Annotated in this window: 109 protein-coding genes, 3 tRNA genes and 1 pseudogene (2 of these 113 only partly in view); 66 read left to right on the top strand and 47 right to left on the bottom strand. The window is 58.3% G+C overall.

Translation table 11 applies throughout. The features are described 5' to 3' along the window. Both ACR0AG_RS10690 and ACR0AG_RS10685 read left to right on the top strand, forming a co-directional pair. On the top strand, positions 1–306 hold the 3' end of the coding sequence (locus ACR0AG_RS10690) for a Gfo/Idh/MocA family protein (RefSeq protein WP_480838608.1). Its footprint begins 798 nt before the window's first position; 306 of the gene's 1104 nt are visible here — the last part of the coding sequence; its start codon lies beyond the left edge, outside the window; it ends in the stop codon at positions 304–306. Positions 307–347: 41 nt separating this feature from the next. Continuing rightward, the gene (locus ACR0AG_RS10685) at positions 348–1481 is read left to right on the top strand and encodes a Gfo/Idh/MocA family protein (protein WP_480838606.1); all 1134 of its coding nucleotides are present in this window, start codon (positions 348–350) and stop codon (positions 1479–1481) included. Here the strand turns inward: ACR0AG_RS10685 and ACR0AG_RS10680 are convergent, their stop codons facing one another. Next, positions 1482–2480 (bottom strand): LacI family DNA-binding transcriptional regulator, encoded by a 999-nt coding sequence (locus ACR0AG_RS10680; RefSeq protein ID WP_480838604.1) that lies wholly within the window; start codon positions 2478–2480, stop codon positions 1482–1484. It lies immediately after the preceding gene. A 233-nt stretch (positions 2481–2713) separates the two neighbouring features. Between ACR0AG_RS10680 and ACR0AG_RS10675 the strand changes: the two genes are divergently transcribed. Together ACR0AG_RS10675 and ACR0AG_RS10670 are read left to right on the top strand one after the other, a co-directional pair. Next, positions 2714–3082: a group I truncated hemoglobin gene (locus tag ACR0AG_RS10675; RefSeq protein WP_480838602.1), complete on the top strand. Its 369-nt coding sequence runs from the start codon at positions 2714–2716 to the stop codon at positions 3080–3082. After that, the gene (locus ACR0AG_RS10670) at positions 3079–4137 is read left to right on the top strand and encodes an adenylate/guanylate cyclase domain-containing protein (RefSeq protein WP_480838599.1); all 1059 of its coding nucleotides are present in this window, start codon (positions 3079–3081) and stop codon (positions 4135–4137) included. Before ACR0AG_RS10675 ends, ACR0AG_RS10670 begins: the two co-directional genes overlap by 4 nt. Before the next feature lie 6 nt (positions 4138–4143). Here ACR0AG_RS10670 and ACR0AG_RS10665 read toward each other — a convergent pair whose 3' ends face one another. The 9 genes from ACR0AG_RS10665 to guaA form a co-directional block, all read right to left on the bottom strand. Then, positions 4144–4758, bottom strand: a complete 615-nt coding sequence (locus ACR0AG_RS10665) for a TetR/AcrR family transcriptional regulator (RefSeq protein ID WP_480838597.1) — start codon at positions 4756–4758, stop codon at positions 4144–4146. A gap of 102 nt (positions 4759–4860) precedes the next feature. Next, complete coding sequence (gene ppk2, locus ACR0AG_RS10660; protein WP_480838595.1) at positions 4861–5730, bottom strand: polyphosphate kinase 2; 870 nt, start codon at positions 5728–5730, stop codon at positions 4861–4863. Between the two features lie 49 nt (positions 5731–5779). Then, entirely contained in the window at positions 5780–6727 is a 948-nt protein-coding gene (locus ACR0AG_RS10655) for an alpha/beta fold hydrolase (RefSeq protein WP_480838593.1), read from the bottom strand. A gap of 4 nt (positions 6728–6731) precedes the next feature. Next, positions 6732–7670 carry a homoserine O-acetyltransferase MetA gene (gene metA, locus ACR0AG_RS10650; RefSeq protein WP_480838591.1) on the bottom strand — a complete coding sequence of 313 codons (939 nt, stop codon included), beginning with the start codon at positions 7668–7670 and terminating at the stop codon, positions 6732–6734. A 37-nt stretch (positions 7671–7707) separates the two neighbouring features. Next, on the bottom strand, positions 7708–8580 hold the full coding sequence (locus tag ACR0AG_RS10645) for an ATPase (protein ID WP_480838589.1): 873 nt from the start codon (positions 8578–8580) through the stop codon (positions 7708–7710). Between the two features lie 49 nt (positions 8581–8629). Beyond that, positions 8630–9526: a DMT family transporter gene (locus ACR0AG_RS10640; RefSeq protein WP_480838587.1), complete on the bottom strand. Its 897-nt coding sequence runs from the start codon at positions 9524–9526 to the stop codon at positions 8630–8632. Positions 9527–9622: 96 nt separating this feature from the next. Continuing rightward, a complete protein-coding gene (locus tag ACR0AG_RS10635) occupies positions 9623–10843 on the bottom strand; it encodes an OmpP1/FadL family transporter (RefSeq protein ID WP_480838585.1) in 1221 nt (406 codons plus the stop codon). 113 nt (positions 10844–10956) lie between these two features. After that, complete coding sequence (locus ACR0AG_RS10630) at positions 10957–11862, bottom strand: DMT family transporter (RefSeq protein WP_480838583.1); 906 nt, start codon at positions 11860–11862, stop codon at positions 10957–10959. Positions 11863–11952: 90 nt separating this feature from the next. Then, positions 11953–13527, bottom strand: coding sequence for a glutamine-hydrolyzing GMP synthase (gene guaA, locus ACR0AG_RS10625; RefSeq protein ID WP_480838581.1), 1575 nt, complete (start codon positions 13525–13527; stop codon positions 11953–11955). Positions 13528–13619: 92 nt separating this feature from the next. On the opposite strand from guaA, the gene ACR0AG_RS10620 reads away from it, so the two are divergent. Further along, positions 13620–14060 (top strand): GNAT family N-acetyltransferase, encoded by a 441-nt coding sequence (locus tag ACR0AG_RS10620; protein ID WP_480838579.1) that lies wholly within the window; start codon positions 13620–13622, stop codon positions 14058–14060. A gap of 110 nt (positions 14061–14170) precedes the next feature. Beyond that, a complete protein-coding gene (locus ACR0AG_RS10615) occupies positions 14171–15715 on the top strand; it encodes a trimethylamine methyltransferase family protein (protein ID WP_480838577.1) in 1545 nt (514 codons plus the stop codon). Here the strand turns inward: ACR0AG_RS10615 and ACR0AG_RS10610 are convergent, their stop codons facing one another. Further along, complete coding sequence (locus ACR0AG_RS10610; protein WP_480838659.1) at positions 15716–16003, bottom strand: DUF6477 family protein; 288 nt, start codon at positions 16001–16003, stop codon at positions 15716–15718. Positions 16004–16254: 251 nt separating this feature from the next. Here ACR0AG_RS10610 and ACR0AG_RS10605 point away from each other — a divergent pair, with 251 nt between their 5' ends. Next, positions 16255–17337, top strand: a complete 1083-nt coding sequence (locus ACR0AG_RS10605; protein WP_480838575.1) for a DUF6456 domain-containing protein — start codon at positions 16255–16257, stop codon at positions 17335–17337. A 53-nt stretch (positions 17338–17390) separates the two neighbouring features. After that, complete coding sequence (locus ACR0AG_RS10600) at positions 17391–18344, top strand: hydrogen peroxide-inducible genes activator (RefSeq protein ID WP_480838573.1); 954 nt, start codon at positions 17391–17393, stop codon at positions 18342–18344. Positions 18345–18361: 17 nt separating this feature from the next. Here ACR0AG_RS10600 and ACR0AG_RS10595 read toward each other — a convergent pair whose 3' ends face one another. Beyond that, on the bottom strand, positions 18362–18910 hold the full coding sequence (locus tag ACR0AG_RS10595) for a redoxin family protein (protein ID WP_480838571.1): 549 nt from the start codon (positions 18908–18910) through the stop codon (positions 18362–18364). A 249-nt stretch (positions 18911–19159) separates the two neighbouring features. On the opposite strand from ACR0AG_RS10595, the gene lipA reads away from it, so the two are divergent. Together lipA and ACR0AG_RS10585 are read left to right on the top strand one after the other, a co-directional pair. Beyond that, on the top strand, positions 19160–20110 hold the full coding sequence (gene lipA, locus ACR0AG_RS10590; RefSeq protein ID WP_480838570.1) for a lipoyl synthase: 951 nt from the start codon (positions 19160–19162) through the stop codon (positions 20108–20110). Further along, a complete protein-coding gene (locus ACR0AG_RS10585; RefSeq protein WP_480838567.1) occupies positions 20107–21261 on the top strand; it encodes an amidohydrolase in 1155 nt (384 codons plus the stop codon). Before lipA ends, ACR0AG_RS10585 begins: the two co-directional genes overlap by 4 nt. A 158-nt stretch (positions 21262–21419) precedes the next feature. Here the strand turns inward: ACR0AG_RS10585 and hpt are convergent, their stop codons facing one another. Then, on the bottom strand, positions 21420–21962 hold the full coding sequence (gene hpt, locus ACR0AG_RS10580; RefSeq protein WP_480838565.1) for a hypoxanthine phosphoribosyltransferase: 543 nt from the start codon (positions 21960–21962) through the stop codon (positions 21420–21422). 74 nt (positions 21963–22036) lie between these two features. Between hpt and ACR0AG_RS10575 the strand changes: the two genes are divergently transcribed. Then, positions 22037–22480: a type II toxin-antitoxin system RatA family toxin gene (locus tag ACR0AG_RS10575; protein ID WP_480838562.1), complete on the top strand. Its 444-nt coding sequence runs from the start codon at positions 22037–22039 to the stop codon at positions 22478–22480. Positions 22481–22518: 38 nt separating this feature from the next. Continuing rightward, positions 22519–23814 carry an MmgE/PrpD family protein gene (locus tag ACR0AG_RS10570; protein ID WP_480838560.1) on the top strand — a complete coding sequence of 432 codons (1296 nt, stop codon included), beginning with the start codon at positions 22519–22521 and terminating at the stop codon, positions 23812–23814. On the opposite strand, the gene pyrC is transcribed toward ACR0AG_RS10570, so the two are convergent. After that, positions 23811–24848, bottom strand: coding sequence for a dihydroorotase (gene pyrC, locus ACR0AG_RS10565; protein ID WP_480838558.1), 1038 nt, complete (start codon positions 24846–24848; stop codon positions 23811–23813). The two genes, ACR0AG_RS10570 and pyrC, sit on opposite strands and share 4 nt — an antisense overlap. Before the next feature lie 132 nt (positions 24849–24980). On the opposite strand from pyrC, the gene ACR0AG_RS10560 reads away from it, so the two are divergent. The 3 genes from ACR0AG_RS10560 to ACR0AG_RS10550 are packed head-to-tail and all read left to right on the top strand — an operon-like array spanning position 24981 to position 27697. After that, positions 24981–25889, top strand: a complete 909-nt coding sequence (locus ACR0AG_RS10560) for an AAA family ATPase (RefSeq protein WP_480838556.1) — start codon at positions 24981–24983, stop codon at positions 25887–25889. A 4-nt stretch (positions 25890–25893) separates the two neighbouring features. Beyond that, positions 25894–26439: a P-loop nucleotide/nucleoside kinase family protein gene (locus ACR0AG_RS10555; protein WP_480838554.1), complete on the top strand. Its 546-nt coding sequence runs from the start codon at positions 25894–25896 to the stop codon at positions 26437–26439. Next, positions 26432–27697 carry a vWA domain-containing protein gene (locus tag ACR0AG_RS10550; protein WP_480838552.1) on the top strand — a complete coding sequence of 422 codons (1266 nt, stop codon included), beginning with the start codon at positions 26432–26434 and terminating at the stop codon, positions 27695–27697. Before ACR0AG_RS10555 ends, ACR0AG_RS10550 begins: the two co-directional genes overlap by 8 nt. Here the strand turns inward: ACR0AG_RS10550 and ACR0AG_RS10545 are convergent. Beyond that, entirely contained in the window at positions 27692–28192 is a 501-nt protein-coding gene (locus ACR0AG_RS10545; RefSeq protein ID WP_480838550.1) for a hypothetical protein, read from the bottom strand. The genes ACR0AG_RS10550 and ACR0AG_RS10545 overlap by 6 nt on opposite strands. A 209-nt stretch (positions 28193–28401) precedes the next feature. On the opposite strand from ACR0AG_RS10545, the gene ACR0AG_RS10540 reads away from it, so the two are divergent. The 5 genes from ACR0AG_RS10540 (at position 28402) to ACR0AG_RS10520 (ending at position 34308) form a co-directional block, all read left to right on the top strand. After that, complete coding sequence (locus ACR0AG_RS10540) at positions 28402–29370, top strand: XdhC family protein (RefSeq protein ID WP_480838548.1); 969 nt, start codon at positions 28402–28404, stop codon at positions 29368–29370. Further along, positions 29367–30368 carry a molybdopterin-binding protein gene (locus ACR0AG_RS10535; RefSeq protein WP_480838546.1) on the top strand — a complete coding sequence of 334 codons (1002 nt, stop codon included), beginning with the start codon at positions 29367–29369 and terminating at the stop codon, positions 30366–30368. Before ACR0AG_RS10540 ends, ACR0AG_RS10535 begins: the two co-directional genes overlap by 4 nt. A gap of 154 nt (positions 30369–30522) precedes the next feature. Further along, complete coding sequence (locus ACR0AG_RS10530) at positions 30523–31008, top strand: (2Fe-2S)-binding protein (protein ID WP_480838544.1); 486 nt, start codon at positions 30523–30525, stop codon at positions 31006–31008. A gap of 52 nt (positions 31009–31060) precedes the next feature. Continuing rightward, complete coding sequence (locus ACR0AG_RS10525; RefSeq protein WP_480838542.1) at positions 31061–33421, top strand: xanthine dehydrogenase family protein molybdopterin-binding subunit; 2361 nt, start codon at positions 31061–31063, stop codon at positions 33419–33421. Positions 33422–33516: 95 nt separating this feature from the next. Continuing rightward, the gene (locus tag ACR0AG_RS10520) at positions 33517–34308 is read left to right on the top strand and encodes an FAD binding domain-containing protein (RefSeq protein WP_480838540.1); all 792 of its coding nucleotides are present in this window, start codon (positions 33517–33519) and stop codon (positions 34306–34308) included. 28 nt (positions 34309–34336) lie between these two features. Here the strand turns inward: ACR0AG_RS10520 and ACR0AG_RS10515 are convergent, their stop codons facing one another. After that, positions 34337–35248 (bottom strand): MurR/RpiR family transcriptional regulator, encoded by a 912-nt coding sequence (locus ACR0AG_RS10515; protein ID WP_480838538.1) that lies wholly within the window; start codon positions 35246–35248, stop codon positions 34337–34339. Positions 35249–35335: 87 nt separating this feature from the next. Between ACR0AG_RS10515 and ACR0AG_RS10510 the strand changes: the two genes are divergently transcribed. Continuing rightward, the gene (locus ACR0AG_RS10510) at positions 35336–36106 is read left to right on the top strand and encodes a beta-keto acid cleavage family enzyme (protein WP_480838535.1); all 771 of its coding nucleotides are present in this window, start codon (positions 35336–35338) and stop codon (positions 36104–36106) included. Then, positions 36103–37419, top strand: a complete 1317-nt coding sequence (locus ACR0AG_RS10505) for an aspartate aminotransferase family protein (protein WP_480838533.1) — start codon at positions 36103–36105, stop codon at positions 37417–37419. Before ACR0AG_RS10510 ends, ACR0AG_RS10505 begins: the two co-directional genes overlap by 4 nt. 78 nt (positions 37420–37497) lie before the next feature. On the opposite strand, the gene infC is transcribed toward ACR0AG_RS10505, so the two are convergent. From infC to cobA, 7 genes and pseudogenes are all read right to left on the bottom strand, one after another. Continuing rightward, positions 37498–37959 carry a translation initiation factor IF-3 gene (infC, locus tag ACR0AG_RS10500; protein ID WP_238528775.1) on the bottom strand — a complete coding sequence of 154 codons (462 nt, stop codon included), beginning with the start codon at positions 37957–37959 and terminating at the stop codon, positions 37498–37500. A gap of 245 nt (positions 37960–38204) precedes the next feature. Beyond that, the gene (locus ACR0AG_RS10495; RefSeq protein WP_480838531.1) at positions 38205–39038 is read right to left on the bottom strand and encodes a ferredoxin--NADP reductase; all 834 of its coding nucleotides are present in this window, start codon (positions 39036–39038) and stop codon (positions 38205–38207) included. Positions 39039–39146: 108 nt separating this feature from the next. Next, positions 39147–39554 (bottom strand): DUF934 domain-containing protein, encoded by a 408-nt coding sequence (locus tag ACR0AG_RS10490; RefSeq protein ID WP_480838529.1) that lies wholly within the window; start codon positions 39552–39554, stop codon positions 39147–39149. Then, the gene (locus tag ACR0AG_RS10485) at positions 39551–40312 is read right to left on the bottom strand and encodes a phosphoadenylyl-sulfate reductase (RefSeq protein ID WP_480838527.1); all 762 of its coding nucleotides are present in this window, start codon (positions 40310–40312) and stop codon (positions 39551–39553) included. Before ACR0AG_RS10485 ends, ACR0AG_RS10490 begins: the two co-directional genes overlap by 4 nt. Next, positions 40302–41966, bottom strand: coding sequence for a nitrite/sulfite reductase (locus ACR0AG_RS10480; RefSeq protein ID WP_480838525.1), 1665 nt, complete (start codon positions 41964–41966; stop codon positions 40302–40304). The genes ACR0AG_RS10485 and ACR0AG_RS10480 overlap by 11 nt, the downstream gene beginning before the upstream one ends. Positions 41967–42027: 61 nt before the next feature. Continuing rightward, positions 42028–42342 (bottom strand): DUF2849 domain-containing protein, encoded by a 315-nt coding sequence (locus tag ACR0AG_RS10475; protein ID WP_480838522.1) that lies wholly within the window; start codon positions 42340–42342, stop codon positions 42028–42030. Continuing rightward, a pseudogene (gene cobA / locus ACR0AG_RS10470) lies at positions 42342–43088 on the bottom strand (uroporphyrinogen-III C-methyltransferase); the annotation flags it as partial. The pseudogene cobA and the gene ACR0AG_RS10475, both read right to left, overlap by 1 nt. 174 nt (positions 43089–43262) lie before the next feature. Here cobA and ACR0AG_RS10465 point away from each other — a divergent pair. Further along, entirely contained in the window at positions 43263–43742 is a 480-nt protein-coding gene (locus ACR0AG_RS10465) for an Lrp/AsnC family transcriptional regulator (RefSeq protein ID WP_480838520.1), read from the top strand. A 12-nt stretch (positions 43743–43754) separates the two neighbouring features. Here the strand turns inward: ACR0AG_RS10465 and ACR0AG_RS10460 are convergent, their stop codons facing one another. Next, on the bottom strand, positions 43755–44939 hold the full coding sequence (locus ACR0AG_RS10460) for a cytochrome P450 (RefSeq protein ID WP_480838518.1): 1185 nt from the start codon (positions 44937–44939) through the stop codon (positions 43755–43757). Positions 44940–44986: 47 nt separating this feature from the next. Between ACR0AG_RS10460 and ACR0AG_RS10455 the strand changes: the two genes are divergently transcribed. The 6 genes from ACR0AG_RS10455 to ACR0AG_RS10430 all read left to right on the top strand — a co-directional run bounded on the left by ACR0AG_RS10455 (position 44987) and on the right by ACR0AG_RS10430 (position 51888). Further along, the gene (locus ACR0AG_RS10455) at positions 44987–46720 is read left to right on the top strand and encodes a sensor histidine kinase (RefSeq protein WP_480838516.1); all 1734 of its coding nucleotides are present in this window, start codon (positions 44987–44989) and stop codon (positions 46718–46720) included. Next, positions 46717–47946 carry a sigma-54-dependent transcriptional regulator gene (locus ACR0AG_RS10450; protein ID WP_480838514.1) on the top strand — a complete coding sequence of 410 codons (1230 nt, stop codon included), beginning with the start codon at positions 46717–46719 and terminating at the stop codon, positions 47944–47946. Before ACR0AG_RS10455 ends, ACR0AG_RS10450 begins: the two co-directional genes overlap by 4 nt. A gap of 303 nt (positions 47947–48249) precedes the next feature. Beyond that, the gene (locus ACR0AG_RS10445) at positions 48250–49251 is read left to right on the top strand and encodes a DctP family TRAP transporter solute-binding subunit (RefSeq protein ID WP_480838512.1); all 1002 of its coding nucleotides are present in this window, start codon (positions 48250–48252) and stop codon (positions 49249–49251) included. A gap of 112 nt (positions 49252–49363) precedes the next feature. Beyond that, positions 49364–50041, top strand: a complete 678-nt coding sequence (locus ACR0AG_RS10440; RefSeq protein ID WP_480838510.1) for a TRAP transporter small permease — start codon at positions 49364–49366, stop codon at positions 50039–50041. After that, positions 50041–51417, top strand: a complete 1377-nt coding sequence (locus ACR0AG_RS10435) for a TRAP transporter large permease (protein ID WP_480838508.1) — start codon at positions 50041–50043, stop codon at positions 51415–51417. Before ACR0AG_RS10440 ends, ACR0AG_RS10435 begins: the two co-directional genes overlap by 1 nt. Positions 51418–51576: 159 nt before the next feature. Further along, positions 51577–51888 (top strand): DMT family transporter, encoded by a 312-nt coding sequence (locus ACR0AG_RS10430; RefSeq protein ID WP_480838506.1) that lies wholly within the window; start codon positions 51577–51579, stop codon positions 51886–51888. A 3-nt stretch (positions 51889–51891) separates the two neighbouring features. On the opposite strand, the gene tpiA is transcribed toward ACR0AG_RS10430, so the two are convergent. Further along, positions 51892–52641 carry a triose-phosphate isomerase gene (tpiA, locus tag ACR0AG_RS10425; protein ID WP_480838503.1) on the bottom strand — a complete coding sequence of 250 codons (750 nt, stop codon included), beginning with the start codon at positions 52639–52641 and terminating at the stop codon, positions 51892–51894. Between the two features lie 157 nt (positions 52642–52798). After that, entirely contained in the window at positions 52799–53164 is a 366-nt protein-coding gene (locus ACR0AG_RS10420) for a HesB/IscA family protein (RefSeq protein WP_480838501.1), read from the bottom strand. A 197-nt stretch (positions 53165–53361) separates the two neighbouring features. On the opposite strand from ACR0AG_RS10420, the gene ACR0AG_RS10415 reads away from it, so the two are divergent. After that, positions 53362–53682 (top strand): hypothetical protein, encoded by a 321-nt coding sequence (locus ACR0AG_RS10415; protein WP_480838499.1) that lies wholly within the window; start codon positions 53362–53364, stop codon positions 53680–53682. Between the two features lie 191 nt (positions 53683–53873). Here ACR0AG_RS10415 and ACR0AG_RS10410 read toward each other — a convergent pair whose 3' ends face one another. The 3 genes from ACR0AG_RS10410 to ACR0AG_RS10400 form a co-directional block, all read right to left on the bottom strand. Further along, on the bottom strand, positions 53874–54236 hold the full coding sequence (locus tag ACR0AG_RS10410) for an SUF system Fe-S cluster assembly protein (RefSeq protein ID WP_480838497.1): 363 nt from the start codon (positions 54234–54236) through the stop codon (positions 53874–53876). A 94-nt stretch (positions 54237–54330) separates the two neighbouring features. Further along, positions 54331–54609 carry an NfeD family protein gene (locus tag ACR0AG_RS10405; RefSeq protein ID WP_480838495.1) on the bottom strand — a complete coding sequence of 93 codons (279 nt, stop codon included), beginning with the start codon at positions 54607–54609 and terminating at the stop codon, positions 54331–54333. Continuing rightward, entirely contained in the window at positions 54609–55499 is an 891-nt protein-coding gene (locus ACR0AG_RS10400) for an SPFH domain-containing protein (protein WP_480838493.1), read from the bottom strand. The genes ACR0AG_RS10405 and ACR0AG_RS10400 overlap by 1 nt, the downstream gene beginning before the upstream one ends. Before the next feature lie 178 nt (positions 55500–55677). On the opposite strand from ACR0AG_RS10400, the gene ACR0AG_RS10395 reads away from it, so the two are divergent. The 4 genes from ACR0AG_RS10395 (at position 55678) to ACR0AG_RS10380 (ending at position 61672) form a co-directional block, all read left to right on the top strand. Beyond that, on the top strand, positions 55678–56589 hold the full coding sequence (locus ACR0AG_RS10395; protein WP_480838491.1) for a nucleoside hydrolase: 912 nt from the start codon (positions 55678–55680) through the stop codon (positions 56587–56589). A gap of 63 nt (positions 56590–56652) precedes the next feature. Continuing rightward, on the top strand, positions 56653–57783 hold the full coding sequence (tgt, locus tag ACR0AG_RS10390) for a tRNA guanosine(34) transglycosylase Tgt (protein WP_480838489.1): 1131 nt from the start codon (positions 56653–56655) through the stop codon (positions 57781–57783). 203 nt (positions 57784–57986) lie between these two features. Continuing rightward, positions 57987–60395 carry an endopeptidase La gene (gene lon / locus ACR0AG_RS10385; RefSeq protein WP_480838487.1) on the top strand — a complete coding sequence of 803 codons (2409 nt, stop codon included), beginning with the start codon at positions 57987–57989 and terminating at the stop codon, positions 60393–60395. 167 nt (positions 60396–60562) lie between these two features. Next, positions 60563–61672 (top strand): hypothetical protein, encoded by a 1110-nt coding sequence (locus tag ACR0AG_RS10380; RefSeq protein WP_480838485.1) that lies wholly within the window; start codon positions 60563–60565, stop codon positions 61670–61672. Positions 61673–61715: 43 nt separating this feature from the next. Here ACR0AG_RS10380 and ACR0AG_RS10375 read toward each other — a convergent pair. After that, positions 61716–61790: transfer RNA gene (locus tag ACR0AG_RS10375), tRNA-Val, on the bottom strand. A 203-nt stretch (positions 61791–61993) separates the two neighbouring features. Between ACR0AG_RS10375 and ACR0AG_RS10370 the strand changes: the two genes are divergently transcribed. The 3 genes from ACR0AG_RS10370 (at position 61994) to uvrA (ending at position 65228) form a co-directional block, all read left to right on the top strand. Next, positions 61994–62070: transfer RNA gene (locus tag ACR0AG_RS10370), tRNA-Asp, on the top strand. Between the two features lie 45 nt (positions 62071–62115). Continuing rightward, a tRNA-Asp gene (locus ACR0AG_RS10365) sits at positions 62116–62192 on the top strand. 177 nt (positions 62193–62369) lie between these two features. After that, the gene (gene uvrA / locus ACR0AG_RS10360; protein ID WP_480838483.1) at positions 62370–65228 is read left to right on the top strand and encodes an excinuclease ABC subunit UvrA; all 2859 of its coding nucleotides are present in this window, start codon (positions 62370–62372) and stop codon (positions 65226–65228) included. Between the two features lie 24 nt (positions 65229–65252). On the opposite strand, the gene mmsB is transcribed toward uvrA, so the two are convergent. The 3 genes from mmsB to ACR0AG_RS10345 are packed head-to-tail and all read right to left on the bottom strand — an operon-like array spanning position 65253 to position 68319. Then, positions 65253–66125, bottom strand: a complete 873-nt coding sequence (mmsB, locus tag ACR0AG_RS10355; protein ID WP_480838481.1) for a 3-hydroxyisobutyrate dehydrogenase — start codon at positions 66123–66125, stop codon at positions 65253–65255. Positions 66126–66128: 3 nt separating this feature from the next. After that, positions 66129–67169: an enoyl-CoA hydratase/isomerase family protein gene (locus tag ACR0AG_RS10350; protein WP_480838479.1), complete on the bottom strand. Its 1041-nt coding sequence runs from the start codon at positions 67167–67169 to the stop codon at positions 66129–66131. A 7-nt stretch (positions 67170–67176) separates the two neighbouring features. Beyond that, complete coding sequence (locus ACR0AG_RS10345; protein WP_480838477.1) at positions 67177–68319, bottom strand: acyl-CoA dehydrogenase family protein; 1143 nt, start codon at positions 68317–68319, stop codon at positions 67177–67179. Positions 68320–68614: 295 nt separating this feature from the next. On the opposite strand from ACR0AG_RS10345, the gene ACR0AG_RS10340 reads away from it, so the two are divergent. Further along, entirely contained in the window at positions 68615–69337 is a 723-nt protein-coding gene (locus ACR0AG_RS10340) for a hypothetical protein (RefSeq protein ID WP_480838475.1), read from the top strand. Here ACR0AG_RS10340 and ACR0AG_RS10335 read toward each other — a convergent pair. Next, positions 69334–70449 carry a carboxylate-amine ligase gene (locus ACR0AG_RS10335; RefSeq protein WP_480838473.1) on the bottom strand — a complete coding sequence of 372 codons (1116 nt, stop codon included), beginning with the start codon at positions 70447–70449 and terminating at the stop codon, positions 69334–69336. The genes ACR0AG_RS10340 and ACR0AG_RS10335 overlap by 4 nt on opposite strands. Positions 70450–70549: 100 nt before the next feature. On the opposite strand from ACR0AG_RS10335, the gene ACR0AG_RS10330 reads away from it, so the two are divergent. Both ACR0AG_RS10330 and ACR0AG_RS10325 read left to right on the top strand, forming a co-directional pair. After that, positions 70550–71434, top strand: coding sequence for a class I SAM-dependent methyltransferase (locus ACR0AG_RS10330; RefSeq protein ID WP_480838471.1), 885 nt, complete (start codon positions 70550–70552; stop codon positions 71432–71434). 71 nt (positions 71435–71505) lie between these two features. Further along, positions 71506–71982, top strand: coding sequence for a fasciclin domain-containing protein (locus ACR0AG_RS10325; RefSeq protein WP_480838469.1), 477 nt, complete (start codon positions 71506–71508; stop codon positions 71980–71982). Between the two features lie 56 nt (positions 71983–72038). Here ACR0AG_RS10325 and ACR0AG_RS10320 read toward each other — a convergent pair whose 3' ends face one another. Together ACR0AG_RS10320 and ACR0AG_RS10315 are read right to left on the bottom strand one after the other, a co-directional pair. Then, positions 72039–72638 carry a L,D-transpeptidase gene (locus tag ACR0AG_RS10320; protein WP_480838467.1) on the bottom strand — a complete coding sequence of 200 codons (600 nt, stop codon included), beginning with the start codon at positions 72636–72638 and terminating at the stop codon, positions 72039–72041. Positions 72639–72867: 229 nt separating this feature from the next. After that, complete coding sequence (locus tag ACR0AG_RS10315; RefSeq protein WP_480838465.1) at positions 72868–74367, bottom strand: CoA-acylating methylmalonate-semialdehyde dehydrogenase; 1500 nt, start codon at positions 74365–74367, stop codon at positions 72868–72870. A 102-nt stretch (positions 74368–74469) separates the two neighbouring features. Here ACR0AG_RS10315 and ACR0AG_RS10310 point away from each other — a divergent pair, with 102 nt between their 5' ends. From ACR0AG_RS10310 to coaD, 3 genes are all read left to right on the top strand, one after another. After that, the gene (locus ACR0AG_RS10310; RefSeq protein WP_480838463.1) at positions 74470–75372 is read left to right on the top strand and encodes a LysR family transcriptional regulator; all 903 of its coding nucleotides are present in this window, start codon (positions 74470–74472) and stop codon (positions 75370–75372) included. Between the two features lie 61 nt (positions 75373–75433). Beyond that, positions 75434–75871 carry a CBS domain-containing protein gene (locus ACR0AG_RS10305; protein ID WP_480838461.1) on the top strand — a complete coding sequence of 146 codons (438 nt, stop codon included), beginning with the start codon at positions 75434–75436 and terminating at the stop codon, positions 75869–75871. A gap of 67 nt (positions 75872–75938) precedes the next feature. Beyond that, positions 75939–76430, top strand: coding sequence for a pantetheine-phosphate adenylyltransferase (gene coaD, locus ACR0AG_RS10300; protein ID WP_480838459.1), 492 nt, complete (start codon positions 75939–75941; stop codon positions 76428–76430). A 2-nt stretch (positions 76431–76432) separates the two neighbouring features. On the opposite strand, the gene ACR0AG_RS10295 is transcribed toward coaD, so the two are convergent. Both ACR0AG_RS10295 and gap read right to left on the bottom strand, forming a co-directional pair. After that, positions 76433–76576 (bottom strand): hypothetical protein, encoded by a 144-nt coding sequence (locus ACR0AG_RS10295; RefSeq protein ID WP_480838457.1) that lies wholly within the window; start codon positions 76574–76576, stop codon positions 76433–76435. A gap of 72 nt (positions 76577–76648) precedes the next feature. Next, positions 76649–77650 (bottom strand): type I glyceraldehyde-3-phosphate dehydrogenase, encoded by a 1002-nt coding sequence (gene gap, locus ACR0AG_RS10290; RefSeq protein ID WP_480838455.1) that lies wholly within the window; start codon positions 77648–77650, stop codon positions 76649–76651. A gap of 182 nt (positions 77651–77832) precedes the next feature. Between gap and ACR0AG_RS10285 the strand changes: the two genes are divergently transcribed. Further along, positions 77833–78804, top strand: a complete 972-nt coding sequence (locus tag ACR0AG_RS10285) for a DUF808 domain-containing protein (RefSeq protein WP_480838453.1) — start codon at positions 77833–77835, stop codon at positions 78802–78804. Beyond that, entirely contained in the window at positions 78805–79215 is a 411-nt protein-coding gene (locus tag ACR0AG_RS10280) for a hypothetical protein (protein WP_480838451.1), read from the top strand. It begins immediately after the preceding gene. Between the two features lie 55 nt (positions 79216–79270). Here the strand turns inward: ACR0AG_RS10280 and tkt are convergent, their stop codons facing one another. After that, positions 79271–81295, bottom strand: a complete 2025-nt coding sequence (tkt, locus tag ACR0AG_RS10275) for a transketolase (RefSeq protein ID WP_480838449.1) — start codon at positions 81293–81295, stop codon at positions 79271–79273. 235 nt (positions 81296–81530) lie between these two features. Here tkt and ACR0AG_RS10270 point away from each other — a divergent pair, with 235 nt between their 5' ends. The 3 genes from ACR0AG_RS10270 to ACR0AG_RS10260 are packed head-to-tail and all read left to right on the top strand — an operon-like array spanning position 81531 to position 83130. Continuing rightward, a complete protein-coding gene (locus tag ACR0AG_RS10270) occupies positions 81531–82388 on the top strand; it encodes a hypothetical protein (protein WP_480838447.1) in 858 nt (285 codons plus the stop codon). Next, on the top strand, positions 82388–82783 hold the full coding sequence (locus ACR0AG_RS10265; RefSeq protein WP_480838445.1) for a cell division protein ZapA: 396 nt from the start codon (positions 82388–82390) through the stop codon (positions 82781–82783). The genes ACR0AG_RS10270 and ACR0AG_RS10265 overlap by 1 nt, the downstream gene beginning before the upstream one ends. Then, positions 82780–83130 (top strand): MliC family protein, encoded by a 351-nt coding sequence (locus ACR0AG_RS10260; protein WP_480838442.1) that lies wholly within the window; start codon positions 82780–82782, stop codon positions 83128–83130. Before ACR0AG_RS10265 ends, ACR0AG_RS10260 begins: the two co-directional genes overlap by 4 nt. Positions 83131–83132: 2 nt before the next feature. On the opposite strand, the gene grxD is transcribed toward ACR0AG_RS10260, so the two are convergent. From grxD to ACR0AG_RS10235, 5 genes are all read right to left on the bottom strand, one after another. Continuing rightward, positions 83133–83495 (bottom strand): Grx4 family monothiol glutaredoxin, encoded by a 363-nt coding sequence (gene grxD / locus ACR0AG_RS10255; protein WP_480838440.1) that lies wholly within the window; start codon positions 83493–83495, stop codon positions 83133–83135. A 225-nt stretch (positions 83496–83720) separates the two neighbouring features. After that, entirely contained in the window at positions 83721–83957 is a 237-nt protein-coding gene (locus ACR0AG_RS10250) for a BolA/IbaG family iron-sulfur metabolism protein (protein WP_480838438.1), read from the bottom strand. A 145-nt stretch (positions 83958–84102) separates the two neighbouring features. Continuing rightward, positions 84103–86262, bottom strand: a complete 2160-nt coding sequence (purL, locus tag ACR0AG_RS10245; RefSeq protein ID WP_480838436.1) for a phosphoribosylformylglycinamidine synthase subunit PurL — start codon at positions 86260–86262, stop codon at positions 84103–84105. Between the two features lie 154 nt (positions 86263–86416). Continuing rightward, positions 86417–88657 (bottom strand): mechanosensitive ion channel family protein, encoded by a 2241-nt coding sequence (locus ACR0AG_RS10240; RefSeq protein WP_480838434.1) that lies wholly within the window; start codon positions 88655–88657, stop codon positions 86417–86419. Between the two features lie 265 nt (positions 88658–88922). Then, complete coding sequence (locus tag ACR0AG_RS10235; protein ID WP_480838657.1) at positions 88923–89831, bottom strand: LysR family transcriptional regulator; 909 nt, start codon at positions 89829–89831, stop codon at positions 88923–88925. Between the two features lie 169 nt (positions 89832–90000). Here ACR0AG_RS10235 and ACR0AG_RS10230 point away from each other — a divergent pair, with 169 nt between their 5' ends. From ACR0AG_RS10230 to ACR0AG_RS10185, 10 genes are all read left to right on the top strand, one after another. Continuing rightward, on the top strand, positions 90001–93420 hold the full coding sequence (locus ACR0AG_RS10230; RefSeq protein WP_480838432.1) for an indolepyruvate ferredoxin oxidoreductase family protein: 3420 nt from the start codon (positions 90001–90003) through the stop codon (positions 93418–93420). Positions 93421–93498: 78 nt separating this feature from the next. Beyond that, positions 93499–94377: a lysophospholipid acyltransferase family protein gene (locus ACR0AG_RS10225; protein ID WP_480838430.1), complete on the top strand. Its 879-nt coding sequence runs from the start codon at positions 93499–93501 to the stop codon at positions 94375–94377. Positions 94378–94385: 8 nt separating this feature from the next. Then, on the top strand, positions 94386–95195 hold the full coding sequence (locus tag ACR0AG_RS10220) for a glutamate racemase (protein WP_480838428.1): 810 nt from the start codon (positions 94386–94388) through the stop codon (positions 95193–95195). 95 nt (positions 95196–95290) lie between these two features. Continuing rightward, positions 95291–96319 carry an N-acetyl-gamma-glutamyl-phosphate reductase gene (gene argC, locus ACR0AG_RS10215; RefSeq protein WP_480838426.1) on the top strand — a complete coding sequence of 343 codons (1029 nt, stop codon included), beginning with the start codon at positions 95291–95293 and terminating at the stop codon, positions 96317–96319. Positions 96320–96326: 7 nt separating this feature from the next. Then, positions 96327–96773, top strand: coding sequence for a cytochrome c maturation protein CcmE (gene ccmE, locus ACR0AG_RS10210; protein ID WP_480838424.1), 447 nt, complete (start codon positions 96327–96329; stop codon positions 96771–96773). Positions 96774–96877: 104 nt separating this feature from the next. After that, on the top strand, positions 96878–97489 hold the full coding sequence (locus ACR0AG_RS10205; RefSeq protein WP_480838422.1) for a holin-associated N-acetylmuramidase: 612 nt from the start codon (positions 96878–96880) through the stop codon (positions 97487–97489). After that, entirely contained in the window at positions 97480–98052 is a 573-nt protein-coding gene (locus tag ACR0AG_RS10200) for a holin family protein (protein ID WP_480838420.1), read from the top strand. The genes ACR0AG_RS10205 and ACR0AG_RS10200 overlap by 10 nt, the downstream gene beginning before the upstream one ends. A gap of 77 nt (positions 98053–98129) precedes the next feature. Next, on the top strand, positions 98130–100094 hold the full coding sequence (locus tag ACR0AG_RS10195) for a heme lyase CcmF/NrfE family subunit (RefSeq protein WP_480838419.1): 1965 nt from the start codon (positions 98130–98132) through the stop codon (positions 100092–100094). Next, positions 100091–100546 carry a cytochrome c-type biogenesis protein gene (locus tag ACR0AG_RS10190; protein ID WP_480838417.1) on the top strand — a complete coding sequence of 152 codons (456 nt, stop codon included), beginning with the start codon at positions 100091–100093 and terminating at the stop codon, positions 100544–100546. Before ACR0AG_RS10195 ends, ACR0AG_RS10190 begins: the two co-directional genes overlap by 4 nt. A 74-nt stretch (positions 100547–100620) precedes the next feature. Beyond that, positions 100621–101397: an enoyl-CoA hydratase-related protein gene (locus tag ACR0AG_RS10185; protein ID WP_480838415.1), complete on the top strand. Its 777-nt coding sequence runs from the start codon at positions 100621–100623 to the stop codon at positions 101395–101397. 8 nt (positions 101398–101405) lie between these two features. Here ACR0AG_RS10185 and bmt read toward each other — a convergent pair whose 3' ends face one another. Both bmt and ACR0AG_RS10175 read right to left on the bottom strand, forming a co-directional pair. Then, positions 101406–102422: a betaine--homocysteine S-methyltransferase gene (gene bmt, locus ACR0AG_RS10180; protein ID WP_480838413.1), complete on the bottom strand. Its 1017-nt coding sequence runs from the start codon at positions 102420–102422 to the stop codon at positions 101406–101408. A 120-nt stretch (positions 102423–102542) separates the two neighbouring features. Further along, positions 102543–102860 carry a DUF1476 domain-containing protein gene (locus ACR0AG_RS10175; RefSeq protein WP_480838410.1) on the bottom strand — a complete coding sequence of 106 codons (318 nt, stop codon included), beginning with the start codon at positions 102858–102860 and terminating at the stop codon, positions 102543–102545. Positions 102861–103049: 189 nt separating this feature from the next. Here ACR0AG_RS10175 and purC point away from each other — a divergent pair, with 189 nt between their 5' ends. From purC to ACR0AG_RS10140, 7 genes are all read left to right on the top strand, one after another. After that, entirely contained in the window at positions 103050–103805 is a 756-nt protein-coding gene (purC, locus tag ACR0AG_RS10170) for a phosphoribosylaminoimidazolesuccinocarboxamide synthase (protein WP_480838408.1), read from the top strand. Between the two features lie 126 nt (positions 103806–103931). Continuing rightward, positions 103932–104162 carry a phosphoribosylformylglycinamidine synthase subunit PurS gene (gene purS / locus ACR0AG_RS10165; protein WP_170374301.1) on the top strand — a complete coding sequence of 77 codons (231 nt, stop codon included), beginning with the start codon at positions 103932–103934 and terminating at the stop codon, positions 104160–104162. 3 nt (positions 104163–104165) lie between these two features. Then, a complete protein-coding gene (locus ACR0AG_RS10160; RefSeq protein ID WP_480838405.1) occupies positions 104166–105209 on the top strand; it encodes a zinc-dependent alcohol dehydrogenase family protein in 1044 nt (347 codons plus the stop codon). An 11-nt stretch (positions 105210–105220) separates the two neighbouring features. Then, a complete protein-coding gene (gene purQ, locus ACR0AG_RS10155) occupies positions 105221–105889 on the top strand; it encodes a phosphoribosylformylglycinamidine synthase subunit PurQ (protein WP_480838403.1) in 669 nt (222 codons plus the stop codon). Positions 105890–105925: 36 nt separating this feature from the next. Then, complete coding sequence (locus tag ACR0AG_RS10150) at positions 105926–107704, top strand: sensor histidine kinase (RefSeq protein ID WP_480838401.1); 1779 nt, start codon at positions 105926–105928, stop codon at positions 107702–107704. 12 nt (positions 107705–107716) lie between these two features. Then, positions 107717–109051 carry a sigma-54-dependent transcriptional regulator gene (locus ACR0AG_RS10145; RefSeq protein WP_170704050.1) on the top strand — a complete coding sequence of 445 codons (1335 nt, stop codon included), beginning with the start codon at positions 107717–107719 and terminating at the stop codon, positions 109049–109051. 504 nt (positions 109052–109555) lie between these two features. Further along, a complete protein-coding gene (locus tag ACR0AG_RS10140) occupies positions 109556–112267 on the top strand; it encodes an Rne/Rng family ribonuclease (protein WP_480838399.1) in 2712 nt (903 codons plus the stop codon). A gap of 46 nt (positions 112268–112313) precedes the next feature. On the opposite strand, the gene ACR0AG_RS10135 is transcribed toward ACR0AG_RS10140, so the two are convergent. Then, positions 112314–112547 carry a sulfurtransferase TusA family protein gene (locus tag ACR0AG_RS10135; RefSeq protein ID WP_480838397.1) on the bottom strand — a complete coding sequence of 78 codons (234 nt, stop codon included), beginning with the start codon at positions 112545–112547 and terminating at the stop codon, positions 112314–112316. A 105-nt stretch (positions 112548–112652) separates the two neighbouring features. On the opposite strand from ACR0AG_RS10135, the gene ACR0AG_RS10130 reads away from it, so the two are divergent. Then, positions 112653–112907, top strand: partial view of a cytochrome c biogenesis CcdA family protein gene (locus ACR0AG_RS10130; protein ID WP_480838395.1) — the start only. Its footprint extends 498 nt past the window's final position; 255 of the gene's 753 nt are visible here — the first part of the coding sequence; its start codon is at positions 112653–112655; the stop codon falls past the right edge of the window.

Below are 112907 nucleotides of genomic sequence, written 5' to 3'. Positions count from 1 at the left end.
TTTGATCAAGAGGATCAGAACGCAGTCTGGCTCTATCGGAGAGATGGGCCGGAGGCGACGCAGGGTTTTACCAAGATCCTGACCGGCCCGGCGCATCCGGATTATGAGCCTTTCTGTCAGGGTCCGGGCCATGGCACAGGTTATCAGGATCAGATCATTATCGAAGCCAAGGATTTCCTGCAGGCGATCCACACAGGGCAATCAATCTGGCCGACCTTCCGCGACGGTCATATCGTGAACAGGGTTCTGGCAGCGGCGCTGGCCTCGTCAGAACAGCGCTGCTGGACAAATGTCAGCGACTTTTGAGGGTCGCCGGAATTTGCGGATTTGAAAGAGAGACACAGACAATGGCAAAACTGAAATGGGGCATGATCGGGGGCGGTGAGGGCAGTCAGATCGGCCCGGCCCACCGGTTGGGGGCACAGGCGGATGGCATGTTCGACTTTGCTGCCGGCGCACTGGATCATCGCCCGGATGTGGGTCGTGAATTTGCCCAGAAGTTGGGAATTGCACCCGACCGCGCCTATGGCAATTGGCAGGAAATGCTGGAGGGTGAAAGGAACCGTCCCGACCGGGTCGATCTTGTCACCATCGCGACGCCGAACTCGACCCATTTCGAGATCGCCAAAGCGTTTCTTGAGGCCGGGTTCAACGTGCTGTGCGAAAAGCCCATGACCATGAACGTGGAAGAGGGCGAAGAGATTGTGCGCGTGGCCGAGGACTCGGGCCGGATTTGTGCGGTGAACTACTGTTACTCCGCTTATCCGATGGTGCGTCAGGCCCGCGCGATGGTGCGTGCGGGAGACATCGGCAAGGTACGCCTGGTGGTGACCAATTTCAGCCACGGCCACCACGGCGACGCGACAGATGCCGACAATCCGCGTGTGCGGTGGCGCTATGATCCGGAAATGGCAGGCGTATCCGGGCAGTTCGCCGATTGCGGCATTCATGCGCTACACATGGCCAGCTTCATTTGCGATGATGAGGTGCATAGCCTATCCGCTGATCTGGCTTCAACCATCCCCAGTCGTGAATTGGAAGACGACGCGATGGTGAACTTCAGACTTCAAGGCGGCACCGTCGGCAGACTGTGGACCTCATCCGTGGCCATTGGGCGCCAACACGGGTTCGACATTCAGGTTTTTGGCGAAACTGGAGGCCTGCGATGGGCATCGGAACAGCCGAACCAGCTGATCTATACCCCCGTTGGTGGCCGCACCCAGATCATCGAAAAGGGCGAGGGCGGGCTGCATGAAGAAGTCCAGCGCCTGTCGCGTGTTGCTGTTGCGCATCCCGAGGGGTTCCCCCTGGCGGTGGCCAATATCTACCTGGATCTTGCGGATGCCATCGCGGGTGAGGCGCGCGACGGCCTGCCGGGGCCTGCCGATGGTGTGCGGTCCATCGCTGCGGTTTATGCGGCTGTGGAATCGTCCAAGGACGCGGGCGCTTGGAAAGATGCGCGACCGCCGATGTTCCGTTGATCAGGGGCGGGGCCTTAGCGTGCCCCGCTCGACCACGCGGCAGGGGAAGATGCGCGCCTCGGGATAGCGATCCGGTTGCCTCAGCATTTCTTCCACCAGATCCACGGAGGAGGTGATGATTTGCTTGATGGGCTGGTGAATGGTCGTCAGGTCGATGCTTTCCCAACGCGACATTTCCATGTCGTTCAACCCGATGATGCCAACGTCCTGACCCGGTTGTAACCCGTGATCTTTCAGGGCCGACAATGCGCCAATCGAGAGAATATCGTCACCGCAGAAATACGCTTCGGCGGGGGCGCCCTGCAAAAGGCGCAGCATCTCTTCGCGCCCGGCCTCAAAGGAATAAGCCCCGGCAAAACAATGTGAAACGTCCAGATCGGAATGTTTGCCGGTTTCCTCGATAAATCCGCGATAGCGGTCCATGGCAGAGGTCGCATCCTTCGGTCCACCAAGGTAGCCGATCTTGCGGTAGCCGCGTTCAATCAACTCGCGCGCCGCCATCCGGCCGCATTCGATATTGTCGATCCCAACCACATGCACATCCGGTGAAGTTGCGGATCGTCCGAACGTGTGGACCACTGGCACTCCGGCCTCATGAAACGCCATTGCGAAACTTGGGGGCAGGGTGGACGAGGCGACGATGGTCGCATCCACCGAATATTGACGCAGCATTTGCACCGAATGCGCGGGTTCGGTTTCATCGGTTAGGTTCACAATCAGGGGCCTCAGCCCACGCTCCTGCAGGGCGCGGGTGAACTGATCGAAGACCTCAAGGAAAATGGGGTTGTGAAAGTTGTTCGAAATCAACCCGATCAGCTTGGTGCGCCCTGTGGTAAGCGACGACGCCAGCGCATTTGGCCGATAGCCAAGCTCGCGTGCGGCCTTTTCCACCTTGAGGCGCGTCTTGGCCGATACCGAAGCCCCTTCGGTAAAAGCACGCGATACGGCGGAACGGGAGACGCCCGCAAGCGCCGCGACTTCTTTTAATGTTACGCTCAACCTGGGGGCCTCTGCACTCGATCACTTGTATTTCGCGTGGTATTGAGGCGTAAGATTTGCACATGCACAAGATCTTTGCAAACGGTTGCAAAACGTGCCCGGCGGACTGTGACACGGGCGTGTAGGCACCCCAAATTGAGCAATCGCGCGGCGTTCGTTTCAATTTAGTTAACAAAACCCTCAACTTGCTATAAGTTGGTGGTGTTATTGCCCCTAATGTGGTGGGTTTTGTTGTGAGTCAGACAATCTACGAAAAATACGGCGGCTTTAAAACGATCAGTCGCGTCGTCATGACATTCTATGAAATGGCCTTGGATTCAGACGAAATCGGGTTCCATTTCGAAGAGATCGACCTGCCGCGTTTGATAGACCACCAGACCAAGTTTGTTTCCTCGCTTGTCGGTGGTCCAGCATCCTTCAGCGATGATCGGATTGAGGCGGTTCACCGAAACCTGAACATCTCGCATGCCCATTTTGATGAGATGGCGGTGCTGTTTCGCGAAGCACTGGTATCGCACGGCATGGAGGATCATGACATTTCGGTCGCTCTGGAAGCGATCGAGGAGAAACGATCGATCATCGTGTCGCGGACCGCTGCATGAGTATTCTTGACATCAACGAGCATTTGCTGCGTGCAATTGGTGTTGGTGTCGCTGTTGTCCGCGCATCGGATTTGTCCTTTGTGTTCCACAACGGGCCGTTTGGCGAATGGTTCGGAACCCCTGCCGAGGGGCAGACGCTGTTGGATTTGCTGCCCAGTCTGGATCCGAAAGAGTTGGAGGACGTGAAGCAATCGGGCCTGCGGTATTCGGTCGAGCTGCAAATCAAGCCCCGGCGCCGGACTTTGATCTTTGCAACGGCTGTGTCGCTGGCAAACGGGCTGGAAGAACAGGTGCTGGTGGTCGAATGCCAGAACATCACGCGCATTCGTGAGTTGGAAAGCATGATCGACAGCTACTCGACCATGGTGGAGCGCAATACCCGAGAGCTCGAGCGTGAAAAAGAGCGGGTAGAGCGGTTGCTTTTGAACCTCATGCCCCGCGCCGTATACGAAGAGTTTAAAACCTTCGGCGTCGTCACCCCGCAGCTTTATGACACGGTTTCGGTGGTCATGCTGGATTTCGTGGGCTTCACGGATTTTGCCGCCAAAACCGACCCGACCGTGACGCTGAGCGAGCTCAATGACATTTTCACGGCCTTTGATCGCATTGTCGAGCAGTTCGGCTGCGAAAGGATCAAGACCATCGGCGATGCGTATCTGGCGGTGTCCGGAATGCCGGATGAAACGCCAGATCACGCCACGGCCGTGGCCCATTGTGCCGTCCGGTTTCTGCGGTATCTGGAGCGGCGCAACCAAAGTCATCCGCATAAATGGCAGGCCCGGGTGGGCCTGGGGATGGGGCCGGCGGTGGGCTCGGTCGTTGGCATCCAGAAATACGTCTATGATGTCTTCGGGCCGGCAGTGAACATCGCCTCGCGCCTACAAGTCTTTGCAAATCCAATGAATATCGTGGCGCCGGAAGAGATGAAGTTTCACTTGATTGACGAATTCCAGATCACCGATATCGGCCCTGTGGACATCAAGGGCATGGGCAGCATGGATCTGATCAATGTGACCTCGCGCCTGACGACGCCAAAACCCAGCAAAGCCCTTTAGGCTTTCTTATTCGTCCTGATCAACCAGCCCCAGACCGCGCAGATAGATGCCGATGCCGGTTTCCAACAGGTCCTCAGGCGGAAAGGGCGACGTGGCGCCGGTATTGCGCGCATACAATTCCACCACACCGTGGCTCATCGCCCAGATATGAGCGCTGAACATAGAGGCTGGCGGGCGTTTGTCCGGCGGGATGTGCTGTGACAGGTCAGCAGCGGCCTTTTCAAGAACGTCTTTGGCACGCGCTGCGGCATGGGCCAATTCTGGCGTTCTGTTCAGCGAGATACCGCTTTCGAACATGGCGATATAGTGGCCGGGGTGTTTGCGCGCAAAGGCAAGATAGGCGCGCCCGGTCGCCTCAAACGCGGCCAGAGCGGACGGCTGGCCCTTGTCATAAGCAAACTGCATCAGATCGGCGAACATCTCGAATCCCTGACGCGCGGCTTCGGCGATCAGGTCCTCTCGCCCGTGAAAATGCCGGTAGACGGCGGCGGGAGTAACACCCGCGGTTTTCGCCGCCTCAGACAGGGTGAAACCGGTTGGACCCTTTTCTTCAATCAATGATAACGCAGCCTCGATCAAAGCCTGTTTCAGGTTCCCGTGGTGATAGCCGCGTTTTGTCATTCCTGCGTCAGCATTCTTCGATAGCCTCTGGTCTTTTATCCAAGAGATAGAGCAAACCTTGCGGCGCGTCCAACCGATGGCAGGCGCAGGGCACGGGTCTGATCAACGGTCCCAAACCTCGGGCCCGCCACAGATTTCAGGATCAGGGGTTCCCACCATTTCTGCGTCTTTTTCGTCGTAATCCAGCGCACTTAGGACCGTTCGAATAGCCGCCAGCCGCGCGCGTTTTTTGTCGTCGGATCGCACGATGGTCCAGGGGCAATGCTCAGAATGGGTGCGCGTCAGAGTCTCGGATATCGACTGCGTGTATTCGTCCCATTTATAAAGGCCCGCCACATCAATCGGGCTGAGTTTCCATTGCTTCAACGGATCAGTTTCCCGCGCCAGAAAGCGGTTCAATTGTTCAGCCCGGCCCACGTTCAGCCAAAGCTTGAAGAGGTGGATGCCGTCATTCACAAAGCCGGTCTCAAGCGGCAAGACCTGACGAAAGAAGCGTTCTCTTTGTTCGTTGGTGCAAAACTCAAAGACATTTTCGACCACCCCACGATTGTACCAACTGCGGTCAAAAAAGACGATTTCGCCCGCCGAGGGCAGGTGCGGGATGTATCGCTGAAAATACCATTGGCTGCGTTCAGCATCTGACGGTTTGCTGAGCGCCACGTTGCGCGCGCCCCTTGGGTTCAGGTTCTCGCGAAACCGTTTGATCGTGCCGCCTTTGCCCGCGGCGTCGCGACCTTCGAACAAGATGGCGATGCGCTGGCCGGTGGCCTTGATCCAGGCCTGCATTTTGACCAATTCAATCTGTAGCGCGTCCATCTCTTTTTCATAATCCTTCCCCTTCATCTTTTCCGAATAAGGGTAGGTTGGGTTGAGAATATCGCCCTTTTTTGCGTCGTCGATCTGCGCGCGAATATCCTTGGGAGCATCGTCGCGATAGTATTTCTCGATTGAACCTTTTTGCGATCCCGACATGTGTGGCCCCTCGATAAAACCCATAACTTACTATGGATTACGGATCGGATTAACGCAAACCTGCCCGTTGGGCGGCGCGGTCAACGGCGGCGGCAACCTCGGGGGCTGACACGACTTGCGGCATATGGCCCAGGCCTTCCAGTTCAACCAGTTCGGCGCCGGGGATTTGGTCAAGCAGTTCCGGTGCGTGCCAGTCCAAAAGAACCGTGGTGTCCGAGGTGCCATGCACAATCTCGGTGGGGACTGAAATGTCCTTGTACCGCGGCTGAATGTCCGTGACACCATCCAGAAGCCGCACCCGTTGCTTGGCGTTGGCATGCATTGACTCGCGCCGCATCACCAGCCCGGGCCCAAAATGCTCGGCATAGCCTTCGGGTGCGACCTGCGGTGCAAAGACCTTGTCCAGTGTGTTGGTCACATAGCTTTTGGGCACAAAGGCGGTGATCAAGGGCAGAACAACCGCCTTGCCAAAGCCGGTTGCCGCGATCTTGTTGAAGTTATCCAGTGGTGTCTCCCAGGGAATACCCGCAGGTGCAATCAGAACCAAACCTGACAGGTTGTCGGGCCGGGACACAGCCCAGGCCAATGCCACGGATCCGCCCATGCTTTGACCGGCCACAATCGGTTTTTCCGCGCCCAATTGTGTGGCGGCTTTTTGCAGGATTTCCGCTTGTTCAACAATGGTTTCGCCGTCGGGGTTAAAGCTGTCGGAATAGCCCAGACCGGGGCGGTCGAACACGATCACCCGGTAGTTTTCCGCCAGAATCGGAGCCAGCGCAAAGGTCATGTCCCGGGTATTTCCGCTGGAGCCGTGTATCAGGACCACATCCGGGCCAGCACCCATAACAACCGCATGAACGTTGATGCCGTCGACGTCCAGAATCTCGCCTTCGGGCGGGAAATCACGTTCGGCCTGCGCCTCAAGCCGGGCCGAGCGCCAAAGGGCAAACACCCAAACCGCCAAAACAAGGATCAGGAACAGGCCCAGAACGCGCATGTCTTCAGCCCCTCAGATCGGTGGTGTCCACACCGATACGATTGATGTCATAGGGCGTGGTCTCATATATCTCACTCACCCAGTTACCGTAGAGCAGATGGGCGTGGCTGCGCCAGCGGTTCTGCGGCGCCTGCGCAGGATCATCGTCGGGATAATAATTGATCGGGACGTTGATCTCGGTCTGGTTGGCGATATCGCGGTCGTATTCCTGTTTTAGCGTGTCGCTGTCATATTCAAAGTGGTTGAAGATATAGAGCGCGCGATGGGCGGGATCTTCGATCAGACAAGGGCCGACTTCATCACTGCCCAGAAGTGTCCTCAATCCGCTGACCGAGTTGATCTCGGACTGTTTCATTTCCGTCCAGCGGCTAACCGGGATCACGCAATCATCAGAAAATCCACGCAAAAACGGAGAGGCAGGCACAAGGTTTCTATGCCGAAAGCAGCCAAAGGCCTTGGCGTCCAGCATATGCTTTTTGATGTCGTGGAAGTGGTTGATCATTGCCATCCCACCCCAGCACACGCCAAAGGTTGAATGGACGTTTGTTTGCGTCCACTCAAACACTTCGGTCATTTCCTCCCAATAGGTTACATCCGTGAAATCCAGATGCTCAATCGGGGCGCCGGTGATGATCAGGCCGTCAAATTTCTGGTCCTTAACTTCCTGAAACGGCTGATAAAACTCGGCCATATGCGCGGCGGCTGTATTCTTGGTCTTGTGTTCGGTCATGCGGATCAACGACAGCTCGATCTGCAGCGGCGTGGCACCGATCAGGCGGGCAAACTGGTTTTCCGTCTGAATTTTCTTGGGCATCAGATTCAGCAATCCGATGCGCAGAGGGCGAATGTCCTGGCGCGCGGCCTGATCCTCGTCCATGACCATGACGCCTTCCTGGGTCAGGACGTCAAAGGCGGGCAGGTCGGAGGGAATCTTGATGGGCATGGCTTTACATTCATGAAGGTCGCGTGAATTCGGGAACTTAGGCCCGTGCGGCGGTGTTCTCAAGGGTGCGTTCGATCAACTCATCGAAATCACCGGAATCGCGCACCTGCCCGATATCTGCGGTGGTCACGGATATGCCCCAGTTCTTTGCCATGGCTGCATATCTCGGCTGTCGATGCGCCAGCGCGCGGGAATAGGTCCAGCGAATAAAGTCGTCGGGGTTGACCTGATCGGCAGATTGGCCGCTGCGCGCAAGGTAATCGTCCCAAACTTCGGTCAGGAATTCGGACTGGTACGACATCGGTTTGGGGGCCTTGTCAAAGCGTTTGATCAACTCTTCGGTATGCGCCTCGTCGCCTTCGATCCAGATCATCAGCGTTTGCTGGGACAGCTCGGACAGGACCTGATCGTTGGGGTCCTCGGGGTCGACCCATTCGCAAATTGATCCGCCCGTATCGCAGATAAAGTTCGGATATCCATAGAGCCGTTCAGCGCGGTCGATGAAATATTTGGTGTCCAGAAGGGCGTGAATTTCCGCAAGACGGAACTGCTCCTGACGACGCCGGTATTCGGTGATCTCCAACCCGCCCAGACCTGGATCGCCGGGTTTGCCCAGATAGGTGGACACCGGGTTGAGATTTTCGAATGAGATGTTCGAGCCGATATAGATCGAATCCGTCAACAGAAGATCACGCAGAAACGGGACCTTCATCGCCTCGGCCTTGGCATTGTCGGTGATATATTCCCCCATGTACCGGGTGCCGATCCGGTAATCGATTGAATAGTGGAACCAATCCCCGGCATCACGCAGGATGTTGGACACAAAGGTCTTTCCCAGCCCGGACATTCCGAAGAACAGAACCTTTTTCTGCGCTGCCGTGCGCCAATCCTGTGCTGAGCTGTAGATCATGTCCTGCCGTCCCTTGTTTTGTCCTTGCTAGAACGGGGCCGGTGCGGCGTCAATTGTGCCGGTCAGATCGGCTGAGGATTATGAGGCCCAGTGCCAATATCGCAAAACCGATGAACGCGTTGGGTGAAAGATCCTCATTCAGGACCACAGCGCCCAGGATGATCGCGACCGGGGGTATCACCAGCGTGACCAGCATCAGGTTGCCGCTGCCAGCTTGCGCGAGCACGCGGTAATACAAAAGATACGCGCCTGCGGTGGCGAGCACGGCGAAATAGGCGATGGATAGCCAGGTCTCGAAAGGCAGGATCAGCGAAGGAACCCCATCCACTGCAAGGACCATGGGGATCATCATCAAGGTCGAGGCGGTCAACATGCCTGCGGCTGCTATCTGCGGGGGAAGGGTGCTGAGGTGTTTTCGGGCCCAAACAGCAGCCCCCGCATAGCAGAGTGTTCCCGACAGAATAGCCAACTGACCCAGGCTAGAGAGATTCAGGGACAAAAGATTGCGAAGCCCAAGCGCCACCGCAACACCCACAAAGCCGATTGCGACGCCCAGAAGGCGGAATTTGTTCAACCTTTCATCGGGAAAGAACATGGCCGCAGCCAAAACGCCGAACACCGCCGTGGCTGCGTTCAGGATCGAGGTCAGGCCGGTTTCCACATAAAGTTGCCCCCACGCCATCAACGAAAATGGCAACACATTGTTCAGCAGTCCCATGACCAGAAAGGCCAGCCAAACTCGGGGCGCTGTGGGAACCGGAATGCGTTTGACCAGGATGTAAATCCACAAGGCCAGTGCGGCCCAAAACACCCGGTGAAGTACCAGCGTCAACACGGGAATCGCATCCAGAGCGATGCGAATCGCAAGAAAGGAAGCGCCCCAGATCAGGCCCAGCAACAACAGCTCGAACCAGGCTTGGGGGTTTAGGGATTTTTGTGCGTTCATGACCCCTTGTCACATCCAAAGTTCGATTATGCGACCCGGATCATGCGAAAAGGCCCCACCGTTGGGCGGGGCCTTCTGTCATTGTGGCACGCGCGCTTAGTCCAACGCATATGTGATCTGAATTCCAACGCTCCAGGCGCTGTTGCCGGTAAAGGTCGCGCGGTTGTCCGGGCCGGTGCCGTTTGCGGTTGCATCACCAATGTCGGTATAGCGAACTCCGCCGGAAATCTGAGCCTTTTCAAGCGAGTAAGTGCCGCCCAGGCCGATGCTCCAGAACCCGTCTGTCGGGCCCAGATTCGAGACCGAGTTGCCCTCGGACGTTTCATAACCCAGCGTGACCGCGCCCGAGAACTCGTCCGAGAACTGGTATCCCAGACCCAGAGAGTAGGTGAACGTCGCTTCTTCATAATCCACAAGGTTGATGCCGGTCAGGCCGACATATACCGGTGGGGCATAGACGGTTTGCGGCCAGTCCACCCAGCGGACCGATCCGAACAGCAGCGTCTTTGGCGCGACGCCGGTCTGAAAATCCAGGTTAACCGATTGCGGTGTCACAACTTCCGATGACGAATCCGCGCTGACACGGCCGGCCGAGGGGCCAAGCGGGGTCAGGCCAACGACGTCATTCGCCTCGGTCTGTGACAGGTCATGGGTGATTTTCGAGTTGTAGGTCAGCGCAATGCGCGCCGCGATTTCGGGTTTTTCCCAAGCGACACCGACAACATAGCCGAAATCAATTTCGGCGTCCGTTTCAACGCGGTATCCACCTTGTGGGAAGGGCGTCGAAGATGCACCAGCGATCGGTACCGAAACACTGGCTTTCAACCGCTGCGCCCGCAGACCGGCAATTGCGCTAAAGCCCCCTTCGAACTTATAGCGGAACAATGCCGTAACGGCGTCGGTGTCCGCCTCGGCCCGCAGGACATCAGTGGTCGCACCGGGAATTCCCGCAAGCGCCAGAACGTTCTGCGACAAGGGGTAATCCGCTGCGTAAGCGATGTCGGCGCCAAAGGGCTGATCATAGACAAGCGCAAAGTCCAGCTCATCCGTCAGGCCGGTTTTATAGGCCAGATGTGGGGTAAAAAAGTCATTCGTCACGTTGCCCGAGTCGACTTCTTGCCCGAAGGTTGGGCTGCCCGGTATCTGATCCACCATCGAGCCGCTGACGTCGGGCGAAGTATAGCCCAAACGGAACTGCGCCACCGATCCTTCTTCGAACAAGATATTCACGCCCTGACCGCTGCGATCAAGACCGCCTGCCTGCGCGGCTGTTGCCCCAACACACAACGCGCACGCTTTAACCAGCGTTTTTTTCATAGGTTCCTCCCCTGTCACTGTCCCGATAAACACGTCTTTTCTGCGTGCTCCCGGTTTTGCTACCGGTTGTTACTGTCTTAATCGTTAAATTTAGGTCAACGGGTGACCGAACGTTACTCGGAAGGCGACGTTACGGCCGGTGTTGCGGAATTGTTACGTTTCTCTGACCAGACATTCAGGAAGATGCCGCCAAAAATGACCGCGGCGCCCACCATGGTCCACAGGTCCAGCGGCTCGTGATAGAGCAGAAACGCAACAATCGCGATGGTGGGCAGGCGGGCAAAATCGAAGGGCACCACAACCGTTGCGGGCGCGATGGCCAGCGCGTTTGTGATACAGAAATGAGCCAGCAAACCCGCGAGCCCGATCAGCACCAGAAACGGGATGGTCTTTGACGTCGGCATCGTGATCTGACCATCGATGCCCGAGGCCACCAAACCCAGAACCGCCTGCATCAGAGTGAGCCAGAACATAATGCAGCCGATGCTGGCAATCCGGGTAAGAGATTTGGTGGTAATTGTTGTAAGTGCGAAGAAAATTGCACTCGCCGCCGCCGCCATCATGCCAATACTGATCGGCGCAGCGCCGGGTCGTGTGACCAGCAAAATGCCTGCAAATCCCACAAGCGCTGCGATGACGCGGACAAGGGTCAGGCGTTCTTTCAACAGCAAAGGCGACAGCAGGATGACCCATAGAGGTTGGGTGAATTCAAGCGCAAACACCTGTGCCAATGGGATGACGCCGACAGCGTAGAACCACAGGTTCTGTCCCGTGAAATGCACGACGTTCCGGACGCCATGCAAACCGATGCGGCGCGTTGTGACCTGTGACCAGTTTCGCGTGGCGGTCAGGACCATCGCGACGATGCAAATGCCGACGAGGCTGCGGAAGAACATGATCTCGAACGTGTCATGCGTGACGCTCAGCTCACGGCCAGCCACGGCCATCGATGTGAACGAGGCGATTGCGCCCGTCATCCACAGGGCCGCTTTGCCGATCTGGTTTTTTTCGCCGCTCATCGCTGTCTGTTCGATTGTTCCGTAGTGATTTGTAAATACTGACTTTTCAATTCTGCAAGCACAAAAAAACCGGGCAGGGCCCGGCTTTTGTCATTCCCATTCGATCGTGCCCGGGGGCTTTGAGGTTATGTCATAGGTACAGCGGTTGATACCCTTAACCTCGTTAATGATTCGTGTCGCGGTCTCGCCAAGGAATTCATGGCTGAACGGATAATAATCTGCGGTCATACCATCCACTGACGTCACCGCTCGCAGGGCGCAGGCATAGTCATATGTGCGTCCGTCGCCCATGACCCCAACGGTTCTGACGGGCAGGATCGCAACGAAAGCCTGCCAGATCTCGTCGTAAAGGCCGTGTTTGCGGATCTGGTCGATATAGACGGCGTCGGCCTCGCGCAGGATGTCCAGCTTTTCGCGCGTGATCTCACCGGGGCACCGGATGGCCAGGCCCGGGCCAGGGAAGGGGTGGCGACCGATGAAGCTTTGCGGCAGCCCCAGTTCACGACCCAATGCGCGCACCTCGTCTTTGAACAGCTCGCGCAGAGGTTCGACCAGTTTCAAGCCCATCTTTTCAGGCAGGCCACCCACATTGTGGTGCGATTTGATCGTGACCGACGGCCCGCCTGAGAACGAAACGGATTCGATCACGTCAGGGTAAAGCGTGCCCTGTGCCAGGAATTCGGCCCCATCAATGGTGTCGGCGTGTTTCTGGAACACGTCGATGAACAGCTTGCCGATGATCTTGCGTTTGGTTTCAGGATCACTCTGGCCCTCAAGCTCACCCAGGAACAGCGCGCTTTCGTCCGCGTGAATCAACTGGATGTTGTAATTGTCGCGGAACATGCCGACGACTTCTTCGGCCTCGTTCTTGCGCAATAGGCCGTGATCGACAAACACACAGGTCAGCTGGTCGCCGATGGCCTCATGGATCAGGATCGCTGCGACAGAGCTGTCGACACCGCCGGACAGGCCGCAAATGACCTTTTTGTCACCGACCTGCGCGCGGATCTTCTCGATCATCTGTTCGCGATAGGCACCCATGGTCCAGTCGCCCTTGAAGCCTGCCAGCTTGACGAAGTTCTCATACAGTTTCGCGCCCTTGGGCGTGTGGTGCACCTCGGGGTGGAATTGAACGGCATAGAAGTGGCGGTCGGTATCGGCGGTGATCGCGTAAGGCGCGTTGGGCGATGTTCCAAATACCTCAAACCCGGGCGCGAGCTGGCTCACGTGGTCGCCGTGGCTCATCCAGACCTGCTCATCGCCTTCGGTGAACCAACCACCCAACAGGCCCAGCGGCTCTCCGGGCGTCACAAAGGCGCGTCCGAATTCGGCGGTGCCGCCACCGCCTGAGATTTTGCCGCCTTCGACCTTGCCGCCAAGCTGTTGCATCATGACCTGCTGGCCATAGCAGATGCCAAGGATCGGTACGCCGTAGTCAAAGATCTCCTGCGGCGCGCGTGGCGACCCCTCTCGTGTCACACTGTCCGGTCCGCCCGAGAAAATCACGGCTTTGGGCGACATTTCACGCACAAAGTCCATCGTGACATTCTGGTAGGGGTGGATTTCGCAGTAGACGTTCAGCTCGCGCAGACGGCGGGCGATCAGCTGCGTCACCTGGCTGCCAAAGTCGATGATCAGAAGGCGGTCATGGGAGTCTTGGGTCATGCGTGGCTATTAGGTCGCAACCCTTGCCAGTGCAAGTGTAATGACGTCAATTGAGACGTATTGAACAAAGAACGGTCCGGGTGGGGTTGGATATGGCTGAAATCGTCCTGAGAAAAGCGACTCTTACGGATGAGGGCGCCATTCAGCAATGCATCGCGCTAGCCTATGCTTCGGTGCGACAAGTCATCGACGATCTTCCGGATGTCACCGGGGGTATTCGCGAAGACATCGAGGCGAACGATGTGATCCTGGCTGAAAAGGACGGGCAGCTTTTGGGGGTTGTGATCTTTGGTGCTGTGCAGGACGCGATCATGATTTTCAATCTTGCGGTCAGCCCACTGGCGCAAGGTCAGGGGATTGCGCGGCATCTACTGCAAGCTGTCGAGGTAACGGCGCGCCAAAGGCAGGTCACGCTATTGCGGTTGCGAACGCATGAAGCGATGCAAAAGACCCGTGCGATGTATCGTCACCTGGGGTGGGTCGAAACTGGTACCGCAGGCAGTACTGTTCTGTTTGAAAGAACCGTCGCATAATGACCGGGGCGGATGTCGCTTTTACCCCGATATAGCCGTTCTGAACCGTCGGGCGCAGTGCCGGTTGGGGTATCACTCGGATCAAAGTAACCAAAACACGAGATAGTCTCATGGCAGAGGTAAGCACCAGACGCAGAGCCAGAGGGGGCGGCGGCGCCGCTCGCCGGGCAGAGCGCACAGCGGTTGTCATCGAAACCGCAAAGTATATTCAGCGAAACATTCCGAACTTTGAGGTTCTGAACGAAGAGGCTCTTGAAATCATCGAATCCAATGCGGAGCTGGTGCTGGAAGAGGTCGGCGTCAATTTCGTCGACAACCCTGCCGCGCTGGAGCGCTGGCGCGAAGCGGGTGCGGATATTGACGGTGAGCGTGTGCGCATTCCGCGCGGGTTGGCCCGGCAATTGATCAAGACAGCCCCCAGCGAGTTCACGCAACACGCCCGCAACCCGGAGAAATCCGTGGTCATCGGTGGACGCAACCTGGTTCTTGCGCCTGTCTATGGCCCCCCGTTTGTGCGCGACGCACAAGGTGGACGGCGCTATGCGACAATGGACGATTTCAACAAATTCGTGAAGCTGGCCTATATGTCCAAGTGGCTGCACCACTCGGGCGGTACAGTGTGCGAGCCGACAGACATTCCCGTCAACAAACGCCATCTGGACATGTTGATGGCGCATATGACCCTGTCCGACAAACCGTTCATGGGGTCGGTGACAGAACCCAGCCGCGCGCAGGACTCGGTCGAGATGTGCGAGATTCTGTTTGGCAAGGAGTTTGTTCAGGAAAACACGGTGATGACATCGCTCATCAACATCAACTCGCCGATGACATTCGACGACGTGATGATGGGCGCGCTTGAGGTCTATGCAAAGAACAATCAGGCCTGCATCGTCTCGCCCTTTATCGTGGGTGGCGCGATGGCGCCGGTTTCCGTGGCCGGCACGCTGACGCAGGTTCTGGCCGAGGTTCTGGCCGGTGTCGCCTATAGCCAATTGATCCGCCCGGGCGCGCCGGTCATTTTCGGCGCGTTTGTCTCGTCGATCGACATGAATTCTGGCGCACCAACCTTTGGCACACCCGAAGCGTCCCTGGTGACCTATGGTGCGGGGCAGTTGGCCCGGCGGCTGGGGCTGCCGTTCCGGTCTGCGGGCTCGTTCTGCGGCTCGAAACTGCCCGATGCGCAGGCGGCCTATGAAACGGCAAACTCGCTCAACATGGGGTTGATGGCCGGGGTAAACTTCATGCTGCATTCCTGCGGTTGGCTCGAAGGCGGGCTGGTGGCCGATTTCGAGAAATTTGTCATGGATGCGGATCAGTTGGGCACATTGCATGGGCTGGCAAAAGGCGTTGCCCATGACGAAAATGCCTTGGCGCTGGACGCCATTCGCGAGGTTGGCCCCGGTGGGCATTATCTGGGATGTGCCCACACGCAGGCGAATTTCAAAGACGCGTTCTGGAAGTCCGAGCTGTTGGACTACAAACCCTTTGAAACCTGGGAAGAAGAGGGCGCGCGCGACACGCAAACCCTTGCAAGCAACCGGGTCGAACATTTACTGGCCAACTATCAGCAGCCCGCAATGGACCCGGACAAAAAGGCGGCGCTGGACGCTTACGTTGCCGAGAAAAAAGCGTCCATGCCGGATGCGTTTTCCTGATCAAGCGTAACGCGCGGTGCGGCTGGCCTGATACAGCTGCGCCTCGCCAATCAGTGCGATCATCAGATCGAGGTGACGCACCAGCGAATAGGCTGCGTCATCCTCTTGTCGCTGATCGTTTACCTCTTTTTCCAACTCCATAAGGCGGATCAAAGCGCTGCCGTTTCCGGGTGTGGACCCGTACCCAAGGATCCGCTGCAGGTGTCGATCCCGATCGTAATCCTGTGCTCCGATTTTAGCTGCGCGTGTCAAAAGACGAGGGCGGCGAAGGGTTGCGATCATTGTCATCAGGTCCTGCACGGGTGTTCCTTTCGTTGAAATGTTGCCGGCTGATTTGTTGCACAACCTAAGCGGGTGTTGCCTTGTCGTAAGTCGCCCCGAACGATGGTTTCACGAGTGTTTATCTATTTGAATCAAATCTGCTGCTTGTCGTCTGTGGTTAACGAACAAGTAACAAATGAACCTCTAGTTAGATTTGATTAACCAGGAATCCGACGACGAACACTGGCAGTTTGTTAGGTTGGCAAGGGCGCATAAACATGGAAAAACACTTGGCTTTTACCGTTCCTCATTGGGTCCCCGAAGGGGCGCAGCGATATCTGGATCATACCGAGAGCGGACGATCTATTCGCGATATCGCACGATCTGCGGGCTGCCATGCGTCGACAATTCTGCGCCAGATCCGGCGGATCGAGATGCGGCGCGATGACCCTTTGGTCGATGCTGCATTGCAATCGTTGGCCGCCAAACACTTTCTGCCGGTCGAGGGGGCGGACACAGGTGTGACATCCTCTGACGCGGGTGCCGAAACCGGCAATTCGTTCGATCAAGAGGTTTTGCGTGTCCTGCGTAGGCTTTGCGAAACCGGGGCCGTTCTGGCGGTTGCCGAGGACATGGACAAGGCTGTCGTGGTTCGCGATAACGGGTCCAGCGGAACAACGCGCACAGCCGTGGTAAGCTGCGATATTGCGCAGGCTTTGGCGCTAAAGGACTGGATATCGTGCGATAATCCCGGGCGGATCTCACGCTATCGGGTGTCCACAGCGGGACGTGCCGCGCTGAGCCATTTGATTGCGCAATCCGAAAACCAGGCCCGTGAGCGCAGCGATTTTGGTATGGCCGAGGCTCAGGTATCGTTTCAGCCCTGCGCCAAATCACAGCCCGAACGGGCAAGACGCTCGCGCTATGGGACTGCGGAAAGCCCGCTGGTTGCGTTGTCGCGGCGCAGGGATCGGGATGGGAAACCCTTTCTGGACGAAACTCTGGTCGCCGCGGGCGAACGCCTGCGCGAGGATTTCGAACTTGCGCAAATCGGCCCGCAAGTGACCCAGAACTGGGACAGTTTCCTGACCGGGGGCGGGCGCGGCAGCTTTGGGTCGGACACGTTCAAAGGGGCGGCATCGTCGGACGCCAAGGGGCGGGTTACTCAGGCTTTGTCTGACCTTGGGCCCGGCCTAAGCGATGTTGCTTTACGCTGCTGTTGCTATCTGGAAGGGCTTGAACTGGCGGAAAAACGAATGGGTTGGTCCGCCCGGTCCGGCAAGATCGTACTGCGTATCGCATTGCAGCGTCTCAAAAGGCATTACGAGGCGCAGCTGTCCCGCGATCGCCTGATCGGTTGAGCGGCGCAATAAGGTTGACTTGCGGTTGTTGGGTGAAGTGATAATGAGAGATTATGAATTTCACGCTTCGACAATTGCAGTATTTCCGGGCCGTGGCCGAGCAACGCAACTTTGGCCGCGCTGCGCAGGTCTGCCACGTGTCGCAGCCGGCCTTGTCTGTGCAGATCAAGGCGCTTGAGGATGCGATGGGTGGCGCTCTGTTCGAGCGTCAGGCCCGTGACATTCTGCTGACACCTCTGGGGCGCGACGTACTGGATCGCGCTCTCAGGGTGTTGGATGCTGCGGGTGATCTGGACCAATTCGCGCGCGACCATTCGGGCGGGCACAGATCACTGTCCATTGGTATCATTCCTACGGTTGCGCCCTATGTGTTGCCCGGTGTCCTGGCCGGATTGCGTTCGGCTGACGTGTCGCTGCGCATTCAGGTGCGTGAGGCAAGAACCGAAAACCTCTTGGCCCTGATGCGCGCGGGTGAGGTGGACGCGGCCGTTCTGGCGCTGCCGTGTGGGGCGAATGACATGATCGAAGAACCCCTGTTCGAAGACCGGTTTCTTCTTGCCGGAACCGGGGAACGCCTGAACCGGTTCGAAAAGAACCCCGATGCGCTGCGCCCGATAGACCTCAGCGCCGCGCAGCTGATGCTGTTGGAGGATGGCCACTGCCTGACGGATCAGGCGTTGGAAGTTTGCGGGCAGGACCGATCCAGCGGGCGGATCAACATGGGGGCGTCTTCGCTGGCGACTTTGTCCCGCCTCGTTGCCGAAGGGTTCGGTTTGACCCTGATGCCCGAGCTTGCCGCGAAGTCCGAGGCCGACGCGGTGCCCGGGTTGCGGATGTTGCGGTTTGGCACACCCGAACCTGCCCGCTCCATCGGTCTTGTCCGCAGGTCTTCGACGCGGGGTGAGGATTGGTTCGACAAATTGGCCGGTGTCATCAAGCAGGTTGGAAACGATGTTGTGGCCCGGACCCGGACACAAAAAAAGGCCCGCAGGATGCGAGCCTCTTAGGTCGGAAACCTACTGGATCACGCCAGCGCAGGTTCGCGGGCTTCGTCCAGATGTTTCATCAGCGTTTCAGGAGAGGACACGCCGTAGGGGTCTTCCGGGCAGTTGTCCATCAGGCCGGGCTCTTCAAACCAGGCTTCGACAACGCCGTCGGTCACGATGGCCGCATAGCGCCACGACCGCATGCCAAAGCCCAGATTGTCCTTGTCGACCAGCATTCCCATTTTGCGCGTGAACTCGCCCGAGCCATCCGGAATGACCTTGACGTTCTTCAGACCCTGATCTGCGGCCCATTTGTTCATGACAAAGCTGTCGTTGACAGACATGCAATAGATGTCGTCGATCCCTTTAGCTGCGAAGTCGCCAAAACCCTGTTCGAAACCGGGCAGTTGGTAGGTCGAGCATGTGGGGGTGAATGCGCCGGGCAGTGAAAACAGGATCACGCGTTTTCCTGCGAAATAGTCCGCAGTTGTCTTGTCCTGCCAGCGGAACGGGTTGGGGCCTTCGATTGCGTCGTCACGGACGCGGGTGTGAAAGGTCACGTCAGGCAGTTTGGCGCCAGTCTTCATGCTGATCCTCTTGTGATTCATTGTGGTTGAACGTCGACCTAACGGGATTCGAAGCCTGCTTCAACGGCATTTATGCTGCGCTGTAGCATGATTTATTTTGTTTAATTTCAATCTATAAACGGTGTGTTCTTTAACGATTGCTGCTTTTGCAGTATCCGCGTGCATAGCGGCCATGCGTCACTGGCCTAGAGAAGCCAGACGCAATATGTTAGGCAAACCGAAACAAGCCCCAAGTCAGGAAAGCCGCCCGTGCGTGATCTGAATATTCCCGAGCAACGTCATCCTGAAAAGGCTCATAAGCCTGACAATGCTCAGCCGAAGAAACCCAAATGGATCCGAGTGAAAGCTCCGGGTGGCAAGGGTTATGCCGAGACGCACAAGATCATGCGCGACAACGGGCTGGTGACGGTGTGCGAAGAGGCGGGTTGCCCAAATGTTGGCGAATGCTGGAGCCAGGGCCACGCGACCATGATGATCATGGGTGAGATATGTACGCGTGGCTGCACCTTCTGCAACATCGCGACAGGTCGCCCCGACGCGCTGGATGCGTTCGAGCCGGGTCGCGTTGCCCATGCGGTGCAGAAACTGGGACTGAACCACGTGGTGATCACCTCGGTTGACCGCGATGATCTGACAGATGGCGGGGCCGAGCATTTTGCTCAGACCATCCGCGCGGTCCGCCATCGCTCGCCCAAAACCACGATCGAGATTCTGACGCCTGATTTCCTGAAATGTGAGCCTTCGGTTCTGGAAACGGTGGTCGAGGCCAAGCCGGACGTGTTCAACCACAATCTGGAAACGGTTCCGGGGCTTTACCCCGAGGTCCGGCCGGGTGCGCGCTATTTCCACTCGCTGCGCCTGTTGCAGCGCGTCAAAGAGCTTGACCCGTCGATCTTCACCAAATCCGGCATCATGGTCGGGTTGGGTGAACAGGAACAGCAGGTGCGGCAAGTCATGGACGACATGCGCGCCGCTGATATCGATTTTCTGACCATTGGCCAGTATCTGCAGCCGACGCCCAAACACCACGGTGTGGATCGTTTCGTGACGCCCGATGAATTTGCGGCGTATGAAAAGGCGGCCTATGGCAAAGGCTTCCTGATGGTTTCGGCAACACCGCTGACGCGGTCGTCCTACCATGCCGGTGACGATTTTGCCCGCCTGCGAGCGGCGCGTCAGAAAAAGCTGGGTCAGGCGTGACGCCCAACCAACTGGCCAAACTGACGGCCCGCCGCAGAGAGCTGCACCAGATGCCCGAAGTGTCTGGGGACGAACGCAATACAGCCGCTAAAATTGTCGAATATCTGAACGACTACGTGCCTGATCAGATCGTCACGGAACTGGGCGGTCACGGTGTCGCCGCCGTTTTCGACGGTCAGGCGCCAGGGCCAACGGTGGCCATTCGGTGCGAGTTGGACGGGCTGCCGATACACGAAGTCTCGGACCTGCCATATGCATCGCGCATAGACGGAAAAGGGCATCTGTGCGGGCACGATGGTCATATGATCATGGTTCTAGGAGTGGCTCAGGCCCTGGCAGAGAACCGGCCAGATCACGGGCGCGTTGTTCTGATATATCAACCAGCTGAAGAGACGGGCAAAGGCGCGATGGCCTATCGCGCGGATTCCGGGTTTCAGGACCTGTCGCCGGATGTCGTGTTTTCCCTGCACAATTTACCGGGCCTTGAACGTGGTCGAGTCGAACTGTGTTCAGGGCCCGCAAACTGCGCCTCGCGTGGTCTTCGGATTGCCCTGACCGGCAAAACGTCACATGCCGCGGCTCCGCAGGATGGCGTATCGCCAGCCGGGGCCATGTCAGAGCTGCTGACCACGTTGGCGGAGCTGGGCAAGGGTGGGGCGCTGGATGATGCGTATGCGTTGACGACAGTCACCCATGCCAGCCTGGGTGCGGCGACATTTGGCGTTGCACCGGGCGAGGGCGAGGTTTGGGTAACGCTTCGAACCGTAACCGATGCTCGCATGGATCAGTTGATGGCCGAGGCCGAGGCACTGACCCATGATGTTGCGCATGCGCACGGATTAAAGGTGTCGATGTCTTATGATGACGTGTTCGAAGCTTGCACCAATGATGCGACGGCCGTTGATATTCTGACCAAGGCCTGCCAATCACTTTCTGTGCCGTTTCAAAGCGCCGACACTCCGCAAAGGTTTTCCGAGGATTTTGGGCAATTCGGAAAGAGCGCAAAGACGGCCATGTTCTGGCTGGGGGCCGGGGAAGATCATCCGCAGTTGCACAATCCCGACTATGACTTTCCGGATCAACTGATCCCGGTCGGCACTGGAATTTTCCTGAATGCTATCAGCCAGGTACTAGGGCCGAAACCGAGCTGAGCCGGCTTTCGCCCAATCCGGCCACCATCCCATGTATTCGATCCCTGCTATCAAAAGGCAGATGAGGATGACGCTGATGATCAAAATGAACCGCTTCCACGAAGGCCGTTTGCGTACCAGCATCGACATGCGCAACAGGTGTCGCAGGTCCAATGCGGTTAGCCTTCGACAAAGCGCACTTTACCGATGAACGGCAAATTGCGATTTCGCTGGGCATAGTCGATGCCATAGCCCACCACAAATTCGTCCGGGATTTCAAATCCGATCCAGTCGGAGCGGAAATCAACCTCGCGTCGGCTGGGTTTGTCCAGCAGGGCAATGGATTTCAACCGTGCGGGCTTGCGACTGTGTAGCAGCTTGGTGACGTGTTTGAGTGTGTGGCCCGTGTCGACGATATCCTCAACGACCAGCACATCGCGTCCTTCAATTGCGCCCCGTAAATCCTTGAGAATACGTACTTCCCGGCTGCTTTCCATCGCATCTCCATAGGAAGATGCTTCAAGAAAATCGACCTCGATGGGCAGATCGAGCTCGCGCACAAGGTCGGCGATAAACACGAAACTACCACGCAGCAACCCAACAACAACCAGCTTGTCGGTGCCACCAAATTCGGCGGTGATTTCGCGGCAAAGCTCTTCTATTCGGGCGGCGATGGCCTTGGCCGAGATCATCTCATCTATCACATATGCGCGGTCGCTCATCGCTGCCCCCTTGATCTTTGGCGCGCAACATACGACATGACGCGCCATTGTCACCAGTTAATGCCACGGAAGCCATGCCAACTCATTCGGAAACCCGGCCCCTGCCGTATACGGCTCAGCAGATGTATGATCTGGTCGCTGATGTGGCGAAATACCCCGAGTTTCTGCCCTGGTGCGCCGCCGCCCGCATCCGCAGCACGCGCGACACAGGCGAGGCCCGCGTGATGGAGGCTGATCTGGTGATATCGTTCAAGGTGTTCCGTGAACGGTTCGGCAGCCGGGTGACATTGTTTGATGCGCAAAAGCGGATCGATACCGAATATCTGGACGGCCCGTTCAAATTCATGCGCTCGGATTGGCAATTCGAAGACACCGAGCAGGGCTGCGACGTTTCATTCCATGTGGATTTCGAGTTCAAGAATGCGGTCCTGCAAGGCATTATCGGTGTTGTCTTCAACGAAGCCATGCAGCGCATCGTCCGCGCCTTTGAAAAGCGCGCGGCGGAACTTTACGGCTGAGGCTTTACGCTCACCGCATCGGCGCTAGACTGCGCCCTATGGCTGATCTGACCGCTTCTTTCGCCGAATTTGCAACCGGCCCTATATCGACAACCCTGCAGGCACGTATCGTGACGTCTCTTTCGGCGTTGGACTGGCTCGCGGTTGGACGCGCAGGCGTGGATGAGCCTGTTTCGCGCATCATCCGCGATATGGTCTTATCCGAAGGCGGTGCAGCGCAGGCACAACTGTTTGGCGGCGGCGCGGCTCCGCTGCGCGGCGCAGCGCTGGCCAATGGCACCATTTCGCACGCTCTGGATTACGACGACACGCATTTTGCCCATATCGGTCACCCCTCAGTGGCGGTGCTTCCTGCTGCGCTTGCTTTGGCGGCGTATGATGACCGCCCCATCGTCGATCTGCTAGAGGCCGCGTTGGTCGGGATGGAGCTTTCGATTCGCATCGGCCTGTGGCTTGGACGTGGGCACTATCAGGCCGGATTCCATCAAACCGCAACCGCGGGCACCTTTGGCGCGGCCGCAGCCGCGGGACGGGTGCTTGGGTTTGAGGCGGGGCAGATGGCGCAGGCCTTGGGGCTGGCCGCAACGCGCGCCTCTGGCCAGAAATCCCAGTTCGGGACCATGGGCAAACCCTATAATGCGGGGCTTGCAGCCTCAAACGGGGTTGAGGTCGCGCTGTTGGTCAATGCGGGGTTCGTTCCAAACCCAGAATCGCTGCAGGGCAAATATGGGTTTGGTGCGACGCATCTTGGGGCGGATGACGCGACTGTTGCGCTTGATGGGTTGGGGGATGAGTGGCTTTTCGAAAGCGTCAGCCACAAGTTCCACGCCTGTTGCCATGGCCTTCATGCCGCGCTTGAGGCCGCGCGCGCGTTGGATATTGCCGAGCCAGAAGTGGCCGAAATCAAGGTCAAAACTCATCCCAGATGGATGAGCGTGTGCAATCAGCCCGCACCCGACACAGGGCTGGGGGCCAAATTTTCCTATCGAACCGTGATCGCCATGCAGGCCTTGGGCCATGATACGGCATTGCCTGACAGCTTTTCCGAAAGAACCTGTGCAGACCCCCGGCTGAAATCTTTGCGGGATCGGATCACGGTTGAGGCTGATGACACTTTGACCGAGACGCAGGCGCAGGTTTCCTTGCTGAAACGGGATGGCGTGCGGCGCGAAGCGACGCATGACTTGCTGGCGCCGATGCCTTTGGCGGATCGTGAGGACCGGGTTCGGCAAAAGGCCTCAAAACTCATCGGCGGGGATGAGGCAGACGCGATCTGGTCGATGCTGCGCACCGGCGGGCGCGCAGCGGATCTGGCCGACAGGTTGGCGGGTTAAACCACGCGCCAATGCAGCGGAAAGCCCGGATCGAAGACCGTAACGGGGCCGTCACCGGATTCGATCTTTGCCGGGTATTCCACGGGATCGCCTTTGCTGAGCGTGATTGTGTCTTCGTTGACCGGCAGGCGATAGAAACCGGGACCGTTCAAAGAGACAAAGCCTTCAAGCTTGTCCAAAGCGCCTGCGCGGTCAAACATCTCGGCCACCAGCGACATGGTATTGGTCGCTGTGAAGCACCCCGCACATCCACATGCCATTTCCTTGTTGTCATCCGTATGCGGCGCGCTGTCGGTGCCCAGGAAAAATCTGGAATCGCCAGAGGTTGCAGCAGCCAGCAGCGCCAGGCGATGCTCCTCGCGCTTTGCGACAGGCAGGCAATAATAATGCGGTTTGATCCCACCCACGAGGATGTGATTGCGGTTGATGATCAGGTGGTGCGCTGTGATCGTCGCGCCCAGATCAGCCTCATTCGCTTTGACGTAATCCACCCCATTGGACGTGGTGATGTGTTCCATGACCACCCGCAGGCCCGGCGTCGCCCTGCGGATCGGATCCAGCACCCGATCAATGAAAACGGCCTCACGGTCAAAGATATCGACGTCCGGGTCGGTGACCTCACCATGCACGCATAAGGGCAGGCCGATTTCGGCCATCCGCTCCAGCACCGGGCGCACTTTGTCGAAGTCGCGAACCCCTGAATGTGAGTTGGTGGTGGCCCCAGCCGGATACAGCTTAACGGCCTTGATCAACCCGCTGGCATGGGCGGCTGTCAGATCGTCGGCATCGGTATCTTCGGTCAGATACAGGGTCATCAGCGGCTCAAACCGCATGCCTTCGGGTAGGGCCGCCATGATGCGATCCCTGTAGGCCAAGGCATGCTCACCGCGCACCACCGGTGGCACCAGGTTGGGCATGATGATGGCACGGGCAAAATGGCGTGCGGTTTCGGGCAGAACAGCTTGCAACATGGCGCCGTCGCGCAGGTGCAGATGCCAGTCGTCGGGGCGGCGGATGGTCAGGGTCTGGGTCATGGCATCCCGCTAACACAGACCCTTGCAGCGGAAAAGCCCTTGCCTGCGCGCAGGATCGCCGCATTTGAGATGCGGGCACGGACTTGACGCCGCCACCGGCCCGTGACCTGTTAGCCCGCAAGGAGGACGTCCATGACCCAACCAGATTCCATCGACGCCGTACAACAGATGCTGAACGCCCAGGGCTATGTCTGCGGGCGCGCGCTGGCGACGGTGGTGTTTCTGTCGCTGAAACTGGGTCGGCCACTGTTTCTGGAAGGCGAGGCTGGCGTCGGCAAGACCGAGATTGCCAAGGCACTGGCCACAGGTCTGAACCGCCGACTGATCCGGTTGCAATGCTACGAAGGATTGGATGCGTCCTCGGCGGTTTATGAATGGAATTTCCCGGCGCAGATGGTGGCCATCCGCACAGCCGAGGCTGCTGGCGGGGCTGACCGCACTGCGCTGCAAACCGAGCTGTTCTCGGATGACTATCTGGTCGAGCGCCCCCTATTGCAGGCCATGCGTCCGGACGAACACGGCGCGCCGGTGCTGTTGATTGACGAGTTGGATCGCACCGATGAACCGTTCGAAGCCTTCCTGCTGGAGGCGCTCAGCGATTTTCAGGTCACCATTCCCGAGCTTGGCACCATCAAGGCGCCCGAGCCGCCGATTGTGATCCTGACGTCGAACCGCACGCGCGAGGTTCACGATGCGCTCAAGCGCCGCTGTTTATATCACTGGGTCGATTATCCCGATTTCGAACGCGAGATCGAAATCCTCCATGCGCGCGCGCCCGAGGCAGCAGCCGATCTGAGCCGTGAAGTTGTAGCCTTTGTTCAGCGCCTGCGCACCGAGGACCTGTTCAAAAAACCGGGCGTCGCCGAGACCATCGACTGGGCCAAATGCCTGCTCGCCTTGGACGTGATGAACCTAAGCCCCGAAGTGATCGGAGACACTTTGGGCGCGATCCTGAAATACCAGGACGACATCCAGAAACTGCAAGGTTCCGAGGCCAAACGGATCCTGGATGAGGCGAAGGCCAATCTGGAACCAGTCTGATCCAATGCCTGTTGCGCCAGTCATACATATCGGCGGTTGGCCTGGTGTTGGCAAAATGACAATTGGTCGGATTGTGGCAGACACCCTGGGCGGTCGCCTGATCCATAACCATCTGATGTTGGATGCGGCGCGCGCAATATATGATCGTAATACACCCGAAAGCGTCGCGATGCGGGAAGAGGTCCGAGACCTTATTCTCGGACATGCGCGTCGGTTGCCGAAAGACGTTCCAATTGTGTTGACGGATGCCTTGGCGGATGAGCCGGCGTCAGTCCCATTGTTTCAGCCGACGCTCGATTTCGCGAAAGAAAGAAACGCTGCATTGCATCTTTTTGTGTTGAACCTTTCCGTTCAGGAAAACCAACGACGATTGCAAGATCCATCGCGCTTTGGCGGAGACAAGCTTACTGATCCCGAAATCCTCGCTTCTATTCGAAATTCGGAGACCCTATTTGTCCCTGAAACGGCCCTCGTCCTGGACGTGACAAACATGACGGCAAAGGCCGCAGCGTCGGTTATTTGCAGCCATGTGGAGCAGTCGAGTGGTTGAGCAGATACCGGCGGATCTGCCGGAAAACCCAAAACTGGCACAAAACATCACCCACTTCGCACGGGCGCTGCGCAAGGCGGGGCTGCCCATAGGGCCCGGGCGGGTTATTGACGCCATCCGCGCGGTCCAAGCCGCCGGGTTCACCGAGAAAAGTGATTTCTACTGGACCCTTCACGCCTGTTTCGTCAATCGACCGGAACACCGTACGGTCTTTGCGCAGGTGTTCCGCATGTATTGGCGCGATCCGCGGTATATGGAACACATGATGGCCATGATGCTTCCAGCCATCCGCGGGGTGCAAGAAGATCGCAAGGCCGATGCAGGTGAGAAACGCGCCGCCGAGGCTTTGTTGGATGGGGTGGAACGCGACGCGCCTGAAGGTTCGGATCAACAGCAAGACGAAACCGAGATCGAGATTGATGCCACGCAGACCGCGTCCTCTGAGGAACGTCTGCGCAATCTGGATTTCGAACAGATGAGCACGGATGAAATCGCCCGCGCCAAGCGCATGCTGGCGCGTCTCAGCCTGCCGGTGCAGCCGATTTACTCGCGACGCGGGCAAGCCAGCGTTTTGGGCACCCGGGTTGACCGCGCCCGAACCTTGCGTGCGGCCATGCGACAGGGCGGTGAGCTGCGTGACATTGCCTGGCAGGAGCCCAAACCACGATGGCCCAATCTGGTAGGTCTGTGCGACATCTCAGGTTCGATGAGCCAATACAGCCGCATTATCCTGCATTTCCTGCACGCGGTTTCGAATGCCAAAGGGGCGGGGTGGGCCAAGGTTCATGCGTTTACCTTCGGCACCAGGCTGACCAATATCACCCGTCACCTGCGCCAGCGCGATGTTGATGCCGCCCTGGCCGCCGCCGGGGCCGAGGCGCAGGACTGGGAAGGCGGTACGCGTATTGGCGATTGCCTGCACGCCTTTAACCGGGACTGGTCGCGCCGGGTCATGGGGCAGGGGGCGGTTGTGCTGCTGATCACCGACGGGTTGGAACGCAGCGATCCCGATCTGCTGGAAAAAGAGATCGAACGTCTGCATCTGTCGTCAAAACGTCTGATCTGGTTGAACCCGCTGCTGCGCTGGGACGGGTTCGCCCCCAAGGCGCAAGGGGTGATGACGATGTTGCCCCATGTTGACAGCTTTCGTGCCGGTCACTCGATAGCCTCGCTTGAGGACCTTGCAGCCGTGATCTCGCAACCCGATGATCAGGGGCAGAAAGCGCGGCTTATGACCGCGCTGTCCGATCCATCATGACACTTGTTCTTCGTTGCACTTCCGCGCCATTTCCATAGCCTTGTAGGTGCCGGTCAGATCGACGGTGAAGGCAAACTCTTTTTCGGGAAACACGATCATCACATGCTTTTTGGCGATGTCTTCCGCGAATTGCGGATCATCTGACAGCACGTATCCGCCCGAGTAACCCTTGGTGATGTTCCCCTTCATGCCGGTAGCTTCGCCAACGTAGATATTGTCACCCAGCAGGATCGCCACGGCTTCTTTCTCACCGCTTTTGATATCGGTCTTTGCCTTGGTAAAAACACCGACATAACCGACGCCGCGGTCCTCAGTCAGGCCCATCTGAACAACGTTTTCCGCATCATCCACAGCTTCGATCAGGCAGGATTTCTTGTCTTCGTCGATAAAGACCTTCCAGCCTTCAACCTCGCCGTATTTCAGGAATGTGTCGGCTGAAACGGTTGTGGCAGCCACCAGGCCAAGCGCCACGGCAAGGGTAAGAATATGTTTCAACGTTTTGTCTCCGATATGAAATGAATAGGGGGTCGCGGGCGCAATTACGTGCCGCATGTGTGCAGGCTAGAACGCGGGCCAGTCACAATCAATAGTTTGCTTGTTTGAATATTTGTGTGCCCATGATTTAGCCGCCTGACCCGTGACGAGGCGGCTTTCCATTGCGGCTTTCGTCACTATGTTGAAAGCAGTCAACGCCGGAGGTCCAGATGGACAGATTCGACAACAGTCCCGAAACCGCGCTGAACTGGCATCGCAGTGGCAAGGGGGCCGCCCTTGCGACCGTTGTTCAGACCTGGGGAAGCGCGCCGCGGCGGGTGGGCTCTCAGCTGGCTATCGCGGGGGATGGTCGGATCGAAGGATCTGTTTCGGGCGGTTGCGTCGAGGGTGCGGTGATTGTCGAGGCGCTGGAAGCGATCGAAGAGGGTGAGGCGCGTCTGCTGGAATTTGGCGTCAGCGATGAAGACGCCTTTGCCGTCGGGCTTGCCTGTGGCGGCACGATCCGGGTTCTGGTCGAACCCGTCGGCAAGGTCCTGCCGGAAGATATGTTGGCCGAACTGGTCGCCGCGCGTGCGGCCCGCGAACCGCTGGCCTATGAGGTGAATGTCGAGACAGGCAAACGTGCCTTGCGCCGGGATGCGCACAAGGATCGACTGCGGATGGACCGGTCCGGGTTCGAAGAAGATGGCCAGACATTTGTTGCGGTCCACAACCCGCCGCTGCGGTTGATTGTGGTGGGGGCGGTCCACATTGCGCAGGCTCTGGTGCCGATGGCCAGAATTGCAGGCTATGACCCGGCAATCATCGACCCGCGCGAGGCGTTTGCCACCGATGCGCGCTTTCCCGGTGAGACGATCTCGACCGATTGGCCGGATGAGGCTGTGGCGCAGTTGGGGCTCGACACCAGGACGGCTTTGGTGTTGCTGACCCATGATCCCAAGCTGGACGATCCCGCGTTGGAGGCGGCATTGAAAGCGGATGTTTTCTACATCGGTGCGTTGGGATCAACGCGCACGCATGCCAAGCGGGTCGCGCGTATGACGCAATCAGGATTCTCCGAGGCCGAGATTGCACGCATACATGGGCCGATTGGCCTTGATATCGGGGCGGCGGACCCATCGGAAATTGCCGTCGCGATTTTGGCGCAAATGACGGCGGTTTTGCGGGGCAAAGCGTGAAGTTCGGCCCTGTTGATGTGTCGCAGGCCGTAGGTGCGATCCTGGCGCATTCCGTTCAGGCCGGTGATCGGAAGCTTCGCAAGGGGCTGACCCTGACCGAGGATCACATGATTCTGTTGGCAGCGTCGGGGCTGACCGAAGTCACCGTCGCGCGATTGGAGCCGGGCGATTGTCACGAGGACGAAGCCGCCCGCGAATTGGCCGCGGCGCTCTGCCCGAACCCTGAGGCCTGCAACCTGCGCGTGACCGAGGCCTTTACCGGGCGCGTGAACCTGCTGGCTGCGGGGCCGGGTGTTGCCGTTCTGGACGTCGATGCCCTGCATCAGTTCAACCGGGTTCATCCCATGATCACTGTTGCGACTGTCCCGCAGCATCAACAGATGAACACAGGTGGTATGGTCGCGACGATCAAGGTGATCTCTTATGCGGTGCCGAAGGCAGATGTAGAGCGCGCGGCGCAGAGCGCACGCGGCGCCGTTCGGCTGGCGACACCGGTTTTTCGCAGCGCCGGGCTGGTGGTAACCGATATCCCCGGTGGCCCGCCCAATGACAAGGGTATTGCGGCCATCAAAGGCCGTGTCGAAGCGCTGGGGATGGACCTGGCGGAGGTCCAGATCGTTCCGCATCGAAGGGATGATATTTCGTCAGCTATTCGGGACCTGAACGGCGATGTTGCGATGATCCTGACCGGCTCGGCCACCTCAGATCCCAACGATGTTGCGCCCGCCGCAGTGCGCCTTGCCGGAGGGCACGTCGATCGGTTTGGTATGCCGGTCGATCCCGGTAACCTGCTGTTCCTGGGGGCGTTGGGCGATCGCCCGGTGATTGGCCTGCCGGGCTGCGCCCGTTCGCCTGCGTTGAACGGGGCTGATTGGGTTCTGTCCCGTGTGGCCTGCGGAGTCGACACCTCGGGGGATGATATCTCGGCCATGGGCGTCGGCGGTTTGCTCAAGGAAATCCCGACACGACCCCAGCCGCGCGCGTCAAAAAGAAAATGACGTTACGGCATTTTTGACCTTGTGTCAGACAGTATCACCATGAAGTGATCGCGCAGGGAAATCGCAGCAAGATCAGGCAAATATTTGGGTTCTCAAACGAATTTTCCCGTGCTTAACTGACACCCAGCGATAAAAGCCAAAATGGGAGGATCTTATGGCCAAGGTCTCGATGACCGTGAACGGTGTATCCGTGAGCGGTGAGGTTGAGGGGCGGACGCTGCTGTCCGGTTTTTTGCGCGACCACCTCAAGCTGACAGGCACACATGTTGGATGTGACACCGCACAATGCGGCGCATGCGTCGTTCACGTGAACGGTGAGGCGGTCAAATCTTGCAACATGCTGGCCCTGGAAGCGGACGGAGCGGATGTCGGCACCATCGAAGGCCAGGCAGCCGAAGACGGGACACTGAACACGATCCAACAGGCGTTTCAGGACCATCACGGCCTGCAATGCGGGTTCTGCACCCCGGGAATGGTGATGAGCGCGGCAGCGCTGCTCAAGGACAACCCGCGCCCAAGCGAATCCGAGATACGTAAATACCTTGAAGGGAACCTGTGCCGTTGCACCGGCTACCACAACATCGTCAAGGCAATCATGGCAGCATCCGGCCAGGACGTATCCAGCATCGCCGCCGAATAACGCGGCCCAGGAATTTTCGACGAAAATTCTTCTTCAGGGAGGAGAACAAGCAATGCCCAAAGACAGTGGCATCGGAGCCAGTTCCAAGCGGCGCGAGGACGTACGCTTTCTGACCGGAGCAGGCAACTATACCGACGACATCAACGTGCATGGCCAGGCCTATGTGCATTTCCTTCGGTCCGACATCGCGCATGGCCGGATCAACTCAATCGACACCTCAGCGGCTGCGGCGATGCCCGGCGTGGTCAAGGTGTTCACCGGTAAGGATTTCGAAGGCGTGGGTGGCATGCCCTGCGGCTGGGAAGTCACCGACCGCCACGGCGCGCCAATGCAGGAACCACCGCACCCCATTCTGGCGCAAGGCAAGGTCCGCCACGTGGGCGATCCTATTGCAGCCGTTGTTGCTGACAGCTTGGAACAGGCGCGTGATGCGGCCGAGGCGATTGAGCTGGACATTCAGGAACTGCCTGCCGTCACGGACATGAAAGCAGCCGCGCAAGACGGCGCGACGCTGGTTCATGACGATCTGAAAAACAACATCTGCTATGACTGGCATCTGGGCGAAGCAGACAATGACAAGGTCAACGAGGTCTTTGCCAACGCGGCGCACGTGACCACGCTGGATCTGGTGAACAACCGTCTGGTCGCCAACCCGATGGAGCCGCGTGTCGCCGTGGCCGAACACAATCGTGGCACGGATGAGTATACGCTCTACACCACATCGCAGAACCCGCACGTGATCCGCCTGCTGATGTGTGCTTTTGTTCTGGGTCTGCCCGAACACAAGGTGCGTGTCGTCGCGCCTGACGTGGGTGGTGGTTTTGGCACCAAAATCTTCCACTACGCGGAAGAGGCTTTCTGCACCTTTGCGGCCAAAGCCTGCAATCGCCCGGTCAAGTGGAGCTCTACGCGGTCCGAGGCATTCATGTCAGACGCCCATGGCCGTGACCATGTCAGCCGGATTGAGTTGGCGCTGGATGCAGACAACAATTTTGTTGGCCTGCGGACAGATACTTACGCCAATCTGGGTGCCTATCTGTCGACCTTCTCCAGCTCGGTTCCCACATGGCTGCATGGCACGTTGATGGCAGGTAACTACAAGACGCCGGTCATTCAGGTGAACGTCAAGGCGATGTTCACCAACACGGTACCGGTCGATGCCTATCGCGGCGCAGGCCGTCCCGAGGCGACCTATCAGCTGGAACGCGTGATCGACAAAGCCGCGCGCGAATTGGGTGTTGATCCGATTGCCCTGCGCCGTCAGAACTTTGTGACTCAGTTCCCCTATGACACACCTGTTGCGCTGACCTATGACACCGGGGATTACAACGGGACCATGGACAAGCTTGAGGCGGCTGCCGATCTGGCGGGCTTTGGTGCCCGTCGTGCGGCAAGCGAGGCCAAGGGCAAGCTGCGCGGTCTGGGCATCAACTGCTATATTGAGGCCTGCGGCATCGCGCCGTCTAACATCGTTGGCATGTTGGGGGCCCGGGCGGGTCTTTACGATGCGGCGACCGTGCGGGTGAACGCCACCGGCTCGATCAGTGTGATGGTCGGGGCGCACAGCCACGGGCAGGGGCATGAGACCGCCTTCCCGCAAGTGGTTGCAGACATGATCGGCATCGACGAGTCGATGGTTGAGATCGTGCATGGTGACACCTCGAAGATCCCGTTCGGAATGGGCACTTATGGCTCTCGGTCTTTGGCGGTCTGTGGTTCGGCCATGGTCAAGGCGACCGAGAAGGTGATCGACAAGGCCAAGAAGGTCGCGGCCCACCTGCTGGAGGCGTCCGAGGCCGATATCGAGCTCAAGGACGGTCAGTTCAGCGTTGCGGGTACCGATAAATCGGTGGCCTGGGGCGATGTGACCCTAACGGCCTATGTGCCGCACAATTTCCCGCTGGAAGTTGAGCCGGGGCTGGAGGAGACCGCGTTTTACGACCCGGCAAACTTCACCTATCCGGCGGGTGCCTATGCCTGTGAGGTTGAGGTTGATCCCGAAACCGGTCAGGTCAGCATCGAAGCGTTTACCGCTGCGGATGACTTTGGCAACATTGTCAACCCGATGATTGTCGACGGTCAGGTCCATGGCGGTATTGGCCAAGGCATCGGTCAGGCTTTGTTGGAGAACTGCGCCTATGACGAAAACGGCCAACTGCTGAGCGCATCCTTCATGGATTATGCCATGCCGCGCGCCGATGATGTGCCGTTCTATGGCGTGGATCATTCTAGCCAGACCCCATGTACGCACAACCCGTTGGGCGTAAAGGGCTGTGGTGAGGCCGGTGCGATTGGGTCGCCGCCCGCGGTGGTCAATGCGGTTCTGGATGCGCTGAATTCGGGTGGTAAGGCAGTCGATCATATCGACATGCCGGTCAGCCCGTCGCGCGTCTGGGCGGCGATGAACAGCTGAGAGGTTGGGGTGCGAGTGGCCAGCCCCCCGCGCCCCCCGGAGTATTTCCAAAAAGATGAAGGGTGCGGGAGTGCCTTTCGGAAAGGAAGAGCGAAATGTACAGTTTCGAGTTTGAGAAGCCCTCGACCATTGCCGACGCGGTTGCTGCGTTGGGAGCCGAGGATGCGCAGGCGTTGGGGGGTGGTCAGACGCTGATCCCGACGTTGAAGCAGCGCTTGGCGGCGCCGTCGGCCTTGGTGTCGCTGAGCGGGATTGCCGAGATGCAGGGCGTCTGTGTCGAGGATGATGGCTCGGTCTCGGTGGGTGGGGCGACGACCCACGCCACGGTGGCACGCGAGGCGGCGGGGTCGTATCCGGCGCTGGCGGCTTTGGCGGGTCAGATCGGTGATCCGGCGGTGCGCAATCGCGGGACGATTGGCGGGTCAATTGCGAATAACGATCCGGCGGCCTGCTATCCGGCAGGTGTGTTGGGATCGGGTGCTACAATCGTGACCAACACGCGCCAGATCGCGGCAGATGACTTTTTTGAAGGCATGTTCTCGACCGCGTTGGATGAGGGTGAGATCGTCACATCGGTCCGGTTCCCTGTTCCACAGGCTGCGAGCTATCAGAAATTCCTGCAGCCGGCCTCTCGGTTTGCGCTGGTCGGTGTCTATGTGGCGCGGTTTGCGGACGGTGTGCGCGTGGCTGTGACAGGCGCAAGCGAGGATGGCGTGTTCCGCTGGTCCGAAGCAGAGGCGGCGCTGAGCAAGGAATTCCGGCCCGACGCGCTGATGGATCTGCGGATCAATCCGATGAACATGATCGGTGACTTGCACGGCAGCAAAGCCTACCGCGCCCATCTGGTCGGTGTCATGACCAAACGGGCTGTCGAAGCCTGCATGTAAGAACGTAAACCGAAAAAAGCCCCGAGATCTATCGGGGCTTTTTTTCGTGCCGGATCCGAGGAAGCTTGGAGGGTTGCCAATAGGCGCCCGTGTCTTCGCGGGCCTTTTGGTATCGATCCACGCGGCGATTGGCCTCTTCTCCGCTTGTTTCAAATAGATGGCCCAGCAGACATTCCAGAACAGCCATTGCGCCAGTAAAGCTTGAAAGCGGGTGAAGCGCGCGGGTGCTGACCGGCAGGGTCACATCCGGGCGCACACCGGGGGCGATCACTTCACTGTCGGATAGCAGGATCAGGCGCATGCCGTGTTCGGCGGCAAACCGCATGGCCTGGATGGTTTCGGCGGAATAGGGCTGAACCGTGATTGCAAACAGGCAATCCGACGCGGTGGCGTCAAGAAGCGTATCGATGGACGACGCAGAATGGAGCGGAGCCATCTGAATGCCGGGATAGGCCATGCGGCCCGTGTAGCTGAAATAATGGCCCAGAGCATAGCTGGACCGTGTGGCCGTGACAAAGCAACGTTTGGACGTGGTAATGATCTCGACCGCTTTTCCGAGCACAGCAGGCTCTGTCAGGCGCAGTGAACGCGAGACGACGTTCAGCTCATTTTGCGCAAAACCGGCTTGGGTGGCGCTGAACGGGTCGCCTTTTTGCATGCGCTCAAGCCAGGTCTGGCCCAGATGATCCTCGCGATCTGTGACAAGGGTTTGGCGAAAGGGTTGGCGGAAGGCTTCAAAGCCCTCAAATCCCAGATGGTGGGAAAGCCGTACAAGGACATTTGAGCTGACCCCGATTTTCGCGGCGGTCAGGCGGATCGGATCAAGGCCGAAATCGGCAGGGTGATCAATGATGTATTTTGCTGCGGCCTGCATCTGCGGGGGCAGCGCATCAATCTGGTCTTTCAATCGGCGCAAAAGGGTTGGGGCGGTTTTCTGCATTTCACAAGAAAAACATATGTTTTGTTGATTGCAATAGAAAACGGGTTTGGTCGGAGTAGAAAGAGTGAGAACAGCAAGGGTCGGACCATGGTGTATCAACAGGCAAAATTGGCGCGCCCTTATGTTTTGGTGGCCCCGAATGGCGCACGACGCGGGCCGCGGGATCATCCGGCTTTGCCCGTCACGCTGGCGCAGATCGTGGAAGCTGCAGTGGCGTGCTCCAAGGCTGGGGCGGACGGGATACACCTGCATGTCCGGGATAAGACCGGCGCGCATTCTTTGGACCCTGGGCAGTATCGTGAGACGCTTGAGGCGCTGCGGCAGGCCGTACCGAAGCTGGAATTGCAGATCACGACCGAGGCTGCCGGGGTTTTCGACGTTGCCGCACAGTATGACTGCCTAAAGGGCGCAGGTGCGGATTGGGCGTCGGTCGCGGTGCGGGAAATCGCGCGTGATACTCAACTGGCGCCCAAGATCTATGGGTTCTGCGCTGAGCGTGACATAAAGGTGCAGCATATCTTGTATGATGCCGAGGATGCCAAGATGCTAGACCATTGGATGGCCGAGGGCATCGTTCCTGCGGCGCAAACGGACCGTCTTTATGTGCTGGGGCGCTATGCGACCGCGCGGCAATCTTCACCCGAAGATCTAAAGACGTTTCCAACTGGGCCGGGCAGGTGGATGGTTTGCGCCTTCGGGCGGCGCGAGCATGAGTGCCTGCATCTGGCTGCTTTGGGTGGCGCGGACGTGCGGGTTGGGTTTGAAAACAGCCTGACGGATTCTCATGGCCGTCCATGGGCCGACAACGCCGCATCGGTTGCGGCGCTGATTGAATTGCTGAAAGGGTACATGGTATGAGCCACGTTTTTCCACGCCACACAAGGTCAGATCTGCCAACAGTTGCGGGCGGTGATGGGTGTTATCTGATTGATACGGATGGAAAACGCTATCTGGATTGCGGTGATGCGGCGGTGTCCTGCCTTGGGCATTCGAACCCTGCTGTGATCTCCGCGGTGCAACAGCAGGTAGAGCAGATCGCCTTTGCCCATAGCGGTTTCATGACCTCGGCCCCGGCCGAGGCGCTGGCGGATTTGTTGATCGAGCATGCGCCGGGAGATTTGGATCGGGTCTATTTCATCTCGGGCGGGTCCGAGGCGACCGAGGCCGCGATCAAGCTGGCCCGGCAGTATTTTCTTGAAATCGGTCAAGCGGACCGGCGGCGTGTGATCGCCCGGCGGCAGAGTTACCACGGAAATACTTTGGGCGCTTTGTCCGCAGGTGGAAACGCCTGGAGACGGGCTCAGTTCGATCCCATTCTTGTGGAAATGACCCACATCGCCCCGTGCTATGAATATGCGGAAAAACCCGATGGTGAGAGCAGTTTTGACTACGGACAGCGCGTCGCGAATGAGCTGGAGGCCGAAATCCTGCGCCTGGGGCCAGAGACTATCATGGCTTTTATGGCAGAGCCGGTTGTGGGCGCGACTCTGGGCGCGGTTCCCGCCGTGCAGGGCTATTTCAAGCGGATTCGAGAGATTTGCGACACCTATGGGGTGCTGTTGATCCTGGATGAGGTCATGTGCGGCATGGGGCGTACCGGTCACTTGTTCGCCTGCGACCATGATGAGGTCGCCCCTGATATTCTATGTATCGCCAAGGGATTAGGCGCCGGATATCAGCCGATTGGCGCCACGCTGTGTTCCGCCCGCATTTATGAGGCGATCCGGGGCGGTTCGGGCTTTTTCCAGCACGGGCATACCTATGTCGGCCACCCCGTGGCCACAGCCGCGGCGCTGGCGGTCGTGATGCAACTGACGCAGCAGAATCTGCCGGACCGGGCGCGTCTGATGGGGGACACAGTGGATCAAGCGTTGAAGGCCGCATTCGGCCAACACCCACATGTCGGGGATATCCGGGGCAGAGGTCTGTTCCGGGGGCTGGAACTGGTGCAAGACCGGGACAGGAAATCGCCTTTTGACCCGTCCAAGGCGGTTGCGGGCCGGATCAAAAAAGCGGCCTTTGCCGAGGGGCTGATCTGTTACCCCATGTCGGGAACGCGAGATGGCAAGCACGGCGATCACATTCTGTTGGCACCGCCTTTCATCATCGAAGAGGCGCAGATCGACGAGATGGTGGGCAAGCTTGTTCGCGCAATTGATGCGGTGATCTAGGTCCGGCGCATTCGATTATTGCAACAAAAAACGCCCTCGCTTTGTGGCGAAGGCGTTTCAGATATTCTGTAGGATGCGTTACTTCTGCGGCAACGGGCCGATCATCATGATCATCTGGCGGCCTTCCATCTTGGGCATGTTTTCGATCTTGCCCAGATCCTTGACGTCTTCGGCCACACGCTCCAGCAACTCACGCCCCAGGTTCTGGTGCGCCATTTCGCGCCCGCGGAACCGCAGGGTGACTTTGACCTTGTCGCCGTTTTCAAGAAACTTGAACACGTTCCGCATCTTGACGTCATAGTCATGCGTATCGGTGTTGGGCCGGAATTTGACCTCTTTCACCTCGATGATCTTTTGTTTCTTGCGGGCCTCGCTTTCGCGCTTCTGCTGTTCATACTTGAACTTGCCGAAATCCATGATTTTGCAGACCGGCGGGTTCGCGTTGGGCGAAATCTCAACCAGATCGAGACCGACATCGGCGGCCATCTGCATGGCTTTTGCGGGATGAACCACCCCGACATTTTCACCTTCTGCGCCGATCAGGCGAATTTCGGGGGCACGGATTCTGTCATTGACGCGCGGTCCGGTATCTCTTTGCGGTGGCGCGTTGTGAGGTCTGCGGGCTATGGGTTCATTCCTTTGATAATTGCAGAATTTCGAGCCCGAAATCTAGACTGTGACGCCAGACGATTCAAGCGGCATAAAGGCCGGCTTGAGCGAAAATTTCAGGTTTTCCCGAGGATTTACGCTGACCGGGCATTCAAAAACCCGGTCAGCTGTAAGGATCAGCCGACAAAGGCCTTTTCGACGACAAACTCTTTGGGATCGGAATTGGCACCTTCGTTCAGGCCGAATTCCTCAAGGATCGCCTTGATATCGTGGTTGAAGGCCAGGCTGCCGCAGACCATGGCGCGGTCAGTTTCGGGTTTGATGCCGCCTTCGATACCCAGATCGGCAAACACCGTGCCGTCTTTCAACAGCTCGGTGATGCGGCCCATCCGGGGGCTCTCTTCCCGGGTTGTGGTCGGGTAATAACGGATCTTGTCGCCAAAGCCTTCACCGATCAGTTCTGCCAGCATTTCATCCTGCTTGATGCTGTCGATCAACTCACGCCCATAGTCCAGCTCGGCCACGTCGCGGCAGGTGTGGGTGATGATGACCTCGTCATAGTCCTCATAGGTTTGCGGCTCACGCAGGAGCGAGGCAAAGGGGGCAAAGCCGGTGCCGGTGGCAAAGAACCACAGCCGCTTGCCGGGCAGCAGCGCGTCATGGACCAGCGTACCAACGGGTTTAGGGCGCAGGATGATCTGGTCACCGGGTTTGATGTGCTGAAGCTTTGAGGTCAGCGGGCCGTCTTGAACCTTGATGGAGTAGAACTCCAGTTCCTCGTCCCAAGACGGTGAAGCGATCGAATAGGCGCGCAGTAGTGGTTTGCCGTTGTCACCCAGCAAGCCGATCATCACGAACTCGCCCGAGCGGAACCGAAGTGATGCCGGGCGCGTCACGCGGAAGGAAAACAGCCGATCGGTCCAGTGCTTTACCTCGGTAACAGTCTGGGCGTCGGGCAGGACGGGGGCCTTTACGGCGGTTGCTTCAGTCACGGATTTCATCTCTGTCATCGTTTCCTTACCGGTCAGCTAAACCGGCGCCTCTTTCGTTTCTTTGATATACGTCATGAAACGGGGATTGTCTCCCCATTTTCGTTAGTGTGCGAATGATTTTGGTTTTCAGCCGCGCAGGCGGGCCTGATAGTTGTTGTCCTGCCAGTTGGCGCGGGCCAACCATTGGTCCTCGGGCTGACGGTCGGCTAAGGTGTTGTCGATCTCGACCTCGTCAAATCCGCTGCGGCGCGCCATCGCATATTGATCCGCAAGCACATGGCCTTTGGCGCGCAGGCGACCGGAATATCCTTTCAGGCGCAGAACGCGCGCAATGGTAAAGCCGCGCCCATCGGCCGAGGACGGAAAGTCCACGCGCACCATTTGCGCGCTGCCAAGGCGTTCGATCAGCTCATCGGGGTCTGTGTCCGAGGCGACATCCAAAGCAACCACATCATTGGCCGCATCATCCAGCGTGACATAGCCATCAGTCCAGTCATCGGGGGCGAAGCCCTCGTCCGTTACGATTACGTTCATGTTCTCTCTCCAGCGCGTACCGCTTTGCCATCGACAAAGTGGATGCCGCATTCTTCCTTGTTCTGTTCACGCCAGCGCCCAGCGCGGGGGTCTTCGCCCTCTTTGACCGGCGAGGTGCAGGGGGCACAGCCGATCGAAGGGTATCCCTTGGCCACCAACGGGTGCCGAGGCAGGTTGTTTTCTTCCATATAGGCGCGCACATCCTCGGGCGCCCAATGGGCCAACGGATTGACCTTGATCCGACCCGTGCCGTCTTCGACTTCGAAAAACTCAAGCGCGGCACGACTGCCTGCCTGAAACCGTTTGCGTCCCGTGATCCAGCCGCAATAGCCGGTCAAGGCCTGCTGCAGCGGAAAGGTTTTGCGCAGGTTGCAGCACGCATCAGTATCGCGCAGGTGCAGCGCGCCATAGGGATCGTGGCGCTGAACGTCCTCTTCGTCGGCGCGGATGATACGGATGTTCGTCAGACCCAGACGCTCGCTAACCTCGTGCTGATATTCCAGCGTTTCGGCAAACAGCATTTGCGTGTCGATGAACAGGACCGGGGTGGCCTTGTCGACCACCGCAGCCATATGCAGCAACACGACAGATTCGGCCCCAAAGCTTGAGACGAGTGCCAGTTCATCGATCTCTTCGATCGCACCATGCATCACGTCATGCGCACTGTGGTGGCGGAACCGGGCGTTCAGCGCATCGACCTTTTCGGTCAGCTGAGAACGTCCGGCCCCCAGTTCCGTTTGGATCAGGTCAAGCGGCATTCGCCCGTGCCTCGGGGTAGAGGGCTGCTTTGAACGGTGCCATGCCGACACGGCGATAGGTTTCCAGAAACGTCTCTTCGGCGCTGTCGCGCTGTTCCAGATAGGTGTCGACGATGCGTTCCACTGCAGGCACGATCTCGTCATAGGCAAAACCCGGCCCGGTACGGTCGCCAATGGCCGCTGTCTCGGTCGCGTCTCCACCCAGAGTGATCTGGTAGTTTTCCACGCCTGCACGATCCAGACCCAGGATGCCGATATGGCCGACATGGTGGTGACCACAGGCGTTGATGCAGCCCGAGATTTTGATCTTCAGGTGGCCGATATCATGCTCCAGCTTCAACTCGTCGAACCGGGTTGCGATCTGCTGGGCAACCGGGATCGAGCGGGCCGTGGCCAGCGCGCAGTAATCCATGCCGGGGCAGGCGATGATGTCGCTGATCAGGCCGATATTGGCGGTGGCCAGTTCGTGCTCTTTCAGCTTGGCGTGGATCGCAGGCAGGTCCGATTTGTGGACATGCGGCAGGATCACGTTCTGCTCATGGCTGATGCGCAGCTCGTCATAGGCGAACTCTTCGGCCAGATCGGCCATCACGCGCATCTGCTCAGCCGTCGCATCACCGGGCGTTGCCCCATGCTTCTTGATCGAGATCGTGACGATCGCATGATCCGCATCCTTGTGCGGCGCGATGTTGGTGTCGACCCACGACCGGAAGACCGGATCGTTGGTATAAGCGGCCTCAAAGGACGCAACCGAAGCCTCGCGGAAGGCGGGCGGCGCAAAGTGCCCCTTGATCTCATCCAGCAGAGCCATATCGGCGCCCTTGAACTGCGGGCGGACCTGCAGGAAACGCTCGTTCACCTTGGCGCGGATGGCGTCGATGCCATGTTCGTGCACGGTGATCTTGATACGCGCCTTGTACTTGTTGTCACGGCGGCCGATCTGGTTCCACACGGAAACGGTGGCTTCCAGATAAGCCAGCAGGTCGTCGAATGCGACGAATTCCGACAGTTCCTTGCCGATCATCGGGGTACGGCCCAGACCGCCACCAACGATGACGCGGGCACCCAGAACACCGTCGCGTTCGACCAGTTGCAGGCCGATGTCATGCGCCTTGATCACGGCGCGGTCGTTTTCGCTGCCGGTGATGGCGATCTTGAACTTGCGCGGCATGAACTGGAATTCCGGGTGATCGGTCGACCATTGGCGCAGCAGTTCCGCATAGGGGCGCGGATCGGCGACCTCATCCGCGGCGGCACCGGCGAAATGGTCGGCGGTCACATTGCGGATGGTGTTACCCGAGGTCTGGATGGCGTGCATGCCAACCTCGGCCAGCGCGTCCAGCATATCCGGCACGTCGTTCAGCTTGGGCCAGTTATACTGGATGTTCTGACGGGTGGTGAAGTGGCCATAGCCCTTGTCCCACTTTTCGGCCAGCAGGGCCAGCTGACGCATCTGCGCGCTGTTCAGCGTGCCATAGGGAATGGCAACCCGCAGCATATAGGCGTGCAATTGCAGATACAGGCCGTTCATCAGGCGCAGGGGCTTGAATTCATCTTCGGTCAGCGAACCGTCAATACGACGCTCGACCTGAGCGCGGAACTGTCTGTTGCGCTCTGCCAGGAATTCGTGGTCAAACTCGGAGTAGCGATACATGTCTAGCTGTCCTTACGTGCAGCCCCGATCTTTGGGGCCTTTAGGGGAGAGAGAAGGCCGGTCAGGCCCGGGGCTGCGTTGCTGTTTCCTGCTTGCCGTGCGCGTAGTTTGACGGGCCGGTGCGGCGGAAATCCTCACGGAAATGGGTCGGCTCGGGGCCGTTTTCGCCGTCAACGGCATCGGCCAGATAGGCGCCCACGATCTTGCTGGCTTGGCGTGCGGCGTCCAACAGACGGACCTGCGCATGCGCTTCGTCGGTGATCAGCTCAGCCTCGGACAGATCACGGGACCAGCGGTCATCACTGGTCTGATAAATCACATCGCCTTCCAGCAGATCGTTGGCGGTGACGACTTTCGGGGTAAAAGCGCGGGCCATCAGGCAAGCTCCTTGTTCAATTCGGTCAGGGCGCTGGCTGCATCTCGTGGCGCCAGTCCATAAAATGTCAGGGCAGGGCCGTGCATTTCCGCAGCGGCCAAGTCTTTGGGCACGGTGTCGAGCGTTGTCGCCAGAATGCGCTGATCTGGGCGCGAGGCGTTTTCGATGATGGTGACAGGGGTTGCGCGATCTGCACCGTGCATGATCAGGCGACCTTGGATAAAGCGGGCCGATTTCTTACCCATGTAAATCGCAGCGACGGATCCGGGGCGAGAAAGTGCGGACCAATCGTGATCAGCGAACCCTTTCATATCGTGGCCAGTCAGAAACCGGACCGAGCTGTTACGCCCCCGGCGGGTCAGGCTTTGACCGATACCGGCAACAGCGGCTGAGGCCGCGGTGACACCCGGCACGATACGCCAGGTGATACCGGCGGCTTCGACGGCCTCGATTTCCTCATCCAGACGCCCAAACACGGTTGGATCGCCGGATTTCAGACGCACAACGCGCTGCCCTTTCAGCGCATGTTCCACCAGAAGGGCATCGATATCTTCCTGTTTCCAAGAAGGGCTAAATCCGGCCTTGCCCACATCCACCAGAATGGCGTGTTTACCGGCCAGCGCCAGAACATCTTCGCCGATCAGCCGGTCATGCAGCACGATATCCGCGCGCTCAAACGCGGCCAACGCCTTGAGCGTCAGCAATTCAGGATCACCGGGACCCGCGCCGACAAAATCGACATGTCCAGTAGAGCTGATTTGAGGTTCGGTCCGCATTCTTCGGTCTCGGGGTTGGTTTGACTTGCCTTGCAATATAGGAAATATTCCCGCCAAAGCGCCATATTCCACCGCAAATAAGAACGAATGTTCTGATTTGGCGATCATGTGGAACGCAGGTTTTGAATTGGAAGGAAAAATAGAATGTCGGTGCGGATAGACGCGACAGACCGGAAAATTCTGGTAGAGCTGCAACGGGACGCCAGTCAGTCCCTCGACGAAATTGCAGCTCAAGTCGGGAGTTCGAAGACCCCTGTATGGAATCGCATCCGCAAGTTGAAAAGTGCGGGTGTTATCGGTCAGCAGACGGTGTTGCTGGACGCCGAAGCCCTTGGATTCGAAGCGACTTTCTTTGTGTTGATTCGCACTTCGGAACATGAGGCTGACTGGCAGCGCAAATTCCTAAAGGCCTTGCAGGACCGCCCCGAAGTGCAAGAGGCGCACCGCCTGGCTGGTGACATTGATTATATCCTCAAAGTCCGGGTCAAGAATGCCCGTGCCTATGACGCCTTCTATCAGAACCTGATCTCTGAGGTGCGGGTGCACAACGTGACCGCGCTCTTGTCGATGGAAGAGATCAAATCCACCACGATGCTGCCACTGAGCACGCTGGCTGACGACTAGCCCAAAACCGTGTTACGCGGGTTCGACCATCAACCGGGTCAGACCGTGGAAATGGTAGCTGTTGGAATAGGCCGCATGCGTGGCCAGCCGCAGATTAGGGCATCTTTGCGCCAGCACCGACAGGGCAATCCGCATCTCAAGCCGGGCAAGTGGCGCGCCGACGCAGAAATGCAAACCGCCGCCAAAGCTCGTGTTGGCCTGGATGTCCCGCTTCGGATCAAACCTGTCCGGCTCGGCCCAAACGCCGGGATCACGGTTGGCGGCCCCCAACAACAGGGCGACCTGATCCCCACGCGCAAAACTATGACCGAACAGCTCGACAGGCTCGTAGGCGTATCTGGTGAACATATGCAGCGGTGGGTCGTATCGCAGGATCTCCTCGACCGCTTCGTCCATCGTGGCTGGGGCCAAAGCCCCGGGGTACATCTGCTGCGTAAGCAACGTTCTGATACCGTTGCCCAGCGCATGAACTGTCGCCTCGTGCCCGGCGTTGAGCAGCAGAATGCATGTCGCGATCAACTCATCACGTGACAGTTTATCGCCATCCTCTTCGGCCTGGATAAGCCGGGTGATCAGGTCATCGCCGGGGTTCTGGCGACGCTGTTGGATGTAGTCACCCAAAAACGCGGTGAATTCGGCTGAGGCTGCGGCGGCCTTATCCTCGGTTTCTCGGGTGCGACTTGCCTGGTACATCGCGACCATCGCATGGGACCAGCTAAGCAGCTGGGGCGCCATGTCCTGCGGCACGCCCAAGAGACGACAGATCGTGATTACCGGAACCTGCGTGCAATAGGCCTCCAACAGATCAAATGGTGTGTCCGGGAACCTGTCGATCAGATCATGGCACAAGTGCTCGATCGACGCATCCAGCGCGGCAATCGCCCGTGAGGTGAAAGCGCGCAAGACAAGCGCGCGCAGTCGCGTGTGGCGGGGTGGTTCCAGTTCAAGCATCGAATGTGCCTCAACCGCCAGCCAGGGTGCCAGATGAGCGGGGCCTTGCGTCGCCATTTCGGGTGGAACTTCGCGCCCAAACCGGCGGTCCCGCAGCAACGCAGCAACCGCACGGTGCGAGACAGCGGCGACCATGTTGTAGTCGTCCCAGAAGAACAGGTCGCCATGCTGACGGGCCCGGTTATAAAACGGATAGGGGTCCTGAACAAAGGCGGGTTCTGTCGGGGATTGCGATAGGGTCTTCATGCGGTGCACACTTGCCATGCGACGCGTCGAATGCAAGACCCTAAGACATGAAACGCATTTGGGTCATCATCGGATTTCTGCTGGCGGTTGGTTTGCTGTCCTCGGCGGTGTGGACCTATGGCTATCGGCAGGCTTTGTCTCAACTCAGCGAAAAGGCCGAGGCTGATCTGGAACTGGCCGCTGACCGGTTAAGCACGCAGATGCAGGTCTATCAGGAAGTGGCTGTCCTGATGGCCGAGCATCCCTCTCTGAAGGGTCTGGACACGCCCGGTCAGCAACAACAGGCACGTGCCCTTTTGCTGGATGTCGCGGACAAGACCGGTGCTGCCAATGTTCTTTTTCTGGATGTTTCGGGGCGGGTTTTGGTTGCAGCGCAACCGGTGGCCGATCCGAACCTGGCGGGCCATCCGGCCTTCCAGCGCGCATTGCAGGGCGCATTGGGCAGTGCCCATGGTGTTTTGCCATCAAGCGGTGTGCGCACCTATTCCTATGCGGCCCCCGCCTTTGGGCCGCAGGGTCAGGTCGTTGGCGCACTTATGGTGATTGCCGACGTTCAGGACGTGGAACAGACATGGCGCGGCAGTACCGAGGCGGTGTTTTTCATCGATGATGCGGGCGTTGTCTTTATCTCGAACCGGTCGGATCTTTTGTTCTGGCGGCGTGCCGAAGGGCAGGCGGGGATAGCCCCGCCAGACGGTGAAGTGGCCGATTTCGCGGCGACGCAAGTGGGTGATCACGAACTGTGGCAACTTGGCTGGGGGCGGTATCTGCCGGATCGCGCGTTGCATTTGACGCTTGATCTTCCGGTGATCGGCATGACGGCCGAGGTGCTTGTGGATGTGGCGCCCGCCCGACGTCTGGCCGGGTTGCAGGCCGCTGCGGTTGCCGCGATCTGTTTTGCCTTTGGGGCCATGTTGTTTCTGGCCTCGGAACGGCGCAGGACGCTTGCCGAGGCGAATGCCGTTCTGGAAAGTCGCGTCGATCAACGTACCCGTGCCTTGACCGCGACCAACGTGGCGCTGCGTCGCGAAGTGACCGAGCGGCAGGAGGCCGAGGCCGCCCTGAAACAGGCGCAAAATGATCTGGTGCAGGCCGGCAAGCTGAGCGCGCTGGGAAAGATGTCGGCGGGGATCAGCCATGAACTGAACCAGCCCCTGATGGCCATTCAGCAATTCGCCGACAACGGTTCCGCCTTTCTGGATCGCGGGAACGAATCCAAAGCCGGAGAGAATCTTGGACGCATCTCGGATATGGCGGCCCGCATGGCGCGGATCATCAAGAATCTGCGGGCTTTTGCCAGAAACGAAAGCGAACCGATGGGAAGGGTCGATCTGGTACAGGTCATCAACACTGCTGTCGAATTGACCGAAGCACGTCTGCGGGGTGATGGCATCGACCTGGACTGGCACCCTCCGGCGACCGAGGTGTTTGCCTGGGGCGGTGAGGTGCGGCTGGTGCAGGTTTTTGTCAATCTCATCAACAACGCGGCGGATGCCATGATCGATGCGCCGGACAAGCGGGTTGAGATTGTGCTGGATCAGGGCTCACGGTTGAGCGTTTCGGTGCGCGATACCGGGCCGGGTATCGAAGACCCGGACCGGGTGTTCGAGCCGTTTTATACAACCAAATCCGTCGGTTCATCGGAAGGGATGGGTTTGGGGCTGTCGATCTCATATGGTCTGGTTCAGAGTTTTGGTGGTGACATTCGCGGGGCAAACACGCAAGACGGTGCTGAATTTACCGTTGAACTCGACCCTTATTCCAAAGGCATGGCCGCATGATCCGTAAGGTCCTTTTGGTGGATGACGATGCCGCTGTGCGTGAGGCGTTGGCCCAGACACTTGAGCTGGCAGAGTATCAACCGGTTTCTGCCGGGTCTTTTGTTGCGGCCAAGGATCACATTCAACCTGATTTTCCGGGTGTCATCATCTCGGACATTCGCATGCCGGGGCGCGATGGTTTTCATCTGCTGGAGTATGCCTGCGGCATTGACCCCGAGCTTCCGGTGATCCTGCTGACCGGAGAAGGCGACATCCCGATGGCTGTGCAGGCCATGGGCAAAGGGGCCTTTGATTTTCTGGAAAAACCCTGTGCCGCTGCGGATCTGACAGCCGTGCTGGAGCGCGCATTTGCAGCCCGGACCGAAGTGCTGACCCTGCGCAAACAGAAATCCGAACTTGAAAAAGGCGACCCCGCAGCGCGGTTGCTGTTTGGATTCTCGAAACAGGCGGATGAATTGCGGGAACGTGTCCGCACGGTCGCACCAACCCGGGCCGAGGTTCTGGTAACCGGGCCGGTGGGCAGCGGTATTTCCAAGGTCGCCGAGGTCATTCACCTCATGTCGCCCGGCGGGCAGGGGCCCTTTGTCAAACGCCCTTCCGCAAGTTTGGATGAAAAAGGTCTTATCCAAGTATGCGAAGATGCCAGTGGCGGATCTTTGTTCCTGGACGAGATTTCTGCGATGCCCGAGGCGACTCAATATGCGGCGCTTGAACTGATCGAAAAAGGCATCGGCGTGCGCATTATCGCCGGGACCACAGGAGACTTGGCCCAGCACGCGGCGGAGGGCCGGTTCAATGCAGATTTGTTCTATCGTATGGACGTGATGCGTGTGCGCATCCCCTCACTGGCAGAGCGGCCCGAGGATATTCCGGTGATCTTTCGCCAATATGTGGCACAGGCTGCCGAGCAGGCGGGCTTGGATGTCCCCGACATCTCGTCCGAGCATCTGGCTGCGCTGATGGCGCAGGATTGGCCAGGCAATGCCCGGTCACTCATGTCAGCGGCGATGCGCTTTGTTCTTGGCATGCCAGAAGAGGTCACTCAGGCGACCGACCTTGGGCTGGCAGAGCAGATGGCAAGGGTGGAAAGATCTTTGCTTGTGGCAACGCTGGGGCGGCACAACGGCAAGGCGTCTGAGGCCGCCAAAGCGCTGAAACTGCCGCGGAAGACGTTCTATGACAAATTGGCACGCTATCAGATCCGGCCAGAGGATTACCGCAGATAAGTTTGGCAGGTCGCGGATGCAGATTCGCACTGGTCAAACGATTCGCCTATTCGATTCGAGAACCGTGCGAAAATCCGCACAGCGCACCAAAATGATGTGCGAAATTCCGCACAGAATTGAATCGCCTCTGCGTGTGTTGCGAATATCAGCCCATTAATACACTGAAAAATAACAACTTATGACAGAGGTTCGAGCCATCAAACAAAGTGTTGAGGCAGCACATCCGATTCGTTTCACTGCGCGCAATCACCTCTGAACTGCGGTTCAGCGGAGATATCATCGAAGTCCGGGAGGAGAAGATTCATGAAATTCCTGACAACCGCTGCCAGTGCTCTGGCGTTGTCTGTTGCCGCCACCGCTGGTTTTGCGGCCTGCGACGATGGCGAAATCGTCGTCAAGTTCGCGCATGTGACAAACACCGATAAACACCCCAAAGGCATTGCTGCGTCGCTGTTGGAACAGCGCGTCAATGACGAGATGCAGGGCGTGATGTGCGTGGAGGTCTATCCGAACTCCACCCTTTATAACGACGACAAAGTGCTGGAAGCGATGTTGCAGGGCGACGTGCAACTGGCCGCGCCTTCGCTGTCGAAGTTTGAGAAATTCACAAAGCAGTTCCGCCTGTTCGACCTGCCGTTCATGTTCAAGAACATCGAAGCTGTTGACGCGTTCCAGGCCTCGGATGCAGGTCAGGCCATGAAAGACAGCATGCAGCGCCGTGGTTTGCAGGGGCTGGAATTCTGGCACAATGGCATGAAGCAGATGTCGGCCAACAAACCGCTGGTCGACCCGTCGGATGCGGATGGTCTGAAGTTCCGAGTGCAATCCTCGGACGTGCTGGTTGCTCAGATGGAAGCCATCGGTGGCAGCCCGCAGAAAATGGCGTTCTCCGAGGTTTACGGCGCGCTGCAGCAGGGCGTTGTGGACGGTCAGGAGAACACCTGGTCGAACATCTACGGCAAGAAGTTCTTCGAAGTGCAGGACGGTATTACCGAAACCAACCACGGCATCATCGACTATCTGGTCGTGACCTCTGTGGACTGGCTGGACAGTCTGGACCCGGCCGTTCGTGATCAATTCCTGACGATCCTCAGCGAAGTGACCGAAACCCGGAACAAAGAAGCCTTTGCCGTGAACGAAGCGGCCAAAGCTTCGATCACCGATGCGGGTGGCATCATCCGTGATCTGAACCCCGATCAGCGCCAGGCCTGGGTCGATGCGATGAAACCCGTTTGGGACAAATTCGCCGATGACGTAGGTCAGGACAAGATCGACGCCGCTCAGGCGATCAACGCCGGGTTCTGATCCCGCGCATTGGCCGCGCGTCTGGGGCTGGGGAGTGATCGACGCGCAGGCCGGGCGGGCCGGATAAGGCCCGCCACTTCTCCCTCTCATCACAAAAAACGGGGACAGAGAGATGTCTGGTGCGAAATCCGGCCAAGGCGGGCTGGTCGACCATATCGAAGAAACCCTGATCGCGTTGCTGCTTGGCCTGATGACGGTCGTGACCTTTGCCAACGTGATCGCGCGGTTTGTGTTTAATTCCAACATCCTGTGGGCGCTTGAGCTGACAGTTTTCATGTTCGGATGGCTGGTGTTGCTGGGCGCGTCTTATGCGGTCAAGAAACACGCCCATCTGGGTGTGGATGCGATCCTGAACATGCTGGCCCCCGCGCCGCGCCGAATTTTGGCGCTGATCGCGGTGGGGTGCTGTCTGGTGTTTTCGCTGCTGCTGCTCAAGGGGTCTTACGACTATTGGGCCGTGTTTGCCGATCTGCCGCCAACCTCGGGCCGCTGGTTCCCGACAGGGTTCAACCTGGATGCCCGCAGCCAAAGTTTCTACGAAGTTGACGACATCCCGATGGTCGCACCGCTGCGCTTTCTGGAAGGGCTGATCAACTATGGCGAGGGCTATGAAAAACTGCCCAAGGTCGTGCCGTATCTGGTGTTGCCTGTGTCGATGTTGCTGCTGGTGATCCGCTTTGCGCAGGTTTCAGTGCAAATCTGGCGCGGTGAAACCGACCGCCTTGTTGCCAGCCACGAAGTCGAGGACGAGATCGAAGAAGTTCGCGCTCAGCAAGGGGAGCATAACTGATGGACGTCGTTCTTCTATTCTCGATGGTCATTGGCCTGCTGCTGATTGGTGTTCCGATTGCGGTGGCGCTCGGCCTCAGCTCAACCCTGTTCCTGCTGATCTATTCCGACAGCTCGCTGGCTTCTGTCGCGGGTACGCTGTTTGAGGCGTTCGAGGGGCACTTTACCCTGCTGGCGATCCCGTTCTTTATCCTGGCTTCGTCCTTCATGACCACGGGCGGCGTGGCACGGCGGATCATCCGGTTTTCGATTGCCTGCGTGGGGCACTTGCCCGGCGGCCTGGCAATTGCGGGTGTGTTCGCCTGTATGCTGTTTGCTGCGCTTTCGGGGTCGTCTCCGGCAACCGTGGTGGCGATCGGGTCGATTGTCATCGCAGGGATGCGTCAGGTGGGTTATTCCAAGGAATTCGCCGCCGGTGTGATCTGTAACGCCGGGACGCTGGGCATCCTGATCCCGCCATCCATCGTGATGGTCGTCTACGCGGCGGCTGTTGAGGTGTCGGTCGGTCGGATGTTCCTGGCCGGTGTCATTCCGGGCCTGATGGCCGGTCTGATGCTGATGATCACCATCTACGTCATGGCCAAGGTCAAGAACCTGCCGAAAGGCGATTGGAAAGGCTGGGGAGAGATCTTTACCTCAGCGCGCGAGGCCGGGTGGGGCCTGTTCCTGATTGTCATCATCCTGGGCGGTATCTATGGCGGTATCTTCACCCCGACCGAGGCCGCAGCGGTAGCCGCCGTCTACGCGTTCTTCATTGCCAGCTTTGTCTACAAGGACATGGGGCCGCTGAGCACGCAAGAGGGTACGCAGAACCTGTCGTTGATGAAAAAGCCCTATGCGCTGGTGACGGCCTTCTTCCACCCCGATACCAAGCACACGCTGTTCGAGGCTGGCAAGCTGACCGTCACGCTGCTGTTCGTGATCGCCAACGCGCTGATCCTGAAACACGTGCTGACGGACGAACAAGTGCCGCAGCATATCGCCAGTGCCATGCTGTCCGCAGGTCTGGGTCCGGTGACCTTCCTGATCGTGGTCAACGTCATCCTGCTGATCGGCGGTCAATTCATGGAGCCCTCGGGCCTGCTGGTGATCGTCGCGCCGCTGGTGTTCCCAATCGCGATCGAGCTGGGCATCGACCCGATCCATCTGGGCATCATCATGGTGGTCAACATGGAAATCGGGATGATCACACCTCCGGTCGGTCTGAACCTGTTCGTGACCTCGGGCGTGGCGGGGATGCCGATGATGAAGGTTGTGAAGGCCGCGTTGCCCTTCCTGGCCGTTCTCTTCGTCTTCCTGATCATGGTGACATATATCCCCTGGATATCCACCTTCCTGCCCAACACGTTCATGGGCCCCGAGATCGTGACGAACTAGAACGACCCTTAGCAATCAAGGAAACCGGGTGGCCGTGCTGCCCGGTTTTTTCTTTGGGCCTGTTGAATGCTGCCCAACAGGCCTTACCTAAAGAGTCGAGGACGACCTCACCACCTTGAAACCCCGTCGGGACGGCCCGACTGTTCTGGAGGTAAGGTTATGCCTTGGATCCTTCTGTTATTCGCGGGCGCTTTAGAGGTTGTTTGGGCTGTCGGCATGAAACAATCTGCGGGTTTTACGCGGCTATGGCCAACTGCGCTCATGGGTATTTCCATGATCGGTTCGTTTGGGCTGTTGGCGCTGGCCATGCGGACCCTTCCATTGGGGACGGCCTATGTCATCTGGACCGGCATAGGTGCGGTGGGCGCCTTTACCATCGGTGTGATGTTTCTGGGTGAGGCTTTGACGGCAACACGTATCTTTGCAGCGGTGCTGATCATAGCCGGGATGATTACGATGAAGCTTGCCTAAGCTTCAGGCGCTTTCCAGCGCGCTGATGATGCCGGAAAAATCCTGCGCTTTCAGACTGGCACCGCCAACGAGCGCGCCGTCAACGTTTGAGACCGCAAAGATATCCCGCGCATTGTCTGGCTTGACCGAACCGCCATAGAGCAGGCGCACCGAGCGGCCAACACCCTCGCCAAATCGACGCTCAAGCCGGGCGCGCATGAAATCATGGACATCTCCGATCTGGTCCATTGTCGGCACCTTGCCGGTTCCGATGGCCCAGATCGGTTCATACGCGACCACAAGGTTCTCACCAGTCGACAGATCCGGGATTGAACCCGACATCTGACCGCCGATGATATCCAGCGTGTTTGCCGCTTCGCGCTCTTCCAGGCTTTCACCGACGCAGATGACAGTGATCAGACCCGCATCCATGGCGGTGCGGGCTTTGGCGCGTACATCATCGTTGCGTTCGCCGTGATCCTGACGCCGTTCGGAATGGCCCAGAATGACATGGCGGGCGCCAGCGTCCCTTAACATCTCGGCGCTCAGATCGCCGGTATGTGCCCCTGATTGTGCAGCGTGGCAATCCTGACCTCCGATCGCGATGCCGGTACCCTGGGTTGCGGATGCGGCGCGGTGCAGCAACGTGGCGGGCGGGCAAATCAGGATATCAACGGTGGGATTTGGATGAGATTTGCCAAGGGCCTCAAGCTCTGCCAAAGACGCGCCTGTGCCGTTCATCTTCCAGTTGCCTGCTGCCAGTTTGCGCCGCATCGTGATCGCCCTGTTGTTTGCCTTGGTTCCAGATTCAGTTACCACTCTGTGCGGCAGGTGACAATTCCGCTCACATGCAGCCGCTTGGGACTACGCATAAAACGGAGCGGTACAGGTGATATGGTTCCCGTTGGGCGGCGGGCAGGGACCGTATACTTTAGCGCTGAGGGGCGAGGCTTTCGTCGAATTTGATCGATTCACCGCAGCCGCAGGCGTCCACCACGTTGGGATTGCGGAACTTGAAACTGGATTCCAGCAGCGAGACTTCATAGTCGATTTCAGTGCCAAACAGAAACATCTGCGCCATCGGTGCGATGATCACACGGGCGCCGTCTTGTTCGACAACCTCATCGTTGGCTTCTGCCTCATCGACATAGTCCATGGTGTATTCCATTCCGGCACAGCCGCCTTTTTTGACACCGATACGCAGGCCAGCATGCCCTCCGGCCTCCATCAGGTGGCGGATCTGAGCGGCTGCCTTCGATGTCATGGTCACGGCTTGTTTGCCGGGAATACCAAACATGGTCGTCTCCGTGTTCACGCGTTGGGCCTAATGTAAGGCTGACGATGGGCAGGCTCAAGGGAATGCGTGGTAGATCGGAACACATTTCGTCAAAGGTGGATGCGTTCGACGCATATACCGGCTTGCTATCGCCGGTATCTTGATCATAGCCTGCTGTCAGATTGAAACAGGAAAGGCAGTGTGACATGGCGCAGGGAATGTTTTTCAAGGCAAGTGTGTCAATTCTTGCACTGCTGATTGGGTTTGCGGTGGCCGGGACCGCTCGGGCGGCGACTGACACGGACCGTCACCCCGTGAACTGCGCAACCGCCGAGGGCGATCTGCGCGCCATCGCGGCAGAAAAGAAACACGCGCAAGATCAACAGCTTGAAAGCGTTATCTCAGTTACACCGGCAGGCGCTTTGCTGGGGCTGGTCACTGGTACCGAGCATAAGAGGCTTCAGATGTTGTCCGGCGACTATGTCAAAGAACTGGACGCGCGCGCTGCGGAAATCAAATCGACCTGCGGCGTCGAATAGGCCAGAAAAAGGACCGCCTCGGGCAAAGGCGGTCCAAATCGGGTCAATTGGATGGGGTCAGCGTGGTCAGAGGCCCAAACGCATTGAGCAAGCGCTTTGTGACCGCCGAATGTGACAGCCGCGCTATGATCGCGTAACGATCAGAATACAGTTTTGTAACAGCGCTGAATTTTCTGTGGATGAATCGGGGTTTACATGAACCCAAGCTCAAGCCGCGCCTCGTCGGACATCATGTCCATGCCCCAGGGCGGCTCCCACGTCAGTTCCACATCGACCTCTTTCACGCCTGCAACGGGCTCGATCGCTTCAACGATCCATCCCGGCATTTCACCTGCAACAGGGCAGCCGGGGGCGGTTAGTGTCATGATGACCTTCACCGCGTTTTCCGCACTGATGTCGATCGTGTAGATCAGGCCCAGGTCGTAGATATTAACCGGGATTTCAGGATCAAAGACCGTGCGGCACGCATCCACAATCGCATCATAAAGCGGATGTTCAATGGTTGAGGGCGGAATCAGAGGATTGCCTTCAAGCGGTTCATTCGGGTGCGTCATCTATGCCTCGGGTCGGTTACCTGAGTGTTTATATAAGCATACTCATATGCATCGTCCAGAGAGCGTCGGCACCCGACTTGGGTGCCGATTGATTTCACTCGTTTATATCATGGTTAAAGGTCTTCACCTGACCATGCGGCAACGCGAACATGCGGCGCAGAACCAGCCAGGACACCAGGGACAGAACTGCGAATATCAGCAGCAGTACGGGCAGGGCCGGTGTCATGCCAGGGATCAGCAGCAAAAGCCCAGTGATCGCGGCGCCGATGGCAAAGCCCAGAAAGATGAACCCCGGCAGGACCACTTCCAATATGGCAAGCACAAGCGCCGCGGCCAGCCATATCCACCAGGTCAACCAGAACGGATCAGCCATTATCCTCGACCTTTCAGCATGTTAAAGGCGTTTCCGAATGCTTCCAGCGCGTTGGCCGGAACAACGACGGTCTGTGATCCGGTCCCGTTGCCCAATGCGGTCAGCGATTCCACCTGTTTCAGCGCGACCTGATATTGTGCAGCCTCAATGCCATTGTCCTTGATGGCCTGGGCAACAACGCCGGTGGCATAAGCTTCGGCCTCAGCCTCGATCCGGCGGGCTTTGGCTGTTTGCTCTGCCGCATAAAGCTCGGCATCCGCTTGCAGTTCGACTGCGCGTTTCTGGCCTTCGGCCTCTGTCACCTGCGCGCGGCGGGCGCGTTCGGCATTTAGCTGCTGCAACATCGCATCGCGGGTGGCCTGATCCAGGTTCACGTCCAGAATCTCGGCCCGGGTCACTTCGATGCCCCAGTCATCAACGGCAGTTTCCACACTTTCCTGAATGCGGGTGATCAGCTGTGCCCGGTTCGACTGAACCTCGTCCAGATCCATCTTGCCGATCTCGGCGCGTACGATACCGGCAACGGTCGTGGCAATCGCGCCGTCAACGTCGCGGATACGGTAAACCGTCTTTTCCGGCTCAAGAATGCGATAAAAGACCGAGGTGTCGATCTGCACCAACACGTTGTCCTTGGTGATCGCGTCTTGGGTGGCATTCGGCAACTGGCGTTCCAGAATGGATATCTTGTGGCGCGCAACGTCCAGAAATGGAACGATAAAGTTGATCCCGGGCCCCAGCACGGAATGAAGCCTGCCGAACCGTTCAACCACATATTTCTCAGATTGCGGTACGATCTTGATACCCTTGAGAATAACAAGAACGACAAAGGCCGCAGCCAGCAGATAGATAATGTTTGATGTCAAAAGGCCGATGATCTGATCTTCGGTCATAGCTGTCCTCTTATAATTGTGTACTATGGTATACACTTGGGGATTGAATCGTCGAATTTCAACTCTGGTATGAAGCGAAACGGCACGGATGCAAGTCTTTGAAGCTGTTTATGGGGCTGGTAATTCCCAAGATGTGGCGACTTTGCATCCCGGCTTTGGCTGCGCTATCGGGGGGGGTATGAAGCTGATAATCGATACAGATCCCGGCATCGACGATGCCATGGCAATCGCCTATGCCGCTGCCGCGCCCGAGGTTGACCTGATCGGTCTGACCACGGTTTTTGGAAATACGCACGCGCATCAATCCAGTCGCAATGCCCGTTACCTGCTGGATCGGCTTGGGATTTCCGCACCCGTCGCCGAGGGGGCGGCGACTGCTTGGGCCAGGGACGATCACGACCCGACAACGCATGTACACGGCCCGGAAGGGTTCGGTGATTTCACGGATATTCCTGATCTTGGGGAAAACCATGCGTTGCCTGCCGCCGAGTTTCTGGTTGAAATGGCCCGGACGCACAAGAAAGACCTTGTGGTCTGCGCAATCGGGCCTTTGACCAATATAGCGGATGCCATGCGCTTGGATCCTGAGTTTTCGACAAACCTGGGCCGTTTGGTGATTATGGGTGGGGCGGTCTTTTGCCCGGGAAACGTATCTGCCCATGCCGAAGCAAATATCCACAATGACCCTTACGCTGCGCAGGCGGTGTTTGCCACTCCGCCGGAAACGGTGCTGGTGGGCCTCGATGTGACGTTGCAAACGCTCTACAACTCTAGCGACTTCGCGGCGCTGGTGCAGAACTCACCGGATATCGGAGGGTTCCTGAAACATATCGCGGAGTTCTATCTGCGGTTTTATCGCGAGATTGAAGATGTCGATGGCTGCGGCTTGCACGACTCCACCGCTCTGATCGCCTGCGGGAACGAGCATATGTTCGAAACGGTCGAAACCGGTATCAACGTGGTGACCGAGGGTGAACGTATTGGCGCGACGGTGCCTGATGACCGGTTGCCTGCGGTACGCGTCTGCCGTGACGTGGACGGGGCAGGGGTGGTCGATCTTTTCACCCGGCATGTTTCATCGCTGCCCTGAAGGGTTGCATCGCAGGTACAGATCAGGCAAAGCCTGCCCGGTTCCGCGACCACAGGCATCCAGATGACAGATCGTTTTTCCTTTGAGTTGAAAGCCACTGACGGCAGGGCCAGAACCGGCGTGATCCACACACCTCGGGGCGAAGTGCGCACGCCTGCGTTCATGCCCGTTGGGACGGCTGCGACAGTCAAGGCAATGATGCCTGAAAGCGTGCGTCAGACAGGGGCGGACATTCTGCTGGGCAACACCTACCACCTGATGCTGCGCCCAACAGCCGAGCGGATCGACCGTTTGGGTGGATTGCACAAGTTCATGAACTGGGACCGGCCGATCCTGACCGATTCCGGCGGCTTTCAGGTGATGTCGCTGGCTGGTCTGCGCAAGCTCACTGAAAAGGGCGTGACCTTCAAATCCCATATCGACGGGTCCCGGCACGAGCTGACGCCCGAACGCTCGATGGAGATCCAGCGGTTGCTGGGCTCGGACATTGTCATGTGTTTTGATGAATGCCCGGCCTTGCCCGCCGACCGGGACCGCATCGCCGAGTCGATGCGCCTGTCCATGCGATGGGCGCAGCGGTCGCGAGATGCGTTTGGCGACCGCCCGGGGCACGCCTTGTTCGGGATTATGCAGGGCGGGCTGGAACAGGACCTGCGCGAAGAAAGCGCTGAGGCGTTGAAGCAGATTGGTTTCGAAGGCTACGCCATCGGCGGTCTGGCGGTGGGCGAAGGGCAGGAGGCCATGTTCGACTGCCTCGACTATGCGCCCGATTTTCTGCCGCAGGACAAGCCACGTTACCTCATGGGCGTTGGCAAGCCCGATGATATTGTGGGCGCCGTGGCGCGCGGAGTTGACATGATGGACTGCGTTCTGCCCTCACGGTCGGGACGTACAGGACAGGTCTTTACCCGCCACGGTGTTGTGAACATCAAGAACGCGCGCCACGCGGATGACCCGCGTCCGTTGGACGAAAATTGCACATGCCCGGCCTGTCAGAACTATTCACGCGCTTACCTGCACCATGTGTTCCGCTCGAACGAGATGATCTCGGGGATGCTGTTGACATGGCACAATTTGCACTACTTCCAAGAGATCATGCAGGGCATGCGCGACGCCATCGCGGCAGGTGAATTTGCAGCATGGGAAAAGCAGTTCCACGATCAGCGTGCGCAGGGCGATATAGAGCCTTTGTAACAGGCAGCTTGCACAAAAACCGTGGATATGTCCTCGGGATGCCTTGAAGTCCCCCAGACCTCGGGTCATTCTGGTAGGTGCAACAGGACGCTAAGGTTGAAAAGCGCGGAACAGCGCCCCACCTTAACCGTCCAAGACAGGAGATGGCCAAAGGTTGCCTGCATCAGGGACCAGCGCCGTCTTGCCAACGATAAGGATAGAGCATGCAAGAGCCTCTGAATTCCTCATACCCCGTCCTGCCGCTGCGAGATATTGTGGTCTTCCCGCATATGATCGTGCCGCTGTTCGTGGGCCGTGACAAATCGGTCCGTGCGCTGGAAGAGGTGATGCAGGATGACAAGCAAATTCTGTTGTCCAGCCAGATGGACCCGGGTGACGATGATCCAGACATCGACGGCATTTACCAATCAGGTGTGCTGGCCAATGTGCTGCAACTGCTGAAATTGCCCGATGGCACCGTCAAGGTGCTGGTCGAAGGGCAGGCGCGGGTGCAGATCACAGAATTCCTTGAAAACGATCAGTTTTTCGAAGCCCGCGCCGAATATCTGACTGAAATCCCGGGCGATGTCACCACGACCGAAGCGTTGCTGCGCACCGTCGCGGATGAGTTCGAGCGCTATGCCAAAGTGCGCAAGAACATCCCCGAAGAGGCGCTGGCCGCCGTGGGTGAAACCACCGAGCCAGCCAAGCTGGCTGATTTGGTTTCCGGCCATTTGGGCATTGAGGTCGATCAGAAACAGGAACTGCTTGAGACCCTCAGCGTCAGCGAGAGGCTGGAAAAGGTCTATGGCCTGATGCAGGGCGAAATGTCGGTTCTGCAGGTCGAGAAAAAGATCAAGACCCGCGTCAAAACCCAGATGGAGAAGACGCAGCGCGAATACTATCTGAATGAGCAGATGAAAGCCATTCAGAAGGAACTGGGCGATGGCGAGGACGGCAGCAATGAGGTTGCCGAACTGGAAGCCAAGATCGCCGAGACCAAGCTGTCGAAAGAAGCGCTGGAAAAGGCCGAAGGTGAGCTGAAAAAGCTCAAGAACATGTCGCCCATGTCGGCCGAGGCCACGGTGGTGCGCAACTATCTGGACTGGATCCTGTCGTTGCCGTGGGGCACCAAGTCTCGCGTCAAAAAGGATCTGGGCCGTGCGCAGGACATTCTGGACGCCGATCACTACGGTCTTGAGAAGGTCAAAGAGCGGATCGTCGAATATCTGGCTGTGCAGCAGCGTTCGAAAAAACTGAAAGGCCCGATCCTGTGTCTCGTTGGCCCGCCGGGCGTGGGTAAAACCTCGCTGGGCAAGTCGGTTGCCAAAGCCACGGGGCGCGAGTTCATTCGCATCTCGCTGGGTGGTGTACGCGATGAATCCGAGATCCGCGGTCATCGTCGGACCTATATCGGTTCGATGCCCGGTAAGATCATTCAGGCGCTGAAAAAGGCAAAGACCACGAACCCGCTGATCCTTTTGGATGAAATCGACAAGATGGGGCAGGATTTCCGTGGCGACCCGGCTTCGGCGATGCTTGAAGTTTTGGATCCGGAACAGAACAGCACCTTCATGGACCATTACTTGGAGGTCGAATATGACCTGTCCAATGTGATGTTCCTGACCACGTCGAACAGCTACAACATGCCTGGGCCTCTGCTGGACAGGATGGAGATCATCCCGTTGGCCGGTTACACCGAAGAGGAAAAATCCGAGATCGCCAAGCAGCACTTGATCGGCAAACAGGTCAAGAACCACGGTCTTAAAGCTAAGGAGTTTGAGCTGACCGACGAGGCGCTGCAAAAGATCATCCGCACCTACACGCGTGAAGCTGGTGTTCGGAACCTCGAGCGTGAGATCGCCAAAGTGGCGCGGAAATCGTTGACCAAGATCATCAAGAAAGAGGCCGAAACTGTTGAAGTCACGCCGGAAAATCTGGATGACTTCCTCGGCGTGCCAAAGTTCCGCTATGGTCTGGCCGAACAGGACGATCAGGTTGGCGTTGTGACAGGTTTGGCCTGGACTTCCGTTGGTGGCGATCTGCTGCACATCGAGGCGTTGAAATTGCCCGGTAAGGGGCGGATGAAGACCACCGGCAAGCTGGGTGATGTGATGAAGGAATCCATCGACGCCGCCTCGTCTTACGTGCGGTCCATTGCGCCTGAGATCGGGGTGAAGCCGCCTCAGTTCGACAAGATCGACATCCACGTGCACGTACCTGATGGCGCGACGCCCAAGGATGGCCCCTCTGCGGGTTTGGCGATGGTCACGTCCATCGTTTCGGTCTTGACTGGTATTCCGGTGCGCAAGGACATCGCCATGACTGGCGAGGTGTCACTGCGCGGCAATGCGATGCCGATCGGCGGTCTCAAGGAAAAACTGCTGGCCGCGTTGCGCGGGGGTATCAAGACGGTGCTGATCCCGGAAGAGAACGAAAAGGATCTGGCCGATATCCCGGACAATGTGAAAGAAGGTCTTGAGATCATCGCCGTTAAGCATGTGTCGGAAGTTCTGGAACAGGCCCTTGTTCGCCAGCCCGAGCCCATCGATTGGGATGAGGCCGCCGAGGAGGCGGCCGCTGCTGCCGCAAAAGCGTCCGAAAGCGCGGGGCCGTCGGCCACGGCACACTGATCCAGCTGTGTTTTTGGGAAAAGGGCGGGGCGCAAGCTCCGCCTTTTTTCGTTCCGCGGATCGGCCCGAAAGCGATCACAGTTGCGGCTTTGGGTTCATTTTAGTACTGCCGTTAACCAGCAGGTTTGGCGCGCGGGGCGCAGATCAATAAAGATGCCGGGAAGAACATGAAACTGACACTTCATATTGGAATGGGCAAAGCCGGGTCGACATCGATTCAGGAATGCCTCCATGCCGCGCGTGAGGACATTCGCCAATATGGATGCCTGTTCCCCGACACGCTTTACATCCCGGCGCGCCACCATTGGCTACAGCCGTTGATTTATGACATACCAATGCGCGCACCTTCGGTCGTCAACCGGATGGGTTTCACTAATGAAGCGGCGCATCAAGGCGCGTTGGAAGAATGGGAAAACCTTCTTGAACAACTGAAGCCCGAAAAACCGGAACACCTGATTCTAAGCAGTGAAGTTCTTTTTGCTTCGCATTCAGAGGTAGAAGCAGAAAGGGCACGGAAATACTTGCCAACTCTGACTGATGACATTCAGGTTCTGGCCTATGTCCGCAGCCCCGTGAAACGCTATTTGTCGCGCGTGCAGCAGGCGCTGAAATCCACAAATCAGATTGTTCAACCCGGGGGAACCTATACGGCCAAGGTGCTGAGATCTTATCGGCAGATCTATGGCGATGTTGTGCAGGTGCGGGTCTTTGAAAGGGCCAAACTTGTTGAACAAGATGTAGTCGCCGATTTTCTGCAATGGGCTGATCTTCCGATCCCATATGACTCGCTTCCCAAAATGCAGAGCAACGAGAGTGTCTCAGCCGAGGGTATGGCCATCTTGCATGAGGTCTCGCCCTCGGATCATGCCAGCAACGCAGAAGAACTGGACATGAAACGCAAGCGTTTTCGGGCCATCATGATGGCGGATCGGGAAATCGAGGCGCCCACCAAACCCAAGCTGCGGCCGGAAATAGCGAATTATATCAACGCCGAGTGTCATGAACTGCCCCTGCTGCGCGATGAATACGGTCTGGAGTTTGAAGACATAGACTACAGCATCATTCAGGAACGTCCGACGCGGACGCTCAAGGTCAGCCGGATCGACGAGATTTGTGCCTATGACCCGGAACGCAAAGAGCGTGTTCAGAAGCTGGCCGAAGAAAACCTCAAAAAGTACCTGGCTCGCAGCAAGGGCACGGGCAATGAGAGTTCACCTAGGTCCAAAAAACCAAAGGGCTTGTTGGGAAGATTAAAGGCTGCGTTGTCAGGGCAATAGTCAAGCCATGCCACTCACCGCGCCTGCATTCTGTGGGATGCAATGGTGGGTGATAAGAGATTTGAACTCCTGACATCTTCGATGTGAACGAAGCGCTCTACCACTGAGCTAATCACCCGTGAGGCCGCGTCTTACAGGCTCTGGTCACAGGCCGCAAGGGGGACAGCGCCAAAATGGTACGTGGTTGGCGGTGTCGCAGTTCGCCAAAACAATGCGCCAGCGGGAAAAATTCGAATTCCCGAAAAAACTTCAAAACGCCGCTTGACGCTGCCCGACCGTAGCCATAATACACCCAAACGTTCAGCGATGAACGGGCAGCGGGCGGTTGTAGCTCAGTTGGTTAGAGTACCGGCCTGTCACGCCGGGGGTCGCGGGTTCGAGCCCCGTCAACCGCGCCAGCGCTGCACACCTTGGCACAGGTCAAAGGCCACGAAGATAGATGCGCGGTTGTAGCTCAGTTGGTTAGAGTACCGGCCTGTCACGCCGGGGGTCGCGGGTTCGAGCCCCGTCAACCGCGCCATTTTCACCCCAGATCTGACACTGATAGCCATATTCATCTGGCCCGCGCAGCGCGTTTCATCGCGATGTCAGTATATGTCGGCAATAAAGTGATTGTTCATATTTTGTTCTAACTTTTTTGTTGGAGACTCAGCCGCTCTCGCCTATCTCTTAACCACTTGTTTGTTGGGGGCCTGATATGGCTGAGCTGAAGAATATCGAGGTGCGCGGCGCGCGTGAGCATAACCTCAAAAGTATAGATGTTGATATTCCGCGTGATCAGTTGGTGGTGATCACTGGACTTTCGGGTTCCGGCAAGTCGTCTTTGGCCTTTGACACGATCTATGCCGAAGGGCAGCGGCGCTATGTCGAAAGCCTCTCGGCCTACGCGCGGCAGTTCCTGGATATGATGGAAAAGCCTGATGTGGATCACATCAGTGGTCTGTCGCCTGCAATTTCCATCGAACAGAAGACAACTTCCAAAAATCCGCGTTCTACTGTTGGAACGGTGACCGAGATTTATGATTACCTGCGCTTGCTGTTTGCCCGGGCCGGCACGCCCTACAGCCCTGCGACCGGTAAACCGATTGAGGCGCAGCAGGTGCAGGACATGGTCGACCGTGTCATGACGATGGACGAGGGCACACGCGGTTACCTGCTGGCCCCCATCGTGCGCGACCGGAAGGGTGAGTATAAGAAAGAGTTTCTGGAGCTGCGCAAGCAGGGCTTTCAGCGCGTTAAGGTGGATGGCGAATTTTACGAGTTGGACACCCCACCGACGCTGGACAAGAAGTTCCGCCACGATATCGATGTGGTGGTTGACCGGCTGGTTGTGCGTGAAGGCATGGAAACCCGGCTGGCGGACAGCCTGCGCACCGCACTGGATCTGGCGGACGGCATCGCGGTTTTGGAAACCGCACCGAAAGAGGGAGAGCCGGAACGGATCACGTTTTCAGAAAACTTTGCCTGCCCGGTCAGTGGCTTCACCATTCCCGAAATCGAACCGCGACTGTTCTCGTTCAACGCACCTTTTGGGGCCTGCCCGGATTGCGATGGTTTGGGGGTCGAGCTGTTTTTCGATGAACGATTGGTCGTACCGGATCAGACCCTGAAACTCTATGACGGCGCGCTTGCGCCTTGGCGCAAAGGGAAATCGCCATATTTCCTGCAAACCATCGAAGCCATCGCGCGCCATTATCAATTCGACAAGAACACCCCCTGGAAAGACCTGTCGAAGAAAGTGCAGCAGGTGTTCCTGCGCGGTTCGGGCGATGAAGAAATCCAGTTCCGCTATGATGAAGGCGGACGAGTCTATCAGGTGACCCGTAGTTTCGAAGGCGTCATCCCGAACATGGAGCGCCGCTACCGCGAGACCGACAGCGCCTGGATTCGAGAAGAGTTTGAGCGGTATCAAAACAACCGCCCCTGCGGCGCCTGCGAAGGATACCGCCTGCGCCCCGAGGCGCTGGCTGTCAAGATCGCAGGCCTGCACGTGGGACAGGTGGTGCAGATGTCCATACGTGAGGCTCTGGCATGGATCGAGGACGCACCAAACCATCTGAGCGTCCAGAAGAACGAGATTGCCCGGGCCATCCTCAAGGAAATCCGTGAACGCCTTGGGTTCCTGAATAACGTGGGTCTTGAATACCTTACGCTGTCACGTTCAAGTGGTACGCTCTCGGGCGGTGAGAGCCAGCGTATCCGTCTTGCCAGCCAGATCGGGTCGGGCCTGACCGGGGTTCTCTATGTGCTGGATGAGCCCTCCATCGGCCTGCACCAGCGTGACAATGACCGGTTGCTGGGTACGCTCAAGAACCTGCGCGATCAGGGCAACACGGTGATCGTGGTCGAACACGACGAAGAGGCCATTCGCGAGGCGGATTACGTCTTTGATATTGGCCCGGGCGCCGGGGTGCATGGCGGGCAGGTGGTCAGTCACGGCACACCCGCGGATATCACCGCCGATGCCGGATCTGTCACCGGGCAATACCTCGCGGGCACGCGAGAGATTGCCGTACCTGCAGACCGGCGCAAGGGCAACAAGAAGAAAGTGACCGTGGTTAAGGCCACTGGAAATAACCTCAAAAACGTCACCGCGGAATTTCCGTTGGGTAAGTTCGTCTGTGTGACCGGCGTATCGGGCGGTGGCAAATCGACCCTGACGATCGAGACCCTGTTCAAGACAGCCTCGATGCGTCTGAACGGCGCGCGGCAAACGCCGGCGCCGTGTGAAACCATCAAGGGGTTGGAGCATCTGGACAAGGTGATCGACATTGATCAGCGTCCCATCGGGCGCACGCCGCGTTCGAACCCAGCGACCTATACCGGGGCCTTCACGCCGATCCGAGACTGGTTTGCCGGTTTGCCCGAGGCCAAAGCGAGGGGCTACAAACCGGGGCGGTTCAGCTTCAACGTCAAAGGGGGCCGGTGCGAAGCCTGTCAGGGTGACGGTGTCATCAAGATCGAGATGCACTTTCTGCCCGATGTCTATGTGACCTGCGAGACCTGCAAAGGCGCGCGATACAATCGCGAAACCCTTGATATCAAGTTTAAGGGCAAGTCCATCGCCGATGTGCTGGATATGACCGTGGAAGACGCGCAGGAGTTCTTTAAGGCCGTCCCCTCGATCCGCGACAAGATGGATGCGCTGGCGCGTGTCGGACTGGGCTATATCAAGGTGGGCCAGCAGGCGACGACGCTGTCAGGAGGCGAGGCGCAGAGGGTCAAGCTGTCCAAGGAACTGTCGAAACGCTCAACAGGCCGGACGCTTTATATCCTGGACGAACCGACAACCGGGCTGCATTTCGAAGATGTGCGCAAGCTGTTGGAAGTGCTGCATGAATTGGTTGATCAGGGCAACACGGTTGTGGTGATTGAACATAACCTGGATGTGGTGAAAACCGCTGATCATATTATCGATATCGGCCCCGAGGGCGGCGACGGCGGTGGTGAGGTTGTCGCTACCGGAACGCCGGAACAGGTGGCCGAAATCGCCCGTAGCCACACTGGCCGATATCTGAAGCCGATGTTGGAAGGCACCCGCGTCGCGGCTGAATAAACCGCGACGCAGAAAAAGAGCGGATCAACCGCGGCCGCGCTCTTCAAAGCGGGGCAGCATGGCGCTGAAGTCTTTGCCCAGTCCGTTTTCGCCTTCGACAAACTGTTCGTAAAGGGCAGTGGCGGCTTGCCCCATGGGTGTATCTGCATCAGCGCTTTCTGCGGCCTGCTGGCTGAGCCTCAGGTCTTTCAGCATCAGTTCAGCGGCAAATCCGGGCTGATAGTCGTTGTCCGCTGGGCTTTGGGGGCCAACACCGGGGGCAGGGCAATAGGCATTCATCGTCCAGCTATAGCCCGACGAGGTGCTGACCACGTCAAACATCTTTTGCCGGTCGAGGCCGAGCTTGTCTGCCAAGGCAAAGGCCTCGCAAGTCGCGATCATGGTGACGCCAAGGATCATGTTGTTGCAGATTTTAGCGGCTTGTCCCGCGCCCGCCTCACCGCAGTGAACGGCTTTTTGGCCCATGATGTCAAAAAGTGGGGCGGCCTTGGCAAAAGCTGCCTCTGATCCGCCTGCCATGAAGGTGAGCGTACCGGCAGCGGCCCCTCCGATCCCGCCAGAGACGGGGGCGTCGACGGCCAGCAGGCCGGCATTCGTGGCTTGTTTCGCCACCGCGCGCGCGCTGTCGACATCGACGGTTGAACAATCGACCAACGCGGCCCCGTCGGTCATTGCGGGTATCACCTGATCGGCAACCGCGCGCAGAATCTGACCGTTGGGCAGCATGGTGATGACCACATCCGCCCCTGTCGCCGCCTCGGCGCCCGTTGCGGCCATATTGACCCCTTCGACCGTGACATCGGCCATGTCGAATCCGGTGACATCATGCCCTGCTTTGGCCAGGTTTGCCGCCATGGGCGCGCCCATGTTTCCCAGCCCGATAAAGCCAATTTTCATGTCTCAATCCTCCAAAAATGTGAGCGCATCCGCCCCGAGCGGTTGCAGCATTTCAGACACCGTGTCCTCTGGCACGTTTCGGTCGGGAAACTGCCAGCGCGGGGTGCGATCCTTGTCGATGATCTGGGCGCGGATGCCTTCCAGAAAGTCGCCGTGTTCCATAGCGCGGAAAGTGAACCTGTATTCCATTTCCAGTGCCGCGCGAACTGTCAGCGGCGCAGCGCGCAATTGTTGCAGCACCGCGATGGTGCAGGCGATGGAGAGGGGTGATCCGCGTTCAATTGATTTTGCTGCCTCGCGCGCCGCATCGCCTTCCCAACTTGGCAAGTTTGCCAGGATATTTGGCAATGCGTCGCCCGAAAAGCAGCGGTCGATTTCCGATTGAAGACTTGCGAGCTGGGCGGTCGGTGGTGTCTGAGCGTGATCCGCGACAAGTTCGGCACGCCCGGAATCCTCTAGCATTTCAATCAGGTCGGGCCACATCGCTTGTGGCACGTAATGATCTGCGAAACCTGCGAAAATCGCGTCGGGCCCGTCCATGCGATAGCCGGTCGTTCCAAGAAACTCTCCCAACCGCCCGGGCGCCCGCGCCAGCATGAAGGTGCCGCCGACATCCGGTAGCAGTCCGATGCTGCATTCAGGCATGGCGATGAGAGAGGTTTCCCCAACCACGCGGTGACTGCCGTGGCAGCCGATACCAACGCCGCCGCCCATGGTGAAGCCTTGCAGAAAGCTGATCACCGGCTTGGGGTATTCCAAGATCATTGCGTTCAGGCGGTATTCGTCGCGCCAGAAGGTCCGACCATAGGAATAGTCGCCCTGAATCCCGGTTGCGTAAAGTTCGGCGATATCGCCACCGGCGCAAAAGGCCTTGTCGCCCTCGGCATCGATGATGATCAGATCGACGGCATCGTCTTCGCGCCAGTTGCGCAGGGCGGTGTCGATGGCCATGCACATGTCATAGCTGAGCGCATTCAGCGCTTTGGGCCGAGTCAGGGTGATGCGACCGGCGCGGCCGGTGGAGCGGATGTCGATGTCGGACATTTGGGCCTCAGCGGTTGGACAGCATCTGGCGCGCGACGATCACGCGCATGATCTCATTCGTGCCTTCCAATATCTGATGTACACGCAGATCGCGCACTAACTTTTCGATCCCATAATCGGCCAGATAGCCGTAGCCACCATGCAGTTGCAGGCATTGATCCACGGTTTTGGAGCCCACCTCGGTTACGAATTTTTTGGCCATAGCGCAGAATTTGGTGGCATCCGGGGCACCTTGATCCAGCTTCCATGCGGCATGGCGCAGAAAGGTGCGGGCGGCCTGCAATTCGATCTCCATATCCGCAAGCCGGAATTGCAGCGCCTGAAACTGGTCGATGGATTTGCCAAAGGCCTTACGCTCGGACATGTATTGCAGCGTCATGTCCAACCCGTGTTGGGCCGCGCCCAACGAGCAGGCCGAGATGTTCAGCCGCCCGCCATCCAGACCCATCATCGCGTATCTGAAACCGTCGCCCTCGTTCCCGACAAGATTGCCCGCGGGTATCTTGCAATCGTCGAACTGGACCTGCGCGGTGGGTTGGCTTTTCCACCCCATCTTCTGTTCCAGCGCCCCAAAGCTGAGCCCTGGCGTCCCATCTTCGACATAAACTGTCGAGATGCCTTTGGGGCCGTCCTCTCCGGTGCGCACCATGCAGACATAGGCATCCGAATACCCCCCGCCCGAGATAAAGGCTTTGGTCCCGTTCAGGGTGTAGCCTTCATTCGTGCGCTCGGCACGGGTTTTCAACGCGGACGCGTCCGAGCCCGACCCGGGTTCGGTCAGGCAATAGCTGAGGACGGTCTGCATGCTGAGGATATCGGGCATGATCCGCGCCTTGAGGTCTTCGCTGGCGCAATTGTCCAGCATCTTGGCGCACATGTTGTGAATGGACAAAAACGCGGCGACCGAGGGGCAGGCCATGGACAGGGCCTCGAACACAAGGGTCGCATCAAGCCGTGACAAGCCCGAGCCGCCGGAGTCTTCGGAAACATAAAGGCTGCCAAAACCAAGCTCGCCCACCAAGGGCCAGAGCTCTTTCGGGATCGTGCCTTCTGCCTCCCACTGGCGCGCGTAAGGGGCGACATGTTCCTGGCCAAAGGCATAAGCCATGTCGAAAATGGCGGTCTGTTCCTCGGTCAACGCGAAATCCATGATAAGCCCCTGAATGCTGAAGAATTGAACAAGCGTTTTATTTTCCGATTCTTTCAGAAATTTTGCAATAGCAACAATCCGCGCGCTCAACTTTGGAGATATTTGCGATTGCCCTATACTCGCCGAATTCGAAAAACCAATTTGCCGGAGCCTTGTGATGTCGAACAAGAAAATGGCCGTGATCGCCATTCATGGAATGGGAAGCCAGTCAAGAAGAGGCAAGCAACCGCCACCGACGGAAGCGACCTTTTCAAAAGATTTGAAAAAGCGTGTGGCCCGGCAAGTCGGCGCGGATATGGACAAGGTTGAATGGCAAGAGGTCGTTTGGGCACCGATTTTGCAGAAACGGCAGAAAGCGTATCTGAGGAAGATCAAACCCAGCCTGGGCTATGACAAACTGCGCGAGTTTGTTGTGTGCAATCTGTCCGATGCCGCGTCTTACCGAACGACCCCGGATGATTCAGATCAGACCTACTCGGCCATTCACAAGAAGATCGAAGAGGTGGTCAGCGAGGTGCAGAACGAGGTTGGGCCAAACGCCCCGGTGCTGATCCTGGCGCATTCCCTGGGTGGGCATATCATGTCGAACTACATCTATGACCTGCAATCCCATTTGCGAAATGGCGGCACACCCTCCCACACGACACCCTTGGAAAACATGCAAACGGTTGCGGGGCTTGTCACGTTCGGGTGCAACATTCCGATCTTCCTGTTTGCTTATCCCGAAGGGAAAATCGAACCGATCCAGGCGCCAAACCGGGATTTGCCGCAAAACCTGCAATTCAGAACGTGGTGGCACAATTACTATGACAAGCACGACGTGCTGGGATTTCCCTTGGGCAAAAGCGCGCCCAGCTATGAGAAACTGGTTAAAGAGAAAAAGCTCAAGGATATCTCGATCAACGCCGGAAAGATCTTCACGTCCTGGAACCCGTTGTCGCATAACGGATATTGGAAAGATCGGGACCTGTATGAACCGGTGGCGGACCGGATCAAAAAAATTCTGGCCGAGGTTTAGAGGTCCGCATGAAACTCTTCGATCAGGTGGCGCACCACCGCTTTGCCGGGGTCCTGACCGCTGGCAGAGGCCTCGGCATAGACCCGGCGCTGACGCGTGGCTGAGGTGCCGTTTTCAGCCACCTGACGCAGCCGGGCCAGTTCTGTCATCGTGCCCAGCGCCTCGGCGTCTTCGGCGAGCATTCCCATAAGCTCGCCCATCAATTCTGACATGGGTTTGATCGAACGGTCACCGAAATCGATCAGGCCTTCGCCCACGCCATATCGTTGCGCGCGCCAGCGGTTTTCGCCGATCAGAAACTGGTCATACTGGCGCCAGCGCAGATTTCGGGCCTTGAGCCGGCACAGCATCCGTGTCAGCGCCTGGACCAGTGCGGCGAGCGACAAGGTATGCTCTAAGCGGGGCTGTACATCCATGATGCGGGTTTCAAGCGTCGGAAAGCGATGCGATGGCCGCAGGTCCCACCAGATCTTTGTCGTGTCCTCTATCACCCCAAGCTCAACCAGCGCGCCTGTGGTGCGTTCATATTCGGCCCAACTGGTGAAATTGGGGGGCAAACCGGTGCGGGGCAGGTTGTCAAAGACCGTCAACCGGTACGAGGACAGCCCGGTGTCCTCACCACTCCAATAGGGCGAGGAGGTGGACAGCGCCAGCAGGTGCGGAAGAAAATACGAAAGTTGCGGCATCAGATCGGCCCGCATCGCGGGTTCCTCGACCCCGACATGGACATGCATCCCGCAAATCAGCATCCGCCGCGCAACACCGCCCAGGGCGTGTTGCAGCGCATCGTAGCGCTCTTTGCGCGTATGGTGCTGATCCTTCCAATTTGCAAAAGGGTGGCAGGATACGGAAATCGGAGACAGGTTGTAATCCGCTGCCCGCTCGGCCACGCAGGACCGGAGGCGCTTGAGGTCCTCGCGTGCACCCTTGATCGTGGTGTGCGGGCGGGTTCCGACCTCAATCTGGCATTGCAGGAATTCGGGGCTGACTTGACCTTGGAAGTCGGTCTGACACGCCTCCATCAAGGCGGCGGGCGCTTCGGCAAGATGCAGACTGTCGCGATCGACCAACAGGTATTCTTCTTCGATACCCAGCGTAAATTCCTGCTGCATGGCGCACCTCGTGGTTCGGGTTCAACCAGTCAATACGGAAATTGGCGTTTTGCCAAGGGTTTGACGTTGCACGGCTTGCGGTGCCCCGCTTGGCAACGGTATGCAGGGCGCGAAACCGGAAATGGAGCCGCGTGTGAAACCCAGGAAGTTCCCTCAGATCAATGCCGCCCTTGACGAGTTGGGGGTCAAACTGGTCGATAAGTCCATCGAGCAGGAAGAACGTGCCCGGCTTGAGGCATTTGAACAGGCAGGTGGTCTGACCCGTCCGGCTTATGCATTGTCCCCGGGGATGGACGGTTTCGACATCACGCAACTGGTTGATGAATTCCGCACACATTCCGCTGCGCTTGAGGCGTTGAAGGACCCGGAGCGAAACCAGACAGGGTATCGGATTGGCAACGGGTACTACGACAGCCCGGATGCAGACGCCCTGTATCTGATGATCCGCCGGTTTCAGCCCAAACGCGTGATCGAGGTTGGGTGCGGCAACTCGACCCGAGTCACACGGCAGGCCATCATTGACGGCGGGTTGGACACCGAAATCACCGCAATCGACCCGTATCCACGTGCTGACATCGCCCATGTGGTCGACCGGTTCGAGCAGAAACGGCTGGAGGACGCCGATCCTGCGTTGTTCGGAACCCTCGAAGCGGGGGACGTTCTGTTTATCGATTCAAGCCATGTCGTTCGGATGAGCAATGACGTCGCGCATCTGTTCTGTCGCATTATTCCGGCGCTGAAACCGGGCGTTGTCATCCACGTGCACGATGTTTTTTTACCCTTCGAATACCCCAAGCGGTTCTTTTATGACTGTCCGGGCTGGGGAGAGCAGTACATGCTGCACGCATTGCTGCAATCTAACAGGTTTTCAATGCTTTGGCCGGGGTACTTCTTGCAACAAACACGCCCCGACGCGGTCGAAGAATTGCCGTTTCTGGCGGACGGACGGGCGCAAAGCATCTGGGTTCAGCTCAAAGAAACGTGAACCAATATTGATCCGGCCCGGCGATGGTGCCGTACCCCTTTCCATAACAAGCTGGAGAGGAGAAGACAGCCATGTTTCGTCGCACATTTATGGGCGCTGCCGCTGCAATCGCACTGGCCCTGCCGATCAAAGCTCAGGCTGCTGATATCGTAGACACCGCAGTGTCTGCGGGTTCATTCAAAACGCTGGTGGCTGCGGTTCAGGCGGCAGGATTGGTCGATACGTTGAAAGGCGATGGCCCGTTTACGGTTTTTGCACCCACCGATGAGGCTTTTGCGGCGCTTCCCGAAGGGACGGTTGAATCGCTGCTTCTGCCAGAGAACAAGGACCAACTGGTGTCGATCCTGACCTATCACGTGGTTCCGGCCAAAGTTATGTCCGGCGATATTGCCGGCAAGCGGGCCAAGGTTCTGACGGTTCAGGGCGACCGGCTGAGCGTGAATGCAAAGAACGGCGTCAAGGTCAACGATGCCAAAGTCGTGCAGCCGGACATTGAGGCCAGCAATGGCGTGATCCACGTCGTCGACGCGGTTATTCTGCCGGAATAATTCTTCCAAACCCCCTCAAGACAAAGCCCCGGTCATTGTGCCGGGGCTTTTCTTTGTTACACGAGGCGGACCTGAGTTCCGATCTGCACCAGCGGATAGAGCTCTTCAACATGCTGGTTATAGAGCCCTATGCAGCCGGACGAGCTCTGCCGTCCGATCTTACGCGTGTCATGGGTGCCGTGCACCAGATAGGCAGGCCAGCCCAGATACATGGCGCGAGTGCCCAATGGGTTGCCCGGGTCGCCACCTTCCATACGCAGCGGCAAGGATGGGTCACGCTCACGCATCGAGGCGGTCGGCGTCCAGCTTGGGTATTCGGTCTTGCGCACGACCTTCGTGTATCCCCGCTTGGTCAACTCTTCGCTCATCGGAACGGAACTGGGATAGAGTTTGTAGGTCCCGTCTGGCCCCCAATAGTGCACTGCGCGGCTGGTGATATCGGCCAGCAGACAACCTGCGCCCAGCTCGTCAAAGTGGTCCTGCCAGTTCTGCTGCGAGAATGACGACACATTGCGCCTAACTGGCAATTGGGTGCTGATGGCTTCCTCGTCTTGCGGAAACGCGTCAACGCTTTGGGCCCGCACCAGAGCGGGCGTGGCCAAAGTGGACGCAAGCCCCAGCAAGGCGGAGCGACGGCTGATTGGGGATTTTGACACCTGAGTCTCCTCGGATCTGCTCGCATTTTGACTGCTATTTAGGTGTTTGTAGCGTATCCGAGAAGATCGGCAGACTGATATTTTCGTGAGAACGCGACTTTTCCTGCAAGCATTGAAATCCGGCACTGTGCCGGATCAATCGGCTTTGAGCAAAATGGAAGTTCTCAAAGCGGATGATTGCAGGAAGAAAAAAAGGCCGCCCGAATGAGCGGCCTTTGTTGTCAATATCTTAGTCCATGGCCTTAAAGTTGAACTCGCCACCTTCCTTGATCCCGGACGGCCAGCGGGACGTCACGGTTTTGGTGCGCGTGTAGAATTTGAAGCTGTCCGGTCCATGCTGGTTCAGATCGCCGAACATGGATTTCTTCCAACCGCCAAAGGTGTGGTAAGCCAACGGAACCGGGATCGGGACGTTGATGCCGACCATACCGATATTGATCCGGCTGGCAAAATCGCGGGCTGTGTCACCATCGCGGGTAAAGATCGCGGTGCCGTTGCCATATTCGTGGTCCATGGCCAGTTTCAGCGCTTCTTCATACGAACCCGCGCGAACCGTGGACAGGACAGGGCCAAAGATCTCCTGTTTGTAGATGTCCATCTCGGGGGTCACATGGTCGAACAGGTGGGGGCCGACGAAGAACCCATCCTCATAACCTTGCAGGCTGAAATCGCGGTTGTCGACAACCAGCTTTGCACCCTGTTCCACGCCCGAGTTGATCAGGCCTAGAATACGTTCTTTCGCGGCTCCGGTCACGACCGGACCCATGTCGACATCGTCGCCCGCAGTGTAGGGGCCAACTTTCAGGTTTTCGACACGGGGGATCAGCTTTTCGATCAGCTTGTCCGCCGTCTCTTCACCCACAGGGACAGCCACCGAGATCGCCATGCAGCGTTCGCCTGCAGCGCCAAATCCGGCCCCGACCAACGCATCTGCGGCCTGATCGAGATCGGCATCGGGCATCACGATCATGTGGTTCTTGGCGCCGCCAAAGCACTGCGCACGCTTACCGTTGGCGGTTGCGCGGGAATAGATGTAATGCGCAATCGGGGTCGAGCCGACAAAGCTGACGCCCTGGATGATCTCGCTGTCCAGCAGGGTATCCACGGCCTCTTTATCGCCATTGACCACCTGGAACACGCCCTTGGGCAGACCGGCCTCGACAAACAGTTCGGCCAGCATCAACGGAACGGACGGGTCACGTTCCGAAGGTTTCAGGACCACGGCATTGCCGCAGGCCAGCGCCGGGCCGACATGCCAAAGCGGCATCATCGCAGGGAAGTTGAACGGCATGATCGAGGCCACAACACCCAGCGGCTGACGCATCGAATACATGTCGATGCCGGGGCCTGCGCTGTCGGTGAACTCACCCTTCAGCATTTGCGGCGCGCCGATGCAGTATTCGATCACTTCCAGACCGCGCTGCAAATCGCCTTTGGCGTCGGGAATGGTTTTGCCGTGCTCTCGGCTGAGAACCTCGGCCAGCTTGTCCATGTCGCGGTTCATCAGACCGACCATGGCCATCATCACACGCGCGCGTTTTTGCGGGTTGGTCGCGCCCCATTCGGGTTGCGCCGCTGCGGCTGCCTTGATGGCGGCCGTCGTTTCAGACGCGCTGGCCATAGGGCATTTGTACTGAACTTCGCCGGTGGCAGGGTTGAAGACATCGTCAAACCGGCCGGACGTGCCGGCAACCATTTCACCGTTCAGGAAGTGGGTCAGGTCATTCATCGCAAACTCCTCTGATGTGTTTGGGCGCAGAATAGACTTGCAAGAATGCCGCGAACAGAGGCAATGTCTCAAAAGAGTTTTGCAAAAATGCAAGGGTTGGGGATGACGCCAAACTGGGATGACATGCGCATTTTCCTTGCCATCGCGCGCGAGGAAAGCCTGTCTGCGGCGGGTAGGGTGCTCAAGATCGATCCTGCCACGGCAGGGCGCAGGATTGCACGGCTAGAAGCGTCACTGGACGCGGTTTTGTTCACAAAATCGCAGCAGGGATATGTTCTGACCCCCGCAGGCGAACGTCTGATGGAACACGGATTGCAGGCGGAGGAGGCGATGCGGGCGGCGGCGGGTGCAATTTCACGCTCGACCGAGTCGCTGAGCGGTCAGATACGCATCGGCGCGCCGGATGGCTGTGCCAACTACCTGCTGCCACAGGTTTGTGCCCGGATCAGCGACGCGAATCCTGAATTGGACATACAGATCCTGGCCCTGCCGCGGATCATCAACCTGTCGCAGCGCGAGGCCGATATGGCAGTGACTGTAAGCGCGCCAACTGCGGGGCGTGTAATGGTCAAACGCATCGCCGACTACCGGCTGCATCTGGTGGCCACGCAGGGCTATCTGGATCGTCACGCGCCGATTGAGACGGTGCAGGATCTGAGTCATCACCGGATTATCGGCTATATCCCGGACATGATCTTTGATCGGGAACTGGATTATCTCAACGACATCGGCCTCGACCGTGTCGCGCTGGCATCGAATTCTGTCTCGGTCCAACTGCGCCAGGTGTCACAAAGCACGGGTTTGTGCGTGGCACACGATTTTACGTTGCCGTTCCACCCGGGCCTGCGGAAAATCCTGACGGATCAGGTCAGTCTGACCCGAAGTTTTCACCTTGTGCGTCATCAGGGCGACAAGCGCAACGAGCGGTTGAACCGCTTTGCCGAAGCCTTGACCAAAGGCATTCGCGAAGAAGTCGCGCGGCTTGAGGCTGAAGCTTCATCTTGACACATTACCGCATTCCGGCAACGCTTTGTAAAACAGTACGTTAGTCCGGAGGTTTTTGCTGATGCTTGTCCAGGCCATTCTCAAGTCCAAGTCCACTGACGGGGTGGTGACCGTTGAACCCACGGTGACCGTTTCGCAAGCGGCGGAAGTTCTGGCAAGCAAACGCATCGGGACCGTCGTCGTGTCGGAAGACGGTGGAAAGACGGCGGCGGGGATTTTATCAGAACGGGACATCGTGCGCGAACTGGCAGCAAGCGGCAGCGGATGCCTTCTGAAACCCGTGCGGTCCTACATGACCCGAGAGTTGGTGACAGCAACCCTGCAGGATTCGGTTCAGGATGTGCTATCGCAAATGACCGAAGGCCGCTTTCGCCATATGCCCGTGCTGGAAGAGGGCAAACTGGTCGGCATTGTCACGCTGGGTGATGTGGTCAAGGCACAGCTTGCCGAGTTGGCGATGGAAAAAGATGCCCTTCAAGGCATGATCATGGGACACTAACGACCCTTGCACCTGCAGCAATCTTGTGATTGCTTCTGCGAGAAATAATATTGCGCAGGAGACCCCGATGCGCGTCGGTCTATATCCCGGAACTTTTGACCCGATCACCTTGGGTCATATCGATATCATTCGTCGTGCCGCGGCGCTGGTGGACAAACTGGTCATTGGCGTGGCGATCAACAGGGACAAGGGGCCGCTGTTCTCGTTGGAAGAGCGTGTTGAGATGATCGAGGCCGAATGCGCCCATCTCAGCGCGCAGACGGGCACCGAAATTGTCGCGCATCCCTTTGAAAACCTTCTGATTGATTGTGCCCGTGATGTGAATGCTCAGATCATCGTGCGTGGTCTGCGTGCTGTCGCGGATTTCGAATATGAGTTTCAGATGGTCGGCATGAACCGCGCATTGGACGATTCTGTCGAGACCGTTTTTTTGATGGCCGAAGCGCGCCATCAGGCGATTGCCTCGAAACTGGTCAAGGAAATTGCGCGCCTCGGTGGCGACGTGTCCAAGTTCGTCACCCCACGCGTGAACGAAGCGCTTCTTGCGCGTCTGGCCTAGGCTCAGCGCCAGAAGGCCAGCCAATCCAGAAAGTCGTACAGCTTTTTGCCGAGAAACAGCAGATGCTCGGGCCCGAATAAGACGACATCCACAGTCACAGCGGCAAGGATGAGAATGCCCAGCCAGATTGCGATTTGATTTGTCATTCAGGCCCCGAACATGAAATGCCCGCCCAGATAACCTGAGCGGGCATCAAGCTACAAGCAAAGTCCGAAGGCTCAGTTAAGGCGTCCCATGGCGACGGCGACGTCAGCCATACGAACCGAGAAGCCCCATTCATTGTCATACCAGGCCAGCACGCGCACCATCCGGTCATCAACCACGCGGGTCTGATCGGGCGCAAAGATCGAGCTTTCCTCGGTATGGTTGAAATCAGTGGAAACCAGCGGTGCGGGCTCGTAACCCAGAACGCGCTGCATCGGGCCTTTGGTGGCTTCTTCGACGATGGCGTTGATCTCGGCAGTCGAGGTGTCGCGCCCGGCGCGGAAGGTCAGATCAACAGCAGAAACATTCGGGGTGGGCACGCGGATGGCCGATCCGTCCAGGCGCCCTTTGAGGTTGGGCAGAACTTCGCCCAAAGCTTTGGCCGCGCCGGTTGAGGTCGGGATCATCGACATGGCAGCTGCGCGTGCGCGGTACAGGTCGCTATGACGGCGGTCGAGCGTCGGCTGATCGCCGGTATAGGCGTGAATGGTGGTCATGATGCCATGTTCAATGCCGACGCCTTCGTCCAGTACCTTGGCCAGCGGCGCCAGGCAGTTGGTGGTGCAGGATCCGTTCGAAACCATGTTGTCATTGGCGGTCAGGCTGTTGTGGTTCACGCCGAACACGATGGTCTTGTCCACATTCTTGCCGGGGGCCGACAGCAGAACCTTTCGCGCGCCGCGTTCCAGGTGCGTCTTTGCCTTTTGGCCGTCGTTGAACTTGCCGGTGCATTCCAGAACAACGTCACAGCCGTCCCAAACCAGCTCGTTCATGTCATAGGTCGAAAACATCTGCATCGGGCCACGGCCAAGATCCATAGTGTTGCCGTCAACGCGAATGTCACGGGGGAAGCGACCGTGAATGCTGTCGTATTTCAGCAGATGCGCCGAGGTTTCAAGCGGCCCGGTGGCGTTGACTTTGACGACTTCGATGTCATTGCGGCCCGAGGCGGCAATATGCGACAGGGTACAACGGCCGATGCGGCCAAAACCATTGATGCCGACCTTGATGGTCATGTGACGCCTCCTGATGCGCTTGCGTTGCTCGGGATATAGCCACGTATGATGAATCTCAAAAGAGGAAAAACGGCATATTCGCAACGTGTTAGCGCAAAACCAAAGCGGTTGCGCTAACGCTTGCGCTAGCGGTTGGATAAGGTAGGGTCCAAACTGCAGCGATTGATCGGAAAGGAAGCGCGATGAGTGGTCTTTTGGCCCTGTTGGACGATGTAGCAGGAATCGCCAAGGTTGCAGCGGCTTCGGTCGACGACGTTGTTGCGGCTGCGGGCAAGGCCGGGGCCAAAACTGCCGGAGTCATCATCGACGATGCCGCGGTGACCCCGAAATACGTTCAGGGGTTCGCACCTGCGCGCGAGTTGCCGATCATCTGGCGCATTGCGCGCGGGTCGTTTTTTAACAAGCTCATTCTGCTGCTGCCGGTTGCGTTGTTGCTTGCGAATTTTGCGCCGTGGCTGATCACGCCGCTGCTGATGCTGGGTGGGTCTTACTTGTGTTTTGAAGGGGCTGAAAAGATCTTTCACGTCCTCTTTCCTCATGGCAGCCATGTCATTGATCAGGACATGAAAGTCCGCGATCCGGGCCATTTGGAAGAGCAGAAGGTCAGGGGTGCGATCAAGACCGATTTCATCCTGTCGGCCGAAATCATGACCATCGCGCTGGCCGCGATTGAGGCCCCAAACATCTGGATGCAAGGCGCCACCCTTGCCGTTGTAGGCATCGGGGTGACGGTTGCCGTCTATGGTTCGGTCGCGCTGATCGTGAAGATGGATGATGTGGGCCTGTTCCTGGCGAAAAACGCACCAACGCCCATCGGTCGGGGAGTTGGGCGCAGTCTGGTCAAGGCGATGCCTGTGGTGATGAAAGTGCTCTCGATCGTTGGCACGGCGGCCATGCTGTGGGTCGGTGGGTCGATTGTCATTCACGGGCTGGAAGTGCTGGGCTTTGGCTGGTTGGGGCACCATATCCACGACTGGGCCTATGCCATCGGTCATTCCGTATCCGAGCAATGGAGCGGTGCGGTCGAGTGGATTTCCAAAGCCACGATGGACGGTATCTTTGGTCTGGCCTGGGGGTTCGTTCTGATCCCGGTGGCGACCAAGTTGCTGGCACCCTTGATTGCGCAGGTATCCGGCAAGACATCGGCGCATTGAATGCCCAAATTGTTAGGTGATTTGCCGATCTATCGACAGGTATCGACGCGATTTACCGCGGTATTGCGCGGGCGTGCTAAGACCCGCAAAGACCGCGTCCTGTCCATCCTGAAACTTGGCGCGGAAGAGATGCCATTTGCGCCGCGCGACCTCTGCACGTTCCTGGAATTTCGTATTCACACTGCAGATCAGGCAGCAAAGCGGAATGCTTGGGTCGTTGGACGTATGTACAACGGTCTGACTGGTCAATCCGCTTGTTATGTTCCGCTGTACGGAACCCATTTACGTCAGTGTCTGGCCCTAGTGTTGGGCCAAATACCTGATGGTATTGTGCCGCGCGGAAAATACGAGTTGCGCTTGGACTACGTGCAAAGAGCCTATGACGCGCTAAAGAGGCAATTGGACGCCTGAACCAAACGGAAAAGGGCGGCCAAAGCCGCCCTTTGCACGATAAGCTGGGTCTGTTTTACAGCCCCAGCAGTTCCTTGACCTTGGCAACTGTGGCTTCGGTGGTGATGCCGAAATGCTTATACAACTCGCCCGCCGGGGCGGACGCGCCAAAGCTGGACATGCCGATGAAACCTGCCTTGGCCTCGCGGCCACGCTCGCCCAGAAGCCAGCGATCCCAGCCGCCGGCGCGGACGGCAGCTTCAATCCCGACGCGCACGGGGCCCGCGGGTAGGACGCGCTTGCGGTACGCTTCGTCTTGTTGCGCGAACAGTTCCATGCACGGCATCGAGACGACGCGGGTGCCGATGCCTTCGGCCTCAAGTTGGGCTTTGGCTTCCATCGCCAGTGACACTTCCGAACCAGTCGCGATCAGGATGGCTTGACGCTTGTTTTCGGCCTCGGCCAGAACATAGGCGCCTTGCGCAGTCAGGTTCCTGGTCTTGTGCTCGGTCCGAACGGTGGGCACGCCCTGACGGGTCAGGGACAGAACCGACGGGGTTTCCTTAGCTGTCAGCGCCAGTTCCCAAGCCTCGGCGGTTTCCACCGTATCCGCGGGCCGGAACACATAGGTGTTTGGCGTCGCGCGCGAAATGGCCAGATGTTCGACCGGCTGATGAGTCGGGCCGTCTTCGCCCAGACCGATGGAATCGTGGGTCATCACGAAGACAGTCGGCACCTTCATCAACGCAGCCAGACGCATAGAGGGGCGGGCATAGTCGGTGAAGGCCATGAACGTTCCGCCATAAGGGCGGATACCGCCATGCAGCGCCATGCCGTTCATCGCCGCCGCCATGCCGTGTTCGCGGATACCGTAGTGGATATAGCGACCTTTGCGGTTTTCCGGCAGGAACACGCCCATGTCCGCAGACTTGGTGTTGTTCGACCCGGTCAGGTCCGCCGAACCGCCGACGGTTTCTGTCATGATCGGGTTGACGACGTTCAAAACCTTCTCCGACGACGCACGAGTGGCCAATTTTGGCCGATCTTCCGAGGTCTGCTTTTTGAACGCACGAATGGCACCGGCCAGTTTTTTTGGTGCCTCAAACGCATAGGCGCGGTTGAACTCGGCCTGTTTACGTTCAGACAGGGTGGCAAAACGCTCTTCCCATGCTGCGCGTTCGGTTGCGCCGCGTGCGCCAATGGCTTCCCATGCGGATTTCACATTGGCCGGAATTTCAAACGCGTCATGAGGCCAGCCGTAGCCTTCCTTTGCCGCTTTCAACTGATCCTGATCTGTCAGAGCGCCGTGACCTTTCGAAGTGTCCTGCGCCGCGTGCCCCAGGGCGATGTGACTTTCGCAGGCAATCATCGAAGGCTTTTTCGACGACTTGGCCTTGGTAATCGCCGCGTCGATCGCCTGTGGATCATGGCCATCAATCTCGATCACCTGCCAGCCCGACGCTGCAAAGCGCTTCACCTGGTCAGTGCGGTCGGCGATATCGACGGTGCCGTCGATGGTGATGTTGTTGTTGTCCCAAAACACGATCAGCTTGCCCAACTCGTGCCGACCGGCCAGCGTAATCGCCTCTTGGCTGACACCTTCCATCAGGCAGCCATCGCCCGCGATGACATAGGTATAGTGGTCGACAACCTTTTTGCCGTAATGCGCGCGCTGGATTTCCTCGGCCATGGCAAAGCCCACAGCGTTCGAGATACCCTGACCCAGCGGGCCTGTGGTGGTCTCAATCCCATTGACCAGGAAGTTTTCGGGGTGGCCCGCGGTTTTGGCGCCCAGCTGGCGGAAGTTCTTGATCTCATCCAGCGTGACGTCGGCGTGGCCCGTCAGATAGAGCAACGAATAGACCAGCATCGAGCCGTGCCCGGCAGACAGAATAAACCGATCCCGGTCTGGCCAGCTGGGGTTCGCGGCGTCGAACTTCAGGTGCTTTTCAAACAGAACGGTCGCAACATCGGCCATGCCCATGGGCATACCGGAATGGCCGGAATTGGCAGCGGCGACAGCATCGAGGGTCAGGGTGCGGATAGCCGCCGCCTTGTCCCAGTGTTCGGGGTTGGCATTGCGCAGCGCAGTCAGGTCCACGGGCGTTATTCCTTTGGGTTACGGGCAGATTGCGGGCTGAATACCATCCACCCCCCAAAGTGCAAGCAGAACTGCAGAAAACGCGCTTTGATCGCTTCAACAGTGTTGCGCAAGTCGTTGAAAGCAAACAGTGGGTATTTTCCACGACATTCCGTTAAACTAGGCTGTGCTGCTACCGGGCATGATTCGGCTTGGGGTGTAAGAGAACGAACCTTGGTAAAGAGGTGACAGGGGCATGAGCCAGATCGAAGAACTGCAACGTCGTATCGTGGCCGCGATGGAGCGGATAGGCACCGGGATCGATGCCCTGGGTCATCCCTCGGCACCGGTTGAGGGCGGCGATCAGACTTTGCGGGCAACGCTTGAAGAAGAACGCCTGGCGAATGCGCAGTTGGAAGAACGCCTCAAGGGCCTCAAGGAACGCCATGATCAGGAAGTTGATGCGATGCGCGTTGAATTGAACGCCCTGCGCAATCAACCCACCGCGGATGGCGAGACCGACAAGCTGCGCGCGGACCTGGCCGAGGCGACGTCAAAGCTGGCCAGTGTCGAAGCTGCGCGGGCTGAATTGGCCGAAGCCAAGGCCGCGTTGGACAACAGCGATGAGGTCGCCGTTCTGAGGGCCGAGATTGAAGCCCTGCAAGCCAATCAGGGCGCGTCCGAAGAGGTTGAGACCCTGCGCGGAGAGATCGCTCAGCTGACATCCGCCGCAGCGCGGGCCGAAGAACTGGATGCCGAATTGGCGAAACTACGCGCAGAGCTGGCCGACAGCGAACGCATCGAAGAGCTGAACGCCGAGCTTGAGATGCTGCGCGCTGAGCGAACCAGCCACGGGGCCGCGATGTCGCGACTGGATGATGATTTGCAGCGTCTGCGCAAAGCCAACGAAGAGCTGCGCACCGCTGTGGACGAATTGCGCGCGGCATCCGAAGGCGGTGTGCCGGATGCCGCATTGATTAACCGCGCGACGGCGGCTGAGCTTGAAGCGACGCGTGCGGCGCGTGCTTCGGATGCTGCCGAGGCTCATGCGGTATTGGCGCGGCTTGAGCCGCTGTTGACGCAGGCCAACCTGGCCGAAGGGGAGGTTGAGTAATGCCTGAGGTAACAATTCATATCGGCGGCCGCGGCTTTGAAGTCTCATGCCAAGAGGGTGAAGAGGCTTTTCTGCAAACGGCCGCGCGGATGCTGGATGACGAGGCGCAGGTTCTTGCCGATCAGATTGGCAGGATGCCCGAGGCGCGGATGCTGTTGATGGCCGGGCTGATGCTGGCGGACAAGACAGCGGGTCAGGAGGAGCGCGTCAAGGCCGCGGAAACCCGGCTTGCCGAGGTCGAAGCGGAACTTGCCGCATTACGCAACACCCCGGCGCCCGAGCCGGAACGGATTGAAGTTGCCGTTGTGCCGCCGATGGTGACCGACACTCTGGCTGAAATGGCGGCCCGCGCCGAAGCTCTGGCGGCGGTCATAGAAGAGAAATCTGCGAAATGAATACGCTCAACGCACTTGTTTTTGGCACCACAGCTTTGCTGGCTGCCGGTCCGGCGCTTGCCGAGATAGATATTCTGTCGGTCACTTTTTCCTGCGAAAACGGCGCGCAAGTGCCGATTTCCTATTTCAACAGCAGCGACGGTGCTGGTGCTGCGGCGATGGTCATCGACGGTGAACTGATCGCAATGCAGCAGGCCCGAAGCGGGTCGGGAATACGCTACGTATCCGTCGGGTCTGACGGAACTTATGTTTTGCGCTCAAAGGGTTGGGACGCGACGATAACCCATCAGGCGAATAGCAGCACAGCCCCTGAACGCATATTGTTCAAGGACTGCACCAGCAGATAGGATCAGGCGTTCGCTTCGCGGATCTTGTCGGCGGCATCTTTGTCATAGCTGACGGCGTTGTCGTCGAACAGCGTGTCCAATTCACCCGACAAAGTCATTTCGGTGATGATATCGCAGCCGCCCACGAACTCACCCTTGACGTAGAGCTGCGGCACGGTGGGCCAGTCAGAGTAATCTTTGATCCCTTGACGTACTTCTTCGTCCGCCAGGACATTCACGTCGGTGTAGTCAACGCCCATGTAATTCAGGACGCCTGCGACGCGAGATGAAAACCCGCATTGCGGCATCTCTTTGGTGCCCTTCATATACAGCACTACGTCATTGGCTTTGACGGTTTCGTCGATCTGGGTCTTAACGTCAGTCATTTCGCGTTTCCTTTTTTCTTCGATGGCTGGCGCAGTCGTTCACTTAAGAATCTCAGCCATATTTTCTTACAAAGGCCCGGCGTCTCATAGATCGTATAACACGCCAGTATCTGGGGCCGTATTTCATCAACTTGGGAAAATCACATACGATGATCGTGACTGAGTTCAAGATATCAAAGAGGATGAAAACAAGTCTCCAAAGAACCCAGCCGAACGCATCGTCCACTATTCCGGCACTTTGGTGGTCAGCGCCAGCGCGTGCAGTTCGCCGTCCGGGCCGTCCATCTTGCCTTTCAGGGCCGCATAGACGGCGCGTTGTTGTTGCACCCGGTTTTTGCCGCGAAAGCTTTCGTCCACGACCATAGCGGACATATGGACGCCATCTTGCCCGCCAACCTGGATGTCCGCATCCGGGAAACTTTGGCGCAGCAGGGTCTCGATTTCGTGGGCGCTCATCGGCATGTAGGTCTACTCCTGAAAGTCTTTCCCAAGATGTAGAGCGATGGGGCGGGGCGTGCAAGATGGCAGCGCCTCGGGAAAGTGGTAAATCCTGCACCTAGTGGCGGGCGCAGGATTTCCGTATTTGGAACGAGAAGAAGCTGTCAGGTTACGCGACGGCCTCGGCAAAGCTTGTGCGGAACGTGTCTTTCAGATCAGCCAACGGCGCTTCGGAGTTGCCGATCTTTACTGTTTCGCCGGTAAAGCGGCCCACCGAGACCAGCGGAACGCCAGCCTGACCGGCGGCGATCATCAGTGCCTCGGCCTGATCGAAGTTGCAGGCGACCAGATAGCGGGCCTGATCTTCACCAAACAGGAACTCGGTGGCTGCATCGTCCAGGCAAACGCCGACGCCCGCCGCCTCGGCCAGTTCGAACGCGGCCAGGGTCAGCCCGCCATCACCCAGATCGGTGCAGGCCTTGATCATCTGGCGGTTGGCGCGGATGAAATCGCCGTTGCGCTTTTCGGCGTCCAGATCGACATGGGGCGCGTCCCCGTCTTCGCGGTTGAACACTTCGGCCAGAAGGGCGGATTGGCCCAGATGGCCGTTGGTCTCGCCGATGACCAGCGCCACATGGCCGTCGCGGACCTCGTTTCCGATGATCTCATCCGCATGCGACAGCAGCCCAACAGCGCCAATCGTGGGGGTCGGCAGGATCGCCTGACCGTCGGTTTCGTTATAAAGCGAGACGTTGCCCGACACGATGGGCATATCCAGCGCGCCGACGGCTGCGCCGATGCCCTGAATGGCACCCACGAACTGGCCCATGATCTCGGGCTTTTCGGGGTTGCCGAAGTTCAGATTGTCGGTGGTAGCCAACGGCGTGGCGCCGACGGCGGTCAGGTTGCGATAGGCTTCGGCCACCGCCTGCTTGCCGCCCTCAACAGGGTTGGCGCGGACATAGCGTGGGGTGACATCAGAGGTGAAAGCCAGCACTTTGTCGGTGCCATGCACCCGAACCATGCCCGCGCCCAAACCGGGCGTGCGGGCGCTGTCGGCCATGACCATGGTGTCATATTGCTCATAGACCCACTGCTTGCCCGCATAGTTAGGCGAAGAGAGCAGAGCGCGCAGACCGTCGATCGGGTCGATTTGGGGCACATCCTCAAGCGGTGCGGCCTCGGGGGTCGGCTGCCACGGACGGTCATATTCCGGCGCGGTCGAGGAGAGTTTGGACAGAACGAGATCCGCCTTGACCTCGCCATTGTGCATGATCAGGAAACGGTCCTCGGCGATTGTCTCTCCAACAATGGCAAAGTCGAGGTCCCATTTTTCGAACACGGCGCGAGCTTCTGCCTCAAGCTCTGGCTTGAGGACCATCAGCATCCGTTCCTGAGATTCCGACAGCATCATCTCATAGGCGGTCATGTTCTCTTCGCGCTGGGGGACGTTTTCCAGATCAAGGCGCACGCCCAGACCGCCCTTGTCGCCCATCTCAACGGCAGAACAGGTCAAGCCTGCTGCACCCATATCCTGGATCGAGATCACCGCACCGGTTTGCATCAGCTCCAGCGTGGCTTCCATCAGGCGCTTTTCGGTGAAGGGGTCGCCGACCTGAACGGTGGGGCGTTTTTCTTCGATGGTGTCGTCGAACTCGGCTGAGGCCATGGTTGCGCCGCCCACCCCGTCGCGGCCTGTCTTGGCACCCAGATAAACGACGGGCATACCGACGCCGGAGGCAGCCGAGTAGAAGATCTTATCGCTGTCGGCCAAACCGGCGGCAAACGCGTTCACAAGGCAGTTGCCGTTATAGGCCGGGTGAAACCGCACTTCGCCCCCGACGCAAGGCACGCCGAAACAGTTGCCATAGCCGCCGATACCTTCGACCACGCCATTGACCAGTTGCCGGGTCTTGTGGTGGCCGGGTTCGCCAAAGGACAGCGCGTTCATTGAAGCAATGGGGCGCGCGCCCATGGTGAAGACATCGCGCAGGATGCCGCCCACGCCGGTCGCAGCACCCTGATAGGGTTCGATATACGAGGGGTGGTTGTGGCTTTCCATCTTGAACACCACCGCCTGACCGTCACCGATATCAACCACACCCGCGTTCTCACCAGGACCGCAGATCACTTGCGGGCCAGAGGTTGGCAAAGTGCGTAGCCATTTTTTGGACGACTTATAGGAACAATGCTCGTTCCACATGGCTGAAAAGATGCCGAGCTCGGTAAAACTCGGTTCGCGCCCGATGATCTCAAGGATCATGTCGTATTCTTCGGGTTTCAACCCATGGGCGGCGATCAGATCGGGTGTGATGGCGGGCTCTTGCATCTTCTGTCCTGTGTCCAAATGGGCCGAGATTGCGCGCCTTGTAGGGCAAGGTGCCGTCTGTGGAAAGGGTCAAGTCGGCGCAGGGCGGACCTGACAACGAAAAACGGGCCCGGCGAATAGGCCAGACCCGCTGAATGATCGTGACAAATCCGGATCAGGCCGGGGCCTGGCCCTTGTTGACGGCGTCAGCAGCAGCGGCACCCGCTGCGGCTTTCTGTTCGTCTGTCAGGTTGTCAGCTTCGTCCAACCCCGGGATCGCGACGCGGACTTCGCGGCGGGCAAAGTCGATGCCGTTTTCCTTGAACGAAGCCTTCACGCGGTTGAAGATTTCCTTGCGAAGCGTGAACTGCTTGCCCGGTTTGGCCATGAACTTGCCGCGGATGATCATGCCCACATCGTCAAAGTCGAACACACCTTGCGACTTGAAAGGCTGCAGGAAGCCGTCCTTGTGGGTCTCATCCTCCATCATCTCGGCACCGATCTTCTTGAAGATCTTCTTGACCTTGTTGGGATCGGTATCAAACGGCACGGTGAATTTCAGTTTCATGATGACCCAGTCGCGGCTGTAATTGGTCAGCTTTTGTATTTCACCATAAGGGATCGTGTGCACCGGCCCGCGGTGATGGCGCAGCTGCATCGAGCGGATCGAGATTTTCTCGACCGTGCCGGTGGTGCCGCCTACATCGACATATTCCCCCACGCGGAACGCATCGTCGATCAGGAAGAAAATGCCACCCACGATATCGGACACAAGTTTCTGGGCACCAAAACCGATGGCCAGGCCCAGAACACCGGCACCGGCCAGCAGGGGTGCGATATTGATGCCCAGAGCGCCAAGGGCCAGCAGACCAAAGATCACCGCAATCGTGACCTGCGCGGTCACCCGCAACAGCGGCAGAACCGTAGTCAGGCGCGAACCGCCTGCACCACCGCCTTCGCCGGCTTCTTCATCAGGGCTTTGCTCAGACGCTGTCTGTTCCTTGGCGAGGCGTTGGTTGATCCACAGCGAGACGACCTCGTTGATGATGTAACCGATCGCGGCAATGATGAAGAACTGGATCAGCTTGCTGCCGGATTCAGCACCGCCACCGGCGATTTCCTGAAGATCGAGGTCCCAGGCGCGGGCAATCATCAGGATCACGAAAATCCCCGCGATCACGCGACCGATACGGATATAGCTGCGTTTCGTGGAACGATAGGCACGCTCGGCCACCGGGCCAACGCCTTGCAGGGGTGGTTGCAGGTGGCGCACAAGCCCGCGGATCAGCGTGTCCAGGGCTGGGGCGCTGAGCAGCCAGAACATGGTGGCGAAATGTGCGCCCTGAACCAGCAATGCCAGCGATGTCGGGTTGCGCTGCGCAACCAGAAACTCAACCAGCAGCCAGATCACGGCTGACACACCGATGGCGAAGTAGGGGTAGTACTTAGCCACTTCCTCGTCAAAGCGCGTGTGATCCGGGTCGGTGCCCAGCATCATCTGGCTCAGCCCTTCGCGGGCTTTCCAGGCGATCACGCCGATATAGATGTGAATGCCCGCGTTCAGCCAGAAGCCGATGCGCGTTTCACCGCTTGTGATGCCGTTCAACCGGTTGAAGTGCAGCAGGAACAGGGTGAAGCCGATCAGAACCAGCAGGCCGATCAGGTTACGATGCAGGAACTGAGCCCAGTGGTTGTCGATATTGACCAAGCGGAATTCCGGCTTTTTGGGTGCAAGAACAAACCGGGATGCGGCGGCGCCAAGGCGTGGAATCCAGATCAGATAAAAGACAAAGGGCGCGGCATAGGTGATCTGTTCGGGCGACAGAAGGCCGCGACCAACAGCACGAATGACCACGTAAAAAACCACAAGCCCCGCGATTTCGCGACAGAAACGGCCAAACAGATAACGGACAGCCCCCCAAAGGTCGCCCTCGGCCACGGCTTCGTTTTGCACGTGCCAGCGGCGGGTCAGCAATTCGAACAGTTTTTCGGCGATGAAACCGACGACCAGAACGCTAAGGACGAGGCCCATTAGGGCAAAGGCCCCGGTGGTGCCGAATTTGCCGGTAAAGCTTTGGACGGCATCGACCTGAGCGTGGAAAATGTTGGGCAATGTCATCAGGACTTCGGTCCACGACGCCACCATCTCAGTCCAGATCTCGTTGATCTCGGTGATTGGGTCTTCGCGGTCTTCTGCTTCGGCTGCATTCTTTTCGGCGACCGCATCGAGGCGTTCGAGCAAAATGGACCGCACCTGATCATCCGACATACGCGCGACCAGATCATCAACCTGTTCAGGCGTCAGATCTTCGGGGATGGAAACGGACGATGACGAGGAACTGTCCTGCGCATAGGCCGGCATCGCGACAAATAGCGCCGATACCAATAACAGAACAAAGCGAAGTGAGTGGAACATTGATTAGCCCTCAAATACGGAATTTGGTCGTTTTTTCCGCATCATAGGGTTAGTCACAAAGATTTGACAGCTTGATCTGGCCGAATTGGCAAAAAACCAAAAAAAAGGCCGAGCACTAAGCTCGGCCATAGTCCAACAGGGAGGTATGAAGATGATGAGCGTTTCAGCATCACCGCCTTCGATTGCTGATTTAGGGATCAGTTTGTGAACGATCAAGGTGTTTCGGTCGTAAAAAGATCAAATCCGCTATGCTATGAGTGCATAACTACAATTTTCCCAATTGCCGCAATTGCTTACGGTGCGCGATGATTTCATCCTGAACGAAATCACGAAAGGCGGCGATCCGTTTCGAATGACGCAATTCCTCAGGATAAGCCAGATAGACCGGCACGTCGGCGCTCTCGATATCGGGGATGACAGGAACCAGATCCGGGAAATCTTCGGTTACGTAATCAGGCAACACTCCGATCCCCAGATCGTGCAAAACGCCCTGCAACACGCCGAAATAGTTGTTCACTGTCATCAGGGACCCTGGATTGTAGGTCATTAGGTGCCGCACCATGGATGCGCTGGCGCCAACCTGTGGGGCGGAGGGGGTCTGACAGATTAACCGGTGCTTGGCGATGTCTTCAAGAGATTTCGGTGGCCCGCCATGCGTGTCCAGATAGGTGCGGGTTGCGTATAGCAGCATCTGGACAGTCATCAGCCGCTTGCGCACCAGATCCGCCTGGCTGGGCTCTTTCATGCGGATCGCAACATCCGCCTCGCGCATGGGCAGGTCGAGGACACGCTCTTCAAGCATGAGATCGATGTTCAGGTCGGGATATTTTTCGTACAGTTTCGGCAGACGGGGGGCCAGCCAAAGCGTGCCAAAACCGAATGTTGTGGTCACGCGCAAAACGCCGAACACCTCATCCTCGCTGTCCCGGATACGGGCGGCGGCGGCATCAAGGCGCTTGGACATCGCAGAGGTCGCATCAAACAGCAACTCGCCCTGTTCGGTCAGAATCAAACCACGGGCATGGCGGTGAAAAAGGGTGGCATCCAGCGATTCTTCAAGCGCGCGAATCTGACGGCTCACGGCGGATTGAGACAAATTGAGCTTGTCACCGGCATGAGTCAGGCTGCCTGCATCTGCAACTGCGTGAAATATTCTAAGCTTGTCCCAATCCATCATCGCAACTTTCGTTATGTTGCGGCTGACCTATATGAAACACGTAACAATTTCCACAATCAAACAGGGAAATCGTTACGGATAAGGGGAAATTTGCTATACAGGTCAGCATTTGTGACCTAATATGCACGATATTGAAGCACACTAATCCGACGAGGGGAGACGTCAGATGAGTCAGCCGAAAGTTTCGCTTAACGACAGGTTCGACCTGTCCAAAAGCCCGGTATTGCTGAACGGCACACAGGCGTTGGTGCGATTGATGCTGATGCAAAAAGAACGTGACCGGGCAGCGGGCTTGAATACGGCTGGATTGGTGACCGGATACCGCGGATCGCCGCTTGGGGCCGTTGATCAGCAGATGATGCGCGCGCAAAAGCCGCTGACCGAAAATGACGTCACCTTTCAATACGGACTGAACGAAGACCTTGCGGCGACCTCCCTTTGGGGCAGTCAGCAAGCGGGGCTGCGCGGCGACGGCAAGTTCGACGGTGTCTTTGGCCTTTGGTATGGCAAAGGGCCGGGGGTGGACCGGTCAGGTGATGTGATGCGGCACGCCAACATGGCGGGCACCGCGAAACACGGCGGCGTGTTGATGGCCATGGGCGACGACCATACCGGCGAAAGCTCGACCGTGCTGCACCAATCGGAATGGTCGCTGGTGGACATGTACATGCCCGTGGTCAGCCCGGCGGGCGTGCAGGAGATACTGGATTACGGCCTCTATGGGTTCGCGCTCAGCCGTTTTGCCGGTGTCTGGGTCGGCCTGAAGACCATGAAGGACACGATCGAAGTGACCTCGGTGGTCGATGGATCACCGGACAGGATGCAGATCGCGACCCCTCAGTTCGATATGCCCGAGGGTGGGTTGAACATTCGTCTTGTGGACACACCACACCTGCAAGAGGCGCGAGTGATCGACTACAAACGCTTCGCGGCTGAATCTTTCTCGCATGCCAACAAGATGGACAAGAGGGTCTGGGGCAAGGCCGGGGCCAAGATCGGATTTGTGGCCGCAGGCAAGAACTGGTTGGACCTTGTTCACGCCATGTCCCTATTGAACATCGACGAGAACGAAGCCGAGCGTCTGGGCATCACAACATATAAGATCGGTCAAACTTTCCCCTTGGATATGAAAGGCTTCCATGACTGGGCCGAAGGTTTGGACCTGATCGTCATAGTCGAGGAAAAGCGCAAGCTGATCGAGGTGCAGGTCAAAGAAGCCATCTTTGACGACCGCCGCGGGCGCAGGGTCTATGGCTGGTACAAGGGCGGTGCCGGAGCCTTGCACCGGGAAGAGCTGTTCCCGACCCGTGACGCGCTTGACCCCATCATGATCGCCGAAAAACTGGGCGGTATTCTGTTGGAAGAGGGGCGCGATACCGACGGTGTGCGTGCGGGGCTTGCCAAACTCTCTGACGCCCGCCGCGCCGACAACGCACAAGAGATCGCTGCGCGACTGCCCTATTTCTGTTCGGGCTGCCCGCATAACAGGTCAACCAAATTGCCCGATGGCAGCCGAGCCTATGCGGGGATCGGTTGTCATTACATGGTGCAGTGGATGGACCGCGAAACCACCGGATTCACGCAGATGGGCGGTGAAGGAGCAAACTGGATCGGAGAAGAGCCGTTCTCGACAACGGGTCACGTCTTTCAGAACCTTGGGGACGGGACCTATAACCACTCGGGCGTGCAAGCGATCCGGGCGGCGCTGGCAGCTGGCACGACGATCACGTTCAAGATCCTGTTCAACGACGCGGTTGCCATGACCGGCGGGCAGGGAAACGAAGGCAGCCTGTCGGCTGAGCGCATTGTGGCCGAAGTCAAGGCGATGGGCGTCGAGAATGTGGCCCTGGTCTATGACGAAAAGGAAGATGTGAACTTCAAGGCTCTGCCTGCGGGGGTCGAGACATTCGAACGCGCCGATCTGATGTTGGTGCAGGAAAAGTATCGTGAAATCAGCGGCGTGTCCGTCATTGTTTACGTTCAGACATGTGCGGCAGAGAAACGTCGCCGGCGCAAGCGTGGCACGTTCCCCGATCCCGATAAGCGCGTGTTCATAAACACCGATATCTGCGAGGGCTGTGGCGATTGTGGCGTTCAGTCGAATTGCGTATCGATCGTGCCGAAGGAAACAGAACTTGGACGTAAACGGGCCATTGACCAATCCAGCTGCAACAAGGATTTTTCCTGCCTGAACGGGTTCTGCCCCTCTTTTGTGACGCTCCAAGGGGCAACTCCTCGTAAAGAGGCGACCACCGAGTTGGAACTGCCGGATCTGCCGCAACCCAATCTGCCGGTCATCAACGGCACCCATAACGTCGTGATCACCGGCGTTGGTGGCACCGGCGTCGTGACCATCGGGGCCATTTTGGCGCAGGCGGCGCAGATCGACGGCAAGGGCGCTGGCATGATGGAGATGGCTGGCCTTGCCCAAAAGGGCGGTGCTGTGCACATCCATTGCCGCATTGCCAACAGACCCGAAGACATCAGTGCAATCCGCGTTGCAACGGGTGAGGCGCATGCTCTGATCGGTGGTGATCTGGTCGTGTCTGCCGGGGCAAAGACTCTTGGCCTGACCCAGACCGGCGTGACCGGGGCAGTTGTCAACAGTCATGAGATCATCACCGGCGACTTCACACGAGACACTGAATTTCAGATCCCCAGCGATCAGCTTGAACTGGCTTTGCGCGCCCGTCTGAAAGAGGGCGTCGATCTGTTTGACGCCAGTGATTTGGCCAAAGCCGTTATGGGAGATTCGATCTATTCAAACATGATGGTGTTTGGGGCGGCCTGGCAGCGCGGGCTGATCCCGATCACGTTATCGGCCATTCAGGATGCCATCGACCTGAACGGCACGGCGGTCGAACGAAACAAGCGCGCCTTTGACATTGGTCGCTGGGCGGTTCTGCATCCACAGGATGTGCTGGGCGTTCTGGGGCAGGGCGTGACCGAGATGCCCAAGACGGTGGACCAGCGGATTGAGTTTCGTGTCAACCATTTGATCGACTATCAGGGCAAGGGATTGGCCAAACGTTATCGCAAGCTGGTCGATGCCATCGAAGATACGCAAGTGCGCGAGGCGGTTGCCCTGGGCTATCACAAACTGCTGTCTTACAAGGACGAATACGAAGTGGCGCGACTGCTGTTGCAAACGCGGGACAAGGCCGCAGCCGAATTCGAGGGTGATTTTGCGATGAAATTCCATCTGGCTCCACCCCTTCTGGGTGGCAAGCTTCGCAATGGCCGCCCGGCGAAACGGGAATTCGGTGAAAAGTCGCTTGGTCTGATGCGGATGCTGACGCGGTTCAAGCGCTTGCGTGGAACACCGCTGGATATCTTTGGCTATAGCGCTGAACGGCGGATGGAGCGGGCATTGATCCGTCAGTATGAGAAAGACATGAAAGAGGTTCTGCCGCAGCTTTCACCTCAGACCCGCGACGCCATTTCGGCGCTGGCGCGGTTGCCGCTTGAGATCCGGGGATTTGGCCCGGTTCTGTCGGAAAACGAAGCCAAGGCCGCCAAACGGCGTGAGGAGTTGTTGTCCGTCATCCGCAACGGGGGGCCGGAACTAAAAGCCGCGGCAGAGTGAAGTTTTACGTCTGTGTCATGTTCTATAGGCAAAAGTGTCACTTACCTATAAAAGGCAGGCACCAGACCGGAGTTTCACATGCCATCGCGCCGCCACGTCGCCCGTGACATCTCGTATGCTTATTCCGCCGAGACCAAAAGTGGTCGAATGATGATCAAGCTGATGGAGAACACCACGGGCCGGCTGCGCTTGATCAGGCGAGCCGACGGCTATGAGCGCGAAGTGGCCAACGGGCGTGACTTTTGGTCCGTGATGGTCGAGCGGTACGGCCTGACGCTGGATATCGTTGGCGGATCGCTGTCGAATATTCCGACCGATGGGCCACTGATCCTGATTGCAAACCACCCGTATGGCATTCTGGATGGGCTGATGATGGGGCATATCCTGTCCGAAACCCGCGGTGATTTCCGCATTCTGGCCAACCACGTGTTTCGCAAGGCCGAAGACCTGAACCGGATCGTTCTACCGATCTCGTTCGATGAAACAAAAGAGGCGATGAAGCTGAACCTGGAAACCCGCAAAACCGCGCTGAATTATCTGGGCGAGGGTGGGGCGATCGGTATCTTTCCTGGCGGTACGGTCAGCACAGGGGTCAAGCCGTTCTCATATCCTATGGATCCGGGCTGGCGAGGTTTCACCGCGCGTATGGTTGCCAGATCGGGCGCAACAGTGGTTCCGGTTTTCTTCGACGGCCACACCTCACGCCTGTTCCAGATTGCCAGCCATCTGCACAACACGTTGCGGATGGGGCTTTTGATCAAAGAGTTCAAAAAACGCGTGGATGCGCCGGTGAGAGTTGTCATTGGAAAACCTATCGGGCGTGACATTCTGGACCCGATGGGCAAAGACACCCGCAAGATGATGGATTTCTTGCGCAAAGCCACGTATGAGCTGTCTCCGACACCGCTGAAGTCTTACGACTATGGCTATGAGTTTGAGGAACGGCATCGCGCCTGAAGGGGCAAATGGCAGTAGGTATCTTTGATTCCGGTTTGGGTGGTCTGACCGTCCTGAGCGCCGCGCAGAAACGTCTGCCCGACGTGGATTTTCTGTATTTTGCGGACAGTGCACACGCGCCTTACGGGGTGCGTGACGCTGAGGATATCTATCAACTGACCCGCAAGGCTGTGCATGATCTGTGGGCGCGGGGATGCAATCTGGTGATTCTGGCCTGCAACACAGCCAGCGCCGCCGCCTTGCGCCGGATGCAGGAAGAGGGCGTGCCCGAGGGTAAACGTGTGCTTGGCGTCTTTGTGCCGCTGATCGAGGCCCTGACCGAACGGCAATGGGGCGACAATTCCCCCCCGCGCGAGGTCGAGGTGCAGCATGTCGCCCTGTTCGCGACACCCGCAACTGTCTCCAGCCGTGCCTTTCAGCGCGAGTTGGCCTTTCGCGCCATCGGTGTTGATGTCGAGGCGCAGGCCTGCGGTGGTGTGGTCGATGCCATCGAGGATGGCGATATGATCCTGGCTGAAGCTTTGGTCCGCAGCCATGTGGATGCTTTGAAACGGAAAATGCCGGAACCGCAGGCGGCCATTCTGGGCTGCACGCATTATCCGCTTATGGCCGATATCTTCCAAAAGGCGCTGGGGTCTGACGTTCAGGTCTATAGCCAGGGCGATTTGGTGGCCGAGAGCCTTGCGGACTATTTGCAGCGGCATCCCAATATGCTGGGTGATGGGCCATCCGGGTTTCTGACGACCGGAAAAGCCAATGTGGTCAGCGACCGGGCGACCCAGTTCCTCCGACGACAAATCAGCTTTGAGGGTGTCTGACTTAAGTCAAGGTCGGCACCAGGCTGATCCCCTATACGTTCGACCGTCACGCAACCGGTCGATCCCCGTGACACTTGAAATGAAAGAGGTCGGATATGACCCATAAAATCGCAATTCTTGGCGCGTCTGGCTATACCGGAGCGGAATTGGTGCGCCTGATCGCCGAGCATCCCAACATGGAAATCACGGCCCTGTCTGCCGAGCGTAAGGCCGGTCTGCCGATGGCGCAGGTTTTCCCGCATTTGCGGCATCTGGACCTGCCGGTCCTGTGCAAGATCTCGGAAATCGACTTTTCGCAGATCGATTTGTGTTTTTGTGCTTTGCCGCACAAGACCAGCCAAGAAGTGATCCGCGAGCTGCCTAAGGCCCTGAAGATCATCGACCTTTCCGCCGATTTCCGGCTGAGCGATCCGGAAGAATATGAAAAATGGTATGGCAACCCGCATACGGCGTTAGAGCAGCAGGAAGAAGCCGTCTACGGGCTGACAGAATTTTACCGCGATGAGATCAAAGCGGCCCGGTTGGTTGCCGGCACCGGCTGTAACGCTGCGACCGGGCAATATGTGCTGCGGCCGCTGATTACGGCTGGTGTCATTGATCTGGACGACATCATTCTGGATCTGAAATGCGCGGTTTCGGGTGCGGGTCGGTCGCTCAAGGAAAACCTGCTGCATGCCGAGTTGAGCGAAGGTGCCAATGCCTACGCCATCGGAGGCACGCACCGGCATTTGGGTGAGTTTGATCAAGAATTCTCGAAACTCGCGGGTCGGAGCGTGCATATTCAGTTCACGCCGCATCTGATCCCGGCCAACCGGGGTATTCTGGCGACGACCTATGTAAAAGGCGACCCGCAAAGCGTCTATGAGACGCTGAGCAATGCCTATGAGGCTGAACCCTTCATCCAGATGCTACCGATGGGCGAAGCGCCCTCGACCCACCACGTGCGGGGGTCGAATTTCTGCCATATCGGTGTGGTCGCCGATCGGATTGAGCGTCGGGCCATCGTGGTTGCAGCCCTCGATAACCTGACAAAAGGTAGCAGCGGGCAGGCCTTGCAGAACGCCAACCTGATGTTAGGTGAAGACGAAACCCGCGGGCTGATGATGGCTCCGCTTTTCCCGTGAGGACGGAATGAAGTCGCTCAAGAAACGTCGCCGAATTCAGATCATCGCGCTGGCCGTTGTTGCACTGGCCGCGTCGACTGCACTTATTGGCGTAGCGTTACAGGACGGGATCAACTTCTTCCGCTCACCCAGTCAGGTGATCGCCGAACCCCCGGAACCGACCGAAGTGTTCCGCATCGGCGGTTTGGTCGAAGAGGGTTCGATCGTGCGTGGTCAAGGTGAGACGGTGCGCTTTGTCGTAACTGATGGCGGCGAAAGCGTACCGGTGGCCTTCACCGGTGTGCTGCCCGATCTGTTTTCGGAAAACCAGGGCATGGTCGGCACCGGCAGCTACATCGACGGCGTGTTCCAAGCGACTGAAATTCTGGCAAAACATGATGAAACCTACATGCCGAAAGAGGTTGTGGATGCCTTGAAAGAACAAGGCGTTTACAAGGAGACCACGGACGGTTGAACCACCCGCCGTTGCGGTGCTGTCTGAGGATGCGCGCGTTCCTCTTGCGATAGATTAACCGTTTCACCCGACCGTTGCCCCCGGCGTCGCATTCAGGGGGCATCATGAAATCAGTTCAAACAATCGCACGAGAGATCGTGAACCGGGAGGGTGGGTTTGTAGATGATCCTGCCGATCCCGGTGGTGCGACCAAATACGGCGTCACGATATATACCATGCGCCGCCTGGGTCTGGATCTAAACGGCGACGGAGAAATTGGCTCACGGGATGTGCGCGCGCTTAGCCGGGCGCAGGCGGTCGATATCTTCGTGCGTCAATATTTTGAAAAACCCCGCATCGCGCTGTTGCCAACGGCCCTACAGCCCTCGGTGTTCGACATGTACGTAAATGCCGGATCTCAGGCGGTGCGGCTATTGCAGCGCTTGCTGGGCGAGATGGGGTTTGAAGTCGCCATAGACGGCGCGATCGGTCCGCAGACAGCCACAGCTGCTCGTGCCGCTGCGGTTCCTGATGCCATAGCGTTGCGAGATGCGTATGGCGTGGTCCGGCGGAATTACTATCTGCGGCTGGCTGACAAACGCCCAGCGCTGCGCAAATTCGCGCGAACGCGGGCAGGGCGCAAAGGCGGCTGGATCCTGCGCGCCGAAGAGTTCGTGTCGCCCCGATTCCATCTCAGCGCGAAACAGTTTCAGGAAAGGGTAGTCTCATGGGGTTGATCTCAACCGTGCTTGAATTTGTCTTTGGTGGCGGGCGCAATGCGCTGCGCGAAACGGCCGAGGTTTTTCGCGAAAACGCCGAAGCCGGGGCGGTGCGCGCCGTAACCCTCCATGAACAAGCACTGGCGCAATTCGCGGCCGAGTTTCAGGGCAACGGGAAAGGTTGGTTCGACCGCTTTATTGATGGCGTGAACCGGCTGCCCCGACCTGCGCTGGCCTTGGGCACGCTGGGTTTGTTTGTCTCCGCCATGATCGATCCGATCTGGTTTGCCGCGCGGATGCAGGGGATCGCGCTGGTCCCGCAGCCTCTGTGGTGGCTGTTGGGCGTCATCGTGTCCTTTTACTTCGGCGCACGGCATCAGGCCAAGGTGCAGGAGTTCGAAAAGCAGATGCGAGGGTCGCTGCGCCACTTGCCAGAAGTCCTCAGCAATCTTGAGGCCCTGGAAGAAGCGAGCAGCAGATCCGGTGCGGCCAATCCCAAAACGGATGTTGCGCTGGCGCAAGACGCGTCAACCGCGCAAGACAATCCTGCGCTGGCTCATTGGCGCTCTCTCAGACGGTGACAAACCGCGACACTATGTTCTGGCTTCGCCGCCGAATGTGAATGGAACATGGGTGGCCGCGCCGGTATAATCAGACCATGATTACCGAGCTCGGCCATTTCGCACTGATCCTAGCCTTCCTGATCGCCATCGTTCAAAGCGTGGTGCCTCTTGTGGGTGCGGCAAAACGATGGCCCGGCTGGATGGTGTTTGCCGAACCTGCGGCGATCTCACAATTCCTGCTGACCGCGTTCTCTTTCGGTGCGCTTGTCTGGGCGTTCACGACCTCTGATTTTTCCCTGCGCATCGTTGTGGAAAACAGCCACTCGGCCAAGCCGATGATTTACAAGATCAGTGGAACCTGGGGCAATCACGAGGGTTCGATGCTGCTGTGGGTGTTGATCGTCACGTTGTTCGGGGCGATGGCTGCGCTGTTTGGTGCGGGGCTGCCGCCCACATTGAAAGCCCGCGTGCTGGCCGTTCAGGGTGCCATTGGTGTGGCATTTTTTGCCTTTATCCTGTTCACCTCCAACCCGTTTGACCGCCTGCCGGTGCCGCCATTTGACGGGCAGGACTTGAACCCGCTGTTACAGGACCCCGGCTTGGCGTTTCACCCGCCGTTTCTGTATCTGGGTTATGTCGGGCTGAGCATGGCGTTCAGCTTTGCTGTTGCTGCCTTGATCGAGGGCCGCGTTGACGCCGCCTGGGGTCGCTGGGTGCGACCCTGGACACTGGCGGCCTGGATCTTTCTGACCATCGGCATCGCACTTGGCTCGTGGTGGGCGTATTACGAGCTTGGCTGGGGCGGGTTCTGGTTCTGGGACCCGGTCGAGAATGCCTCGTTCATGCCATGGCTTCTGTCTGCGGCGTTGCTGCATTCGGCCATCGTGGTCGAGAAACGCGAGGCGTTGAAAAGCTGGACAATATTGCTGGCCATCATCGCCTTTGGGTTTTCGCTGATTGGGACGTTCATCGTCCGCTCTGGCCTTTTGACCTCGGTCCATGCCTTCGCGACCGACCCCGAGCGTGGCGTGTTCATCCTGATGATCCTCGTCTTCTTTATCGGCGGTGCGCTGACACTGTTTGCCGCACGGGCACAAGCGATGGAGGCCAAGGGCGTCTTTGGCGTCGTCAGCCGCGAAAGCGCGCTGATCCTGAACAATGTTCTGCTGGCCGTCAGTTGTTTCGTGGTCTTTTTCGGTACCATGTGGCCGATGGTGGCCGAGATGGCGTTTGACCGAAAGCTCTCGGTTGGCCCACCGTTCTTTAATGCCGCTTTTACGCCGTTCATGATTGCGCTGGGGCTGGCTTTGCCAATCGGAGGCCTGCTGCCCTGGAAACGTGGCAAGATGGGCCGTGCTGCATGGACCTTGCGCTATGCGTTTATTCTGGCGGTCGCGCTGGCTCTGCTGGTTTGGGCCATGCAAACCGGCAAAAGCGCGCTGGGTCCCGTTGGCCTGTTCCTGGGTGCATGGATCACCTTTGGCGCGGCCGTGGACCTCTGGAGCCGTACAGGACGCACGGGCAGTCTCAAACGGCTGTTCCGGCTACCGGGCGCGGATTGGGGCAAGGCGGTCGCGCATTCCGGTCTCGGCATCACGATGTTTGCCATAGCCGGTCTGACCGCGTGGGAGGTTGAGGATATTCGCGTCGCGCAACCGGGTGAACCCTTCAGGGTTGGTCAGTTTGAATTAACCTTGCAGGACGTGCGCCGCGTGCAGGGCCCGAATTACTTCTCGACCATGGCGGATGTCACGGTCACTCGGGCCGGGCGACAGGTGGCGACATTGCACCCGGAAAAACGCGACTATCCGGTGGCCCGCATGCCAACCACCGAGGCGGCGATAGACTATCGCTTCCTGCGCGACCTTTACGTTGTGATCGGGGATCAGCAGGCAGATGGTGGTTGGGTCATGCGAACCTATATTAAACCGCTGGCCAACTGGATTTGGGGCGGATGTATCTTGATGGCGCTTGGCGGGTTTCTCAGCCTGTCTGACCGTCGGTTCCGTGTGGCTGCGGGCGCGCGCAAAACGGCAAAACCCAGGGTGCCTGCGGAATGAAACGACTGGCGTTGCTGTTGATGCTCTGGGCCACACCGCTTTTGGCGGTGCAACCGGATGAGATCTTGGATGATCCGGTGCTTGAGGAACGCGCGCGCGAGATCAGTACCGGCCTGCGATGCCTTGTCTGCCGTAACGAGAGCATTGATGAAAGCAACGCCGATCTGGCCCGCGACCTGCGCCTTCTGCTGCGCGAGCGTTTGGTGGCCGGGGATACGGATCAGGAAGCGATCGACTTTATCGTCGACCGGTACGGCGAATACGTGCTGCTGCGCCCCACAACAGGTGGTGCCAACCTGATGCTCTGGCTTGCGGGCCCGGTGATGTTGCTGATCGCCGCTGCGGTTGGTTGGAATTTCGTTCGTAAACGCGCGATGCCGGAAACGGCTGACCAATCCGGCGCCTTGTCCGCGCAAGAGCAAGAGCGGCTGAACGAAATCCTGAAAGACTGACGCGCGGTTCTTCTTTTCCTTCGGGTCAAATTGCGTCAGGTTTCCTGCAAAGCCCAGTGCAGGTGAGGATTTTCATGGAATACGAAGCAGTTGATCTGGACATCACGCAAGGTCTGGCCGTTCTGACGTTGAACAGACCAGACAGGATGAACGCACTGACAACGCGGATGCGGGCTGAGATAACGCATGCCATGAAACACGCGGCGCGGCACGCGCGGGCGATTGTGATGACCGGGGCAGGGGGTGCGTTCTGTTCAGGTCAGGATCTGGGTGACGCGTCCAGCACCGGCAAAATTGATCTGGAGCGCGCATTGCGGGACGAATACGAGCCGATGCTGGAATCCGTCTATAACTGCCCGGTCCCCACGGTCGCTGCGGTCAACGGCCCGGCGGCTGGGGCCGGGGCCAATCTGGCGCTGTGTGCCGATGTGGTGATCGCAACAGAAAGCGCATATTTCCTACAGGCTTTTGCCCGGATCGGATTGCTGCCCGACGCCGGTGGCACATGGTTCATGCCGCGCCAGATGGGGTTTGCCAAAGCGATGGGCGCGGCCCTGTTTGCTGACAAGATCAGCGCCCGGCAGGCGGACGATTGGGGACTGATCTGGGAAGCGGTTGCCGATGATGACTTTGCGGATCACTGGCGCAAAAGGGCCGAGTATCTGGCCAATGGCCCGACTGCGGGCTTTGCCGCGATCAAGCAGGCCATTCGCGGAACCTATGAAAAAACCCTTCCACAACAGCTTGAGACCGAGGCGCATCTGCAAGGTGAATGCGGTCGGTCCCGGGATTTTGCTGAAGGCGTCGTGGCATTTCTGGAAAAACGCCCTCCGGTATTCGAAGGGCGCTGAGCGGTCAATCAGGCGCGGCGGCGACGGCGTGTGCGGCGCTCGGGCATGGCCGCGTCCGCCTCGGTGCCATCTGATGCCGACGTAAACGGCCCCAGAACAGACGTGATCTGATCCAGCGTCGGGCGCAACCCGCGCGGCGTGCTGTCCAGCGCTTCGCGCATCTTGGCGATATGGACAGGCATAGTACCACAGCAACCACCAATGATCCTGGCCCCGGCATCCCGCGCCATGACGGCATACTGGGCCATCAATTCGGGCGTACCGTCATAGTGGATGCTGCCATTCACATATTTCGGAATGCCTGCGTTGCCTTTCGAGATCAGCGGACGTTCGGTGCCCTGCGCCACAAAGCCCAAAACCGTGCGCATGATGTCCGAAGACCCGGTGCCGCAATTTGCTCCAAACGCGATCGGCGGGTTGGGCAGGGTTTCCACCAGCACAGCCAGATCGGCAGAGGTGACGCCCATCATGGTACGCCCGGCGGTGTCAAAGCTCATGGTGCCGCACCACGGTATGTCAGCCATGGCAAAGGCCTCGGTTGCGGCTCGAAATTCTTCCGGTGCGCTGATCGTTTCGACCCACAGAACATCTGCGCCGCCTTCTTTCAGAGCTTCGGCTTGTTCATGAAACATCTCAACCGCGTCCGCATGCGACAGGCTGCCGACCGGCTCCATGATCTCACCGGTGGGCCCGACAGAGCCCGCAACCACCACGGTGCGCCCGGCCTTGTCTGCGACCTCACGGCCCAGCTCGGCCCCGATGCGGTTCAATTCGGAAACGCGGTTTTGTGCCTCATGCAATTTCAGGCGCGCGGCTGTGCCGCCAAAGGTGTTGGTCAGAAACAGATCGCTGCCCGCGTCTACCCACCCCTGATAGAGCCCGCGAATTTTGTCGGGTGCGTCCACATTCCAAAGCTCTGGCGCGTCACCCGATTGCAAGCCGACATTGAACAGGTTGGTGCCCGTCGCCCCATCTGCCACAATGACATCATTGGTTTGAAGAAGCTGGGTCAGCGCGTTTGTCATGGGGGTATTCCAATTGGCGGGGCATTGGCCCGATAAAATAACAGGCGCCCCGTGTCTCATGACCGGGGCGCTAAATCAAATTCATAAATCTCATGAAGATCATGAGTGGGAGGCGAGGACTTAGTCGCTCTCGATCATGATCTGGGACTGAGCCAATGGCAAAAGCTCGGCCATTTTGGCGCGAATTTCGTCGTCCGATGACAGCGTGCCCAGATCGCCCGAGACTTTGCGAACAACATCCTCGTGCCCGGCCTCTTCGAAATCGGCGATCACGACGGATTTGGCATATTCATCTGCCGCGTCGCCGGTTTTGCCCAGCATTTCTGCTGCCCACAGGCCCAGCAGTTTGTTGCAGCGCGCCTGCGCCTTGAACTGCATCTCTTCGTCATGGGCAAACTTGGCTTCAAAAGCGTTTTCGCGTTCGTCGAACGTGGTCATTGATCGGGGACCCCTTGGGTTAAATTGCTGTTTTGCTGATATGAGCATACGTGGCCCGGTGTGCAAGTGATTTGCGCTGTGTCAAAAGGCGCAAAAAATCCACCGAACTTGCGGGCAGGCGGGCCTTGCACTATGAGGGCGCCAACCCAAAGAGACTCATCCCTTTGCCCCGGACTGGAAAGGTCGCACATGGCGCGTCGCAAGAAGATTTACGAAGGTAAAGCCAAGATCCTGTATGAAGGCCCGGAACCGGGCACGATTGTGCAGTATTTCAAGGATGACGCCACCGCGTTCAATGCGGAAAAGAAAGACGTGATCGACGGCAAAGGTGTTCTGAACAACCGCCTGAGCGAGTTCTTCATGTCCGGTCTGACCCAGATCGGCGTACCCAACCACTTTATCCGCCGGCTGAACATGCGCGAGCAACTGGTCCGCAATTGTGAAATCGTGCCGCTTGAGGTGATCGTTCGCAATTATGCTGCCGGTTCGATGTCTAAGCGGTTGGGCATTGCCGAGGGCACCCAATTGCCGCGTCCGATTGTCGAGTATTGCTATAAGGACGATGCCCTGGGCGACCCGCTGGTGACCGAGGAACATATCGCCGCTTTTGGCTGGGCCAGCCAGCAGGATATGGACGATATCCTCAGCCTCGCGTTGCGCGTGAATGATTTCCTGAGCGGCATCATGCTGGCCGTCGGTATCCGTCTGGTCGATTTCAAGATCGAGATTGGGCGCATCTATGAAGGTGATTATCAGCGTCTGATCGTCGCGGATGAGATCAGCCCAGACAGTTGCCGCCTGTGGGATATCGAAACCGGGCAGAAGCTGGACAAGGATGTGTTCCGCCGCGATCTGGGTGACCTGACGGATGCCTATTCCGAAGTTGCACGCCGCCTGGGGGTTCTGCCCCAAAGCAACGTGACCAAGCCCACGCTCATCAACTGATCCCGGCACGATCCGGGGCGGTGCGATCTGTCCCGGTCGACAAGGGTTGTCGAATGAATTCCGGCAGGGTATCTCCCGCGCAACGCAAGGGGCCCCGGGAGCCGGGCCGAACACGGAGTTTCGAAAATGAAGGCACGGGTGCATGTGATGCTCAAGAACGGAGTTCTGGATCCGCAGGGTGAGGCCGTGCGCCACGCCCTTGGCGCCATGGGCTTTGATCAGGTCGAAGGCGTGCGTCAGGGCAAGGTGATCGATCTGGAACTGGCCGAGGGCGCGACCGAAGCGGATGTGACCGAGATGTGCGAAAAGCTGTTGGCCAACACTGTTATCGAACGCTACGAGATCGAACTGGTCTGACGGATGCGCGCTGCCCGCCTGATCGGATATCGCCAACCGCTAGAGGTGACGACGGTTCCCGATCCGGAACCCGCCGCAGACGGTGTGGTCGTGCGAGTTTTGGCCTGCGGTGTCTGCCGGTCCGATTGGCATGCCTGGTCCGGCGCGGATCCGGATGTTGAACTGCCGATAACCCCCGGCCATGAATATTGCGGCGAGGTTGTTGCCGTTGGCGCGCGTGTAACACGTTGGCGCAAGGGTGACCGGGTGATTGCGCCCTTCATTCTGGCGTGTGGGCACTGTTCTGACTGTGCCAAAGGTCATCAAACCATCTGTGCCGATCAGATTGTTCCCGGATTTACCTGCGACGGTGCTTTTGCCGAATATATCTCGGTTTCACATGCCGATGCGAACCTGACTGCTCTGCCGGACAATTTGGATCCTGTGATTGCTGCGGCACTTGGATGCCGCGTCACAACCGCATGGCAGGCGTTGGTCGGACGCGCACAGGTGCAGGGCGGCGAATGGGTGGCTGTTTTTGGCGGCGGCGGGGTCGGCATCTCGACCCTGATCCTGGCCAAGGCTTTGGGCGCGCGTGTCGTTGTGGTCGACATCGACGCGGACAAGCTGACTTATGCCAAGGGCCTTGGCGCCGATGCAGTGGTAAACGCAGCCCTATGCAATGCGCCGGACGCGGTCAAAGACCTGACAAACGGCGGCGCGGATGTAGCCATCGAAGCGCTGGGAATTGAGGCTACGACCGTCGCGGCCATGCGGTCCCTGCGCAAGCTGGGGCGGATGGTTCAGATCGGTATGCCTGCGGGGGATCACTCGTCCATGACCGTGCCGATGGATGTGCTCTATTCCGGTCAACTGACTGTGCAAGGCACGCGCGGCATGCCAAGCTGGCGCTATCCGTCGCTGCTCTCACTGATCAACGGGGGCGGTGTTGATCTGAGCCCTCTGGTCACCCGAAACATAAACCTGAGCCAGGTAAGCGCCGAGCTTGCCGCCTTTGACGCGCCAACGCCGCCGGGCGTTGCCGTTGTCACCGACTTTGCTTCATAGGAGCGTTCGCCATGCGTGCAGCCGTTGTTGTTTTCCCCGGGTCAAACTGTGACCGTGATCTGGCCGTAGCTTTTGAACAAGCCGGGTTTTCGGTCGATATGGTGTGGCACAAGGATGCCGCCTTGCCCGAAGGGGTCGATATCGTCGGTGTCCCGGGCGGATTTTCTTACGGGGATTATCTGCGCTGCGGTGCGATTGCTGCGCAATCCCCGATCTGCAAGGCCGTCGTCGAACATACGGAACGCGGCGGCTATGCCATCGGAGTCTGCAACGGGTTTCAGGTCCTGACCGAAACCGGCATTCTGCCCGGTGCGCTGCTGCGCAATGCCGGGCTGAAATACATCTGCCGCACTGTCGGGTTAAAAGTGGAAACCAGCAACAGCGCCTTTACCGAAGGCTACAATGCAGGCGATGTGATCGACATTCCGATTGCCCATCACGACGGCAACTATTTTGCCGACGACGCCACACTGGCCGAATTGCGCGATCAGGACAGAATCGCCTTTTCCTATGTCGACAACCCGAACGGCTCGCGTGAAGATATTGCAGGCATCCTGTCGCACAACCGGCGCGTGTTGGGGATGATGCCCCACCCCGAGCGGGCGGCGGATTCGGGCCATGGCGGCACCGATGGAACGGCGCTCTTCCGCGCATTGTCATCTGTACTGACCCCCGCGTGACTTGAGGTCATCGGCGCACACGCGTAGCGTCAAGGGATGAGTTCGGACGTTCAGACACAAGATCAGGGTTTTCTGAGCCGTTTGCGCGGGGCTTCGCTGGGTTGGCGTCCCCGCCTTGCAATCATTGCCCTTTTGATTGCCACCGTGGTCACCGTCTGGATCACCAACAGCCTACTGACCAGCCGATTTACGGAATCAACACGCAACCGGGCGGAACTCCGCCTGACGCTCTATTCCGGTAACTTGCTGAGCGAACTGCGCCGCAACGCTATCGTTCCGCAGCTGCTGGCGCGCGATCCCACGCTTATTTCAGCGTTGCAGTCCAGCGATTTTACGCTGTCGAGCCAGCGATTGATCTCCTTTGTCGAAGAGATCGGCGCAGCCTCGCTTGTGTTGCTGGACAGTGATGGCACCACGGTTGCGGCCACCGATCGGAACCGCTTGCTCGAAGCGCACCGGAACACACCGTATTACGTGGATGCAATCCGGTCAAATGCCACCATATTTTCGGTCATTCCGCTGGAATCCGGGGGATATACCTTTGTGTATTCCCGGCGGATCGAAGCCAATTCCGAGATCCTTGGCGTGATTGTGGTAGAAGTGGACCTGCAGAAGTTCGAACGCGCCTGGGCCGGGATTTCGGACGCGGTTTTTGTCACCGACAGCACCGGGGCGATCATCCTGTCAACCGAGCCCAAGTGGCGCGGGCTGGACGAGGCCAGTGCGATGCAGCGGCAGCCGCCGCAAGGTGCGATCCAGCGTGCCCTGCGCGCCACAACGGATTGGAGCGCTTTGCCGCCTGACGCCTATCTGCAAGGCGAGGCCGTGATGCGGATGGAAACACGTATTCCGTTCCGGGGCTGGCAGATGACATCGTTCACCACCTATTCGTCGATCCGCGAAAAGGTGAACAGCGTCCTCGCGCTTGAGATCATGGGCTTTGCGATTCTTCTGGCGCTGGCGTTCTATGCGCTCAGCCGCCGTGCCACGTCGAAGATGAATTTGTTCCAACGTGAGTCGGCGGAGCTTCGCGCACTGAACACCCGTTTGCAGCGTGAAATTGCTGAGCGGGAACGGGTTGAAAAGACGCTGGAAGTTGCCGAGCAAACGCTTGCGCAAAGCTCGAAACTTGCGGCTTTGGGCGAGATGTCGGCGGCGGTCAGCCATGAGTTGAACCAACCACTGGCTGCGATGAAAACCTATCTGGCTGGCGCAAGACTTTTGCTGCGCCGCGACAGGCCCGAAGAGGCGCTGTCAAGCTTTGGCCGGATCGATGGGCTGATCGAACGGATGGGTGCGATCACCCGTCAGCTCAAATCCTATGCCCGCAAGGGCGCGGATGCATTTTCCCCTGTAAATCTTGGTGAAGCGCTGGCCTCGTCGCTGTCGATGATGGAGCCGCAGCTGCGCCAAAGACATGTCAAGATCACCCAGATCCTGCCCGAGGAACCGGTTGTTGTCATGGGTGACCGCATGCGGATCGAGCAAGTGATGGTCAACCTATTGCGCAATGCTCTGGACGCCACCAAATCCGTCTCGGAGCCGGATGTCGAAATCATCCTTGCCGCCGGGGAAACCGCGGTGCTGACGGTCCGGGACAATGGGCACGGGATCGAAGATATCGAGAACCTGTTTGAGCCGTTTTATACCACCAAGCGCCCCGGCGATGGGGTTGGTCTGGGTCTTGCCATCTCGTCCGGGATCGTGAACGACCACGGGGGACGGCTTACGGCGCGCAACGGCCAGCATGGCGGCGCCGTTTTTGAAATGAAGTTGCCAATTCTTGGCAGTGACGGCCTTGAGGCCGCAGAATAACGAGGAATGACGATGGCACAGGCCATGAAGATCGCGATTGTGGATGACGAACAGGATATGCGCCAGTCGATCAGCCAGTGGCTTGCGCTGTCCGGTTACGATACCGAGACATTTTCGAGCGCGGAAGACGCGCTCAAGGTGTTGGGGCCGGAATATCCGGGGATTGTGATCTCGGATATCAAGATGCCGGGCATGGATGGTATTCAGTTGCTAAAAAAGCTGATGGGCGCAGACAGTACCTTGCCGGTGATCATGATCACCGGTCATGGTGATGTGCCCATGGCGGTTGAGGCAATGCGCGTGGGTGCGTTTGATTTTCTGGAAAAGCCGTTCAACCCGGATCGCATGTCGGAACTGGCCAAACGTGCCAGCAACGCGCGCCGACTGACGTTGGACAACCGCGCGCTGCGGCGCGAGCTGTCGGGTGGCACCCAGATCATGAACAAGCTGATCGGTGCAAGCCCGGTGATGGAACGTCTGCGCGAGGATATTCTGGATTTGGGGCAGGCCGATGGCCACGTTCTGGTGGATGGTGAGACCGGAACCGGCAAGACCCTTGTGGCGCACGCACTGCATGCTGTTGGCAGCCGGGCGGGTAAGAAATTTGTTCTGGTCTCCTGCGCGGCGCTTGAGGAGGACGCGTTGTCCAAGCGCCTGTTCGGTCCGATGATGCCCGAAGACACTCAGTTGCCCGCGATCGAAGAGGCGCGCGGTGGCACTTTGGTTCTGGAGGACGTCGAGGCGCTGAGCGACACGCTGCAGGCGCGTCTGCTGAGTGTGATGAACGAGCAGGGTACGCCGGCGGAAACCCGGATCGTCGCAATCTCGAACCTGCAGGAAGCAGGCAAGACAAGCGAGGATGTTTTGCGTCCCGACCTGTTCTATCGGTTGGCCGCATTGCGGATCACAATGCCGCCACTGCGTCAGCGCGGTGAAGATATTCTGACCTTGTTCACCCGGCTCAGCGAGCAATTTGCCGAAGAATATGGCTGCGACGCGCCGCAGGTCAGCGCGCAAGAGGCCGCGCAATTGCTGCAGGCGCCGTGGCCGGGGAACGTCCGGCAACTGATTAACATTGCCGAACGCGCGGTGCTGCAATCGCGACGCGGATCGGGAACGATCGCATCCTTGCTGATGTCCGATCACGAGGAAATGCAGCCGGTGATGACCACTGAAGGCAAACCGTTGAAGGAATATGTCGAAGCGTTCGAACGGATGTTGATTGACAACACGATGCGCCGCCATAAGGGCTCGATCGCATCGGTGATGGACGAGCTTTGTCTGCCGCGCCGCACGCTGAATGAGAAGATGGCCAAATACGGCCTTCAACGTTCCGATTACCTGTAAGAGGTAGGGGGCTCTGCCCCCGCCGCCCGTGCCGGGCGACTCCCCCGGGATATTTTTGGCCAGATGAAGGGATCCTGCCGCGCCTTATGAGGGTGCGATGCAGTTTGCCCATTGTCTTTTCCACAGGACTGCTTTTATTGTGTCCGAACGGACTTGGCCTTTTTGCGCCTGCAAGTCCCGAATTTGAGTTTCGCTGTTTTGCCGCCGGAGATCAGAAATCCCGAAACAGGCTGAACAGACCGATTGTGCCCCTACCGGGGCAGTAGAGTACCTGAACCCGCAATGCCGGGTGAAAGGAATAAATGGGCAGGCAGCGGACCCCCGCGCCTGTCGGAGAAGAACCGCGATGACGCGCGCGCAACGATTGAGACAACGGGCAGGGGGCCATGGCGCCAGACCCTGCCGCGCGCCGTCTGATATCGCCCTGACAAGACACCACCCCAAAAGTGCCTGTCCACCCGGACAAGGTAGGACAACGCGTTTGGCGCGGTGCACCAAGGACACATGGCTAAGAAAATGCTTATCGATGCCACCCACGCGGAGGAAACCCGCGTTGTGGTGGTCGACGGAAACAAGGTTGAGGAATTTGACTTTGAATCCGAAAACAAACGCCAGCTTGCCGGCAATATCTACCTAGCAAAAGTCACACGCGTTGAGCCGTCGCTACAGGCGGCCTTTGTTGATTACGGTGGGAACCGCCATGGTTTCCTGGCGTTCTCGGAGATTCATCCCGACTACTACCAGATCCCGGTCGCAGATCGTGAAGCCCTGATGGAGGAAGAACGCGCCTATGCCGAGGCAATGAAGGCGCGGGATGAAGCCGAAGAAGCCAAGCCCAAGAAACGTCGCCGGTCGCGCACCAAGGCGGCGGATGTCAAATCTGACGACCCGGTGGAATCGGTTGAGGTTTCCTCCGAACCCACAGGTATGGAAACAATCGATCTGGACGAAGGGGAAGAGGCCGCGGAAGCGCCGGTACCCGAAGGCACCTCTCCGATGGAGATCGTGGCAGAAACTCCGGTAGAAGAGCCAGAAGACGGCACTGAGGAAGGCGAGACCAAAGAAGAGACCTCGGACGAGCGGGCCGATGCTGAGGCGGCTGATGCGCCTGCGGAGGAAACCACGGCAGAAGAGGCCCCCGCTCCGGAGGCGGAGGAAGCCGCCGCTGCTGAGGCTGAGCCAACGGACGCGGAAGAAACATCCGACGACGATGGCGAAGAGGTCAAAGGCAAGTCTGCGGATGCGGCAGCCAAGGATGATTCCATCGAATCCGTTGCGGATGAAGATGACAGCGAAGACATTCGTCCGGTTCAAAAACCCCGGCCGCGCCGCTACAAGATCCAAGAGGTAATCAAAGTCCGCCAGGTCCTGCTGGTGCAGGTTGTCAAAGAAGAACGCGGCAACAAGGGTGCGGCGCTGACCACCTATCTTTCGCTGGCTGGTCGTTACTGTGTGCTTATGCCGAACACCGCACGCGGCGGCGGGATCAGCCGCAAGATCACCAACGCGGCGGACCGCAAGAAACTGAAAGAAATCGCTGCCGAGATTGACGTACCGACAGGTGCGGGCCTGATCGTGCGTACTGCAGGGGCAAAGCGGACCAAGTCGGAGATCAAACGCGACTATGAATATCTGCAGCGCCTGTGGGAACAGATCCGCGAACTGACGCTGCAGTCAATTGCGCCTGCGAAAATCTATGAAGAAGGCGACCTGATCAAGCGGTCGATCCGCGATCTTTATAACCGTGACATCGACGAAGTTCTGGTCGAAGGCGAAGGCGGATACCGCATCGCCAAGGATTTCATGAAGATGATCATGCCGTCTCATGCCAAGAACGTGAAACGGTACGAAGATGCGTTGCCTCTGTTCGCACGTTATCAGGTCGAAAGCTATCTGGCGGGCATGTTCAACCCGACCGTTCAGCTGAAATCTGGCGGCTATATTGTCATTGGTGTGACCGAAGCGCTGGTAGCGGTTGACGTGAACTCGGGTCGTGCCACCAAAGAGGGCTCGATCGAGGACACCGCGCTCAAGACCAACCTGGAAGCAGCCGAGGAGGTTGCGCGGCAATTGCGTCTGCGCGATTTGGCCGGTCTGATCGTCATCGATTTCATCGATATGGACGAGCGCAAGAACAACTCGGCCGTGGAAAAGCGCCTGAAAGACAAGCTGAAAACCGACCGTGCCCGCATTCAGGTCGGACGGATATCGGGTTTTGGCCTGCTTGAGATGAGCCGCCAACGTCTGCGCCCTGGCATGATCGAGGCGACGACTCAGCCTTGCCCGGCCTGCCATGGCACCGGGCTGATCCGCTCGGACGACAACATGGCGCTGTCGATCCTGCGTCAGATCGAAGAGGAAGGTACCCGGCGCCGATCGCGCGAGGTTCTGGTGCGTTGCCCGGTCAGCATCGCGAACTTCCTGATGAACCAGAAACGCGAGCATATCGCGCAGATCGAGTCTCGCTATGGGCTGTCGGTTCGGATCGAAGGGGACGTACATCTGGTCAGCCCTGATTTCTCGATGGAGAAGTTCAAGACTGCCAGCCGGATTGTGCCCGAGGCGACCGCCCCGGTCGTTTCCGTTGATGCGTCCCTGATGGACATGGTCGATGCGACCGAAGAGGAAGAGGTCGAAACCGAAGCGGTTCAGTCCGAAGAAGAGGCCAAGCCCAAGCGCAAACGCCGCCGTCGTCGTCGGAAAAAGGGCGGTGGCAATGCGGATACTGCCGACGCTGCAACCGATAGTGACGGAGAAACGGTTTCGGATGAGAGCGACGCTGTGGATGCGGAAGCTGAGGCCGAGCCCAAAACCGAAGCGGAAGGCGAAGGCGAGACCGAGGAAAAACCGGCCAAGGCAAAGAAACGCCGCGCACCGCGTCGCCGTAAAAAGGATGCTGAACCTGTCGCGGAAGAAGCAGCCGCCGAGGCGCCAGAGGCCGCGGTTGCAGCAGATGAACCTGCTCAGGAAGAACCTGCGCCCGAGGCAGCAGTCGAGGAAGAGAACACGGCAGAGTCTGAAGCCGTTCAACCCGAGGAACCAGCTCAGCTATCGGAGGCCGAAGTGGCAGAGGCGCCTGAACCTGTGGAAGAGCCGACAGAAGAAGCTGCTGCGCCAGAAGAGGTGGCAGAGCCCGTGCTGGAGGTTGTGGCGGAAGAACCTGAGCCCGCACCGGACAAGCCCAAGCGGCGTGGCTGGTGGTCACTGGGCAAATAATCGAACAGGCGGTCCTTTTGGGGCCGCCTTTTTCTTTCGGAGCGCGTCAGCCGGATTTCTGAATCACATAGACCTGATGGTCGCCTGCCTGTTCCTGCGAGAGCAACTCGTGCCCAGCCTCGGCGCAGAAATGCGGAACGTCCACGATGGCAGCCGGATCATCTGACAACAGACGCAGAACGCTGCCTGCAGGCATGGATTTCAGACGTTTGCGCGCCTTGAGAACGGGCAGGGGGCATAACAGACCCAGGGCATCCAGTGTATCGGTGGTGTCGCTCATGCCACCGGGATATTTTGAACGCGCGACGCTGTCCAGAGTGCAACCACGAGGTTGTGACCGAATGGCCCCGTGACGCAGGCGGTGCAATCACTTATGTGCTGATACATGTTCGGAATAGATATCATAGACGCAGGCCTGCTGCCCGCCATGTTCATCGCCATGCTCGGCGGTTTGATCAGCTTTCTGTCACCTTGCGTGCTGCCCATCGTGCCGCCCTACCTTGCCTATATGAGCGGGGTCAGCATCAACGAGATCCAGGACGAGGCGCGCGCAAGACGTAAGGCAACATTGTCTGCGCTGTTTTTTGTGATGGGTCTGTCGACCGTGTTCCTGCTTTTGGGGTTCACGGCCTCTGCCTTT

Source organism: Ruegeria sp. H6 (assembly GCF_056532975.1).
This window is presented reverse-complemented; position numbering and strand designations above follow the sequence as displayed.

Excerpts from the sequence above, each read along its gene's own strand:
- ACR0AG_RS10205 (WP_480838422.1), top strand. The coding sequence starts at position 96,878 with ATGAAATCAGTTCAAACAATCGCACGAGAGATCGTGAACCGGGAGGGT.
- mmsB (WP_480838481.1), bottom strand. The coding sequence starts at position 66,125 with ATGAAAATTGGCTTTATCGGGCTGGGAAACATGGGCGCGCCCATGGCG.
- ACR0AG_RS10135 (WP_480838397.1), bottom strand. The coding sequence starts at position 112,547 with ATGAGCGACACCACCGATACACTGGATGCCCTGGGTCTGTTATGCCCC.
- ACR0AG_RS10455 (WP_480838516.1), top strand. The coding sequence starts at position 44,987 with ATGAAACGCATTTGGGTCATCATCGGATTTCTGCTGGCGGTTGGTTTG.
- ACR0AG_RS10160 (WP_480838405.1), top strand. The coding sequence starts at position 104,166 with ATGCGCGCTGCCCGCCTGATCGGATATCGCCAACCGCTAGAGGTGACG.
- ACR0AG_RS10310 (WP_480838463.1), top strand. The coding sequence starts at position 74,470 with ATGACGCCAAACTGGGATGACATGCGCATTTTCCTTGCCATCGCGCGC.
- ccmE (WP_480838424.1), top strand. The coding sequence starts at position 96,327 with ATGAAGTCGCTCAAGAAACGTCGCCGAATTCAGATCATCGCGCTGGCC.
- ACR0AG_RS10140 (WP_480838399.1), top strand. The coding sequence starts at position 109,556 with ATGGCTAAGAAAATGCTTATCGATGCCACCCACGCGGAGGAAACCCGC.
- ACR0AG_RS10610 (WP_480838659.1), bottom strand. The coding sequence starts at position 16,003 with ATGACAATGATCGCAACCCTTCGCCGCCCTCGTCTTTTGACACGCGCA.
- ACR0AG_RS10605 (WP_480838575.1), top strand. The coding sequence starts at position 16,255 with ATGGAAAAACACTTGGCTTTTACCGTTCCTCATTGGGTCCCCGAAGGG.
- ACR0AG_RS10505 (WP_480838533.1), top strand. The coding sequence starts at position 36,103 with ATGAGCCACGTTTTTCCACGCCACACAAGGTCAGATCTGCCAACAGTT.
- ACR0AG_RS10615 (WP_480838577.1), top strand. The coding sequence starts at position 14,171 with ATGGCAGAGGTAAGCACCAGACGCAGAGCCAGAGGGGGCGGCGGCGCC.
- ACR0AG_RS10630 (WP_480838583.1), bottom strand. The coding sequence starts at position 11,862 with ATGAGCGGCGAAAAAAACCAGATCGGCAAAGCGGCCCTGTGGATGACG.
- hpt (WP_480838565.1), bottom strand. The coding sequence starts at position 21,962 with ATGAGCGACCGCGCATATGTGATAGATGAGATGATCTCGGCCAAGGCC.
- ACR0AG_RS10190 (WP_480838417.1), top strand. The coding sequence starts at position 100,091 with ATGAAACGACTGGCGTTGCTGTTGATGCTCTGGGCCACACCGCTTTTG.
- purL (WP_480838436.1), bottom strand. The coding sequence starts at position 86,262 with ATGCAAGAGCCCGCCATCACACCCGATCTGATCGCCGCCCATGGGTTG.
- ACR0AG_RS10270 (WP_480838447.1), top strand. The coding sequence starts at position 81,531 with ATGAGCCAGATCGAAGAACTGCAACGTCGTATCGTGGCCGCGATGGAG.
- uvrA (WP_480838483.1), top strand. The coding sequence starts at position 62,370 with ATGGCTGAGCTGAAGAATATCGAGGTGCGCGGCGCGCGTGAGCATAAC.
- ACR0AG_RS10480 (WP_480838525.1), bottom strand. The coding sequence starts at position 41,966 with ATGTATCGCTACTCCGAGTTTGACCACGAATTCCTGGCAGAGCGCAAC.
- tgt (WP_480838489.1), top strand. The coding sequence starts at position 56,653 with ATGACAGATCGTTTTTCCTTTGAGTTGAAAGCCACTGACGGCAGGGCC.
- ACR0AG_RS10595 (WP_480838571.1), bottom strand. The coding sequence starts at position 18,910 with ATGAAGACTGGCGCCAAACTGCCTGACGTGACCTTTCACACCCGCGTC.
- ACR0AG_RS10380 (WP_480838485.1), top strand. The coding sequence starts at position 60,563 with ATGAAACTGACACTTCATATTGGAATGGGCAAAGCCGGGTCGACATCG.
- ACR0AG_RS10145 (WP_170704050.1), top strand. The coding sequence starts at position 107,717 with ATGGCACAGGCCATGAAGATCGCGATTGTGGATGACGAACAGGATATG.
- ACR0AG_RS10410 (WP_480838497.1), bottom strand. The coding sequence starts at position 54,236 with ATGACGCACCCGAATGAACCGCTTGAAGGCAATCCTCTGATTCCGCCC.
- ACR0AG_RS10405 (WP_480838495.1), bottom strand. The coding sequence starts at position 54,609 with ATGGCTGATCCGTTCTGGTTGACCTGGTGGATATGGCTGGCCGCGGCG.
- ACR0AG_RS10280 (WP_480838451.1), top strand. The coding sequence starts at position 78,805 with ATGCCCAAATTGTTAGGTGATTTGCCGATCTATCGACAGGTATCGACG.
- ACR0AG_RS10450 (WP_480838514.1), top strand. The coding sequence starts at position 46,717 with ATGATCCGTAAGGTCCTTTTGGTGGATGACGATGCCGCTGTGCGTGAG.
- ACR0AG_RS10235 (WP_480838657.1), bottom strand. The coding sequence starts at position 89,831 with ATGGATTGGGACAAGCTTAGAATATTTCACGCAGTTGCAGATGCAGGC.
- coaD (WP_480838459.1), top strand. The coding sequence starts at position 75,939 with ATGCGCGTCGGTCTATATCCCGGAACTTTTGACCCGATCACCTTGGGT.
- ACR0AG_RS10620 (WP_480838579.1), top strand. The coding sequence starts at position 13,620 with ATGGCTGAAATCGTCCTGAGAAAAGCGACTCTTACGGATGAGGGCGCC.
- ACR0AG_RS10635 (WP_480838585.1), bottom strand. The coding sequence starts at position 10,843 with ATGAAAAAAACGCTGGTTAAAGCGTGCGCGTTGTGTGTTGGGGCAACA.
- ACR0AG_RS10395 (WP_480838491.1), top strand. The coding sequence starts at position 55,678 with ATGAAGCTGATAATCGATACAGATCCCGGCATCGACGATGCCATGGCA.
- ACR0AG_RS10490 (WP_480838529.1), bottom strand. The coding sequence starts at position 39,554 with ATGAACGTAATCGTAACGGACGAGGGCTTCGCCCCCGATGACTGGACT.
- bmt (WP_480838413.1), bottom strand. The coding sequence starts at position 102,422 with ATGACAAACGCGCTGACCCAGCTTCTTCAAACCAATGATGTCATTGTG.
- ACR0AG_RS10515 (WP_480838538.1), bottom strand. The coding sequence starts at position 35,248 with ATGCAGAAAACCGCCCCAACCCTTTTGCGCCGATTGAAAGACCAGATT.
- ACR0AG_RS10260 (WP_480838442.1), top strand. The coding sequence starts at position 82,780 with ATGAATACGCTCAACGCACTTGTTTTTGGCACCACAGCTTTGCTGGCT.
- ACR0AG_RS10640 (WP_480838587.1), bottom strand. The coding sequence starts at position 9,526 with ATGAACGCACAAAAATCCCTAAACCCCCAAGCCTGGTTCGAGCTGTTG.
- gap (WP_480838455.1), bottom strand. The coding sequence starts at position 77,650 with ATGACCATCAAGGTCGGCATCAATGGTTTTGGCCGCATCGGCCGTTGT.
- purQ (WP_480838403.1), top strand. The coding sequence starts at position 105,221 with ATGCGTGCAGCCGTTGTTGTTTTCCCCGGGTCAAACTGTGACCGTGAT.
- ACR0AG_RS10560 (WP_480838556.1), top strand. The coding sequence starts at position 24,981 with ATGACCCAACCAGATTCCATCGACGCCGTACAACAGATGCTGAACGCC.
- ACR0AG_RS10340 (WP_480838475.1), top strand. The coding sequence starts at position 68,615 with ATGGACAAGGTTGAATGGCAAGAGGTCGTTTGGGCACCGATTTTGCAG.
- ACR0AG_RS10295 (WP_480838457.1), bottom strand. The coding sequence starts at position 76,576 with ATGACAAATCAAATCGCAATCTGGCTGGGCATTCTCATCCTTGCCGCT.
- ACR0AG_RS10440 (WP_480838510.1), top strand. The coding sequence starts at position 49,364 with ATGTCTGGTGCGAAATCCGGCCAAGGCGGGCTGGTCGACCATATCGAA.
- ACR0AG_RS10655 (WP_480838593.1), bottom strand. The coding sequence starts at position 6,727 with ATGCGCGTTCTGGGCCTGTTCCTGATCCTTGTTTTGGCGGTTTGGGTG.
- guaA (WP_480838581.1), bottom strand. The coding sequence starts at position 13,527 with ATGACCCAAGACTCCCATGACCGCCTTCTGATCATCGACTTTGGCAGC.
- ACR0AG_RS10465 (WP_480838520.1), top strand. The coding sequence starts at position 43,263 with ATGTCGGTGCGGATAGACGCGACAGACCGGAAAATTCTGGTAGAGCTG.
- ACR0AG_RS10430 (WP_480838506.1), top strand. The coding sequence starts at position 51,577 with ATGCCTTGGATCCTTCTGTTATTCGCGGGCGCTTTAGAGGTTGTTTGG.
- ACR0AG_RS10645 (WP_480838589.1), bottom strand. The coding sequence starts at position 8,580 with ATGATCTACAGCTCAGCACAGGATTGGCGCACGGCAGCGCAGAAAAAG.
- ACR0AG_RS10485 (WP_480838527.1), bottom strand. The coding sequence starts at position 40,312 with ATGCCGCTTGACCTGATCCAAACGGAACTGGGGGCCGGACGTTCTCAG.
- ACR0AG_RS10345 (WP_480838477.1), bottom strand. The coding sequence starts at position 68,319 with ATGGATTTCGCGTTGACCGAGGAACAGACCGCCATTTTCGACATGGCT.
- argC (WP_480838426.1), top strand. The coding sequence starts at position 95,291 with ATGACCCATAAAATCGCAATTCTTGGCGCGTCTGGCTATACCGGAGCG.
- grxD (WP_480838440.1), bottom strand. The coding sequence starts at position 83,495 with ATGACTGACGTTAAGACCCAGATCGACGAAACCGTCAAAGCCAATGAC.
- ACR0AG_RS10250 (WP_480838438.1), bottom strand. The coding sequence starts at position 83,957 with ATGCCGATGAGCGCCCACGAAATCGAGACCCTGCTGCGCCAAAGTTTC.
- metA (WP_480838591.1), bottom strand. The coding sequence starts at position 7,670 with ATGCCCATCAAGATTCCCTCCGACCTGCCCGCCTTTGACGTCCTGACC.
- ACR0AG_RS10475 (WP_480838522.1), bottom strand. The coding sequence starts at position 42,342 with ATGGCCCGCGCTTTTACCCCGAAAGTCGTCACCGCCAACGATCTGCTG.
- ACR0AG_RS10200 (WP_480838420.1), top strand. The coding sequence starts at position 97,480 with ATGGGGTTGATCTCAACCGTGCTTGAATTTGTCTTTGGTGGCGGGCGC.
- ACR0AG_RS10265 (WP_480838445.1), top strand. The coding sequence starts at position 82,388 with ATGCCTGAGGTAACAATTCATATCGGCGGCCGCGGCTTTGAAGTCTCA.
- ACR0AG_RS10530 (WP_480838544.1), top strand. The coding sequence starts at position 30,523 with ATGGCCAAGGTCTCGATGACCGTGAACGGTGTATCCGTGAGCGGTGAG.
- ACR0AG_RS10685 (WP_480838606.1), top strand. The coding sequence starts at position 348 with ATGGCAAAACTGAAATGGGGCATGATCGGGGGCGGTGAGGGCAGTCAG.
- ppk2 (WP_480838595.1), bottom strand. The coding sequence starts at position 5,730 with ATGTCGGGATCGCAAAAAGGTTCAATCGAGAAATACTATCGCGACGAT.
- ACR0AG_RS10240 (WP_480838434.1), bottom strand. The coding sequence starts at position 88,657 with ATGTTCCACTCACTTCGCTTTGTTCTGTTATTGGTATCGGCGCTATTT.
- ACR0AG_RS10600 (WP_480838573.1), top strand. The coding sequence starts at position 17,391 with ATGAATTTCACGCTTCGACAATTGCAGTATTTCCGGGCCGTGGCCGAG.
- ACR0AG_RS10570 (WP_480838560.1), top strand. The coding sequence starts at position 22,519 with ATGGCTGATCTGACCGCTTCTTTCGCCGAATTTGCAACCGGCCCTATA.
- ACR0AG_RS10420 (WP_480838501.1), bottom strand. The coding sequence starts at position 53,164 with ATGTTTGGTATTCCCGGCAAACAAGCCGTGACCATGACATCGAAGGCA.
- ACR0AG_RS10325 (WP_480838469.1), top strand. The coding sequence starts at position 71,506 with ATGTTTCGTCGCACATTTATGGGCGCTGCCGCTGCAATCGCACTGGCC.
- ACR0AG_RS10150 (WP_480838401.1), top strand. The coding sequence starts at position 105,926 with ATGAGTTCGGACGTTCAGACACAAGATCAGGGTTTTCTGAGCCGTTTG.
- ACR0AG_RS10220 (WP_480838428.1), top strand. The coding sequence starts at position 94,386 with ATGGCAGTAGGTATCTTTGATTCCGGTTTGGGTGGTCTGACCGTCCTG.
- purC (WP_480838408.1), top strand. The coding sequence starts at position 103,050 with ATGGCGCGTCGCAAGAAGATTTACGAAGGTAAAGCCAAGATCCTGTAT.
- ACR0AG_RS10330 (WP_480838471.1), top strand. The coding sequence starts at position 70,550 with ATGCAGGGCGCGAAACCGGAAATGGAGCCGCGTGTGAAACCCAGGAAG.
- ACR0AG_RS10230 (WP_480838432.1), top strand. The coding sequence starts at position 90,001 with ATGAGTCAGCCGAAAGTTTCGCTTAACGACAGGTTCGACCTGTCCAAA.
- ACR0AG_RS10175 (WP_480838410.1), bottom strand. The coding sequence starts at position 102,860 with ATGACCACGTTCGACGAACGCGAAAACGCTTTTGAAGCCAAGTTTGCC.
- ACR0AG_RS10540 (WP_480838548.1), top strand. The coding sequence starts at position 28,402 with ATGGACAGATTCGACAACAGTCCCGAAACCGCGCTGAACTGGCATCGC.
- ACR0AG_RS10400 (WP_480838493.1), bottom strand. The coding sequence starts at position 55,499 with ATGACCGAAGATCAGATCATCGGCCTTTTGACATCAAACATTATCTAT.
- ACR0AG_RS10415 (WP_480838499.1), top strand. The coding sequence starts at position 53,362 with ATGTTTTTCAAGGCAAGTGTGTCAATTCTTGCACTGCTGATTGGGTTT.
- ACR0AG_RS10185 (WP_480838415.1), top strand. The coding sequence starts at position 100,621 with ATGGAATACGAAGCAGTTGATCTGGACATCACGCAAGGTCTGGCCGTT.
- purS (WP_170374301.1), top strand. The coding sequence starts at position 103,932 with ATGAAGGCACGGGTGCATGTGATGCTCAAGAACGGAGTTCTGGATCCG.
- ACR0AG_RS10285 (WP_480838453.1), top strand. The coding sequence starts at position 77,833 with ATGAGTGGTCTTTTGGCCCTGTTGGACGATGTAGCAGGAATCGCCAAG.
- lon (WP_480838487.1), top strand. The coding sequence starts at position 57,987 with ATGCAAGAGCCTCTGAATTCCTCATACCCCGTCCTGCCGCTGCGAGAT.
- ACR0AG_RS10350 (WP_480838479.1), bottom strand. The coding sequence starts at position 67,169 with ATGTCCGACATCGACATCCGCTCCACCGGCCGCGCCGGTCGCATCACC.
- ACR0AG_RS10575 (WP_480838562.1), top strand. The coding sequence starts at position 22,037 with ATGCCAACTCATTCGGAAACCCGGCCCCTGCCGTATACGGCTCAGCAG.
- ACR0AG_RS10335 (WP_480838473.1), bottom strand. The coding sequence starts at position 70,449 with ATGCAGCAGGAATTTACGCTGGGTATCGAAGAAGAATACCTGTTGGTC.
- ACR0AG_RS10435 (WP_480838508.1), top strand. The coding sequence starts at position 50,041 with ATGGACGTCGTTCTTCTATTCTCGATGGTCATTGGCCTGCTGCTGATT.
- tpiA (WP_480838503.1), bottom strand. The coding sequence starts at position 52,641 with ATGCGGCGCAAACTGGCAGCAGGCAACTGGAAGATGAACGGCACAGGC.
- ACR0AG_RS10495 (WP_480838531.1), bottom strand. The coding sequence starts at position 39,038 with ATGACAGAGATGAAATCCGTGACTGAAGCAACCGCCGTAAAGGCCCCC.
- pyrC (WP_480838558.1), bottom strand. The coding sequence starts at position 24,848 with ATGACCCAGACCCTGACCATCCGCCGCCCCGACGACTGGCATCTGCAC.
- ACR0AG_RS10510 (WP_480838535.1), top strand. The coding sequence starts at position 35,336 with ATGGTGTATCAACAGGCAAAATTGGCGCGCCCTTATGTTTTGGTGGCC.
- ACR0AG_RS10225 (WP_480838430.1), top strand. The coding sequence starts at position 93,499 with ATGCCATCGCGCCGCCACGTCGCCCGTGACATCTCGTATGCTTATTCC.
- ACR0AG_RS10525 (WP_480838542.1), top strand. The coding sequence starts at position 31,061 with ATGCCCAAAGACAGTGGCATCGGAGCCAGTTCCAAGCGGCGCGAGGAC.
- ACR0AG_RS10195 (WP_480838419.1), top strand. The coding sequence starts at position 98,130 with ATGATTACCGAGCTCGGCCATTTCGCACTGATCCTAGCCTTCCTGATC.
- ACR0AG_RS10460 (WP_480838518.1), bottom strand. The coding sequence starts at position 44,939 with ATGAAGACCCTATCGCAATCCCCGACAGAACCCGCCTTTGTTCAGGAC.
- ACR0AG_RS10305 (WP_480838461.1), top strand. The coding sequence starts at position 75,434 with ATGCTTGTCCAGGCCATTCTCAAGTCCAAGTCCACTGACGGGGTGGTG.
- ACR0AG_RS10665 (WP_480838597.1), bottom strand. The coding sequence starts at position 4,758 with ATGACAAAACGCGGCTATCACCACGGGAACCTGAAACAGGCTTTGATC.
- ACR0AG_RS10670 (WP_480838599.1), top strand. The coding sequence starts at position 3,079 with ATGAGTATTCTTGACATCAACGAGCATTTGCTGCGTGCAATTGGTGTT.
- ACR0AG_RS10520 (WP_480838540.1), top strand. The coding sequence starts at position 33,517 with ATGTACAGTTTCGAGTTTGAGAAGCCCTCGACCATTGCCGACGCGGTT.
- ACR0AG_RS10315 (WP_480838465.1), bottom strand. The coding sequence starts at position 74,367 with ATGAATGACCTGACCCACTTCCTGAACGGTGAAATGGTTGCCGGCACG.
- ACR0AG_RS10555 (WP_480838554.1), top strand. The coding sequence starts at position 25,894 with ATGCCTGTTGCGCCAGTCATACATATCGGCGGTTGGCCTGGTGTTGGC.
- ACR0AG_RS10445 (WP_480838512.1), top strand. The coding sequence starts at position 48,250 with ATGAAATTCCTGACAACCGCTGCCAGTGCTCTGGCGTTGTCTGTTGCC.